The following is a 115,343-nucleotide window of genomic DNA, read 5'->3' as shown; positions in this document are numbered from 1 at the left end:
TCACAAAAAGCTTGACATCCTGGAAGTGTAATGCCACTTTCATTAAAGGTAAATTGCATTTCAGCATTATTGTACGAAGTACTTGCAAAAAAGCTATCACTTTGAGGATCCATGATTGCATACGCCTGATCATCTTCAAAAACAATATTAGGGTCTACAATGCCTTGGGCATTCACGATGGGAGTGTCGTATTGTTCTCCATTGATGATCATATATTCAATATACCATTGGGTCTCTTTTAAAATATCTTGTTGCGAAAACACAAGAGATATGTTGATGAATAATAGACAAAAAAGGAGTGTTTTTTTCATAACAATTTATATATGAATTCACTTAAAAATACAAAAAAACAAACAGCTAAACACCTAATTAATAAAAAATTATGAAGTGTGTGTGCTAACTTTGCTTTGCAACTTTTTCTGAAATTTTCTTTGAAATTAATAAGATGACGAGCATGATACTTACACATGCTGCTGCAAGGGTGCAGATTACTGCGACGGTACTTTCTCCTTGAAATGGAGCTGTAAAGTCTATATTGGTAGTGTTGTAACCTAATATACAAACAGAGATAGCCAATAAAATATAGATGAATACTTTCATAATATACGCTTGATAATAAGTTACAAAAATACCCTTAATTGAATAATTCTTGAATATTTGAAGTAAATAGTTTTACAGCAATGGCTAGTAATATCACTCCAAATACTTTTTCGATAATTCCAATTCCGTTTTTTCCAAGAAAGCGTTGCAGTCTGCCCGAAGTTCTAAGCACTATAAATACTACAACAACATTTACCAAAATAGCGACTATGATATTCTCTAAAGAATATTCGGCGCGCAGTGACAGTAAAGTCGTTAAACTTCCAGGACCTGCTACAATTGGAAAGGCAATAGGAAACACGGTAGCCATTTCTAAATTAGATTCATCTTGCTTGAATAGGGTGACACCTAATACCATTTCTACCGCAATAAAAAAGAGTACTAAAGATCCCGCTACAGCAAATTCATATACATTTATACCGATGAGCTTTAAAATCTCTTCACCAATAAATAAGAAAGTGATGAGCACAATTCCAGCGATAATAGAGGCGCGACCACTTCTTATGGTCCCAGATTTTTCTTTCAAGGAAATAATAATTGGGATGCTTCCAATAATGTCAATAACCGCAAATAAAACCATTGTTGCAGTCGCTATTTCTTTAAAATTCAAGTTCATGGCGATGGTGTTAAGACTGTAAAATTAGACTTTTAAAACGTGTAGTTATACTACTTTGATATATTTTCTTTAGTCTATTATAAAATCAAGCCTTATGTAAGATAAAGAGATTTTTAAAATCATTTTCAATTTTTCGATTTCGATTTCGATTTCAACTTCAAAAAACGTAGTTTTGTTTGATGTTTCAACTTGGAAAAACCATCGTATCTGAAGATCTTATAGAGAGAGATTTTGTCTGTAATTTAGGAGCTTGTAAAGGTGAATGCTGTATTGCTGGTGCTGCGGGCGCCCCTGTAACTCAAGATGAGGTGGCCATATTAAAAGACATCTATCCAGAGGTAAAACCTTTTTTACGTCCCGAAGGTATTGCTGCTATTGAAGCACAGGGAACCCATGTGGTAAGTGATTTAGATGAACTTGAAACTCCTTTGGTAGCAGGAAAAGAGTGTGCCTATGTTACCTTTTCTGAAAATGGAACGGCAGGTTGTGGTATTGAAGATGCATACAATGCCGGTGCCATAGACTGGAAGAAGCCTATTTCTTGTCATTTATATCCCGTACGTGTGCAAGATTACAGTGAGTTTGCTGCCGTTAATTATCACAAATGGCCTATTTGCAATGATGCGTGTACATTAGGGAACGAGCTGAAAGTACCTGTCTATAAATTTGTAAAAGAGGCACTCATTAGAAAATTTGGGAAGCATTGGTACGCAGAATTAGAAAAAGTGGCTGCGGCTCATATTTCTTAAAATTGTACCTTTAAAGGAAACAAACCACCCATATGTTATTTCGTATTGTGTTTTTTTTATGTTGTGCATCTAGCCTTGCACAACAGATTTCTTTTCCAGAAATACAAGAAAAGTATCCAAATACTCTTCAGGATACTATTGTTATCAAGGAGCTCATTACTAATGTTTATGAATTAAAGAAAGAAGGGAACTATAAAGAAGCACATGCGGTAAATGAATGGTTGCTCACTAAAATAGACAGTACAAACCTTCCTTATTTTTTTGCTGAAGCCTTGTACATGCGAAGTCGTGTAGAGATAGATTTGGGGAACTATTCTCAAAGTATTCGTACCACAAAAAAAGCAAAAGTAATTTATGAAACCCTTGAGCTAAAAGAAAGCATTGCAGCTGCAAATAATTTAATTGGTGTTGGGTATTACTTTCAAACAAAATTAGATAGTACATTGCTCTATTATCAAGCTTCTTATACCTTAAAAAAAGAATTGGAAGTAGGTCCAGAGCAATTGGCAATTTCGACCTATAACCTAGGAATTGTATACGAAGATTTAGCACGATACCAAGAAGCAATTGGCATGTACAATATTGCTGTTGGATATCTTAAAGCGTTAACCGATCCAGATGCTAGTTTTTTACCTTCTGTGTATTTGGCCATTGCTAACACCTATAACAGAAGCAATAATTTGGTGAAAGCAGAAGCGTATACAACACTTGCTCTTATGGAAGGTATTGAATTGTATGGAGAAGATAATCCCGAAATGAGTTTTGTCTATGAGAGTAATAGTGCTATTTATACCGAATTAGGAGATTTTGAAAAAGCTAAGAAGTTTGAATATAAAGCTTTAAAAATAAGAGAGAAAAATTACGGAAAAACACATCGTTGGACCACCCAATCGTATACCGATTTAGCTGAACTCTTTATTGAAACAAAGCAATTGGATAGTGCCTCTATTTGCATAAAAAAAGCAATAGACATTGGAGAGCGTGTTGGGAATACATTAGATTTAGCAGAAGCTTATATGGTCCAAGCCAATGTGTTAAGTACTCAAGAACAATGGTCTTTAGCAATTCCATACATGGAGAAGGGAAGGGAATTTTCAAAAGAAGTGTACGGAGATACCCATGAATTGGTGGCCGAAACCTATATAAGTGAGGCAAAAGGATACATGGCATTAGGACAAAAAGAGTCTGCCATGAAAGCTATTGAAGCGGCTTTAAATGCAGCTCATTACCAACCACAAGATCTAAATACATTAATTGCTCCTTTTGTAGCGCTAGAAGCATTGAGTCTTAAGTTTAAAGAAGTTCCTGAGGATCAAAAAATGGATATAATTCAGCAAGAAATAGCCTTGATTAAGAAAATTAGAAGGCTGTATCACAACCAAAGAGCCAAAGTGTTTTTTACCAATACCACTTCCAAAACAATTAGTGATGCCATTGCCTATTGTTATTACGCATATCAAAAAAGCAACGAGCTAGCTTTTGTAGAAAAGGCACTTGAACTTACCCAGTTAAACACCAATAGCGTGTTGGTTGAAGAGCGTTATGTAGTACAACAAAACAAGGCCAACAAAAAAGCATCTAAAGAGTTTGAGCGTATTCTTAATTTAAGACAACAGTGGGCCATTGCAAATCAAGAATTGTTTTATGAAGAAACGGCCACCACTCCAAGCAAAAAAGCAATCGATAGTTTGCTGCAGCAACGTGTTGCTATTTCGAGAGATTTAGATGCCGCAATTGTTGCCTACGACGCTGTTTCTTCATCGAAAACGCAAGAGGTGACTACCGTAGCTATTTCAGAAATAAAAGAAAAAATTAAAAAAGATCAACAAGTACTTCAATATTATGTTGGATCTGATCATGTGTATGTATTTGTAGTTAGCAAAGAACATGTTGTAATGAAAGAGTTAGCCTCTACAAAAGAAGTAGAAACCCTCATTGCTAGTTTGCGAGAAAAGCTATTGGCTAGAAAACCTATCGAAAAAGAAGTAAATGCATTGTCTAAGGCACTTGCTATTTCAGCTATTTCACCATCTCATTATGAGATTACCATTCTTGCCAATGGAATACTGGCCTATGTTCCTTTTGAAATTTTAGAAAACGACACAAACGAAATGTTGCTCGAAAAGCACGCTATACGGTATCAACCAGCGCTTGGTTTATGGAATCAAAGTGATCAAACTGCCCATGATTTTGATTTGTCTTGGTCAGGTTTTGCTGTAGCATATAAAGGCGCGAATCAACTTCCCAGAGGTATTGAAGAAATACTGACGATAGCTTCGGTTACCAAAGGAGCTGTTTTTTTAAATGAAGCTGTTACAAAAGATGTCCTTTTTGAGCAAGGACAAAAAAGTGAAATTTTACATCTCGCATTGCACGGTAGTGTGGAGCCTGCCAACTCTTTGTATAGTAAATTTTTATTTCAAGACACTGCGCTAACGGCTTCAGAGATTTATAATAGTCAGATAGAAAGTGAGTTGGTGGTGCTAAGTGCCTGTGAAACTGGCTATGGTACCATCGAACATGGAGAAGGTGTGATGAGTTTATCGCGTGCCTTCACCTTTGCTGGTGCTCAAAGCACGGTGATGAGTTTGTGGGAAGTTCCTGATGCAGAAACAGCTAAAATTATGGTCTCATTTTACAACTTCCTAGAGGATGGACAGTCCAAAGATGCCGCGCTGCAAAATGCCAAATTAATGTATTTGGAAACCACAGACGATGTGCTGCTAAAACATCCTTTTTATTGGGCTGGTTTTGTGTTGTCTGGTGATACCAATCCTATGCAAAACAGCACTCCTTCATATTTGCACATAGTTCTGGGAGTGCTGTTGCTACTTGTAATAGGGTTTTACTTCTACTACAAAAGGGGTAAAAAAGGAACTACTCTTTCTTGAGCAGTAATGCTTCTAATGCTTGCAGTCTTTTTTCTTGGTCATCTATTTGTTGTTGTAAGGTGTTGTTTTCTGCTTGTAATGCTTTGATACCTTCTAACAATAATGGCGTAACCCCTGCATAGTGCACAAAATATTCTCCGTATTCATTTATTTGGACAGCTTCTGGGAGTACCGTTTGCAATTCTTGTGCAATAAGACCAGAAGTCATAGTTGTTTGATCTCCCTTTTTGCGTTCTTCTTCTGAAATTTTAAAGGAATAAGTATAGCCGTTAATTTGATTAATTTTTGAGAGGGCATCCTTTATTTTTGTGATATTTTGTTTTCTGTTTTTATCTGAAGCCTGCATGAATTGTCCTGTATTATCTATGTATGCAATTTCAGCAACATTATCGAAAGGGTTTCCGTTGTTGTCTGTCCATCTATCTTCGTCAAGCACTCGAAACGCCCGTTGATTGTCTGCCGGTGACCATATAGTTACAGAGTTTCCATCGGTATGAATGCCTCCTGTTTCATTACTGCCTTCATTGGAAGCCGCAATCATGTGACCGCCTCCGGTTCCAAAATCTAAATTTGCATCAGTGCCATGTGCATAGCTATCATCATTTTTAAAAATAGCACGTTGTGTTGGAGAATCTATTCCATTTATGAGTAAAGCAGCATCAGTGCTAATTCTAGCGGACTCTCGATTATTGGTTCTAATGACGAGGTCTTGCGCATTTGTAGTGCCAATAAAATTTGTGGCTGGATTGGTGCCAGCGTTCCCGGTTGTGGTCCAATCTACTGTTTGTGTTGGGAGGTCTACCCAGGTCACATTTCCAGTGGCATCGGTTTGTAAAATTTGATTGTTTGTGCCTCTTGAGTTGGGTAATCTGTAAACCCCTCCAGCGATTGTTCCAATGGCAACATTTCCTAAAAAATATCCTGCAAAACTGTTTGCTTTTTCTGCATTCACAAAAACACCATAATGAGTGCCACCAACACTGGTTGGGATATCTATGTATGTGCCATATTTAATTCCTGTGCCAGTAGCAGTGTTTTGAAACTGTGTTCTTGTACCGTAAAAAGTCCCATTTCCTCCATAATTAAATGTTGTTTGGTTCCCTGTAAGTGTTCCTGTATTTACAGTTGAACCTCCAAAATTTGTTTGGCTTCCATAATGAAAACCGTTACCATTAATGGCAATGTCATTTCTTGTTCCGCTTGTAGATCCTCCTGCGGGAAATGTGGGTGCTACCGAAATAAAATTATTAACCCCTCTTTTGGAGTCTCCAACGCCATATAAGTAGTTTGCCATTCCAATAAAAGATCCTCCTGCACTTACATCTGTAAAGCTATTTAAAATACCCCATTTCACTCCAGGACTGTCTTCGAATTCATTTACAACACCGTATTGTCTTGTTATAGTGCCTCCCATTTTGTTGTTAAGCCCGTATAAAAAAGATCCTGCTCCTGTAGCTGTGAGATTGTTTTCAATAGCGGTTGTAGTAGCACCACTAGCTAAGTTTTTGTCTATGGTAATTTGGAGGGTTTGTGCTCTCGTTGAGGTATCTTCAATATCAAGTGTTGCGGCTGTGGTTGTTTTTCCAATAGCCAGCATTCCTTGCGTAAATTGGTTGTCGTTAATATTGTCTGGTGGATTTGTACTACCCACCTCGTAAAAATCTGCATCATTATTCGAAGGAAGATCCTCCCAAGTTACATTCCCTAATCCATCGGTTTGCATGATTTGGTTGTTGAGTCCTCTTGAAGCTGGTAATTTGTATATGTTACCGCTATTTCTTCCTATGGCTACGTTTCCTAAAAAATATCCAGCCCAAGTATTTCCTGAGTTTCTTAGTGCACGTGCATATACTCCGTATTGATCACCACCTGCAGTGATTTCTATGCTGCTAAACACTCCATATTTGGTTCCAGAACCGGTGTTGCTAATAAAATTTGAGCTACCAAATTTAGTTCCATTTCCTATTCCGCTTATTTGATTAAATGTTCCTGTTTGATTTCCGTTTCCACTATTACCTATAAAATTCAGAGTTCCATATTGCGTGCCATTACTAATGTTAGTAATGTCATTTCTCGTACCAATAATAGTAGCGGCATTAGTTCCATTTATAAGATTGTGCGTCCCTTCTACACTAGCTGTTCCTGTGCTTGATAAGAAATTATAACTGCCTTTTAATATACCGTTGCCATCATTGCTAATTTGATTTCTAATACCTGTCTTAGATCCATTACCAGTTCCAATAAGAATGTTGTCAATACCGTTAGCGCTTCCGTCTCCATTGTAATTTAATTCGTTGAATAAATTTACTTTAGAAGAATTGCCAGTGTAGTTTGAAGTAATTGTTGTATTTGTAAAATAAGGCATGGTAGCGGTGTCAACATTTAATTGAGCAGCTCCCGTATCCTCCCCAATAGATACGTTTCCTAACGTAAAGATATTGTCTGTATTTGCATCTGGTGGATTGGTGGTTCCCACTTCATAAAAATCAGCATCACCTCCTATGCCTGTAAATTCTGAAGTAATCATTTTCTCCCAAGTACTTCCATTAAAGGTATAATAGCCAACTCCACTTGCAAGTGCGACATTCGTGTTGTATATGAGGAGTCCGTTGGCAGCCGTATTTGTTCCATCAAGAGACGTTTGATTGAGTGCTGTTAAAGCAACTCTAGGAACCAAGAGGCCTTTGTCTGTTGAAGAAATGTCCAGCATAGAAGAGGGATCTGGACTTTCGGTATTAATTCCTACTTGTGCAATACTTTGCATAAGTGAAGTGAAAAAAAGGAGGCTAAAAAAAGTGTATTTCAAGTGTTTTGTATTAAAGTGGCGGGTTCTTTTTTTTAGAAATTTCATGACTATGTGCTTTTTAGTGGTGTCATGTTTATGAAAGCAAATAGGGGGTGGTTAACATTTCCGAAGTAAAATGCAATTTGTTTTTTCTTCAGAAATGTTAACCTTTTAAAAATGGGTGCATAAAGCAGCATAACTTTTAAATAAAAACATGAAAACTAGTACCACAATTTTTGCAGCCTTTATTTTTTCACTCCTTTTTATCTCTTGCGACGAGGTAGAAGACTTGGCTTCATTTACCGCAAATACAACCTTTAATAAGACGATTCCGGTTGCTGTAGCCGAAGATCCAGAAAATGCTGTGCAGACAGTTTCTGAGACGACTACAATTAATCTAGCAGAAGATCAAGAGCTTCAAGATAATTTGAGCCTTATTGAAACGGTTCGTATTACTTCACTTACCTATGAAATTAAAAATGCCGTTGGAAATGATATGGCGCACATACAAGTGGCAAGTATCGCTTTTGGAAATACAACCCTTAGTATTGATGATCTAAATATTGTGGCCACAGATCAAGCCAATACTGTTTTTTCTGTAACAGAAGCAGCACAACTTACAGCTATTGGGAATGCACTTAAAAACAATCCTAGTGTAACGGTTACGCTAAACGCTACCATAGAAAATAACCCAATTAATTTTGACGTTGCTGTTACACTAAAAACCGCTATTGAGATACAGCCTATATAAAAGCGATATATTCTGTTAACCTTCTCAACAATTGTTTCATTAAAAAACATAAATTGATATATAGGCAAACTTTTTTTTTGAAGAATTCAAGCAAGATTAAAATCGATTCTTGATATTCAATTTTTTTCAATGTTTGTTTTGTGACCCTTCTCAACTTTTTTGAGAGGGGTTTTTTGTAAATCTGCTTTTTTGTTTTTAAAAAGTGTTAAATTTTGATTTCAAAAATGTTGAAAAATGAGGTTATCAAAAGGTTGTTAAAACACCCCTTCATCTAGCATCATATCCAAGCTCATGAGGCTTTTCAACGACAAAATTGCAAATTGTTAATAACCATATTTTTGTATTTTAAAGCCTTGAAAAACAAGTGCTTGACAGCGTTTTTTAACAAAATGAAATTAACAACTTAAATTTCAAGCTGTTGAAAACTTTGTTGAAAACCCTGCGTGTTTTTTTCTTTTTAGAGCTCATATATTTCTCATATTTGTTAGTCCCAAGGAATCACACTTTTTTACTAATTAAATTCACGACGGACCATGAGCGCAGTAGAACCAATTTTACAAGAAAACGAAGGAAGATTTGTTATTTTCCCAATTCAACATCACGATCTCTGGGAGTGGTACAAAAAATCGGAAGCAAGTTTTTGGACGGCAGAAGAAATTGATCTACACCAAGATTTAACAGATTGGACTACAAAGCTAAATGATGATGAGCGTTATTTCATCAAACATATTTTGGCATTTTTTGCGGCAAGTGACGGTATTGTGAATGAGAACTTGGCAGAAAACTTCGTAAATGAAGTACAATATAGCGAAGCTAAGTTTTTCTATGGATTCCAAATTATGATGGAAAACATTCATAGCGAAACCTATTCTTTATTAATTGATACCTATGTAAAAGATGATGCAGAAAAAGATCAGTTGTTTAATGCAATCGATAATTTCCCTGCCATTAAGAAAAAAGCAGACTGGGCGTTAAAGTGGATTGAATCTCCAAGTTTTGCAGAGCGTTTGATAGCTTTTGCAGCAGTAGAAGGAATTTTCTTTAGTGGTGCCTTTTGTTCTATTTTCTGGTTAAAGAAACGTGGTATCATGCCTGGATTGACCTTTTCTAATGAGTTGATTTCTAGAGATGAGGGTGTGCACTGTGATTTTGCAGTACATTTACACAACCACCACTTAGTAAACAAAGTTCCAAAAGAAAGAATTCGTGAAATTATTATTGATGCTCTAAATATTGAGCGCGAATTTATCACTGAGTCATTACCTGCTAGTTTAATTGGAATGAACTCTAACTTGATGACGCAATACCTAGAATTTGTAACCGATAGATTATTGGTAGAACTAGGATGTGGTAAAGAGTACAACACCAAAAATCCATTCGATTTTATGGATATGATTTCGCTACAAGGAAAGACAAATTTCTTTGAGAAGAGAGTAGCAGAATACCAAAAAGCAGGTGTTGCGAACACAACAGACAAAGACGCAAACAAAATTAGTTTCGACGCAGACTTTTAATCGACAACCATCAATTGCTGCTTTTGGGCTAACATTTCCGAAGCAATTGAATAAAATATAATATTTCAGCAAGTGCTTGAATATGTGTATTCTAACAAATACACACTGGGGATAGTATCCTCTAAAATGAAGAAACCTTTAGATTAACCATAATAAACCTCGTAAAACCCAACTAGATATGAATGTAGTAAAAAGAGACGGCCGCAAAGAACCCATCATGTTTGATAAGATCACAGCACGTGTGAGAAAATTGTGCTATGGACTTAATGAACTAGTAGATCCAGTACGTATTTCGATGCGTGTTATTGAAGGATTGTACGATGGTGTGACCACAAGTGAACTAGATAATCTAGCTGCCGAAGTTGCTGCAACCATGACCACATCGCATCCTGACTATGCGAGATTGGCGGCACGTATTTCTGTCTCTAACTTACACAAAAACACAAAGAAAACCTTTAGTGAGGTAATGGAAGATTTGTACACCTACGTAAACCCTAGAACTGGGAAAGATGCTCCTTTATTGAGCGACGAAGTGTATAAAGTAATTATGGATAACAAAGAAGAACTAGATTCTACGATTATCTATAACCGTGATTTTGGGTACGATTATTTTGGGTTTAAAACATTAGAACGTTCGTACTTATTAAAGTTAAACGGAAAAATTGCTGAGCGTCCACAGCACATGTTAATGCGTGTTTCTATTGGGATTCACTTAAACGATCTTGAGGCTGCAAAAGAGACCTATGAGCTCATGAGTAAAAAGTTCTTTACCCATGCAACACCAACCTTATTTAATAGTGGTACGCCAAAACCGCAAATGTCTTCATGCTTCCTACTAGCAATGCAAGATGATAGTATAGACGGGATTTACGATACCTTAAAACAAACTGCAAAAATCTCACAATCGGCTGGTGGTATCGGTCTGTCTATACATAATGTACGTGCAACGGGTTCGTATATTTCTGGAACTAACGGTACTTCAAACGGTATTGTACCTATGTTACGTGTGTACAATGATACTGCACGTTACGTAGATCAAGGTGGTGGAAAACGAAAAGGTAGTTTTGCTATCTATGTAGAACCATGGCACGCAGATATTTTTGATTTCTTAGATCTTAAAAAAAACACAGGAAAAGAAGAACAACGTGCGCGTGATTTATTTTACGCGATGTGGATTCCAGATTTGTTCATGAAGCGTGTAGAAGAAGATGGGGAGTGGACGTTGATGTGTCCAAACGAATGCCCGAACTTATTCAACGTTCACGGAGAAGAGTTTGACGAAATGTACCTTGGTTACGAGGCGGCAGGAAAAGGAAGAAAGACTATCAAGGCAAGACAGCTTTGGGAGAAAATCATGGAATCTCAAATTGAAACTGGAACGCCTTACATGTTGTATAAAGATGCAGCCAACCGTAAGAGTAACCAGAAAAATTTAGGAACCATTCGTTCTTCAAACTTATGTACAGAGATCATGGAGTATACATCTCCAGATGAGGTAGCGGTTTGTAATTTGGCTTCTATTGCTTTACCGATGTTTATTAAAAATGGGGAGTTTAATCACAAAGAATTATTTAGAGTAACCAAGCGTGTAACTAAAAACTTAAATAAAGTAATTGATCGTAACTACTATCCTGTAAAAGAAGCAGAGAACAGTAACTTTAGGCACAGGCCTATCGGGCTTGGAATCCAAGGATTGGCAGATGCCTTTATTATGTTGCGTTTACCCTTTACAAGTGACGAAGCAAAGAAGTTAAATCAAGAAATTTTTGAAACCTTATACTTTGCCGCAGTAACGGCTTCTATGGAAGAAGCGCAAGTAGATGGTCCTTACCAAAGCTATCAAGGTTCTCCTATTAGTGAAGGGAAATTCCAACACAACTTATGGGGTATAGAAGATTCAGAATTAAGTGGTCGTTGGGACTGGGCAAAATTACGTAAGCAAGTACTAGAGCATGGTGTTCGTAACTCGTTATTAGTTGCGCCAATGCCAACAGCATCTACGTCGCAAATTCTTGGAAATAACGAAGCGTTTGAGCCATACACCAGTAATATTTACACAAGACGTGTATTAAGTGGTGAGTTTATTGTTGTCAACAAGCACTTACTAGAAGACTTAGTACAATTAGGCTTATGGAACGATACCTTGAAAGAGCAAATTATGCGTAACAATGGTTCGGTACAAGACGTCAACATTCCACAAGACTTGAAAGACTTATACAAGACGGTATGGGAACTTTCCATGAAAGATATTATTGACATGTCTCGTCATAGAGGATACTTTATTGACCAGTCTCAGTCATTGAACTTATTCATGGAGAATGCAAACTATGCGAAGCTAACATCGATGCATTTCTACGCATGGAAGAGTGGTTTAAAAACAGGAATGTACTACCTGCGTACGAAGAGTGCGGTAGATGCGATTAAGTTTACCTTAAATAATGAGGCAAAACAAGAGCAACCTGCACCAGCAACAGTACCCGTAGCAGAACTGTCTACTACAGCGATCGATGCAGATGGAGTGTTAGGAACGGCACCAGCACCTGTACCAACGCCAACACCTGCGCCGCAAGCACCTATGGGCAATACAGCCACAGAGCAAGCGCCTATGTCTGCACAAGAATTTAGAGAGATGATGCAAAAATCTCAAAATGGAGGCCCAGATGATGATTGTTTGATGTGTGGGTCTTAATTATTTTTAATTTTTAAGTGTATAAAAAAAGGGAAGCTTGATTGGCTTCCCTTTTTTTGTTTTATTGTCTGTTCGAGCGGTCCCGAAGTTTCGGGACGAGAACTAAGATGACTTTAACGAAATAGCAGCTATTTTTCTACTTCAACACATCTGTCCCTAAATACCCATCGTCTTTGTTATAGTACCAGGCTCTGTCCTTCGGAAATTTGATGCCATTAATCGTCTTTAGATCTTTTAACAAGATGTACTCACCCGTGTTTTTGCCAGCACCAGCTGGGTCTCCTTTAAAGAATTGGTAGATTTCCATGGCATAGGTGGTTGGGTCAAAATAGAATTGCCAAACATCGCTTCCTACTGCTTCATCATAGGTTATTTGAAGCACCAAATAGTCTTTTCCTTTAAAGTTTTGCCTGCTTACTTTTTCTGAAATGTTAGTACCCGGATCTTTTAACTTCATAGGCAAACCATAGAGATAAGTGTAGTAGTTTTTATAAAGGGCTGCTGTTTCGCAAGGGGTTCTTTTGGCTTTTGGATTTACTTCCTTAATAGAGGTGGTGCATACGTCTTTTGCTAAGGTATAGGTAGTCACTACGGTATCTCTTTTTGCAGTTACACTGAAATATTCTTGGGGGAGGTTGATGTCAATTTTACTATCTCTGTTAGGGCCTTTGGGAAGTTCCATTGTTACATCGAGCGTTCCATTAAATGTAGCCCAAGCTCCTGAAGGGTCATGAAATTGAATGGCTTTGTCCAGCAATTCTTTTCCGCTCATCGTTTGAGCATTTGTGGTTAAAAAAGTGCAGCAAAGGCATATAAGGGTGTAGTAAAATTTCATAAAAATGGATTTTAAAAAGGCAAGGTACTAATATAATTAAGAATGTGATTATGATGAAGCAGTGTAAGATTATATTGCATTTTGTCAATAATTATTTTATACTAACTGAAATTGCCTTAAGCTAAGAAGTTGGGACCTATAGTTTGAAAATACGTTAAAAACAAAATACTGTTTGAGCCTCTAGAAAAGAATAATTAAAGTTAAGGGATGCGTAGTAAGAGGTGAGTTTATTTTGTTTAGTATTTTTAAACGTTATGGGTGACTGAGTAGGTTCTAGGCTAGACTTTTTTGGTTCTTTTTTGGGCGATGCAAAAAAGAATAAACTCATTGAGTATTCTTTAGAATTTTATTTAAAATAAATGTAAAATATAGCCAAGAACGGCCCCAATGATGATGACCCAAATAACAGATACTTTTTTAAATTTAAAGACGAGTAGCGCGCTTATTAGCGCAATAATAATTGCTTGCCAAGACACCAAAGTTTGTTGACTCATGGTAATTAATACTGCGAGCATTACCGCCACAGCTGCCACATTGATACTGTTTAAAAAATAGCTGAGTATTTCAGACTTCCGCATTTTAGGTATCAATGGATTTAAAATCCACACAAACAAGAAAGAAGGTAAAAAGATTCCTGTAGTTGCTGCAATAGCACCCCAGAAACCGCCCAATTGATAGCCAATAAATGTAGATGTTGAAAGTACAGGACCCGGTGTAAACTGGCCAATACCAATGGCATCTAGGAGTTCGGCTTGTGTTAGGAGTCCGTTAGTAACAAGTTCTGCATCGAGGTAAGCAAAGAGCACATAACCGCTACCGTATAAAATGCTTCCGACCTTTAGGAATTTCAAGAAAATAGAAACCGAACTTAGTTTTGCTAACATTTCCGAAGAAGTAAATAGCAACAAAAAAGGTGCAATGGTATTTGTAGTGTTTTGAAGCTTGTCTTTGAGTATAAAATAGAGCATTCCAAAAACACCACCTGCTAACATAGCGAGTACTTCATGAACACCTAATAAGCTCGCCATTACAATAAGGACTCCAAGGATGGCGAGTTCCCAAATCTTGATGGCTTTTTTGCCTAATTTTAAAATAGCAGAGGCAATAATAGCTAGTACGGCAGGTTGTATCCCTTTTACAAAGGGTTGCACTTCGGGAAGGGTGCCATACGAAACGTATAAATAAGCCAGAATACCTGTACTAAAAACCGCAGGAAAAATAAAGCTAATGCCTGCCACAAAAAGTCCTTTAGCGCCAGCACGTTCATGGCCACAATGCATGGTCATTTCTGTACTATTGGGTCCTGGAATGAGGTTGGTGCCTCCAATAAGGTCTAGGTAATGCTCGCGTGTCATCCATTTACGCTTAGTGACCACTTCATCTTCCATCATGGCAATATGGGCTGCAGGACCCCCAAACGCAAAGAGCCCGAGTTTAAAAAACACAATGGCTACTTCTTTGAGTTTATTAGATTGCGACATAGATACAAGTTTGGTTTAAAAATAATAAACCCCATGATGTAAACAAAATGGGGTTTGGTATAACGTTGAATGATAACTTACTCTTTCTTGTAACTAGTGTAGTACTCATCCATTAAGTTCATAATACTTGTCATCAAGTCTTTTGTCTCTAACAAGATGTTGAAGTAAAGCGACGTGTTTTTCGGACTCTCTTCTTCGGTTCTTGTACGTTCGATTTGCTTTGTAATCTTGTCGTTGAGAAGCGTCATGATTTCTTCTTTTCTAGACAATACATAGCTAATTCTTTCGAACTTGCGACTGTTAAACACTTCTTCAATCTCAGCCAATAATCCTTCTAAAGAATCATCAATTTCTTGAAGGTCTTTAATTTGGTTGAATTTTAATTTTCTGTGATTGTTGTTAATGTGCTTGTAACTTTTCTTAGAGATAAAGTCTAGCGACTGGGTCATGTCTGTTAAGTATGCCAATATGGTAATATAGAAGCTACTTCCACGTACACTTGTTTCGTCTAGGTTTTTGATAAGGTAGAAGATGTTGTCTCTTAGATCTTCAACTTCTTGATCTAATTTTTCGACACCTTTTCTACTTCTTTTGAGTTTCTTGACATCTTCTTTGGCAAGACCTTTTAATACATCTGTGTAGATTTTGTTCGTTCTAGAAACCACATTAGAAATGTTATCTGCACTCTCGGTAATGATACCTTGAACGGTACTACTTTCAGATTTCTTTAAGCTTTTAGGATCTACTTTGGTAGTGCTTTTCTTTTTGTGAGAGAGGTAGTTTCTTACTAGTAAAAGCACTGTAATTAAAAGTAAAATAGGAACCATTACGGCTTTATTCCAGCTAATTAAGAATACCACTGTACCTGCAGCGATTAAGGCTCCAAATGCTGTGAAAAACCAACCACCAATTACATTTAATACACCTGCTACACGATATACAGCACTTTCTCTACCCCAAGCTCTATCGGCAAGAGACGTACCCATGGCAACCATGAAGGTTACATAGGTTGTAGATAAAGGCAACTTCATTGATGTTGCAATAGAGATAAGTACTCCGGCAACCATAAGGTTTACAGAAGCTCTAATCATATCAAAGGCAGGAGCATCAATACTTTCGTCTTTGGTAAGTACTTTTGCATCTGGCTTTGTAAAACTTGCGTTGATTCTTTCTTGAGAAGCTTTAGGGATAATACCGCTAATAGCATTTGATAACCACGTTGTTCCTCTTACAATTCCTCTAGACAACATGTTAGGTTGAAACTTTTCATGTGTATCGTTTTGACGTGATAAGCTTAATTCTGTTTCTGCTACTGTTTTTGCTTTTTTAGAGAGCCAAAGGGTTGCTACCATGATACCACCAGCGATGAATAATAAGAAAGGCTCTGCTGGCATTTTCTTATCTAATACTTCCATAGTGAACTCTGTTGCTGCAACTCCAGAGGCAGACCATGCTTCATACGAATGGTATGCTGCCATTGGGACTCCAATAAAGTTTACCAAGTCATTTCCAGAGAACGCAAGTGCCAACCCAAAAGTACCCACAGCGATTACTACCAATAAGATACTTTTCTTAGTAATTTTTTGGAAGGCATATGAGAACAATGTAAAGAATACAAAACTCACAGCCATTACCACATACTCATTCCCTTCAAGATATCCTTTTAAGTCTTTGTAAAAAGGAGAACCCTTAAGACCTTTCATAAAAATGAAATATAGAATAGCTGCTAAGGCAACGCCACCAAAGATGGCTCCAAAGTTTTTCATTTTTTTGTCGAAATGAAAAGAGAATATTCTTCTAGAGATCCATTGTACAATAGCACCAACACTAAAGGCAATGACTACCGATAGTAAAATACCACTAATAATAGTAAGGGCTTTTTCTTTGTTTATGTACTCTCCTAAATCTGCTAATGTAGCTCCATCTGTACCACTTATTTTTATCAAAGAAATTACAATAGCAGCACCTAGTAAGTTAAATACAATAGATACGGTTGTTGATGTTGGTAGGCCTAGCGTGTTAAAGAAATCGAGTAACAGAATGTCTGTTATCATTACTGCCATGAAGATCATCATGATCTCATCGAAGGTAAACATCGCGGGAACAAAGATTCCTTTTCGGGCTACCTCCATCATACCGCTTGAGTAAACGGCACCTATAAAAATACCAAGACTGGCAACGATCATAATCGTTCTAAGCGATAAGGCTTTAGAACCAATGGCCGAGTTTAAGAAGTTAATGGCATCATTACTAACTCCTACAACAATATCTGCAACTGCAAGTATTGTTAATGCTACTAACATTAATAAATAAATGTTGTCCATAATGTACTGTGTTATCATGGTGCAAATGTCACTATTTTGCAGTGCACATTTGTTACCAAATTGTTATTAAAAATGTAAATCGAAACCTGTTCTTAATAGGATGTTGTCTTCATCACCGTCTTTGGTGCTGTAGCTTACATCTGCTTGTATTTTTAATTTGTGACCTACAACATACTTAGAAATTCCAAGTGTGTATTGATCCTGAGGATCTCTTCCTGTAATGTCATCAAAATCTAATGTAGTGTAACGACCTGTTACTTCTATGTTGTTTTTAAGTAAGTAACTTAATTGCATGTTCAATGCATTACCCACTCTTACGATGTCTCCAGTTTCTGTTCCATCTGCATTTACAGCAACCGCTTCATCTGCGTCACGTTTTGCATATTCTGCTACAAAGGCAATTCCATTGTATTTAAATGTTGCGTCAGCAAATATGGTTGTGATATCTGTTTCGTATAGAGAACCGTCTTCCAAAAACATGTAACTTCCTAAATTACTTCTTGTTTTTACAGCATCTTTATTATAGTCATAGGTAAGACCTACCATTAATTTTGGTGCTTTCTCACGTTTTAAGTCTCCTTGTGAGTAATCTCCTTTAGAACTAAACTTTCCGAAAGGCAACATTTCTAAACGTCCTGTGTATTGAAGACCACCTTCGTTTCCTTCTGTGATGTTTCTTCCTTCTCCTTGAGAAATAGCAATTTTTTCGCGAATCATAAAATTTCCGCCGAGATTTGCATGGTGACGTACTTGTATTCCAATATCACGGTCAATGTTAAAATTACTGTTTAGTAAAGAACGATTTATTAATTGCAAGTTTGCAGAAGAAACCACACGCTCTACGTTACCAGGTAATTTAGTCTGACCTGCCCAAAGCTCGAAGTTTTGGTAGAAATTCCATTTTACAACGGCATCTAAAATGATACGAGGTGTGTTACGGTTAAAATCACTTCCTCCAGAAACATCTCTGTTTGAAAGTCCTAATTCTATTTTATACTTAAGTTTTGGAGAGTATGCAAAACCATCAAATTTTAAACGAGCTCTACGAATAGAGAAATTTTGATCTGGTTTTCCGTACTGGTCACCATCATGGTCCCATTGGGTGTTAAATCTCGCTTGCATACGTGGGGCAAACTTTACACTAAAAGAGCTGTCTTTGGCCACAAAGTTTATAAGTCCTTTGCCAAATTTGCTGTCGCTAATGGTTTGTGCATTTGTAGTGTAGCAAAAAGAGAATACTGCTACTATAAGTAGGTAATGTAATTTCATTATGAAAATCTATTTTAGTTTTTGTCTGACGCAAAAGTCTACAATACATGTTAACCAAATGTTAAGCAAAGATTAACTTTCTATTGTTTTTAAATACTATTTTAGCCCAAATAAAAAAGGACTGCCTATAAAGACAGTCCCTACGCTAAAATACTAGTCGACAAAAACTAAAGTGATTTTCATGCGCAAATACAAAGTAAATGCATCAATGTAGCTTCTACGTAATGGGAATATTACCAAATTATTAAAATTATACTTTTGCAGACAAAAATTTAAAACACTTATTATCAATACATTATGGATTTAATGTAAATTTAATGTTACCAAAATATTGCGTAAATGTAAATTTTGTTATAATTTTATGTTATTAATAGCAATTACTCCAAATTATGAAAAAGACAATGATGATTTTTGCAATGGTACTAGCCGTACAATTTACATTTGCACAAGACGATACGAAGAATGAATATGTATTAAATGGTGATACCATTGAAGCAACATTATACCATGACAATGGAGCGGTTGCGCAAACTGGTTTTTATACCTCAGATAATAAACTTGATGGTGAATGGATAAGTTATGATGCTGAAGGTAATAAAACTGCAGTTGCTTCTTATGACAAAGGTGTTAAAGTAGGAACATGGATGTTTTACCAAGGGGATACTATTAAAGAAGTGTCTTATACAAACTCAGACATTGCTGAAGTAAAGACTTGGAAAGTTACAGACACTCGTGTTGTGACAAATAGACCATAATTATTTAAAGAATATAAAAACATAAAAAAGTCCCTCACATGGTGAGGGACTTTTTTATGGATACAAATGTACCTTGGCTATTTCAAATATTGTTAGTTGCGAGTCCAACCACTGTTCCAGGTGTTGTATTGTGCACCTGTTGCTGTTCCGTCATTAGAGATAAAGTCGGCTTCATCAAAAACGAATTCAGTGTCATTTTTTACTTTCGTAATTACATCTGTAAATACTACACCATCTACGGCAAGATTTCCATCTAATACTCCCTGACCCGTTGGGCTTTCTTCTGTGTTTCCATCCAAGTCGAAACCTTCTTCAAAGCCTATGATTTCTATATTGTTAAACAAACCTTGTGTTCCTTCTCTAAGTCGAATGGCTTCATTTTCTGTTGCAGAACCTCTACCTACTATTGTTACATTGTTAACCGTTGGTTTAGACCAGAATAAAGGGCTAGAGTTATTTCCTATGTCAACATTATAACCGTCACATTCAAATCCTTTATCGTGAGATACTCTGTGTTCTACATATACATTTTCTAAAGTACCAGAGAAACCTTCGGTCCAATCTACAGAATCATCCTGTGATCCAATGACAGAAATAAAACTAGCATTTACAGTTCCTCCAAAGAATTCGATTCCATCATCTTTTCCTTCAAAAGCTTGAATGTATTGTACTGTAGTTCCATTTCCAACGCCGTAAAAAGAGAAACCGTTGTTCTCACTGGATGCATCTGCAGCTCCACCAGAATACTCTACACGTACATACTTAATAACACCAGAACTATCTGAAGCATTACTTCCTCCATACGGTAAGCCACCAATTTCACTTGTAGATGTTGCATCGCCACCTACTACAGAGTTGATAGGTGCTTTTCCTAAGACAATAAGTCCGCCCCAGTCTCCAGCAGAAGGAGTTGCTACATTAGAAGTTAAAACAATTGGATTTGTAGAAGTTCCTTCAGCTAATATTGTTGCTCCTTGAGCAATAGCAATATAAACACCAGCTCCTGGATTTGCTTTAATTACAACGCCAGCTGGAATGGTTAAGGTAGTTCCTTCGGTCATGATAAGCGCTTCCGTAAGGGTGTATTCTTGACCGATTTCTAAAGCGAAATCAGCTGTTTTTACTCCTCCAATATTTAAGTCTATTGGGGTGTCATCTCCACCGCCACCGCCTTGGTTGTTTTCGATGATGATGTCTGATGTGTCGTCTGCTTCACAGCTTATAAATGCTACGGCTGCAGCTAATAAACCTGAAAATAAAATTGATTTTTTCATAGTAGTTAATTTTAGAGTTATGTTCGATTTTTGATTGATTAAAAGTTGTATTTTAGTTTTAATGCAACATTAATACCTCTCTTGTAAGAAGAAATGGTCACATCTTCAAAGTCTGTTTCACGTACAAAATTGATGGTTGGATCTAGTAAGTTTTTGGCACTCGCATCCAATTCAAAGTGTTCTCCTATTTTGTTTTTCCATACAAAGTCTAGTACGGGAATCCCTTTTTCTATAATGTTTCCTAACTGTCCAGATCCAATAGCATCGATACGATCACTAAAGTAAGAGAACACAATGTTTGCCGTAGGCTTGTAGTTTCCAAAGTCTGGGCTATAGCGTAGATCTGTATTCATAATAAAAGGAGAGGCACCTTGTATTTGTTCAGTTCTTCCCTCTTCAAATGTGGTTGTAAATAAACCTGTTGAGCTTTTTAAATCTTGCTTTGTATACATGTAGGTTGCGTTAAAACCAAGACTTAATAATGCTTTGTCTTTATCTCCATCTTCATCGATGTTATACAAAAGGTTTTTACGAAGCTCGATTTCTGCACCTACAACTTCGGCTTTATCTCCTGTTCTGAAATATCTTTGGGTTCCCGTTGCATCGTTTGCAATTACTTTGTTTACTGGGTCGTTGATCTGTTTTCCGAAAGCAGCCGCAGAAAAGATTTCACCCTTTCCGAAGAACCACTCATATTTAAGATCGATGTTGTAAATTTTTGAAAACGAAGGGTCGTTTAATAAATCTGGATTACCACCTACACGTTGTGTTACATCTTCATAGACAAATGGTGTTACCTCCTTAAATTCTGGGAAGGAAACAGTGTTTGAAAAAGAGAAACGTAAATTTTGATCTTCTTTTACTTTGTATGTTGCATTCAAACTTGGTAATATGTAAGTTTCGCTAGCTTCTCTAAAACCAGGGTCTGTAGGCAATAGGTTAATTACGTCGTACTCGATTTCTTGTTGTAACGATTCTACACGAACACCAGGTGTTACTGTAAATGAAGAGTCAATTTTTATTTCTGCAGCAAGATGTCCTGCATACACATCAAGTGAACCTTTATAGGTATTTTCTGGAGCACCAGGTAAGTTTGTGTTTCCTAATCCGTTGGCTGGATCTAATGCATTAAACACAAAAGTGTTGTAGGTAGTTCCTAAACCATCTAAGTTGAAAATGGTATCTAGGTTATTTACGTCTGTTACGGGAGTGTTTGGTTCAATAAAATCATATCCGTAACGAATGTTTTCAAAGGTACGTTCCTTATTTCGGCCATTGTAACCCGCTTTGAGTGTTACCATTTCCGAAGCTGTATAACTAAAATCAATTTTACCATTGATTTCGGTATCTTGAATGTCTTGGAAATAACGTTGGTTATCAAAAGGGATGTTATTAAAGAATGATGGATTAGTGTTTGGATCATTGTCTAGTGCCAAATCAAAACGCTCTACACTAATACGTTTTCTATCAGGTTGTCTTGAGTTTACTCTGTTGTAACCAACACCCCAATCTGCTGTTAACTTCTCATTTAATTTGTGAGAACCTAGCAATTGGTTTACGTAAATCATGTCTTGTGTAAACTGTATATTGCTTTGGTAGAAACCTCTATCGGTGTCCAAAATAGCATCTCTATTCGTTCCATTTCCGTCAACACCAAAGTACCCAACTTCATCACTAGAGTTGTTAATAAACAGAGAGTTGAATCTAAATTTATGATCGCTATTAGCTCTAAATATAATGTTTGCCATTGCTGTTGTGGTGGTAGACATTTCAAATTCTTCCACAGCATCAAAACGTTTTTTCTCGATGGTAGTAAAGTCTACAGCACTTCCTTTTCTGTATTCGAAATCATTATTAAAGGCAAGTGTTGCAAAAAAGCTAAGCTTGGCTTCTTCTCCAAAATTAAAAGAGCTTCCTCCTGCAATGCTTCCATTGTATTGAATTGGAGTTCCAGCGTCTACAGGATCTATGCCATGCGATAAAATAACTGCAAATGGATTGTTGTCATACCTATTATAGAAACCAAAATTTCCAGTTCCCTCACTTTTTACAAAGTCTTGACCAATAGCTCTGGAGTTAAAACCAGTTCCTAAATCGATATCTAGAAATCCTTTGCCAGAGTATTCTTTTGCATTGATGTTTACATTTCCTGCAGAGAAGTCGCCATAAAATTCTGGCGCATATGTTTTACTTACCGAGACACTTTGAATAATGTCGGTTCCAAATAAGTTGAGGTCCATGTTTTTCTTCTCAATATCATTAGAAGGTAAAGACAAACCATTGTAGGTGGTATTTAAGTAACGATCACCAAGACCTCTTACATATACATTTCCGCCACCTTGTTGCTTGGAGATTCCTGAAATTTTTGTAGTAGCACCTGCAGCATCACTAACACCCATTTTTGCTAATTGATCAGAGCCAATACTTTCTTTAATAGTGGTTGCTTTTTGTTGTTCTAGTAATAAAGCGGTTTCGGTATCTCTTCTAACACTCGTTTTAATGACAACTTCATCCAAAGCGGCTGCACTGGCACCAAGCGTTACATCAAGCGTAACCGTTTCTCCACCAACAATGGTAATTGGCTTTTCAATGGTTTCGTATCCTACAAAACTAAACTCAACAATGTAGTCTCCATCGTCAAGGTTTTCTATGATATATAACCCATCAAAATCTGAAGTAGTTCCTTTGGTTGTATTTTTAATAAGGACGTTGGCAAAAGGTAGCGGTTCATTATTCATTTGTTTGTCTGTCAATGTTCCTTTAACAGCTCCAGTTTGTGCAAATGATATGGTGGTGATTGCCAATACTACTATTGTAAAAATCTTTTTCATTAGGTGTTTTAATTTGGGGCAAAGATGCGGCGGCTTTGTAAAGTTCATGTTATCCAAATATTATGCTTTCGTGATGCATAGGTTATCTAATTGTTAAGAAGTCTACGACTATGTTATGGCACATAATTTTGTAAATTGAGTATATTGCGATAACCAAAATATAAAGTGCTATGATGCAATGGGAACAGCTATTATCCCTTAAAAAACAAGGAGTCAAAACTAAGAGATTACGCGTCGAAGAAGACCCAACACGTTTGGGTTTTGAAGTAGACTATGACCGTATTATTTTTTCGCAAGCCTTTAGAAGTCTGCAAGATAAAACACAGGTCATCCCGTTGTCAAAAACGTCTTTTGTGCATACAAGACTAACCCATAGTTTGGAGGTCTCAGTTGTTGGAAGGTCTTTAGGTAGAACAGCTGGAAAAGCAATCTTAGAAAAGCACCCACAATTGCAACGTGTACATGGCTATCATTTTAATGATTTTGGATCCATTGTCGCGGCTGCATCCTTAGCGCATGACATTGGGAATCCTCCTTTTGGTCATAGTGGTGAGAAAGCCATAGGCGATTACTTTGCTAATGGAAATGGAAAACGATTTAAAAAATCCCTAACAGAGAAAGAGTATCAAGATCTAGTAGATTTTGAAGGAAATGCCAATGGATTTAAAATAGTGACCGAATCTAAAAATGGGGTCGATGGTGGTTTGCGACTTACCTATGCTACGCTGGGTGCTTTTATGAAATATCCCAAAGAGTCTTTACCCAAAAAACCGACACCGCATATAGCCGATAAAAAATTTGGCGTGTTTCAATCTGAAATTTCCTTCTTCGAAACCGTGGCTTCTGAATTAGGGCTCAACAAACGCGGACAAAAAGGTGCTGTGAGTTACGATAGACATCCCTTAGCTTTTTTAGTAGAAGCTGCCGATGATATTTGCTACACCATCATCGATTTTGAAGACGGAATTAATTTAGGGCTTATAGAAGAAGAGTTTGCCTTAGAATATCTCATTGCTTTGGTAAAAGATACCATTGATACAGCGAAATATCATAAACTCATTAATGTGAAAGATAGATTAGCCTATTTACGTTCTATGGCTATTGGTGTGTTAATTCAAGAAGCTGCCGAAATTTTTGTGGCCAACGAAGAAGCAATTTTAAAAGGAACATTTACAGAGTCATTGCTTGATAAAAGTAAATACCAAGCTCAAATTAATGATATCATTAAAATTTCCGTAGCCAATGTCTACCAGAGTAGTGAGGTAGTTGAAAAGGAAATCGCAGGCTATAAAATATTATCTGAGTTGCTCGATACCTTTACTACTGCTGTTGAAAATTATCATGAAGGCAGCACGTTGCGTCACTATGATAAACTCATACTTTCTCAGTTCGATACATCCATTAAAGAGACCCAATCGGTATACGAATACGTTATGGCCTGTTGTAATTATGTTTCAAGATTAACAGATGGTAATGCATTGCAGATTTTTCAAAAAATCAATGGAAATCTTGCGATATCTTAAAAAATAAATGTTAAAATAGTTAATTGTTTGTGCTAAATATGGTTTTAGCTGTTATTTTAGCTTTTTAAAATTTATTCACTGCTATGAAAAGAAATTTAGTATTCGTGCTTTTGCTTGCCTTTTGTTTTGCAAATGCACAAAACCATCAAACAACCATCCAAAATCATTTTAATACCTCGAGCTCTCAAGACGGACTCACACAAGAGGATGTTGCAGATTTTGAAATTAAGTCAACTACCTACTCAAAGAGTATGCGTGTTGAGAATGTATATATTTCACAGCGAATCCAAGGGATTGAAGTTTTTAATTCTACCTCTGTTTTTGCCATTAGAAATGGAGTTGTACAATCTTCTAAAATCGGATTCTCTACTAATGCAACTCAAAAGATAAACACAACAAATCCAAGTATTACACCACAAATTGCTATTGCAAATGCCGCATCTGCAATGGGTATTGGAAGTCCGAGCGGACTTTCATTATTAGAAAATGAAAATCAGCATAGCTATGTGTTTTCTAACGGTGCTATATCCTTAAATAACATTCCAGTTCGATTAGTTTTTCAACCTTTAGAAGACGATACTTTACGCTTGGCTTGGGATTTAAGTATTTACCTATTAGATGCTAGTCATTATTATAGCGTACGAGTAGATGCTACCACAGGTAGTGTGTTAAGCACAAACGATTGGGTGACGAGCTGTAATTTTGGAACGCCAAGTCACAACCACTTAGGACACACAACTGCAAAAGAAAGTGTGCTATATTCTCAAGAAAATTCGATTTCTTTCGATGCATTAGGAGGCACATCTTACCGAGTATTTCCAGTGCCTTTTGAAAGCCCAAACCATGGAAATGAAGCATTGGTTATTGATCCAGCAAATGAAGATGCATCCCCATTTGGATGGCATGATACCGATGGAGTAGAAGGACCAGAGTTTACCATTACAAGAGGAAACAATGTAATTGCAAGAGATGATATTGATGCAAATAATAGTGGAGGAACTTCTCCAGACGGAGGTCCTTCTTTGACATTTGATTTCCCTTTTAATTTTGAAACGAATCCAGTAAATATGTTGCCAGCCGCAACTACCAATTTGTTTTACTGGAACAACATCATGCATGATGTGTATTACCAATATGGTTTTGATGAAGCTAGTGGTAATTTCCAAGATAATAATTATGGAAACGGAGGAAACGGTGGAGAAGGAGATTTTGTAGATGCGCAAGCACAAGATGGAGGCGGAACCAACAATGCTAATTTCGGAACACCACCAGATGGAAACAATCCTAGAATGCAAATGTTTTTATGGTCTCCAGCAGGACCTGCAGGTGAACCTTTAACTATTAACAATGGAACATTGCTGGGGGATTATACCGCAGTCCCTGCTCTTTTTGGTGATCCACTCCCAGAAGACATGCCTATTACTGCAGATTTGACCTTGGTGCTTGATGACAATGCAGGTGATTCGGATGATGAAAACGATGCTTGTGATACAATTACAAATCCTGGAGACTTAAATGGAAAAATAGTAGTAATAAGAAGAGGAGAATGTCAGTTTGGAGTTAAAATGTTGGCGGTAGAAAATGAAGGTGCTGTAGCGGTTATTATGGTAAATAATATTCCTGATGCTCCTATTGCTATGGGGCCAGGTGATTTTGGAGACCAAGTTTCAATACCCGGAGTAATGGTAAACCAAGCAGATGGAGAAGCAATTATTGCTGCACTTCAAAATGGAGAAAGTATCAACGCTTCTTTATTAAATGCTGGACCATATGCTATAGACGGAGATGTAGATAACGGAATTATCGCTCACGAATACGGACATGGGATCTCTAATAGACTAACCGGAGGAAGATTTAATACAGGTTGTTTAGGAAACCAAGAGCAAATGGGTGAAGGATGGAGCGACTGGTTTGGTTTAATGTTAACGATGCAAGAAGGAGATGAAGCAGAAGACATTCGTGGTATTGGAACCTATGCAATAGGACAGCCTACCGATGGAGGAGGGATTAGAGAAGCACCTTACAGCACGAGTTTTTCTATAAATAATTACACTTACGAAGACACAGATGGAAACGTTTCGGTGCCTCATGGTGTTGGATTTGTTTGGGCGTCTATGCTATGGGATCTTACTTGGGATTTAATTGAAGAATATGGATTTGATCCAGATCTTTACAATGGTACAGGTGGTAACAATATTGCTATGCAATTAGTGTTAGATGGTCTAAAATTACAACCTTGTAACCCAGGTTTTGTAACTGGTAGAGATGCAATTTTAGAGGCAGACATGCTAGCAAACGATGGAGCGAACCAATGCTTGATTTGGGCAGCTTTTGCAAAAAGAGGTTTGGGTGTTAGTGCTTCTCAAGGAAGTTCAAATAATTTAGGAGATAATGTGGAAGCCTTTGATATTCCAACGACTCCAGATTGTGTTTTAGGTTCTGAAGATAGAGGAAGTATTGAAAATGCAGTGATACTATATCCAAACCCTGCAAAAGGAATTGTAAACATTAGTGCTCCTCGTGCAACTGGAGATGCAAACGTATCTATATTTGATATTAATGGAAGAGTGATTATGACGCAAACAGTTTCATTAGATGCTGTGGCAACACTTACAATAGACCAAATTAATTCTGGTGTTTATATAGTTGAAGTTGCTGGAGAAGGATTTACAACCACTACCAAGCTTATTATTGAATAATAAATAACGTTATTGTATCCAAAAGTAAGATGTCTGTTCGAGCGGAGTCGAGAACTACTACTCACTGATAGTGAACATAGGTTTCGATTGCGCTCAACCAGACAACAGTTAACTCTTTACTTTTTAGACATCTTTTTTATGCAAATGTTTACGAAGTGTCTCTAGAATTTTTTCTTCGGAAATACCCTGTGCATGTTGTAATTGGCTTACCGTTCCGTGTTCAGGGAAGGTGTCTTTAATTCCTAGTAAAACAGTTTTATTGTGATACTCATGTTGTGATGCAAATTCTAATATCGCAGTTCCGAAACCTCCCGAGATAACGCCATCTTCAATAGTGATGACGGTTTTGTAGGTTTCAAAAATTTCAGAAAGTAATGCCGCATCCAATGGTTTTACAAACGCCATGTCATATAATCCAACTTGGTTTTGTTGTATTTCAGAAGGTAACTTACCTAGTGCTTTTTTAGCATTTTCGACCATGTTTCCAATCGCAAGAATGGCTATATCACTTCCTTTTTGAAGTACTTTCCCCTTTCCAATAAGACTCTTTTTAAATGGGACTTGCCAATCAATACTATTTCCACGACCTCTTGGGTAACGTATGGCAATAGGGATGTCCAAACCTAATTGAGCAGTATACAATATATTGCGCAGTTCTATAGCATTACTAGGGGTTGCTATTATAATATTTGGAATACATCGTAAAAAAGCAATGTCAAAAATACCATGGTGTGTGGCGCCATCTTCTCCTACCATACCTGCACGATCTAAGCAGAAAATTACAGGTAATTTTTGCAAGCAAACATCATGTATTACTTGATCGTATGCGCGCTGTAAAAATGTGGAGTAGATGTTACAAAAAACATGAAGCCCTTGAGTTGCTAGTCCAGCTGCTAATGTTACAGCATGCTGCTCTGCAATACCCACGTCGAAAGCACGGTCTGGAAAAGCGTCCATCATATATTTTAAGGAGCTTCCTGTTGGCATGGCAGGAGTAATCCCTATAATGTCTTTGTTTTCTTTGGCAAGTTCAACAAGTGTATGCCCAAAAACATCTTGATATTTTGGTGGAAGTCCTGTAGTGTCTTTTTTAATTCTATTGCCTGTATGGGCATCAAATTTTCCAGGAGCGTGGTAGGTTACTTGATCTTCTTCGGCCTGGCGTAATCCTTTTCCCTTTTTGGTGATGACGTGCAGTATTTTTGGCCCATTTGTATGTTTTAGTATTTCTAATGTTTTTAGTAATTCTGAAATATTATGCCCATCCACCGGACCCGAATAGGTGAAGTTGAGGGCTTCAAAAATATTATCTGTTTCTGGAGCACCATCTAAGGTAACCTTGGTGAAATATTGTTTTAGCGCTCCTACACTTGGGTCAATTCCAATCGCATTATCATTTAAAATAACAAGTAGGTTTGTATCTGTAACACCTGCATGATTGAGTGCTTCGAAGGCCATACCACTGGCTATAGATGCGTCACCCACAACTGCAATGTGCTGTCTATGAGTGTCTCCTTTGAGTGAAGCGGCAATAGCCATCCCTAGGGTAGCAGAAATGGCAGTACTACTGTGTCCAGTACCAAAAGTATCGTAGTTACTCTCATCTCTTTTCGGGAAACCACTAATACCTCCTAGTGTTCTATTGGTATCAAACACATCTTTTCTACCCGTGAGAATTTTATGCCCATAGGCTTGATGTCCCACATCCCAAACCAATTGGTCTTTGGGTGTGTTAAATACATAATGTAGCGCGATAGTAAGTTCTACGACACCCAAACTAGCACCTAAATGTCCTTCTTTGGTAGCAACTATCTCGATAATAAAATCGCGAAGTTCTTGCGCTAATTGCGTTAATTGATCTTTGCTTAATTTTCGAAGATCTTCTGGAAAAGTGATGGTATCTAATAGCTCATGTGACACAACACAAAGATACAATTAACCTTCTTAGTATTGATATCATAGCCTTTGTTAGAATAAAGAAATGTTGTTTGTTCGTAAAAAAGAATCTTCGTTACCATAGATTTTTTAATTTTACGCTCCACATACAATACCCAGAAATGATAAACCCATACGACGATACGTATTTTATGAAACGTGCTTTGCAAGAAGCCGAAGCTGCCTATGAAAAAGGAGAAGTGCCTATTGGTGCTGTGATTGTAATCAACAATCAAATTATTGCAAGAGCGCACAATCTTACAGAAATGCTAAACGATGTAACGGCGCACGCAGAGATGCAGGCAATAACTGCGGCTGCTAATTTTTTGGGTGGGAAATATCTTCAAAATTGCACTTTGTATGTTACAATAGAACCTTGCCAAATGTGTGCGGGAGCTTTATTCTGGAGTCAGATTTCGAATATCGTTTATGGGGCTCGAGATGAGCAACGCGGCTGTATTGCCATGGATACAAAATTGCATCCTAAAACCAAAATGAAAGGTGGTGTGCTAGCCGAAGAAGCATCTCAGTTGTTAAAGCGCTTTTTTATTGAGAAGCGAAATCTTAATTAGACCGCTGTCGCTCTAAGAAGCAAGATGTAAGACCGCTTCGCTGATAGACTTGAAGTTTATTTGTGTAACATTGAGGGATATTCTATCTAAATTTCTAACTCGGGGTTTTCTACTAACATTTCCGAAGGATACAGACATAAAAAAATCCCGCTTTATTTAAAGCGGGATTACAATCATTTGGTAAAGATATATCTTCTTAGATAACACGCACTTGCGCAGCTATCATTCCTTTTCTTCCTTCTTCTTCTTCATACTCTACTTTATCTCCCTCGTTAAGAGCTTGACCGTTAAGTCCTGTGATGTGTACAAAGATGTCTTTTCCAGTTTCATCATTTGTGATAAAACCAAAACCTTTAGATTCGTTAAAAAATTTTACTGTTCCTTCCATTAGTGGGTAATATAAATTAATAATTAGAACAAATGTAGGTAAAAATAAATGCGAAATGTTATCTAAATGTGAATTTTTAACATTTCAATAGTATTTATAACTTCTTGTCTTTAGTGTAATTACGCATTTTTAGGATGTTTTCCTCATTAAGCATGTAGGCTTTTACATCTTTTCCTTTCCATCTGTGGTACACAAAAGCAGGCATCCAAACAAAGAATAGGGTGGCTACTCCAAGACCAATACATAATTCTCCTGTAGCCAAGTCTTGAGGTCTGGTATAAAAACCAAATCCTACCAATGCTATGGCAGTAAAAAAGAAAATATATAATAAAATACGCATCTTTATGATGATTGTATCGCTACTTTTAAGTTGAGTTCTGTGAGTTGTTCTTGGTCTAATGGTGCTGGTGCATCTATCATGACATCGCGACCGCTATTGTTTTTTGGGAAGGCAATAAAATCTCTTATGGTTTCTTGTCCTCCTAAAATTGAAACTAATCTGTCTAATCCAAAAGCAATCCCTCCGTGTGGTGGTGCGCCGTATTCAAAGGCATCCATTAAAAAACCAAATTGCGCTTTTGCTTCTGCTTCACTAAAGCCTAAATGCTTTAACATAATGGCTTGGGTTTCTTTATCGTGAATACGAATAGATCCTCCACCAATTTCATTTCCGTTTAAGACTAAGTCATAAGCATTGGCTTTAACATCACCTGGATTCGTATCTAATAGCTCAAGCTGTCCTGGTTTTGGTGAAGTAAATGGGTGGTGCATGGCGTGGTAATGTCCAGTTTCTTCATCTAGCTCAAGCAACGGAAAGTCAACTACCCATAATGGAGCAAACTCATCTGCTTTTCGCAAGCCTAAACGTTCTGCCAATTCCATACGTAAGGCACTTAATTGCGCTCGTACTTTGCTGGTTTCTCCAGAAAGTATACAAATAAGATCTCCAGGTTTTGCACCTGTTGTTTCTGCCCATTGTGCTAAATCTTCTTGGTTGTAAAATTTATCTACAGATGACTTGAAGCTTCCATCGTCGTTACAACGACAGTATACCATACCGAGTGCTCCTACTTGAGGACGCTTTACCCAGTCTATTAATTTATCTATTTCTTTACGAGTGTAGCTGTTGGCTCCAGGCACTGCAATACCAACTACCAATTCTGCATTGTTAAAGACACCAAATTCTTTGTGTTGTGCTACAGCATTTAACTCACCAAACTCCATCCCAAAACGAATGTCTGGCTTATCATTACCATACAAACGCATAGCATCATCGTATTGCATTCTTGGAAAGGCACCAATTTTTACACCGTTTATTTCTTTTAATAGATGACGGGTTAAACCTTCAAACATGTTTAGGATGTCTTCTTGTTCTATAAATGCCATTTCACAGTCTATTTGTGTAAACTCTGGTTGCCTGTCGGCACGTAGGTCTTCATCTCTAAAACACTTTACAATTTGAAAGTATTTGTCTAAGCCACCTACCATAAGCAACTGCTTAAAAGTTTGTGGCGATTGCGGTAAGGCGTAAAACTGTCCTTCATTCATTCTACTTGGTACCACAAAATCACGGGCACCCTCTGGAGTAGATTTAATAAGGTAAGGCGTTTCTACATCTACAAATCCTTCTGCAGATAGATAGTTGCGAACTGCCATGGATACTTTATGGCGAAAAATTAGATTCTCACGAACAGGATTTCTTCGAATGTCTAAGTAACGGTATTTCATTCTTACATCTTCACCACCATCTGTTTCATCTTCAATCGTAAAAGGAGGGGTTAAGGAAGCGTTGAGAATGTTCACTTTTGAAACCAAAATCTCAATATCTCCCGTTGGCATGTTTGGGTTTTTAGATTCGCGTTCAATGACAGTTCCTGTAACTTGTACAACAAACTCACGGCCTAACTTTTGAGCTTGCTCCATCATTTCTGGTGTGGTGCGTTCTGCATCAAAAATAAGTTGTGTAATACCATAGCGATCACGAAGATCTACCCATACCATAAATCCTTTGTCACGGGTTTTTTGTACCCATCCTGCAAGGGTTACTTCTTGTCCTATATGTTCGCTTCGTAATTGACCGTTGGTATGCGTTCTGTACATGTGTTTGTGTGTTATTATTTCCGTCTTTTTAGAAAGATTGCAAATTTAAGAAGTTCTACTGTATTGACCTTCATTTTAAAGTATTTATAGTGAGATTTAAAATTTCAGAAATTAAAAACGCATTAAAGAAACCTTTTTGTTTTATAATTTGTAATCATTTAGCTAATTTTTTATGAAATCTTTAATACATTTAACTAAACTTTAAAAACATGACAACCATGAAACAAAACGACTTTACTTCTTACCTAATAGCAATCGTGTTATTAGTCCCCTGTTTTTTGTTTGCCCAAACTACGGTTACTGGGTCGGCAAAAACAGCAGATGGAGCCCCCATTGCCTTTGCAAATGTTCTAGAAAAAGGAACCTCAAATGGAACTGTTGCCGACATTAATGGAAACTTCGCATTAAATGTAGAGACCTTGCCAACTACATTGGTAGTGAGTTATGTAGGTTATGCTACAAAAGAAATGGAGATTTCTTCTGCTAGGGCAGATTTTGTATTAATTCAAGGAGATGAATTAGATGCAGTAGTTCTTGTTGGTAATAGATCGAAACCTAGATCAGTATTGACATCTGTAGTGCCAATTGATAATATTCAAACTGCAGATTTAAAATTAACGGGGCAGCCTACCCTAGACAAGATGTTAAACTACAAAGTACCTTCTTTTAACTCTACCAACCAAACAGTTTCAGATGCGACAGCGCATTTTGATCCAGCAGACCTAAGAAATTTAGGGCCTAGTAGAACTTTAGTATTAATTAATGGTAAACGAAAAAATCAAAGTGCCTTAGTTTACATAAATGATACTCCAGGAAAAGGTGAAGTAGGAGTCGACTTAAAAAGTATTCCTGCCGCTGCAATAGAGCGTGTAGAGGTGTTACGAGATGGAGCATCTGCTCAATATGGATCTGATGCAATTGCGGGTGTTATTAATATGGTCTTAAAAGAAGGTTATGAGTACAGTACTGTAAATCTAGATGGTGGTGTGACTACAGAAGGAGATGGTTTTAATATTGGAGCCAACATAAACACTGGGCTTAAAGTAGGAGAAAAGGGTGGATTCTTAAATATAACTGCTGGATATTATCACCAAGACACCACAAATAGAGCTGGTGAGCCTGGAGATGATGTCTTGTTTGGTATCGAAGCAGATGACCCAGATTGGGCAGATTGGTTAGCACAAAACCCCGATTTAGGGATGACTATTGGACAACCAGAAATAGACAAGTATGATTTGTTTTACAATTTAGGCTTGCCTTTTGAAAATGGAAAAGGAAAGTTCTACACCTTTGGTGGTTTGACTTACAGAGAAGGGAAAAGTTTTGCATTGTACAGAGCACCGTATTGGGTGCCAGACCCATTCAATCTATTGCATGAAGAGGGAACAGAGTACCAAGGATTTCAACCTACTTTTGAAACTGAAATTGTTGACAATAACCACACTGTGGGAGTAGAATTTGGAGCCTTAGGATTTGATGTTGATGTAAGTGGAACCTTTGGTAGAAATGCCGTAGACTATACAGTTAATAGTAGTTTAAATCCAGCTTTAGGAGCAGCTAGCCCAACGAGTTTTGATGTTGGAGCATACACATTTAGCAATAGAATTGCCAACCTTGATATTTCAAGAAATATTGGAATTGTGAGTCTTGCTTTTGGAGCAGAATATAAGGATGAGCGTTTTTCATCTGAGGCAGGTCAACCAGAATCATATATTGGAGGAGGAGTACAATCTTTCCCTGGATTACAGCCCAGTAATGCTGTTCGCGAGTCAAGAAATAACGTTGGTGCTTATGCAAACATAGATTTGGAGGCTACCGAGAAGTTCTTAGTAACTGCTGCTGTTCGTTATGAAGATTTTAGCGATTTTGGAGATAATGTTTCATGGAAAGCTGGAGCTCGATACATATTAGGTGATAATAGAGGAGCCATAAGAGCATCGTATGGTACTGGATTTAGAGCCCCTTCATTACATCAAATTTATTTGAGTAATGTGCAAACATTAGTATCTGGAGGTACGATCTCTAATCAAGGTACGTTTAATAACGTGGACCCTGTAATTAGAGAAGGACTAGGAGTACCAGCGCTTACTGCTGAAACTTCTACCAATATTACGGCAGGGATTACCTATAAATTAACACCAAAGTTTTCTGTAGCGGTAGATGCGTATCAAATTGAAGTAGAAGATCGTGTTTTATTCTCTGGAGAAATTGGTTTTATTGATGAAACAGGACAAACTGGTGCAGATGGTACAATCATTACAGAAGATATTACAAACCCGGTAGAACAAATCTTATTGGATAATGATATTACTAGCTTAAAGTTATTTGCCAATGCGGTAGATACTCAAACACAGGGTATTGATGTTGTAGCAAACTATAGAAATATGGAAATAGGAAGTGGTTCTTTAAATGCAACGCTTGCTGCCAATTTTAATAGAACAGAGATTACAAACGATGATGCAGATCCAAATACAGAAGGATTGCAATTAGAAGCGCCAGGTCTTATTGGAGAGAATGGATATGATTTCTTTAATCGTAAGGAACAATCAAGAATTGAATCTGCAAGACCACAAACTAAGGTGTTGCTTGGTTTAGACTATCAAATAAGTAATTTTAATATCGCTATAAACAACACCTATTTTGGTGAAGTTACTTGGAGGCATTCTAATAATGGTCTTAACGGTGCACCACTAGGACCAAACGGAGCAAATCTTCCTGAAGATGATGCAGCCTACGACCAAACATTTGGTGGTAAAGTAATCACAGACCTAATTATAAAGTATGATTTCTCTGACGCTATCAACGCAAGAATTTCTGTAAATAACCTATTAAATGTGTACCCAGATGAAATTGAAACACAGGGTGACTTTGTAACAGATCTTGGTGGCAGATTTAAGTACCCATGGGAAGTAAATCAATTTGGATTTAATGGAACCATTGTAAGTGCTGGATTGCAGTTTAGATTTTAACATGTTACATTCATAAAAAGAAAAGGGTGCTCGTATAGCGCCCTTTTTTTGTGTAACCTGTTAAAAAGTATGCTAACAAAAGCTTTAAAAACTAGGTTTTATAACATTCATAACTCTATATTTACATTATAATTTTTAGATTATAGCTTACCGTAAGAATTACAATTAACCAACAGGGATGTTGGGCACATATGCCAAAATGATGCTTTCGTATTTTTACCCGTAGTCTTATATTATATAAAGTCGCCTATACCACTATAGACGACTTTTTTTGTTTCTGAAATATCCTATTTTGAAGCGCTGTTAAACAAAATACCCTTTTAAAATGCTGGATGCACAAAAAGGGTTTTGAGTTTTAAAATTTCCGAAGAAAAAAATCTTCACCGATTTCTACCCTATCTCTAAAGAGAAAATCGATGAAGATTTTACAAAACTAACATAGTTTTTATATGTTCTGTCTGCATACTGAACACTGCAACTGTTAACTTGTTTTATTCTGCGGCTTCTTGATTAATGTCTTCTACAATTGCTACAGGTTCTTGTTTTCTAGACCTCATAAAAGAGATAATTCTCATTTTTAATCGTGTTGCAAAATAGAATAAAATAGGCACCACAATTAGGGTTAAGAAAGTAGCAATAATAAGACCATAGATAACCGTCCATGCTAAAGGTCCCCAGAAAATTACATTGTCTCCTCCCATGTACACGTTAGGATCAAACTCGCTAAAAAGAGTAAAGAAATTAATGTTTAAACCAATGGCTAAGGGTATTAAACCTAAAATGGTAGTAATGGCTGTTAACAATACTGGGCGTAAACGCGCCTTTCCTGCTTGGATAATACTTGCTAATAAATCATCTTTTTCTAGAAAGTCGCTAGCGTCTAGGTCTAATTCATTCTTTTTCCTATCGATGAGTAATTGGGCATAATCGAGCAAGACCACTCCATTATTTACCACAATACCCGCGAGGGAAATAATACCCATCATAGTCATGATAATTACAAAGGGAGCACCAGAAATTACAATGCCTCCAAAGACCCCAATAAAACTCAAGAAAATAGCAATCATAATAATGAATGGTTTTGAAATAGAGTTAAATTGGAAGATAAGAATTAAGAATATTAAGCCCAAGCCACTAAAGAAAGCACTCATTAAAAAAGCTTGTTCTTTTTCTTGTTTCTCTAGTTGTCCCGTATAATTAATTTTCACACTATCTGGAATTTCGTTGAAATTACGCATTTCATTTTTTACCTGTGCTACAGCAGCACCTGCATCTGTATATCCAGGTGATAATGCAGAATATAACGTAACAATTCTTTTGGATTGTTTGTGCTTAATGGCACTAAATCCAGAGTTGTTTTTTTGTGAAGCGACAGCAGATACGGGTATCTCACGCAATTGTCCTGTATTGGTTCTAAAGGTCATGGTTTGGTTAAACAAAGCACTGGCATTGTAACGACTTGCCTCATTAAATCGAATGTAGATATCATAATCTTCGCCGTCTTCTTTATACACACCTGCTTTGGTACCAAATAAGGAGTTACGTAGTTGTTGTCCAACTTGCCCTGCATTCACACCAAGTTCACCCGCTTTTTCTCTATCAATAAGAACCTGCATGCCTGGTTTGTCTTTATTTACATCGATTTTTAACTCGTCGATAGCAGCGATATTTTTGGTATTCAAATACGCACGCATGTTCTCTGCAGCTGTAATCAACTCGTTATAGTCGTTCCCCGATAGTTCGATGTTTACAGGAGCTCCTTGTGGTGGTCCGTTGGCATCTTTTTCTACAGAGATAATAACACCTGGGTATATACCTCTTAGGTCTTCTTGTACCTTTTTACGTAACACTTCACTGTCCTCTCCTCGGCGAAATTTATACTCACGCATAGAAGCAGTAATTTTCCCTTTATGTGGCATTTCTGCGGCAGAACCACCATCGGTTTGAGGGTTTCCTGCACCCTCTCCTACTTGTGATACGGCACTTTCAACTAAGAAATTGAACTCACCATCTACATACTCATTGCTATTTAATGTATTGTAAACACGTTCTTCAATTTCTTTGGTAATGGCATTTGTTTTTTCGATAGAAGTTCCTTGTGGGTATTCTATGTAGACAATAATTTGGTTAGGGGTGTTGTCGGGAAAAAATTCAATTTTTGTTCTTTGTGAAGCAACCGAACCTCCAAAAGCTCCAAAAGCTCCAATGAGTAAAAAGAAAGTAAATCCAATAACAAGGTAGGGTCTAGCCCCTTTAAAAGCCTTTGTTAAACTTCTCTTATACCAATTTTCTAATCTGGTAAGTACTTTGGTTTGAAAGGCATTTGCCAATTTACGGAGTACCAATCGGTATACCCAAAGCATGATAGCAGTAAAAATCATAAGTGTTCCTAGTCCGCTATACGTACCTCCTGTTAACATGATTAGAGCTCCAATGACAATTAGAATTAAAGAAATCATAATAATGTTCTTTAATGGCATGTCTCTATCCTCGGTGGTCATAAATTGTGATACCAGTACCGAGTTAAAAAAGATCGCTACAAATAAGGAGGATCCTAATACCACAGAAAGTGTAATGGGGAAATAAATCATGAATTGTCCCATCAATCCTGGCCATAGTCCTAAAGGTATAAAGGCAGCTACAGTGGTAGCTGTAGAAATAATAATTGGAAATGCAATTTCTCCAATCCCTTTCTTAGCAGCTTCAATTCGGCTTAATCCTTCTTCGTCCATTAAACGGTAAACATTTTCTACGACTACAATACCATTATCTACCAACATTCCTAATCCCATAATTAATCCGAATAGGATCATGGTATTTAGCGTGTAGCCCATCCATCCTAGAATCATTAAGGACATGAACATAGACATAGGAATTGCAAATCCAACAAACAATGCATTTTTAAAACCAAGGAAGAACATTAAAACGGTAACTACCAAGATAATCCCGAAAATGATATTGTTTACCAAATCATCTACCTGACCAATGGTTTTTGAAGATTGATCGTTGGTAATATTTACCACAAGGTTTGAGGGAAAAACATTGGCTCTAGTATCTGCAACAATGGTTTCAATTTTTTCTGCTGCTGCCACCATGTTTTTTCCAGAACGTTTCTTAACATCTAGCATTACCACACGACTTCCATACTCTCTCGCAAAAGTGGTTCTGTCTTTTTCTTTAAAACGAACTTCGGCAACGTCTTTTAAGTATACAATGTCTCCATTTTCAGACTTTACTACGAAATTTTCTAACTCATTTGGATCTTCTATTTCACCTAAAATTCGAATCGTACGACGCTGGCCGCTGGCTTTAAAATTTCCGGCAGACATGGTCATATTTCCATTAGAAATAGCACTTTGTACATCTCTAAAACTCACCGATGAGGCCATCATTTTATAGATATCTACGGCAACCTCTACTTCTTTTTCTTGCGCGCCACGAATATCAACCTGCTTGATTTCTTCAAGGTTTTCTATTTCATCTTGAAGGTATTCTGCATATTCTTTAAGCTTGGCTACAGGATAATCACCAGAGATGTTTATGTTAAGTATGGGCATTTCTTCACTCATACTTAACTCAAAAATGTTAGGCTCTACTTTAGCACCATTAAACGTGGGCCAATCTTCGTTAGAAGTTTCGGTGTCTATCTCATCTTTTACTTTTTGTTTTGCTTTGTCTACGCTAATGCCCTCATCAAATTCTACAATCACCATCGAGTAATCTTCTTGTGAAGTTGACGTAATTTCTACCACATTACTCACCGTTTTTAGCTTGTCTTCTAAAGGATCTGTAATGAGTTTTTCGATATCTTCGGCAGTGTTTCCAGGATATACAGAACTAATGTAAATTTTAGTTTCTCTAATTTCTGGGAAATTTTCACGCGGCATACTGTTGTATGCACTTCCTCCTAAAAACAACACCAATACCATTGCCATGTAAATGGTAGTTTTGTTATTAATGGCCCAAGAGGAGAGCTTAAACTCTTTCTCGGTATTTTTTTTCTGCTTTGCCATACGTATTACAAATTAGTAGGTGATGATTTTAACGGTTTGCCCATCTTTAACACTACGAGCTCCTTCTTGAATGATTTGATCTCCATTCTTTAAACCTTCTAAAACTTCGATAACATCTTCTTGCTTTTTTCCAGTTTTAATGATCACACGACTTGCTACAGCTTTTTCTCCAGTAATATCTTTGAGTAGGTAGATGTATTGTTCTCCCTGAGCGTTTTCTGAAATAATACTTTGCGGTATTAAAATTGCTTTTTCGTTGGTGTAGTCGTTAATTTTTAAGCGAGCCGTTAGGTTAGGTTTGATGTTCTTCTCTTTATTAGGAACATTGATTTCAGCTTTATAGGTCCTGTTGTTTGGATTGATAAAACTACCGGTCTGACTAATCCTAGTCACAATGCTAGTTCCTAATACTGGAAAAAATACATCTACTTCTTTTCCTTTTACTACATTGGTGATATAACTTTCAGGAACATCTGCTTTGATATACATATTGTTTAAACTTACAATGCGTAAAATAGGGGTTTGTCCTGGCGCTACAACACTTCCTTGTTCTGTAATAACATCATCTATGGTTCCAGAAAAAGGAGCTCTTATACTCGCTTTTGCTAGTTGCTGCTTCATAGAATTGATGGCTTTTAATTGTCCTTCATATGCAGTTTTTGCTTGAAGGTATTGAATTTCACTCCCTATGTTTTGCTTCCACAAACGTTCTTGTCTTTCAAAAGTAGTTTTGGCAAGATCTGCCTGTACTTGCATTTGCGCAACAGATTGGCTCATACCTCCATCATCTACACGTGCTAGTACTTGTCCTTTTCGAACCCTTTGTCCTTCGGTTACGAGAACACTGTTTAAAACACCTCCCATTTCTGGAGTTACGACGATATTTTGATCTGTTTCTACACTCCCTTGCAATTCTACATAATGTTTAAACAAAGTGTCTTTTGCGATAAAAGAAGTAATTAAAGGCATGTTTTTTTCTGGATTTAATGTTGCCAGTGCCTCATCAAGACTTTTAATTTGAGTGTTTATCTCTTGTTGCTTAGTTACCACCTCATCTCTCTTTTTTTGGATGACAGTAACGTCTTTAGAATCAATAATTTCTTCTAAAGTCATCTCTTTTCCTTCTCCGCATGCTGCTAGTAAAACAGCTATGGATAGTAATGTGATTAGTTTTTTCATGAGTAGTTAAAAGGTTTAGATGTTTATAAGTTTAAAAGTGTTTTGTTTGCGAGTTAAAACTTAGATTTTATCTCGTCGCTTGACATTCTTAATTGTGGTGTATTTAACACCGTTTCTACTTCTGCTTTTGCTTTAATAACATCTAGCATTGCATTGATGTATTGTTGCTGGATACTATACAATTGTGTTTGCGCTTGTCTTAGATCGAAACTAGTGGCAAGCCCTTCTTTGAATTTAATTTGATTTTTATGTTCAATACTTTCTGCTAGCGATAGATTCTTTTTAGTGTTTTCAAGACGCTCAATAGTGAATTTATAATTACTTCTGGCTGTTTCAAATTCTAATGATATACGTTGCGATGTTTCTTCAAATTGTAACTGGGCTTGATCTAATGAAATTCTGGCTTGTTGATTTCTAGCACTTCGTAATCCACTTGAAAAAATAGGTACATTTAAACTCACCCCAAATGCAGAAGATTGAAACCAACGCTCATCACTGTTAAAAAAAGTAAAGTCATCTCCAAATGCAGCAGTACCGTAGTTAATGAACCCATTTATAGAGGGCATCCCTTTACTACGCTCTAGTTTTAGTTCTATATCGCGTTGTTCTACTACATTTTCAGCAATTTTGTAGTCTATGTTATTTTCTATTGTTAAGGTAGTATCTAATAGCGTTAATGAAATGTTTTCTTCAGTGAGGTTTTTCAATGTATTAGTTAGTGTCACCTTTTTGTCAACGTTTATTCCGATTGTTAGATTAAATAATTGTTTAGAAATTCCAAGCGTTCTTTTTGCATTGCTTAATTGAGTTTCTACATCTAACAATGTGATTTCTAGTTGTTGCACACTCTCTTCTTCGGTAAGGCCATTTTCAAAAATTTTTCGAACCTCAAATAGGTTTTTTTCCAGATTAGCTTTGTTCCTTTCTGTGATTGCTATTAACTCATCTGCGAGTAGCACATTTCCGTAAGCATTGATAACTTGCTTGCGCACTTCTAGATTTGTTTTTTCATTAATATTTTCGTTAAATGTTAAAAAAGACTTTACCCCATCAATAGCAATAAAATAACTGCCATCAAAAATAAGTTGGTTAAGTGTTGCGGTACCATTTAAATTTTGTTTTGTTCCAAAAATTACTGGAATAAATCCTTCTGGAGCGCTAGGTTGACTGTTTGCTTCAAGGTCAAAAAACTCTTCCACAGTATTGACAACACTCGAAGTATTATCAAAAGCAGCTGCAGGTAATAAGGACACTTGTTGTTTTATATTATTTAAATACGAAACGTTAGCACTTATTTGTGGTAGCCCTCTGGCAGTTGTTTCTTTTTTTAGTTTCAATGCTTTGGCAATTTCTCTACGCGAGTTAATGGTAGCATAACTACTATCGATAGCAAAGGCGATAGCTTCTTCCATAGTAAAAGAATAGGCCTTTTCTTGTGAAAACCCTTGTACACTAATAAGCATACATAGTATGACGAGTAATTTTTTCATTAGTCTTGATTTGATTGTATGAGGTTATTTAGTATGTTTCTTCCTTCTGGGGTTACAATGCCACGCAGATGGTATTCTAAGTACATTTCATATAAGCTTTCGCCCGTGAACATGGTATGAGGAAAAAGGTTTTCTTCTTTAATTCCTGTAATACCATTAAAATAAATACGTGCTACAAATTGTACATCTATATTGTCTCTGTAGAGTTTTAAATCTAGTCCTCTTTGCAGGTTTTTCACGACACATTCTTGCATAAAGCCAAACTGTCGTTGTTTAATATTTCCGTAGATAGCAGGATAGTATTTTTGAAGCTGGTACCAGGGAGATGCCTTTTCTTTTTGCATGTACTCCATCACCCTTTTTTTTATCGCGTATAGCTCTTCAATAGGATTTTGACCCAAGTTGCAAATTTGATCTATGTCGTTGCAGACAATTTCAAATACATGGTCTGTTACCACGGCTACAATGGTTTCTTTGTTGTTAAAATGGGTGTAGATTGTTTTCTTAGAAATGCCCATTTCTTTGGCAATGTCGTCCATAGTCACACTCTTAAAACCGAGTGTCATGAATAGTTCTGTAGCCTTAAATATAATTGCGTCTTTCATAATTCGAGGTGTAAATATACCTTCGGAAACTTTAAAAACAAAAATAGTTTCCTAGGTTTAATAATTTCTTAACATTTATTTGTGTTTGTCGGTTTTGCTGAAATGTTTGTCGATGAACCCATGGATACTGGATTTAAAATTTCAGAAAAGACAATGATAAAAGAATCATAATAGCTGATTAGAATAGCGACCTAATCCTTATTTTTGCTCAAAATTTTTTTGCTATGGATATTTCAAAGTATAGTGAGGCACTTGTACAGCATTTAGAAGAAAATGTGGCTGTAAAAGAACCAAATTCACTGTATGAGCCAATAGAGTACATACTCAACTTAGGAGGAAAAAGGTTGCGACCAGTACTCACTTTAATGACTGCCGATTTTTTTGGTGCTAATTTTAAAGACGCTTTAAATGCATCTTTGGCGGTAGAAATGTTTCATAACTTTTCATTGGTACATGATGATATTATGGACAATGCGCCGCTGCGAAGAGGGCATGAAACAGTCCATGAAAAGTGGGATATCAATACCGGTATTTTATCTGGAGATGCCATGCTAATTTTAGCCTATCAATTGTTTGAATCTTATAAACCTCCTGTTTTTAGACAATTGGCAAAGCTTTTTAGTAAAACAGCGCTGGAGGTATGTGAAGGACAACAATACGACGTAGATTTTGAAACGCGTAGCGATGTGACCCTTCCAGAGTACATTAAAATGATAGAGTACAAAACAGCTGTGCTTATTGGTGCCTCCTTACAAATGGGAGCTATTATTGCAGAAGCTTCAGAAAGCTGTAAAGAGAAGATATACAATTTTGGGAAGTACCTTGGGATTGCCTTTCAATTACAAGATGATTATTTAGATGCTTTTGGAAACCCTGAAACCTTTGGAAAACAGGTTGGTGGTGATATCATGGCAAATAAAAAGACATTTTTATACCTTACTGCACTACAAAAAAGCACGCCTGATCAAGCTGAAATGTTAACTTCATTGTTTAGCACCCTGCCTAAAGACCCTAGTGAAAAAGTAGCTACAGTCAAAGAACTATTCATGGCTACGGGCGCCGCAAAAGCTACCGAAGAAGAAATCGCTGCCTATACGCATAAGGCAATTTCTCAATTAGAGGATATTCAAATTTCAGAAGAAAATAAAGCACAGTTACAAAGCTTTGCAGATGCTTTGATGCGCAGGAATGTGTAGTTACATCTTAAAATAAAATCTGAAAAGCGTACCCCTCCCTAAACTTCGGGACTATTGACAATTTTTTTTGAGTATCCCTTTCCCCAGCCCTAAAGGGTGGGATATTCATAAAACTATAAAAGAAATTCATAATTTTCAGGCACCCTTTAGGGATGGGGTACGCCCTACTATGAGCAATAAAGCTTCTCTTAAACGTGGACGGGCGGGGTAACTCCAGAATAATGTATTAAGTGTGTTTTTTTAACTCTAAATTTTAATCTATCTGCTTAAAAAAACACCCTCACAAAAGGAGCCCAAGCAGTTGCGTAAATATCTTCATCTTCTTGAAACAACACATTGTATCGTACACCTATAGTTGCAGGGCCTGCTCTGTATCCAGCACCTATAAATAAGGCCGTGTTCCAAAAACTTGAAGAGGCACTCCCATTAATAAATTCTTGATTTTGATTTACTCGCAATTGCTCTACCTCTGCAGAAAGTTGCATCACAGGAAAAGGATTTGCTAATACCGCAAGGCTACCACCAAACAGACTCGTGTCAAAATTTCTACCTTTTTGATAACTGTATTGCAGTCCAGGACCTGCGCTAATATATTCGTTAAAATTATAGATCGCACTTGGAGCTATGGATGCGCTAAAGATGCCGTTACCAACCCCTAAGCCAATACCACCACCAATACTTACACTGTCCCAAAAATTAGGAGCATTTTCTTCGTCTTCTTCTTGTGCATTTGCAATAGGAATTGTGCAGACGAGGATAAAAAATATGAAATAGAATTTTAAGCTACTATTTTGCTGTAGTACCATTATGAGAAAATTATGATTATAAGTGTTATAAATATACAAATTCCAAAGATGTAGTTTCGGGATTTGTTGTATTTTTGCCTAGTTTTAAAACTTCGCAGGATTCCAATTATGGATAAATATTCTTTTCTAAATGCAATTCACCCCGAGCAAATTTCGGAACTGTATACTACATACTTACAATACCCAGATAGTGTAGAACCTAGCTGGCGTGCCTTTTTTCAAGGTTTTGACTTTGGTATCGAAAGTGGTTCTGTAGCAGATGGATTGGGAATTACCAGTACAGATGCAGTGCCAGAAAATGTATTAAATGAGTTTAAAGTAATTAAACTTATTGATGGGTATAGAACACGCGGACATTTGTTTACCAAAACAAACCCCGTTCGTGCGCGAAGAAAATATGAGCCTACACTAGCCCTAGAAAATTTCGGTTTACAACAGGCAGACCTACAAACAGAGTTTGAAGCAGGTTCTATTTTAGGATTAGGTAAAACAACCTTGGCACAAATAGTAAATCACTTAGAAGCTATTTACTGCGATTCTATTGGAGTAGAGTACATGTACATTCGTAATCCTGAAGAAATTAAATGGATTCAGAACTGGCTCAATAAAAATGACAACCACGGTACTTTTTCTGCAGAGGATAAAAAACACATACTTAAAAAATTAAATCAAGCACTTTCATTTGAAACGTTCTTACATTCTAAGTATGTAGGTCAAAAGCGTTTTTCTATAGAAGGTGTCGATGCACTTATTCCTGGGCTAGATACCTTAATGGAAAAAGGAGCAGAGAAAGGGGTGGAGCAATTTGTGGTAGGAATGGCACATAGAGGTCGCCTTAATGTATTGACTAATATTTTTGGTAAATCTCCAGAGAAGATATTTAGCGAATTTGACAGTAAAGAATACGATGAAGCAGAGCTTTTTGATGGTGATGTAAAATACCACATGGGTTGGACGAGCTTTAGAGAAACCGATGGCGGCAAAAAAGTACGTATGGACTTGGCGCCAAACCCATCGCATCTAGAAACAGTGAATGCAGTTGTTGGTGGTATTTCTAGAGCAAAAATAGACACAAAATTAGACGGAGATTCTAGCAAGATATTACCTATTTTAATTCATGGTGATGCTGCCGTTGCAGGTCAAGGAGTGGTGTATGAGTTTATACAAATGGCACAACTTGATGGTTATAAAACAGGTGGAACGATTCATGTTGTTGCTAATAACCAAGTTGGTTTTACCACCAATTACCTAGATGCAAGATCTTCTACCTACTGTACAGATATTGGTAAAGTAACCTTATCTCCAGTATTGCACGTAAATGCAGATGATGTAGAAGCGGTATGTCATGCTTTTGCTTTTGCATTAGATTTTAGAATGCAATTTGGACGTGACGTTTTTATAGACGTATTAGGATATAGAAAATATGGGCATAACGAAGGTGATGAACCTCGTTTTACACAGCCAAAATTATACAAAGCCATTTCTAAGCATCAAAATCCTAGAGATATCTATGCCGCTAAACTACTAGAACAAGGCATCATTGAAGCCGGATATGTAAAACAACTAGAGGTAGAATACAAGAACGATCTTGAGAACGATCTTGAAGCTTCAAGGAAAAATGATAAGACTGTTATTACTGAAATATTAGCAGACGACTGGAAAGGATACACATTGGGTACTAAAGAAGATATTCTTGATGCAGTAGATACAACATTTCCGTTAAAGAAATTGGATGTGTTAGCAGATGGGATTTCTAAGTTGCCATCCGATAAAAAATTTATACGCAAGATAGAGCGTATCATAGCAGATAGAAACAAACGTTACAACGAAACCAATGAATTAGACTGGGCGCTGGGTGAGTTACTTGCCTACGCTTCACTCATGGAAGAAGGTTTTGATGTGCGTATCACAGGACAAGATGTAGAACGGGGTACGTTTTCTCACAGACATGCCGTGATAAAAACAGAGCAGGATGCAGAAGAAGTAAACCTTCATAATAACCTTGATGTTCCTGGACATTTACACATCTACAACTCTTTATTGAGTGAATATGCTGTGGTTGGTTTCGATTATGGATATGCCATGGCAGCACCCAAAACATTGACTATTTGGGAAGCACAGTTTGGAGATTTCTCTAACGGCGCACAGATTATGTTAGACCAATACATCTCTGCGGCAGAGAGTAAGTGGAAGACTCAAAATGGATTGGTGATGTTGTTACCACATGGATATGAAGCACAGGGGTCTGAGCATTCAAGTGCGCGTATGGAGCGTTATTTACAATTGTGCTCTCGTGATAATATGATCATGGCAGATGTTACAACACCAGCTAACTTCTTTCACTTGTTACGTAGACAGATGAAATGGAATTTCAGAAAACCTTTGGTGGTTTTCACTCCAAAGAGTTTGTTGCGTCACCCATTGGTGGTTTCTAGTAAAGAAGAATTAGCTAAAGGTAGCTTTCAAGAAGTGATAGATGATGCACAGGTTGCTAAGAAAAAAGTGACTTCTGTTGTATTTTGTACTGGAAAGTTCTACTACGATTTGTTAGCACGTAGAGAAGAAAATGGAAGAGATGATGTCGCTTTGGTGCGTATCGAACAATTGTTCCCATTACCAACGGCACAACTAGATAAGGTTATTGCACAATATCCAAATGCAACAGATTATGTTTGGGCACAAGAAGAGCCAAGAAATATGGGGGCTTGGGGATTCATGTTAATGAATTTTGAAGCAGTGAAATTACGTGTGGCATCTAGACGCGTGTATAGCTCGCCAGCCGCAGGAAGTAGCACGCGCTCAAAAGCAAGACACCAAGAAGTAATTGATAGTGTTTTTGAAACACCAAAAAAATAATGTTTTCTTCGGAAATGTTCGTATCACGATTGTTTCTGAAATTTGAATAAAAAGCAATAGAATTAAGTATTAAAATTTCGGCACACACCGAAACCTTAAGAATCATACTATGTTAGAAATGAAAGTCCCTTCTCCGGGAGAATCTATTACCGAAGTAGAAATAGCAGAATGGCTAGTTCAAGATGGTGATTATGTTGAAAAAGATCAAGCAATTGCCGAAGTTGATAGCGACAAAGCTACGCTAGAACTTCCAGCAGAAGCAAGTGGAATTATCACCTTGAAAGCAGAAGAAGGTGATGCTGTTGCAGTAGGTGCTGTAGTGTGTTTGATAGATACAGATGCTGCAAAACCAGAAGGAACAGAAACTGCTGCCGAAGCACCTGTGGCAAAGAAAGAAGCACCAAAAGCAGCACCTGCTGCTGCACCAGCACCAACAAAATCGTATGCAACAGGAACTCCGTCTCCAGCTGCTAAAAAGATTTTGGATGAAAAAGGAGTTGCTGCAAGCGCTGTAACTGGTTCTGGAAGAGATGGACGTATCACAAAACATGATGCAGAGAATGCAGTACCTTCTATGGGATCTGCTGGAAGTGGAGCTCGTGGTGAAAGTAGAACAAAACTATCAATGCTTCGTAGAAAAGTTGCAGAGCGTTTGGTAGAAGCTAAAAATACAACAGCCATGCTAACTACCTTTAACGAGGTAGATATGGGACCTATCTTTGCGCTCCGTAAAGAATACAAAGAAACCTTTAAAGCAAAGCACGGCGTAAGTTTAGGATTTATGTCTTTCTTTACCTTAGCTGTAGTTAGAGCCCTAGAAATGTACCCAGCTGTTAATAGTATGATTGATGGTAAGGAAATGTTGACGTATGATTATAAAGATATTTCTATTGCAGTATCAGGACCCAAAGGATTAATGGTACCTGTTATTAGAAATGCAGAGAACTTAAGCTTTAGAGGCGTAGAATCTGAAGTAAAAAGATTGGCAATTCGTGCACGTGATGGACAAATAACTGTAGATGAAATGACAGGAGGAACCTTCACAATTTCTAATGGAGGTGTCTTTGGAAGTATGTTATCTACTCCTATCATTAACCCACCTCAATCGGGTATTTTAGGAATGCATAACATTGTAGAGCGCCCTGTTGTGAAAGATGGTGCCATTGTAATTGCTCCAATTATGTTTGTAGCCTTGAGTTACGACCACCGTATTATTGACGGAAAAGAGTCTGTAGGATTCTTAGTGGCTGTAAAAGAAGCCCTAGAAAATCCAACAGAGCTGTTAATGCACGGAGATATCAAAAAAGCATTAGAGCTATAATATTAGTATTAATACATTTTAAAAGGCGCATACCAAGTATGCGCCTTTTTTATTCATTCTGTTTTTTGAAAATGTTCTTTGGCCCATATCAACAAACTATTGGTTTTGGGTTCTAAATTTAGTTTGTGTATAATATTGCTTCGATGCTTTTCTACGGTTCTATAAGAGATAAAAAGAAGTGATGCAATCTCTTTGTTGGTATTATCGTTGGCAATGAGTTTGAGTATTTTTTGCTCAGAAGGTGTAAGCAAGCTCAAAGAGCTTTCTTTTAATTTTTCAACTCCAAGTAAGGACTTCATGTTTTTACTAAAATAGGTGCCTCCATTACTTACTTTTTCAATACAGTTTTCAATCTCTTCAAGCGCAAACTCTTTTAGTATGTATCCATAAATATTTAAATCTTTTGCCTTTTGATAGAGTTCTTTTTCTTTGTGAAGTGTAATGAGTACAATTTTAGTTTTGCTTTTTTTCTCTTTAAATTTTGCGGCAATTTCTAGGCCTGACATATGAGGCATTTGAATATCTAAGATAGCTATATCGGGTTCCTGATCTAAAATTAAATCGTATGCAATTTTTCCATCACTAGTACTGCCTGTAATGTTGTATCCTTTTTCTACCAAAAAATCATGAAGCCCTTTTAGCAAAAGTGGATGGTCGTCTGCAATTATGATGGGTTTTTTTTTCATGAAATAGGAAATTGAAATTCTAATAAGGTCCCGTTATCTTTTTTAGATTGTACTTTCATCTGTCCTTTTAAAAATCTGGTACGTTCTAATAACGTTTTTAGTCCGAGGGTACTTGCGCTACTGTATTTTTCAGAAAAATCAAAACCAATACCATTGTCTCGAATTGCAATAATTACTGTATTTACTTTTTTTGAAACCGTTACTTTCGTGGCTTTAGCATTCGCATGTTTCACAATATTGCTAAGTCCTTCCTGTACAATTCTATAAATATTTACTTCTTTTTCTTTACTAAAAATGTTGTCGATATTTTCAATTTCCGAAGAAATAAAAACACAAGAGTTTTCATCAATTTCGTTAATGGTATGCTCTATGGCTTTTGTGATTCCAAGTTCTTGTAATTGGAAAGGGTGTAAGTCTCTTGTGATATTTCTAACCTCTTCAATGGTATTGTCAATCATCTTTTTAGCTTCATTGTCTCCCGAAGCAATTAATTTGTTTTTTATAACGAGTAATTTTTGTCCAAGACCGTCATGTAAGTCTTTAGAAATACGTTTTCTTTCACCTTCTTGGTAGACCAACAGGTCTTGACTAAAACGCTCTTGTAATGTTTTTTTATTAGATTGGTTTTTTTGGTTTCTTAGCAGTAACACAAGACCAAAGAATAAGATTCCTGAAAAACTGATTATGATGGCCTGCTTTTTAAAAGACTTGTTTTCATTTTCAAGTAGCTCAATGTTTTTGTTTTGCTCTGTTATTTCTCTTTCTTTTTTTTCTGTTTCATACAGAGTTTCATAGTATGCGAGTGTAAAAGCATTACTTTCACTTGTAGTTTCATCCTTACTTTTCGTATATTTTTTATGATAATAAAGGGAGTTTTTATAGTCTCCAAGTTTCTCATAAATTTCAGTAAGAAGTCCGAATGAAATGGTTTCACCTTCTTTATTTTTTAGCTTATTTGATTTTGTTTTGGCATTTAGGGCGTGAAATAAAGCTTGGTTAGTGTTGTTTTTCTCAAGATAATATATTGCCATTGTCTCTTCGTATAATAATTCGTTGATGAGATTATGATCTATATGTTGGTTTTTTATGCTTTGTAGTTTCTCAAAATATTCTTTTGCAGCATCACCTTCATTGTTTTTTGAATAGTATACAAGAAGTTCTGTAAGAATACCCAAGTGAAGGGTTGAGAATTCTGGGGCGTCTTTTATTTCTTCTTCAGCTTTTTTTAATGAATTATATTGTTTTTGGTATTCCCCGATTTTTTCATAATCTAATGATTGGTTGTAATAAAGTGTTGTGAGGTTTAAGTAGTGGTTAGATTCTTTTATTTCCCCAAGATATTTCTTTCTCTCTTCTATAGCTTTCTTGTAGAAGCCGCTGTTGCTATATATGTTTATGTTTCCTTGCTTTGAATACAGCATATATTCTTTATTGTCTATAGATTCAAACAACTGGTACGCATTTTCAAAATTTTTAATTGCAGCGATGTAATCAGCCAAGTCTGTATTGGCAAAACCTTTAAAAAGGTAACTTACACCTCTTTTTTCTATCTCTTTTTTTGGATAGAATTCTAAAGATTTTGAAAAATCTGAGATGGCTTTGTTATAATCTATGGTGTAGTTTGATCGTCCTCGGGCGTAGTATAAGTCTCCTATGAGTACACTATCTTTTATTTTTTGTTTAAATAATAAAACGGTGTCTAAAATTGCATTCGCTGCTAATGGTTTCTTTTTGTCGGAACTCATTGCGGGTTGCAATGTAATGGCTTTTTTAGCGGCAAGATAAATACTGTCCATTGCAATAGTGGTTGCAACATATTCTTTTGAATACTTTATAAAAGAAGTGACATCACTTTCGGTTGGTTTCGAAAGAATAGCATCTAATAATACAAGTCTTTTTGTAGTATCGTTTGTCTTTTCTAACTGCGCTTTATAGTTGTCAATATTTTGACTTATTGCTATAGAGGAACAGAGCAAAAACAATATAAAAGTATATTGTTGTTTCAAATTATAAAGTATGAATTACTAAAAAGGTGGGGATACTGTAAATATATTAAAATTTAGTTTTTGTTTATTTTTTTAGAATACTTATTTAACAAACATGCAGTTGCGTCCATAGTCTATTACTGCTCGATTTTTTTTTAAGTAATCTGCTCCTAGGATTCCATGCACTGTAGTTGCATCTACTTGTGCTAATGCAGTATTTACATGCGATAAGTCGAATAGTACAAAAGACATGTTTTTGGTGCTGTGTTTTTGGATCGCTAATGTATTGCTTAGTGAAAGTGCTGTTTTCATGTTTGAAGAACCAGCCCCTGCAGCCATGACATCACTTTCTTCTTGCTCTAAATGAAATAAAGCAACATATTCAAGTCCTATACAACTGGAAGAAGCGCCAGTGTCAACTATAAATATTCCTTTTTGACCATTTAATGTTACATGGCATGCATAGTGTCCTGTTGCCATTTTTTGCAAAGGGATTCTATGAAATCCTTTTGCCTCGAGTAAATTTCTTAATTGCACGCTTCTTTTTTTACAAATATAGAAAACAAAATAGCTAGCTTTGCAATCATGTTAATAGACACACACACGCACTTGTATAGTGAGGCATTTGATGAAGATAGAGATGCCATGATAGCTCGTGCTATGGAAGTAGGAGTTTCTCAGTTTTTTATCCCAGCAATTGATGCTAGTTATGCCGAGGCGATGTATCGTTTAGAGGCGGCTTATCCAGAAAATATGCATCTAATGATGGGGCTGCATCCTACCTCTGTAAAAGAAAATTATAAAGAGGAATTAGCATTTGTTACGAAGCAGCTGGAAGCACGTTCTTTTGTTGCTATTGGTGAAATTGGTGTGGATCTATATTGGGATACCAGTACACTAGCGATACAGCAAGAAGCATTTGCCTATCAAATTCAACTAGCAAAAAAGTACAAACTACCTATAGTAATACATTGTAGAGAAGCCTTTGATGAAGTTTTTGAAGTGCTTGAGCAAGAGAAAGGAGATGATTTGTATGGAATTTTTCATTGTTTTACAGGAACTTTAGAACAAGCTCATAAGGCACTAAGCTATAATATGAAGCTAGGTATTGGAGGTGTAGTGACTTTTAAAAACGGGAAGATTGATCAATTTCTACATCAAATTGACTTAAAACATATTGTGCTAGAAACCGATGCGCCTTATCTTTCGCCAGTTCCGTATCGAGGAAAAAGAAATGAAAGCAGTTACCTATCTTTGATTGCAAAGAAAGTAAGTGAGGTGTATAACATTTCCGAAGAAGAAATAGCAAGCATTACAACCGCCAACGCAAAAGCAATTTTTAAGAGATAAAACCGATTCTATATTATGACCATGAATGCTAGCACTATTTTATTAATCTATACTGGTGGAACCATTGGTATGATTAAAGACTTTGAAACAGGGTCGCTTAAAAACTTCAACTTTGACGATTTGTTGCAGCATATTCCAGAACTTAAGTTGTTAGATTGTGAAATAGATACCTACAGTTTTGAGGCTCCCATTGATAGTTCTAATATGTGCCCTACCTACTGGGAACAGCTAGTCACTATTATAGAGAAAAACTACGATTTGTTTGATGGCTTTGTAGTCTTGCACGGTAGTGATACCATGTCTTATACAGCTTCGGCAGTAAGTTTTATGCTAGAAAATTTAAGCAAGCCCATAATTTTCACTGGATCTCAATTGCCCATTGGAGATTTGCGTACAGATGCCAAAGAAAACTTAATTACATCCATACAATTAGCCGCTTTAAAACAAGATGATGTTTCAGTTATTAAAGAAGTAGGCTTGTATTTTGAATACAAATTGTACCGTGCAAATCGCACCACAAAAATCAATGCCGAGCATTTTGAAGCCTTTGCGTCTTTAAATTATCCTGCATTAGCAGAAAGTGGGGTACACCTTTCTATTAATTATAGTGCATTATTAAAACCATCTTCGGAAATATTAAAAGTCCACAAGAAGTTAGAGTCTAATATACTATTGGTAAAGATGTTTCCAGGGATTACCAAAGAAACGATCGAACATTTGTTTGCGTTGGATACCATTAAAGGATTGATTTTAGAAACCTATGGAAGTGGAAATTTAACCACAGAGGCTTGGTTTATTAATGCATTAGAAGAAGTGATATCGAAAGGTATTCCAGTTGTAAACGTCACGCAATGTTCTGGAGGTAGTGTCGCCATGGGACATTATGAAACGAGTGTTGCACTAAAGAACATGGGTGTTATTAGTGGAAAAGACATCACCACAGAAGCCGCTTTGGCTAAATTAATGTATTTATTAATACGTCAAGATACACGCCAAGACTTTAAAAGTATTTTTGAAACTCCATTACGAGGTGAAATGAGTTAATATTTCAGCAAGAATAACTATTGCTAAATTATTAAAAATCGTTTATTTGCACCTAGATTATTTAGAGAGGTGGCCGAGTGGCTTAAGGCGCACGCTTGGAAAGCGTGTATCCCGATTGCATCGGGATCGAGGGTTCGAATCCCTTCCTCTCTGCAAAAGGAGATCCTGCAACGGAGTTGCAGGTTTTTTCTTTACTAAAAATACCAAACCGCAGGTTTGAAGTGTTTTTAGTAAAGAAAAAACCTCAAACGGCGCCAGCCGATTGAAGGATCTCTATGCTTGCTCCAGATTCTATCTTTGGGATCAACGAAGTTAATCCTGATTCAAAATAATACCAAACCGCAGGTTTGAAGTATTTTTAGTAAAGAAAGAATCTCAAACGGCGCCAGCCGATTGAAGGATGTCTATGCTTGCTCCAGATTCTATCTTTGGGATCAACGAAGTTAATCCAGAAGTAGTCTAACTAAATCGGTTATATTTTAAAAAAAAGAATCCCAAAAGGCGCTAGCCTTTTTTTCCAGCGCGGCAGTCTCGCAGCTTACTTAATTAGATTGTCTGTTCGATCGATCCCAAAGCTTCGGGAGAGAACTACAACAAACGTATACTTAAAATAGGTTTCGTCCCGAAGCTTCGGGAGTGCTCAACCAGACAAAAGGCGTTTTTTTAGTTTTAGCTATCCTCTAAAGTCCATTCGCTCGTATGCTTGCTCCAGATTTCATCTTTAGATCAATAAAGATATTCCAGAGAAATCATATAAAATAACTTCGCGAAGTAAATCCCCATAAACCTTTCCTTAAAATAAGGTGATTCATGCAAATTTGGCATTAGTGCGGTATAAATATTGTTGTACTTTGCAAAGACAAGCCTCCTTATTATTTTAGTAAATGGTTCGTTATGAGTAGGTCTAGCCTACCTAACCGTAACAAATACTAATAAAATAAGACAGCAACCCGAATATTCTTGTTGTTTACACAATTATTTTTATATCTTTAAAACCTAAAATTTAAACTAAAAACTAAAATCAAACTTTAAGTCTATAGCAATGAAAAAATTATTTTCTATTATGGCAATTGCCGCATTAGTATTCGCGGGAACATTAACTGCAAATGCAGCAGCGCCAACAAATTCAACCTCATTAGTAGAAGCAGCTACGGTAACCTTTGTACAAGATGATGCAGCAGGAGACGAAGTAGACAACAGAACATGGCACCAAAAGCTAAAAGAGCGTTTCATACAAGGGGGTCCTGGATTTATGGGAATTGTACTAGTATGTCTTATATTAGGTCTTGCTATGGCAATTGAGAGAATTATCTTTTTAAATCTTTCTACTACTAACACGCAAAAATTAGCAAATAGTGTAGAAGATGCACTAAATAGTGGTGGTATTGAAGCTGCAAAAGAAGTTTGTAGAAATACTAAAGGTCCTGTAGCATCTATCTACTATCAAGGATTAGATAGAGCAGACGAGAGCATCGAAGCTGCTGAGAAAGCCGTTGTTGCTTACGGTGGTGTTCAAATGGGACAATTAGAGAAAAATGTTTCTTGGGTATCCTTATTTATCGCTTTGGCTCCAATGCTTGGTTTCATGGGTACGGTAATTGGTATGATTACAGCCTTCGATAAAATTGAAGCAGCAGGAGATATGAATCCATCATTAGTTGCTGGGGGTATTAAAGTAGCCTTATTAACAACAGTATTTGGATTAGTAGTAGCAATTATCCTTCAAATCTTTTACAATTACATCATTGCAAAAATTGACAGTATTGTAAACAGTATGGAAGACGCATCAATTACTTTAATTGATATGTTGATTGACTACAAAAACAAAAAATAACCTTTAAAAGAACCAAACAATGGGTTTACATAAAATTTTTAAAATAGTAGCTTTAGTTCTTGGTTTAGCTGGTGTCGTTCTTTGGGGAATGTTAGTAGCAAAAGGAGATGAAGCTGTGGTGGCTAGTGGAGGAGAAGGGTTAGATCCTTTTCTATATGTAGCATATATCACATTTGGAATATTACTAGTACTAGTTGTATTGTTCGTTCTTAAAGGACTTGCAAGCGGTGACATCAAGAAAACATTGATGTCTGTAGGAGCTTTTATCCTCATTTTTGTTATTTCATACGTAATGGCAGAAGGAGTAGAATCTCTTACAAAAGATGGAGAAGTTGTAACGGCTCAGACATCAAAATTGATAGGAACTGGATTATATGCTTTTTACATTATGGCAATCCTTGCAATTATTGCAATGGTATTTAGTGGTGTAAAAAAATTAACGACACGATAATATGGGAAGAAGAGCAACACCAGAGGTGAATGCTGGGTCTATGGCCGATATTGCATTTCTGTTACTTATCTTTTTCTTGGTAACAACTACCATTGAAAAGGATAAAGGAATTGCACGTCAGTTGCCACCTAAGCAGGATGAGCAACCTCCAGTAGATATTAAAGAAAAGAACATTTTTGTTGTCACTGTAAACAAAGAAGATCAAATCCTTGCCGACAATGATTTAATGAAAATTGAAGATATACGTGAAGCTGCTATTGCTTTTTTAGACAATGGTGGTGATGGATCTTGTACCTACTGTAAAGGAAAAAAAGATCTTGCATCTTCTGATAATCCAGACAAAGCTATTATCACTGTAAAAAGTGATCGTGAGACGTCTTATAAAACCTATATTCAAATCCAAAATGAATTGGTTGGAGCTTACAATTTCTTAAGAGATCGAGAGTCGCAACGTTTGTTTGGCTTTAAATTCACGGAAGTTAAGAATGCAATTGATACGGGAGATTATAAAGGAAATGAAGAAAAGGCTCAGGAAAAGCTAAAGCAAATCCAAGCCTTGTTTCCAATGAAACTCTCTGAAGCTGAAGCAAAAAAATCTCAATAACATAAAATAATACTATGTCTAAGTTTAAAAAGAAAAAAGGCGGTGAATTGCCAGCAGTGAATACAGCATCTTTACCAGATATTGTATTTATGTTATTATTCTTCTTTATGGTAGTAACTGTATTGAGAAAAGATAACTTGTTGGTACAACAAAAACTTCCTAAGGCAGATCAAGTTGAGAAACTAAAGAAGGATCGTTCTGTGTTTATTTATGCTGGAAAGCCAAGTGCACGTTACCAAGATAAGTTTGGTACTGAAGGTAAAATACAGATTGGAGATAAGTATACCGATATCAACTCACTAGAGTTTGCGTTGTCAGAAGAAAGAGCAAAACTAATTCCAGAACTTCAAGGTAAAGTGGTTGTGGGTCTAAAAGTTGATGAAGATACTAATGTGGGTTTACTTCAAGATGTCAAAGAAAAATTAAGAGATCTTAATATGGTAAAAATCATTTACATTACAGCACCAGGTAACGACGTGCCACAGTAATTTTTTTTATTACAATATAGTAAGCGCCTTTTCTGTTTTAGAATAGGCGCTTTTTTATTTTACAACCTTCTAAAATAGAATTATATTTAACCTATGCTTCAAAAGTATTTCTTTATCGTTTGTTTTTTGTTTGTGAGTAGTCTGTTTGCTCAACAAGAACGTAGTCTAGATTCTATAGATACCAAATACAGAGAAGATCAATTTTATGTAGGTATTACCTATAATTTGCTGTTAAATAAACCAGAGACGGTGCAGTCTCGAGGGCTTACTGGGTCGGTGCATTTTGGATACCTTAGAGATATACCAATCAATAAACGTAGAAATATCGCTATCGCTATTGGAGCTGGCGTTTCTTTTGATGAATACGGAAATACCTTATTTATTGGTGAAACTCCCCAAGAAGAGACCATTTTCACTTCATTAGATGAACGTGAAGTGACCTACGATAGAAATCGTTTTAGTACGGCTAGTGTAGAAGTGCCATTAGAGTTTCGTTGGAGATCTTCTACGGCAGAAACCTATAAGTTTTGGCGTGTCTATGGAGGTGTCCGTTTTGGATATGCGTATTGGCATAAATCTTCCTTTAAACAAGATAACAATGATGTGGTTCAAACAGACATACCAGAGTTTAATAAAATACGATTGGGAGCCACACTTTCTTTTGGATACAACACCGTGAATTTTTATGCCTATTATGGCATTAATCCTTTCTTTGATAATGCACGTACTACCAATGGCACAGAAATAGACATGACTACCTTAAAGTTGGGCCTTCTTTTTTACATGCTGTAAGAACTCCAGTACTAGGTCTAAATCCAAAAGCCAAATAATAAGAATTGCGGGACTGCTCCAATAAAAAAGCCAAAGGCTAATTCTGGATAGGTGTGCGATTTTGTGTGCAATCTAGAAGTAGCTACCAATCCATTTATGATAAAGAACAGTGAAATACCAATAAGTGTATTCACTTTAAAATGAATGCTAAGTCCAATTAAAAAAATGGTTACCCCTGCCACAGCCATCTGATGAAGACTCACTTTAAATTTAAACAACACCAAGAAAAGCGCGGTTAAGGTTGTGAATAAAACTCCTACAAAAAAGTAATATAACTCAATATCATCATAGGGTTTAAAGACCATTTTAAGAATCAACAACACCAATAGACATTGAATCATCAAGGGGTATTTCCTTTCTGAAACGTTCTCTAAATGAATACTGCTTACCGCACCAATATTTTTTAAAAGGAAGAAAGAAATAATAGGTATAAAGGTCGTTAGAATAAGAATAGCATAAACTTTAGCACGCATAAATTCTGGCTCCACAAATCGAGGAGATACGATGTAATAGCATAAAACGCCTAAAAGTGGCATCAATAAAGGATGGAAAATATAAGCCGCAATACGTAAGAATGCATTCATTATATTTCTTTTCTAAGACGTGCTACGGGAAGGTCTAGTTGCTCTCTATATTTTGCAACGGTACGTCTAGCAATAGGATATCCTTTTTCTTTTAAGATTTTTGCTAGTTTGTCATCGGTTAAAGGTTTTCTCTTGTCTTCTTCGCCAATCGTGATTTCAAGGATCTTTTTAATCTCCTTTGTAGAGACATCTTCTCCTTGGTCGTTTTTCATCGATTCACTAAAGAAATCTTTGATGAGCTTTGTGCCATAAGGTGTGTCGACATATTTACTGTTAGCAACTCGAGAAACAGTAGAAATATCCATATTAATGGTGTCGGCGATGTCTTTTAAGATCATTGGTTTTAGCTTACGCTCATCTCCAGTTAAAAAGAACTCCTCTTGTTTGTGCATGATAGCATTCATGGTCACAAACAACGTTTGTTGGCGTTGCTTTATAGCATCAATAAACCATTTGGCCGCGTCTAGCTTTTGTTTGATAAACATTACAGCATCTTTTTGCGACTTAGATTTATCTTTCGACTCTTTATAGCCTTTTAGCATATTGGTGTACTCACGAGATACATGCAGCTCTGGAGCATTTCTACCATTAAGGGTCAATTCTAATTTTCCATCTACAATTTTTATGGCAAAATCTGGTACTACATGCTCAACCATTCTTGTATTACTAGAAATGGTTCCTCCTGGTTTGGGATTTAAACTTTCAATTTCATGAATAGCCTCTCGTAGTTGATCTTCGGAAATACTAAATTTCTGAAGCAATTTTTTATAATGTTTCTTTGAGAAATGGTCAAAAGATTCTTCGAGAATTGATGAAGCTAATGTGACGGAAGCGGTAGGTTCTTTACGTCCCAATTGAAGCAATAAGCATTCTTGTAAATCTCTAGCACCTACACCCGCGGGATCTAGTTCTTGTACTTTTTCTAGTACATGTTCAACTTCTTCTTCGGTAGTGTATACATTTTGTGTAAAGGCTAAATCATCTACAATATCTGCTATTTCTCTTCGTATGTATCCGCTTTCATCAACGCTTCCTACTAAGAATTTTGCAATTTCTTTTTCATTCTCTTTGAGCCTGTAGGTATTTAATTGCTGCATTAAATGCTGCGTAAATGATTGTCCGGCGGCATAAGGCATGTTCGTCTCTTCATCATCTGCACTATAATTATTAGCAGATAATTTATAACTAGGCGTCTCGTCGTCGCTTAGGTAGTCATCTACGTTTATTTCTGTCTCAATAACATCGGTACCTTCGTCATAAGTATCCTCATAATCATCATTAATATCTTCGTCAAATTTTTCGGGCTCTTCTTTTCCGCCTTCAAGTGCAGGATTCTCGTTCATTTCTTGAGAAATGCGCTGCTCAAAAGCCTGCGTGGGCAGCTGTATTAGCTTCATCAACTGTATTTGTTGAGGAGATAATTTTTGAGATAATTTGAAATTAAGATATTGTTTTAACATTGAAAATGATATATACTATAAAGTTAAAAAAAACCAGCTATATACAACGGTACAGAGCTGGTTTTAATATACTAGTTTTAAAAAATAAAGCAAGTTGATTACATTTCTAACAGTTACATTAGGTTTCGTCCCGTAGCTTCGGGAGTGCTCAACTAGACAAAAGACTATTTTTTAGCTATTAAAATTTCAGAATTTAAAAAGCAGCGTTACCTGGAGTTCTTGGATAAGGGATTACATCTCTAATATTCCCCATACCAGTAACAAACAATACAAGACGCTCAAAACCTAGTCCGAAACCACTGTGGGTACAAGTACCAAACTTACGTAAATCTAGATACCAATACAGTTCCTCTTCACTAATATCCATGGCTTGCATTTTTTGCCTTAAGACATCATAACGTTCTTCACGTTGTGATCCACCAACAATCTCTCCAATGCCTGGAAACAATACATCCATGGCTCGTACTGTTTTTTCATCTTCATTTAAACGCATGTAAAATGCCTTGATGGTTGCTGGATAATCAAACAAGATCACGGGACATTTAAAGTGCTTTTCTACCAAGAAACGTTCGTGCTCACTTTGTAAATCTGCACCCCATTCTTCGATAATGTATTTAAATTTCTTCTTTTTGTTAGGCTTACAGCTTTTTAAAATATCAATAGCTTCGGTGTAGCTAACGCGTTTGAAGTTATTGTCAATTACAAAATGCAATTTCTCACGCAGGGTCATTTCTTGACGTTCTGCAGCTGGCTTACTTTTGTCTTCCTGAATAAGTCTGTTTTCAAGGAACTCTAAGTCATCCTGACAATGATCAAGTGCGTATGTAATAACGTACTTTATAAAGTCTTCGGCAAGGTCCATGTTGTCTGCCAAATCGTTAAAGGCTACCTCAGGTTCTATCATCCAGAACTCTGCTAGGTGACGTGTGGTGTTACTGTTTTCAGCTCTAAACGTAGGGCCAAAGGTGTATACCTTACCTAATCCCATAGCATAGGTTTCGGCTTCTAATTGACCACTCACGGTTAGATTGGTTTCTTTTTCGAAAAAATCTTCTTTGTAGTTTACATTTCCGTGGTCATCCAAAGGCGGATTTTTAAGATCTAAAGTACTTACTTTAAACATTTCTCCAGCACCTTCGGCGTCAGATCCAGTAATGATAGGCGTGTGCATGTAGTTAAATCCATTTTTCTGAAAATATTCATGCACCGCAAAAGATAATTTTGAACGCAAACGCATCACAGCACCAAAAGTATTGGTACGCACACGTAAATGTGCCTGCTCGCGTAATTTTTCTAAACTGTGACGCTTTGGAGAAAGTATGGTGAGTTTTACTTCTTCAGGATCTGCGGTTCCTAATACAGCTACTTTGCTCACTTGTACTTCTACCGTTTGTCCTTTTCCTTGACTTTCTACCAATTGTCCAGTAACTTCAATAGCAGCACCTACTGTGATATTTTTTAATGTTTCTTCTTCAAAATTCTCAAAATCGACAACACATTGTATGTTCTTTATCGTAGACCCATCGTTTAATGCAATAAATCGATTGCTTCTAAAAGAGCGTACCCAACCTTTTAAGGTAAGTTCATGTAATGAGGGTTCTTGTTGTAAAACGTGTGCTATTTCTGTGTGTTTCATAGTCAAAAATTCAGGCGATAAAGATAGGTTTTAATTCAGAAATCTAAAATGGAAAATGTCGTATTTTAAAGCGTATTGTTCTCTGTATTTTCTTCAGAAATTTCCTCTTCATCCTCCATGTTTTCAGGTAAGATGGGTAGTGAAGGTTTTCTAAGGGTTTCTTTATTGGCAATGCTCTTCTCGAGCGATAGCAATAAAGAAGGAAGCAGTAATAGATTTGCAAGCATGGCAAAAACAAGTGTTACCGAAACTAGAGCACCGAGTGCTACGGTTCCTCCAAAACTAGAAATAGTGAAAACAGAGAAACCAAAAAACAGGACAATGGAGGTATAAAACATACTCACTCCAGTTTCACGAAGGGCTGCATACACCGATTTTTTAATTTTCCAATTATTGGCAATAAGTTCCTGACGGTATTTTGCCAAGAAATGAATAGTGTCGTCTACCGAAATACCAAAGGCAATGCTAAATACCAAAATGGTAGAAGGTTTAATAGGTACACCTAAAAAGCCCATCAAACCAGCAGTAATAATAAGCGGGAGTAAGTTTGGAAGTAGTGAAACTAAGATCATTCTAAAACTTCGAAACATCCAAGCCATAAACAAGGCAATGAGTAAAATGGCTAGCGATAAACTAATAATAAGATTGTTTACTAAGTATTTGGTTCCTTTTTGAAATACGAGTGCTTTTCCGGTAAAGCTTACATTGTAACGTTCTTTAGGAAATATTTTGGCGGCCTTGGCTTTTAGGTCTTCTTCAATCCTATCAAAGCGTTCGGTGCCCGTATCTTTCATAAAAGTTGTGATACGCGCAAATTGCCCAGTAGTATCCACATAGCTTTTTAGCAAATTGGTGCTGCCTGCACTACTTTTTGCATAGCTTAAAATAAAACTTCGTTCTTGGCTGTTGGGTAATTGATAGTATTCTGGGTTGCCATTATAATAGGCTTGCTTGCTATATTTAACCAGTTCTACAACCGACAAAGAATTCGAAAACTCTGGAAATTCTTCGATGTATTCTTGGAGCTCGTTCATGCGTTTGAGCGTAGCCAATTTCATGACTCCTTTCTTACGCTTCGTGTCTACTAGAATTTCCAAGGGCATAATACCTTCAAACTCTTTTTCGAAAAAACGGATGTCTTTAAAAAAGGCAGTTTTCTTAGGCATGTCTTCTATCATGCTTCCCGATATTTTGATATTATAAATACCAATAATGCTTAAGCATAATACCGAAATAGAAACAATATAAATAGCAATCCTGCGCTTACGCACCATGTTCTCCATCCAATCTACAAAGCGGTTGACCCATTCTCTATTGAGATGTTTTAAATGCTTGTCTTTTGGAACAGCCATATAGCTGTAGATAATAGGAATGATAAACAAACTCAACAAAAAGATGGCAATAATGTTTATGGAAGCCACAATACCAAACTCTTTGAGTAATTGGCTGTTGGTTAAAATAAAAGTTGCAAAACCAGAAGCAGTAGTTACGTTGGTCATCAAGGTGGCATTTCCTACCTTGGCAATAACACGCTGTAAGGATTTAGCCTGATTTCCATGTTGCTTAATTTCTTGTTGGTATTTATTGATTAAGAAAATACAATTGGGAATACCAATTACAATAATAAGTGGTGGTATTAATGCCGTTAACACCGTAATTTCATAGTGAAGCAAACCTAAGACTCCAAAAGACCACATCACCCCAATAATAACCGTTACCATGGAGATAAACGTGGCTCTAAACGATCTAAAAAATAAGAAAAAGATGAGCGAAGTAATTCCTAAGGCAGCAGCGATGAAGATTTCAATTTCATCGACAATGTTTTGAGAGTTCAGTGTCCTAATATAAGGCATTCCTGAGGTATGTACCTTGATGCCTGTTTGATCTTCAAAGGCTTTAATTTTTGGAATGACTTGGTCTTCGATAAACGCTTTACGAACAGGTGTGTTTACAATGTCTTTTTTAAGATATATTGCAGTGCGCACCGATTTTTTGTCTAGACTATACACCAGACCATTATAAAAAGGAAGTTTGGTAAAGAGTTCGTATTGTAATCTTGATAAAGACTCTTTTGTGAAAACAGAATCTTGTATCAGTGGCACCATTTCAAAACGCTCACTGTTTTTTTGTTTTACCAATTTTTGAATGTCTCCAATAGCAAGCGATACTTCTACTTCTGAGGCTTTTTGAAATTCTCTAGATAGATCATTCCAGGCTTTAAAATTTTCTGGAGTAAATAAAGTGCTGTCTTTTACGCCATACACAATGAGGTTTCCTTCCTCACCAAACTGGTCTAAAAAGGCTTTATACTCTTGGTTAATTTCATGGTCATCTGGAAGTAGGTTCGCTTCGGTATAGGTAAAGCGCATGTGTTTCCATTGCATGGCCATAAACACAGTGATTAGTACAATAGCGGCTAGAATGAATGCTCGGTTACGTAAGATAAAACGTGCCGTTGCGCCCCAAAAACCGATGCTAAAAAGTTTATTCAATACCTAGAATTACCTGTGTTTACACAAAAATACCTATTTCTTAGCGGTTATAAAGGATGTGATACCTTTTAACTTAAAATTATATCTAAAGAAATATAATAGTAGCACTTTAGGGAATAAAAAAAGCGACGGTACCGTCGCTTTTTTACTATATATATCCTGTATTAAACAGTCATGATTTCTTTTTCTTTAATACCTAATAATTCATCAATTTTAGCAATGTGAGTATCAGTCATTTTTTGGATGTCGTCTTCTAATCCTTTTTTCATATCGTCACTTACATCTAATTCTTTAATGCTATTCATGGCATTTTTACGATCGTTACGCACTCCAACTTTACTGTCTTCTGCCTCTGCTTTGGCTTGTTTTGCCAATTCTCTACGACGTTCTTCTGTTAGTGGTGGTACGTTTATAATTACAGTTTCCCCATTGTTCATTGGGTTGAAACCAAGATTTGCAAGGTGAATTCCTTTTTCAATTTCTGGAATTAATCCTTTTTCCCAAGGAGCGATAGTAATTGTCATTCCATCTGGAGTTGCCACATTGGCTACTTGGCTTAAAGGCGTCTGACTTCCATAATAATCTACCATTACACTTCCCACCATAGCAGGAGATGCTTTTCCAGCACGAATGTTTACAAACTTTTTGTTTAGATGGCTTACAGCATTGTCCATGGCTTCTTGGGTGCTGTCTATGATAAATTCTATTTCTTCTTCCATACGTAAATCGTGATATTTTCATACCCGCGAAAGCGAGTATCTCGTTAATTGTATCGATTCGGTTTCAAAAACCAGACCAATTCAAAAATAAGCATTTTTATTTTTTCTAAAATATTACAGGTTCACCTTTGTTCCAATCTTCTCTCCAGAGACCACTTTCATTAAGTTTCCGCGGGTATTCATGTCAAAAACAATGATAGGAAGTTCGTTTTCTTGACTGAGTGTAAAGGCAGTTGTATCCATTACTTTGAGTCCTTTTTGAAGTACATCCTCAAAAGTGATAAAATCAAACTTTACAGCATCGTCATTTTTCTCAGGGTCGCTAGAGTAGATACCATCTACACGGGTTCCTTTTAAAATAACATCTGCATTTATTTCTATAGCTCTTAGTACCGCTGCACTGTCTGTAGTAAAGTAGGGGTTACCCGTTCCTCCACCAAAAATAACAACACGTCCTTTTTCTAGGTGACGCACGGCTCTACGTTTGATAAACGGCTCAGCTACTTCATTAATTTTAATAGCACTTTGCAGTCTGGTCTGGATGCCTTCATCTTCTAGTGCTCCTTGCAATGCCAAACCGTTAATTACGGTAGCTAGCATTCCCATGTGGTCTCCTTGTACACGATCCATTCCTTTGCTTGCGCCAGCAACACCTCTAAAAATGTTTCCGCCACCAATCACAATGGCAACTTGAATGCCTTTTTCTGTAATAGCTTTAATGTCTTCGGCGTATTCTTTAAGTCTTTCAGGGTCAATTCCGTATTGGCGATTTCCCATAAGGGCTTCCCCAGAAAGTTTAAGGAGGATTCTTTTGTACTGCATAGTAACGTTTTTGTTGGATGCAAAAATAGGGAAAAAAATAGTATTCAGTAAGCAGGAGCAGTGGTTAGCATTTAAAATTTCAGTAAAAAAAATCCGTCTTTAGTATCACTAAAGACGGATTTGAAATATAATAAGGTTTCAGCTTACGCTAAAGAAACTCTTTTGAATCCTACTACAGTAGCATCACCTTTACTTGCAACGTACTCAGCAACATTTTTCTTTTCATCCATGATGAAGTTTTGGTCTAATAAGCACTGCTCTTGATCTAAGGTAGTGTTATCTGCAACAAAACGCTCTAATTTTCCAGGTACGATTTTGTCCCAGATTTGCTCAGGCTTACCTTCAGAAGCTAATTGAGCTTCGATATCAGATTTTGCTTTAGCCATCACTTCGTCAGTTAGTTGAGACATAGAGATGTATTGAGGAACGTTTTTAAGTGTTTTACCTAAACGACCTAATTCGATATTGTCTTTCTCAATAGCAGCAATTCTAGCTTCTGTTTCACTTGCAACATAAGCAGCGTCAAAATCTTTGTAAGATAATGTAGTAGCTCCCATAGAAGCAACTTGCATCGCAACACTTTTAGAAACTTCAGCACTGTTATCTGCAGCTGCTGACATTCCTACTAAAGCACCAATCTTTTTACCGTGAATATAAGTACCAACAAATGGGGCCTCAAGAATTTCGAAACCACCAATTTCTAGTTTTTCACCAATTACACCAGTTTGTTCGATTAATTTTTCGGCAACAGTCATTCCACCACCAAAATCTGCAGCTAAGAACGCTTCTTTTGTGTCGTAGTTAATTGCAATAGCTGCCATTTCGTTTGCCATTGCAGTGTACGAATCGTTTTTAGCAACGAAATCTGTTTCACAGTTTAAAGACAATACAACACCTCTTGTGTTTGCATCGTTAATTTTAGAAACAACAGCTCCTTCACTTGAGTCACGGTCTGCTCTTTTTTCAGCAATTTTTTGTCCTTTTTTTCTTAGAACAGCAATTGCGTCTTCCATGTTTCCTTCTGCTTCAACAAGGGCCTTTTTACAGTCCATCATTCCAGCTCCGGTTTTTTTTCTTAATTCGTTTACTTGTGCGGCAGTTATTTTTACCATAATATCTTTGATATTTTTCCCGCGCCGGCGGGAATCTTGTTAATAATTGTTTAATTCAAAAAAAGTCGTTTAATAACATTTCAGAAGAAAGACATCAAACGACTCTGTATCTATAGCATCGAGATTTACTCTTCTTCTTTGGTAGCTTCTTTTTTAGCTTCTACCTTTACAGCTTCTTTTTCTTTAGCCGGTGCCGGTGCAGCTTTTGCTTGTTCAGCATTGTCTTTTCCAGCTTTACGCTCAGATAAACCTTCTTTTACTGCATCTGTAACAGCAGTCATAATCTTGTCGATAGACTTTGATGCATCATCGTTAGAAGGGATAATGTAATCGATCACTCTTGGGTCACAGTTGGTATCAACCATGGCAAAGATTGGAATGTTTAATTTAATCGCTTCAGCAACTGCAATGTGCTCACGTGTTGTATCTACTACAAATAATGCAGCAGGCAAACGGCTCATATCGCTAATAGAACCTAAGTTCTTTTCTAGCTTAGCACGTAAACGGTCTACTTGTAAACGCTCTTTCTTAGAAAGTGTCATAAAGGTACCATCTTGCTTCATTCTATCGATCGTTGCCATTTTCTTAACAGCTTTTCTAATTGTAACAAAGTTTGTTAGCATTCCACCAGGCCATCTTTCTGTGATGTACGGCATGTTTACAGTTTTTGCTTTTTCAGCAACGATGTCTTTTGCTTGTTTTTTGGTAGCTACGAAAAGTATTTTTCTACCAGAAGCAGCAATTTTCTTTAAAGCTTCACCAGCTTCTTCGATTTTTGCAGCAGTTTTGTATAAGTTGATAATGTGAATTCCATTACGCTCCATGTAGATGTAAGGAGCCATATTTGGATTCCACTTTCTTGTAAGGTGTCCAAAGTGTACACCTGCATTTAGAAGTTCTTTAACTTCTGTGTTGTTGTCTTTTGCCATTTTGTTTTTAGTTTACGTTCTGTGTGTTTAGATGTCAATCACTTGTACGAGACTCCGTCGCTAAAGCTCTGGAGTACGAAGGGATTTAGATGCTAAACTAATTGTCCCGCCCGGCAGAGCGGGACTAACAGCTTATTTAATAATTGTATTTGTATGAACTTCCCCGCAACATGTGCGGGATGACAATACTAGGTAACTAGCATTATCTTTATTTTAATCTTCAATAGTATGTCGTTGTGCTTGTTGCGGTACCGTAATAAATACGGAGCGACATATAGATAAAAAAAATCTTAACGTTTCGAGAATTGGAATTTCTTACGGGCTTTCTTCTGACCGAATTTCTTTCTTTCCACCATTCTTGGATCTCTTGTTAATAGACCTTCTGGTTTTAAGATTCCTCTGTTCTCTTCATTTAATGTGCACATTGCACGAGATATTGCCAAACGAATTGCTTCTGCTTGACCAGTGATACCACCACCGTATACATTAACTTTGATGTCAAACGTTTTCTCGTTATCTGTCATTGCTAATGGCTGCATTACTTTATAACGTAATGTAGGGGTTGTAAAATAGTTATCAAACTCACGCTTATTGATCGTAATGTTTCCTTTTCCTTCAGATAAGTACACACGCGCAACTGCGGTTTTTCTTCTTCCAATTTTGTGAATAGTTTCCATTACTTCGTTGCGGTGTTAATGTTAATAGTTCTTGGCTTTTGTGCTTCTTGACCGTGGTTTGCATCTGCATACACTTTCAAGTTTCTAAAAATTGCAGCTCCCAATTTGTTTTTTGGTAACATACCTTTAACAGCTTTCTCTACAACGCGTGCAGGATTCTTGTCTTTTAATTCGGTAGCAGTAAGACTTCTTTGTCCACCTGGGTACCCCGTATGGCGAATGTAAGATTTGTCTCTCCACTTGTTTCCTGTTAGTTGGACGTTGCTTGCGTTAATGATAATCACGTTGTCTCCACAATCTACATGAGGTGTAAAGCTTGGCTTGTGTTTACCGCGAAGTAATTTTGCAACTTCACTCGCAAGACGACCCAATGTTTGCCCGTCCGCATCTACTACTAACCACTCTTTTGTAACTGTGGCTTTGTTAGCAGATACTGTTTTGTAACTTAATGTATCCATTATAGTTCTTTGTCTAATTATTAATAAATTATTTCTGTCCCATTCTAAGGGACGGCAAAAGTAGTGTTATTTATTTGAATAACAAACAGTCGTGTAGAAATATTTGACTGTTTTTCTGAAATTTTACAGGGTGTACCATGCATTCCATAAAATAGGTCCATAGACTCCAAAAAAAACCTCCCAGTAAACTGGGAGGGAATAACTATCTAATTCTCCTCAAAATTAGAAAAGTACATATGTTTTTACATTATGTAACCGCTAAGATACTGTATTACTTTGGTATATGAAATACGTACCATATGTAATATTTTACGTAGGGGTACGTAGTGATTTACGGTGTTAAAAAAATCACAATTCACATTTCAATCTGTTACATTTATGTATTAATTGAGTCCTTTAAACATAACAACAACCAAGCATTTAATCTTCATGACTTTTTCACGTCAACTCTTTTTGAGTTTTGCGCTTTGCTTTTTTTGCATAACAGCAGCGCAAACCACAGATATTTCAGAAACCACAATTGCAAAAAGAACCTACACTACAGCGTCTATTGGTGATAAAAAAATCACCATTGACGGCATACCAAATGATGCTGCATGGGATGCTGTTGCTTGGACCACAGATTTTACAGAATGGGAACCCGATAATGCTACCGATCCTACAGAACAAACAAAAATGAAAATTGCTTACGATGAAAAAAACATCTATGTAGCCTTTTTTTGTTATGATAAAGACCCAGATGGTATTGTAAAAAGACTTTCACGTAGAGATGGTTTTGATGGCGATTGGGTGGAGATTAATCTAGGGAGTTTAAACGACGATAGAACTGCTTTTTCATTTACAATTACGGCTGCAGGTGTAAAAGGAGATGAATATATAAGTAATAATGGCGATTTTGATGGAAGTTGGAGTCCTATTTGGTATGTGGCTACAGAGACCAATGAAGAGGGTTGGACAGCTGAAATGCGAATTCCCCTAAGTCAGTTGCGCTTTAGTGCCGAAGAAGAACAAACCTGGGGATTACAATCTACCCGACGCTATTTTAGGAATGAAGAGCGTTCTACTTGGCAATCTTTGCCAGCAAATCCGCCAGGATGGGTTAGTGAATTTGGAATTTTAAAAGGAATTAAAGGCATTAAACCACAACGACAATTAGAAATTCAACCCTATCTAGTTGCGCAACAAGATTTGTACGAAGAAGAAGCTGGCAACCCATTTAGAGATGGTAGTGATACAAAACTAACGGGAGGATTGGATGCTAAAATTGGAATTACAAACGATCTTACCGTTGATCTCACTATCAATCCAGACTTTGGACAAGTAGATGCCGATCCGGGAGCCATAGCACTCGACGGATTTGAAATTTTCTTTCAAGAACGCCGCCCATTTTTTGTTGAAAATAAAAACATTTTCGATTATCGTATCAGTGGTAATGCAGACAATTTGTTCTTCTCTAGAAGAATTGGAAGGAGTCCGCAAGGATTTTCTTCTTCCAACAGCGCTATGGGAGAGTTTGCAGATGTTCCAAACAACACCACAATTTTAGGAGCTTCAAAATTTAGCGGAAAAACCAAAGATGGATGGGCTATTGGTATCCTAGAAAGTGTCACGGCAAAAGAGTTTGCAGAAGTTGGATTAGATACAAGAGAAGATGTAGTTAGCTCTTTAGAAGCCGCAGGAGAATTAGGAGAAGAACGAGAAGAACTGGTAGAACCTTTAACCAATTATTTGGTGGCTAGAGTGCAAAAAGACTTTAATAACAACAATAGTTTTATTGGAGGCATACTTACAAGTGTACATCGTAATATGGATGAAAATGTTTCCTTTTTACATACACAAGCCTACAGCAGCGGCCTCGATTTTAGACATAACTGGAAAAACAGAAACTACTACCTCGAGGGTAATTTTGTTTCAAGTACCGTTCGTGGAAATCCAAGTGCCATTGCCAGAACACAACAATCTATTGTGCATTTGTTTCAGCGTGTAGATGCAGATCATGTGGAAGTAGATCCCACAAGGACCTCATTAACAGGAACAGGTGGTAAGCTAGGTTTTGGAAAAAGTGGTGGCGGAAATTGGCGCTATAATGTGGGGGCTACCTATCGATCTCCTGAGCTAGAATTGAACGATATCGGTTTTTTAAGAGAAGCAGATAATATAAGGCAATGGGCTAATGTTCGGTATTTATGGCAAAAACCTACAAGCTGGTACCGCAGGGCAAATGCTAGAGTAGCACAGTTTACGACCTACGATTTTCAAGGTAATTATAATAGGATACAGTATGATTTCAACGGAAATATTAACTTTATGAACAACTGGTTTGTTGATGGAGGGTATTTTCATAAACCCAGAATATTTATCAATAGTTTTTTGCGTGGCGGACCCAGATGGCGCTTTAGTGATGAAAATGGAGGCTTTTTCTTTTTCGGAACCGATGAGCGAAAGAAGTTAAGAACCAGTGCTGGGGTTATTGTATCTCAAGCAGCGCAGGATAACTTTTCATTTTTTCAAGTGGAAGGAAGCATTGACTACCAGCCGACCAATGCCTTGAGTATTTCATTGCGCCCAGAATATTCTGTAAATCCTAATAAGACCCAGTACGTTTCTCAAGCCGATAATAATGGAACAACCCGATACATCACTGGAGAAATTGATCAAAGAACATTGAGTGCAACTCTGCGTGTTAATTATACGATCAATCCTAATTTGACCATTCAATATTACGGACAGCCGTTTATAGCGAAAGGGAAGTACAGTAATTTCAATTATGTTACCGATGCAGATGCAGAAAATCTAAATGATCGTGTGCAATTATACACCTCCGATCAAATTTCATTTAGTGAACAAGAAGGGGCTTATTTTGTTGACGAAGATGGAGATGCTACCACAGATTATGGTTTTGGAAATCCAGACTTTGCCTTTGTGCAATTCCGAAGTAATTTGGTAGCCCGTTGGGAATACATTCCAGGATCAGAGTTATTCTTAGTTTGGTCTCAAGGCATCACAGGTTTTGGGGAAGCCGCAAATGATTTTGACACCTTAATTGACAACCAACTACTCAAAGCAAAACCAGAAAATACCTTTTTGATAAAGTGGACCTATCGTTTTGTGTTATAAGAAAGATTTTTTTGCAACAAAATAAACCTTGGCTCGTTTATTGTTTGGTGGAATGTTCACTAAATAAAAAAAATAGTATGAAAAAGTTTATGAGTATGCTTGCAATCGCTTTAGTAGTTGCTTCTTGTGGAAATGATGATGATACATCGGCTCAAACCGATGCAACAATTGTTGGTACATTTGTACTAACAAGTTCTAATTCTCCTTTTAATGATGATTATAACGGTGATGGGACTACTTCTACAAATTTATTAGATGAGGTGCCTTGCCTAACTAACACCATCACTTTTAATGCAGATGATACGTACACTGTTACTGCAACAAATTTAGTAGTAGAAATTGATGGAAATGGAGCTACTTCTGCGGGCTGTGAAGGTCCTTTTGTAGAAACTGGAACCTATACGTATGTAGCCAACGAACTTGAGCTTACTTCAATCACTACAACAGATCCTGATGGTGACTCTGATGTTGAATTTAACAATAACACAACTATTGTCACCTCAACCGGAATGACCATTACAGTAGATACTGGATTTGGAGATGCCGTGTTTGTTTTTGACAGACAGTAAGTTTTTAAATTTTATTCAATAAAAATCCCAAACGTATTCATTTCGTTTGGGATTTTTTATTTCAAGCTGCCACTGCCACTGAACACTACATCAATGTGCTTCCAACCAATTTTGGCCAATACCTACTTCTACATCCAAAGGAACTGCAAGAGAATATGCATTTTCCATTTCAGTTTTAATGAGGGTTTTCATTTCTTCTAATTCAGGTTTGTAGACATCAAACACCAATTCATCATGCACTTGTAGTAGCATTTTGGTTTTGTAATTTCCTTCTGTTAACTTTTTATGAATATTGATCATGGCTATTTTAATGATGTCTGCTGCGCTTCCTTGAATAGGAGCATTCACAGCATTTCGCTCGGCTGCACCACGCACCACGGCATTGGCTGCGTTGATATCTTTTAAATACCTACGACGGCCTAACACGGTCTGTACATAGCCATTGTCTCTCGCAAAATCTACCAACTCACTCATGTAGTTGCGAAGTTTTGGGTAGGTTTTGTAATAGGTGTCAATGAGTTCTTTTGCCTCACCTCTAGAGAGGTTAGTTTGATTGCTCAATCCAAAAGCAGACACCCCATAGATAATCCCGAAGTTTACCGTTTTGGCATTACTACGTTGTTCTCTAGTCACCTCTTCTATTGGTACATTAAATACCTTTGCAGCAGTAGAGGCGTGAATATCTTCGCCATTTTTAAAGGCCTGCATCATGGTTTCTTCTTCACTTAAAGCCGCTATGATTCGCAATTCTATCTGACTGTAATCTGCTGCTACCAACACATGATTTTCATCTCTTGGCACAAAGGCTTTACGTACCTGTCTACCTCGTTCTGTTCGAATTGGAATGTTTTGTAAATTAGGGTTATTACTACTCAAGCGTCCTGTAGCTGCAACCGTTTGCATATAATCTGTATGCACTCTATGTGTTGCTTCTTCTACTTGTAAAGGCAAAGCATCTACATAGGTAGATTTTAATTTGGCTAAGCCTCTATAGTTTAATACATCAGCAATAATTTGATGGTCTTTTGCTAAATAAGAAAGTACATCTTCTGCAGTAGAAAATTGCCCTGTTTTTGTTTTCTTAGGCTTATCCACCAATTTCAATTTTCCGAAGAGAATCTCACCCAACTGTTTGGGAGATGCAATGTTAAATTCTTCACCAGCTTCTTTGTAAATATTTGCTTCTAATGTTTTAATATCATGGTCTAAATCACCAGAGAGTGATGCCAAGAAATCTTTATCGAGGTTTATCCCTTCTACTTCCATGTCGGCAAGTACTCTTAGTAAGGGCACTTCTATGTCATCAAACAATTCTTGGGTGTTGGCATCGCCTAATTCTTTAGCAAAATGCTCTTTTAATTGCAAAGTGATGTCGGCATCTTCTACGGCATATTCTGTCTGTTCTTCTAAAGGAACCTCACGCATCGACTTTTGGTTCTTTCCCTTTTTGCCAATGAGTTCGGTAATAGAAACAGGAGTATAGTTTAGATAGGTTTCGGCTAGTACATCCATGTTATGACGCATGTCTGGATTGATGAGGTAATGTGCTAACATGGTATCAAATAATTTACCTGCTACGGAAATATTATATTTCCGAAGTACTTTAATATCATACTTTAAATTTTGCCCAATTTTTTCTATTTCTTCAGCTTCAAAAAACGGACGTAATTGCTCCATAATTTCCTGAGCTGCATCTTGATCTTCAGGAAATGGAAGGTAAAACCCTTTACCAGTTTCCCAAGAAAATGCAATCCCAACAAGGGTTGCTGTTAATGGATTTAGACCCGTAGTCTCTGTGTCAAAACAAACAGAGGTTTGTTTCATGAGGTTTTGAATGAACAATTTAGTAGCCATGCCAGGCTGAATGGTTTGGTAAAAATGTTCGGTATCTTTAATGGTCTTTCTACTGCTATACACCTGCGTTTCTGTAGAAGGTTGGCTCTCGCCGCCAAAGAGTGAAAACTGTCCTTCACCAGCACCTGTTTTTGGTTTAGTACTTTTCCCTCTCTGTCCTGCGGGCATCTCTCCCTGAGGGAGAGAACTAGTTTCTTTTTGTTGGTGACTTGTTCCCTTGCTAGCCATGGCTTCCACAGAAAAAGCATTCATGAAATTGGTGGTGAGACGACGAAATTCTAGTTCTTCAAAAATTTCAGTAACGGCAGCCACATCTGGCGAGCTCATTTCAAAATCTTTTGCATTAAAATCTACGGGCACATCTAGCATTATAGTAGCAAGCTCTTTACTTAATTTACCAAGCTCGCCATTGGCTTCAACTTTTTCTTTCATTTTGCCTTTAAGCTGATCTGTGTTGGCAAGTAATCCTTCCATAGAGCCAAACTGAGCAATAAATTTTTTGGCAGTTTTATCACCAACACCAGGTAAACCGGGAATGTTATCGGCACTATCTCCCATCATTCCTAAGTAATCTATTACTTGTAAAGGGTCATTAACTTCAAATTTCTTTTGTACTTCTGGAATTCCCCAAGTTTCGTAGCCACCACCAAAGACAGGGCGGTACATAAAAATATTTTCTGAAACCAATTGCGCAAAATCTTTATCTGGGGTTACCATAAAGGTTTGGTAGCCTTCTTTTTCGGCTTTTTTGGCCAGTGTACCAATGACATCATCGGCTTCATATCCAGCTTTTACCATGATAGGTACGTCCATGGCAGTAAGTATTCTTTCTATGTAAGGGATTGCAATTTTAATACCCTCAGGCGTTTCATCTCTATTCGCCTTGTATTCTGGGAACATTTCATTTCTAGCTTCACTTCCTCCTTTATCAAAACATACTGCTAAATGATCTGGACGTTCTCTTTTTATGACATCAATAAACGAGTTCATAAAACCCATAATGGCAGAAGTGTCCATCCCTTTGCTATTGATTCTTGGGTTTTTTATGAAGGCGTAATAGCCTCTAAAAATGAGGGCATATGCATCTACGAGAAATAAGCGTTTTTTATCTGACATTTTCAATAGTTGTCTCCTCGAACACAGCCGAGCGGTTTACAGATGGCCTAAACAAAAAGTTCTCGACTGCGCTCGAACGGACATCATTATATATTTCAAAAATAGAAAAAAGATAAAAGAGCAGCGCAAAAATAGAAGGGGAGTTAATAACAAAATCCCTTGCATAAATCATACAAAGGATTTTATATATTTTGATTTAGAATTTACTTTTTTCTTCGGAAACGTTAGTAGAATACTAAAATTTCCGAAGCACGTCTATACAAACTACAACTAGTGAATACGTTCGATTTCAAAATAGTTTAATAGATCGATGAGTGATATTGATATAGTATCTCCGTGTACTGCATTTATATGTATAGCTTGACCTGCTGTAAGTTCTAAAATGCTAGTAGTATGTCTCGTTATTGGACCAGCACCACTATGATGATACCCATGAGCTCTCTCAACAGTGCCGTCTACTAAAATATTAATACCAAATGATCCTGTTGAAGAAGATGAAGATACCAAGTATTGAATATTTACTCTATAAATACCATCTGCTGGAACAACAAATGTGTCTGTTGTGGTATCAAAATTTCCACCAATATCAAATTCAGTAGTATCAAAATTTATTTTTGTAACTCCAGTACCTGTAAAGGTTTGGCTTGAGCTCAGTGTTACTCGAGTGATAGCGGGAGTCATTACAGTACTAGCATTTTGCCAACTTACACTTCCTGAACCGTCTGTTGTCATAACTTGGTTTGCGGTACCATCTGTTACAGGTAAGGCATATCCAATTCCAGAGGGGTCACCTAGTTGTAACTCTCCTCTTATTCTTACAATATTGTTGTCAAATTCACCATAAATAAGTGGGTTTGTTCCTGATGCATTTGAGATGTATAACTTGTTGCTGCCAGTTTCAAAGGCGCCCGCGCCATACCCTAAAAAGGTATTTCCAGAGCCCAATGCATTATTTCCAGCATTGTGACCTATAGCGGTATTAAAACTTCCGTCTGTAACGCTAGCCAAAGAACCAAAACCTACTGCGGTATTAAAATTAGACCCCCCAGTAACAGCTGTAAGTGCTGTATTCCCTATTGCAGTATTATAATTTCCAAAAGTATTTGCGCGCAATGATTGATACCCAATGGCAACATTAAAACTACCAGATGTATTATTTTCAAAAGCTTGAAACCCTATAGCAACATTCTCATTATTAGAACTATCATCTGATGATCCAGCGAATAGTCCTAAAAAGATGGAAGAGCCATCTTCAGAACCGTCATTGTCAGATTTTGCATCTATTAAATCATCAATCTTTTCAATATTACTTGGTGTTGTGAAACTTACATTTCCAGAACCATCTGTTGTTAGTACTTGACCACTAGCGCCATCTGTAAGAGGAAAACTGTATTCTTCATTAATTTCTACGCGGCCATTTTTCCAAACTTCAAAGGCATTGTGACTCTGTAAGCCCAAACCAGTACCATTACCAATAACGAAAGCTCTATCAGATACATCAATACTCGTAATTCCAGTGGCACTGTATACTCTTGGAAATGAACCAATGGCCATTTCTGCATAGGATGGAGCACTAGTATTACGTCCAAAAGCAGCTGCATTTATGCCACTAGCAGTAGTTGATTGTCCACTAGCAAAAGAATAGGTGTTAGAGGAAACCGTTGATAATCCAAAAGCTACCGCGCCAAAACCAGATGCAATACTGTTTGAACCTTGTGAAAAGGATCTATTTCCAGAAGCAGCAGTATTAAGCCCCATAGCAAACGCAGTAGTTCCAGATGCTGTTGAGCCCTCTCCAAAAGCTGTAGCTGATGTGCCAGATGCCGTAGTTAAGGATCCAGCAGCAATTGCATAATCGCCTGAAGCTGTGGTTCCATTTCCAAATGTTACTGCCCCAGTGGCAGTTGAAAAAGTGGAGGTTCCAAAAGCTGTAGAGGAATCACCAGAAGCTGTGGTGTTAGAACCCAAAGCCGCAGAGAAGTTGCCAGAAGCTGTTGTGTTAAAACCAAAAGCATTTGAATAGTTGCCAATATTTACATTGTCCCATTGAGTACCACTTACTTGTCCGGATCTAAAAGCTGCCTTTCTTGGATTAAAAAACATTCTAGTACCAGCACCAGTAATTTCTGTGTCTATTAAATTTCCAATACCAAAAGATCCTGTAACTAGAAAGCCATCGTCTCCATTAATACGTATAGCTCCATCACTGGCATCTATGTTTTTTCCAGCGCCAGCGCCACCTTCATCATAGGCTTGATCTAGTGTATTCTGGGTATCTGTATTTGTAGCTATTGTTGTAAAGCTCAAATTTCCTGATCCATCTGTAGTCATTACCTGTCCTGCTGTTCCATCTACAGCGGGCATAAGATACCTCCCAGTTGAACTACTGGTTCCTAAAGAGGTTCTCCCAATAAAATATCCAGCATATCCAGAAGCAGATTGGACATCACTATATACACCATAGTGCATGCCGCCTGCAGTGTTTGTAATATGATTGTAAGTTCCATATTTTGTTCCAGTTCCTGTACCATTTATAAGATTGTAAACTCCATATCGTAATCCGTTTCCAGCTGCACTTATATCATTTGAGACGCCACGAAAATATCCATCTATGGTAAATGCTCCTGGAGCGGTGTTTGAAAATCCAAAATTGGCATTATTGGACCCATTAGTCCAAAAGTTAGATACACCATGTGTTGCGTTGTTTGTTGCTGCTATATTCATAGAGTTATATAACCCATAGACTGTTCCAGTTCCGGTAGTTGATAACTCGTTTCTAAGCGCATAGGTGAGTGAGCTGTTTTCTACTGTAAGTGAATTAATAATACCTCTTACATTTGAGCTTGCTCCGGTTAGCGTAAGTCTATTATTGATACCATCGGCATGCGTATTTCCAAATGCTTGCATATTCAATGTGGTGCTGTTTTCTGTAGCATCACTAACAACACCTATTTTATTTGATGTCGATGACACGGTTCCAATGGCTACATTTCCTTGCGTATAAATATTATCGTTAATAGAAGTTGGAGCAGCATTTGTAGCCGAATCAAACCAATCACTGTCTAAGGTGCTAGTTCCAGCAACAGACAACCATCCCGTTCCATCACTATAATAGTAAAACCCTTTGCTTGGGGTTCCTGCGCCTGTGATAAAAATCATCATTCCATCTTGGTCTATGGTCATGCCTGTTGGGTATTCATCCATCCTAGGAATAAGTACTCCATCTGTATTTGTTGGCATCGAAGCATCACTTACAGTAATGTCGAGCATGGCTTTTGGATCTTCATTATTAATTCCCACTTGTGCTATTGCTATCTGACTCATACATAAAGCAATACATACTAGTTGTAACGTTTTCATTTTTTCTGAAATTTTAGTTGATCACACCAAAGCTTGTGCTCCTTCGCTAAAGCTACGGAGCACTTGGGTAGGTTAAGATTTGGTGATTCATTTTTGGCTTTGGGAGCAAAAAAAGTGTCGATGTGTGCTTATAAAAGGGGGAGTTTTTTAATTCACATTTTGATATCTACATTAAAAACATTGCGTACATCTTTTAGAATAGTATGTGCAAAATAGCCGCCAACAAGTAGGAGTTCACTTGCGCCTAAAATGAATGGTGAAATACCACCAATAACGGTAGAAATCTGACTGGCTAAAACACCAGAATTTAAGGCTACTAAAACAATGAGTAAGGTTGAGGTTTTCATAATCTGAACTTTTATAAGGTTAACAAAAGCAAAACTATGAGGAAGCCCTCAAGAGGCTGGGTAGTATTTTTTCAAAAGCGGGTAGTATTTCTGCAAAAGCTATAAAAACAACAGGTAGTATTCTGTCAAAATCGATGCAAAACGCTGTAAATAGGGCTACTTCCTAATTTGAGTAGGAGAGGTGTTAAAGGTCTCTTTAAAAACTTTTCCAAACCAATTTGGATCGTTAAAACCTGTTTCGTAAGCAATTTCTGAAACTGTTTTAGCACTCGTTTCTAATAATTCTTTGGCTTTTTCTAGGCGTACGTTTCTTATAAAAATAGCAGTTGAGGTATTGGAGATGGCTTTTAGTTTTCTGTACAATTGAGAGTCACTTAATGCCAATTCGCTGGCTAACATTTCAGAATTAAAACTAGGGTCAGATAGGTGTTCTTGTACAATAGCAATCGCCTTGTTTAAAAAGAGTAGTTTTTTATCTTCAATGGGTCTTTGTTGTTGCTTTTTTTCTAACAATACGGTACTCAATTGATAACGAAGTTGTAAAGCCTTTCTTTTTTCAATGAGTTTTTGCATGCGCAGCACCAACTCAGCTTTTTGAAAGGGTTTGGTCACATAGGCATCTGCACCACTTTCTAGTCCTTCAAGCTTGTCTTCTTGTAGCGCTTTTGAGGTAAGTAAAATAATAGGAATATGGTTGGTAGCTTCTTGGGCTTGCAGTTTTTGCGTCATTTCAAAACCATCCATCACGGGCATCATGACATCACTTATAATGATGTCTGGGGTTTCTGCAATGGCTTTTTCGAGTCCTTTTTCACCATTAAAAGCTATAGTGACATGATATTGATCTTGTAAACAGGAGCTAATATATCGTGACATGTCTTTGTTGTCTTCTACTACCAGTACAGTGGGCGCATCTTCATTTAACTCTAGTGTCGATACCTCTGGAACATGAATACCTTGTGATGCTTGGGTTATAATAGATGAAGTAACTTCTTGTTCAACTGCAGTTCTTGAAATAGGTAGTGATACCGTAAATGTGGTGCCTTCGTTAATGTTTGAGACTGCGGTAATGGTTCCCTCAAGAAGTTGCACCAATTCTTTGGTGAGTGCCAAACCAATGCCTGTACCTTGTGATACTTTAAAGCTATTATTTTGAACCTGATAAAAACGATCGAAAATTTGAGGTAAGTCTTTTTCTGGTATTCCTGCCCCTGTATCTTTCACCGAAATAACATACTGTTTTTTATTAGGTGCTTCGGAAATATTCACATCCACACTGCCTCCTTCTTCTGTAAACTTAATCGCATTGCTAATGAGGTTGGTGGCTATTTGACGCAATTTTTCGGCATCAAAATCAAGTTCGGGGGCTCCTATTTCCGAAGCAAACTTAAGGGTCACATTTTTGTCTTCTGCAAGGCTACTAAAACTTTGCGTAACATGCTGTAAAAAATCAACTACATCTGCTTTTTGGTAGGCGATAATCATTCTTCCTTGTTCTAACTTGGCCAAGTCAAGCATCTGATTTACTAGCCCTAATAAATTGCTGCTGTTTTGTTCGATGGTTTGTAGGTCGTTTGTCTCGTCTGCTTTTGCGTTGAGCTTCGATTTTAAAGTGTCTACATAGCCCAGAATAATGGTAAGGGGGGTTCTAAATTCGTGGGTGATATTGGTGATAAATCTAGATTTTAAATCGTCTAAATCTTGCAATCGTTTGGCTTCTTGACCTGCTAGTTTTCGTTGCAAGGCAATTTTGTAATAGATAAAAACGCCACTTAAAAATAAGAGTAAATAGCCCAAATATGCCCAGATGCTTTTATACCATGGAGGTGAAATGTTGAGTGCTAAGGTAAGGGGTTTTTGCGTCCAAGGTGTTGCTCTAGAAACTCCTTGTATTTCTAGGGTGTATTCTCCAGGTGCGAGGGCTAAAAATTGAACTTCGTTTTTGGCGCCTAAGTAGTTCCAGTCTTTATTGTCGGGTAATAAACGGTATTGGTAATTAATGTTTTTTGAAGGGCGATAATCCTGAGCTGCAAACGAAATGTCCAGCGGAAAAATATCGTAAGGAACATCCAAAGTATGGGTCTGAGAGTTAGTGCCAATTATTTCTTCTTGATTGCTGGTAAATTGCGTAAATTTTATAGCACTCTCTTTGTCCAAAGAGGCCACGGCTTCTGGATTAAATTTGTTAAGCCCAGCGATACCTCCAAAATATAATTCACCAGTATCATTTTTAAAAGCAGCTCCTAGGTTAAACTCTGTGCTTTGTACACCGTCTTTTGGAGTGTAATTGGCAAAGGTTTTTTGTTGGGTGTCAAATCGAAATAAACCTCCATTTGTAGAAAGCCATAAATGGTGTTGTTGGTCTTCTAGAATGTTGTAGACAAAGGCATTGGTAAGCCCATCTCTTTTTTTATAGGAAGTAAAACCATCGTTTTCATTATTGTAGCGACTAATACCTTTTCTAGTGGCCACCCAAACGGTGCCATCATGAGTTACATAGGTGCTTAGTACTCCGCTTGTTGCAAGCCCATCTTGCTCGTAGTAATTTTTGAATGTTGCTTTTCTATTGGTATCTAAGGTCATTTTACTCAGACCTTTTTGTGTGGTAATCCAGTAATTATTCTCGAGATCTTGATTGATATTAATGGTGAAGGGAGACGGTATTTTAGAAGCATTTTCACCTTCCGCAAATGAGAGAAATGAATACTCTTTAGCGGCTAAGTTTCCAGTAAAGAGAAAAATACCTGCATTAAATGTCACCACCCACATCTGTTCTTGGCGATCTTTAAAAATACTCCTGATATTTGGATTGGGATTTTTTGTGGTGGCTGTTTCTATAGCTGGCAGTGTGTATTGTTTCGGATTGTTATAATCGAAATTTTGAGTAGGAAATAAGAAAATTCCATTCCCCGTACCTACCCAAATGGTTCCTTTAGCATCACTAGTGATAGCTCTAGATCGAATGTTTGGGAGTAGTACTTTTTGAGAGCTGTTTTTATGAGTGATTAGGAGTCCGCTAGTGGTTCCCATCCATACCTGATCTTCGGTTTCCAATACCGCGAACGTAGAGGGGTCTCCTAGGTTATGGGGTACAGTCACTGTTTTAAAAACCTGTTGTGGTGTTACTTTTGTGAGGTCTAGGGAGGTATGTCCAATACTAAGCACTTCATTATGTAAATGTAGGTCGTTGATGCCATTACTATTTAAAGAAAACGGATCGTATTTTACGTTTGCTGTATACTGTGTATGGTATCGAAAAGCGTTCTTGTTTTTCCAAGAGCCTTCTAAAAGTCCTTGGGTGGTGGCCATAAAACCATGGGTATTCGTTGTTACAAAATCTGTGATTGAAAAGCGCTGAGGTTCATTTTTTGAATTACTAATAGTAATAGGCTTCATAGTATTTTTTGAATGTCTAAAAAGCCCTTGCTTGGTTGCAATGTGTAAGACATTGTCTTTTAAAAGTAGGGTGTTGATGCCTCCAGGGAAAGTGTAGATTGTTTCTAAGCTAATTGGTTTTTCTTCGGAAATTTCCTGAACCGAAAATCGGTAGAGGATGCCCGTATCTGTTCCAATGTAAATGTAATTTTCGTGCGCTAGTATCGCCGTGCTGTTTTTTGGAATTTCAAAATCAAATACTAGACTTTTAAAATTTCCGAAGGCATCCAAAAGCCCAAGTCCTTGATTATAGTAGCCAATTAAAATACCTTTTGACGTCTTTGCCAAGGCACTACAATTGCTATTGGGGAGTCCGATAGCTGTGGTGGTATGTTGTAGGATATCATAGGCCAAGACTCCTTTTTGTCCAGTGCCACTATACACCATGTTTTTGTCTACTAACAAAGCGCCCACACGCCATCCCGAAAGGTCTAAACCCGAGGTTTCATCTGGTGGCGGAATGTAAAAATTTGTGCCATCGTAACGTACCGTTCCGTCGCTGGTACCAAACCATAAAAAATCTTCTGCATCATGATCGATGCATAAAATAGTCTCTTGGGGAAGTCCCTCGGGTAAGCCATAATGTCCAAAGCGTCGTTGTTGTGCGTAGACAAAAACAACCGATGTTAGTATGAGGATCTGAAAAAGAGTTTTTATGTATCTCAAATGGCTAGTATTGTCTTTACAATGTAAGAATTTTTAAAAATATGAAGAAATTAGACGGTTGATTTCAAATGAATTAGTTTGTCATAGACTTTGTTTTTTTAATACAGTATCAGAAAGAAGCTGTATTTTTACTGCTGAAATATCATACACATGAACAACTTTTCTATTGCCATACATGGTGGTGCCGGCACCTTAGTTAAAGGGCAAATGACACCCGAAAAAGAAACAGCCTACAAAGCGGCTTTACAAACAGCGTTGGATGCTGGATATGCAGTTCTAGAAAATAAAGGGGATGCTACTACAGCCATAGCAACTGCAGTTACAGTGTTAGAAGATTCACCCTTATTCAATGCAGGAAAAGGATCTGTTTTTACCGCAGAGGGCACCCACGAAATGGATGCAGCTATTATGGAAGGAAATACGCTACAAGCAGGCGCAGTATCTCTTATAACAGGAGTTAAAAACCCTATACTACTAGCGAGGGATGTCATGGAGAAAAGTGAGCATGTATTTCTTGCAGGTGAAGGCGCTATGAAATTTGCTCAAGAAAACAACTTCGACATCGTTACATCGCAATATTTCTATGATGAATTAAGATATCAGCAATGGCAGCATATTAAAGGAAGTGATTCTTTTCAATTAGACCATTCTGAAACCGTGAAGAAAGACGGCAAGTTTGGTACTGTAGGTGCCGTAGCCTGTGATGCTTTTGGAAACCTTGCCGCAGCTACTTCTACAGGAGGTATGACCAATAAAAAATGGGGTCGTGTGGGTGATAGTCCTATGATTGGCGCTGGAAATTATGCTAATAACAACACTTGTGCTGTAAGTTGCACAGGTAGTGGCGAGTTTTTTATTAGAGGTGTGGTAGCTTATGATGTTTCTTGTTTGATGGAATACAAAGGACTCTCCTTACAAGAAGCCGCTACCGAAGTGATTCAAAATAGAGTGCTAAAAATAGGAGGAGACGGTGGACTTATTGCTGTAGACACTCAAGGAACTATTAGTATGCCTTTTAACACCGAAGGGATGTATAGAGGATTTAAACAATCTCGTGGAGAACAGGGTATTTTTATTTATAAGAAATAAGAATATCAGGCTAGCTAAAAATTACTTTATATTCTTAAACAGAAATGCTACGATATTTTAATCGTAGCATTTCATTTTGTTCTTCTGTAAGAATCTTTCTGTACGTTTTATATTTGAATGCATTAAGGGTGATGAAACAAGTCCTCAGAAATAATATTTCAGATTCATTATTTTTCATACAGTTATTGTTTAACTACTCTTTTTATTTGCACACCTTCTTGCGTTGTGATCTTCACAAAGTAAACGGCACTTTGTAATAAAGAAATATCTAGTGTTGCACTATTGGTATTTATATTAGAAATTGTTTTAATATTTCTTCCTTGAATGTCTACCAATTGAATTTTTTCTAGAACGTTTTTTTGAGATACTAACGTGATATTATTTTTTGCTGGATTTGGATATACGACAATGTTATTTAAAGTATTGGATTCGTTACCAAGTGTGCCGTCTCTAAATAATATCGTAAACCTGTTATCAAAAGTTCCGTTTGAACTAGTGAATTTATATTTGTCGGTGTTTAATAATGTTTTTGTTCCAAAGAGATTATCTTTTATATAAATCATTTGATTTTCCATCAAGTTCCCGTCTTTTGCGGCTAGAGATATGGTGTATTGAGTATCGTCTTCTACTACCTGAGAAGAGAATCCAACGCCTACTTCGATAGCATCGTTGAAAGCCTCTCTACCTTGTATTGCAAGAGCTGCACTGCCATCTGAATGGTGTGAATAGATGCTTATTGGAGTGCCTACACGGTTGCTATCATATTGTGGATCAAAGCTATCAGTTCCATCTTCAGCAAATCCTAATAACAGGGTGCTCTGTAATTGATAGTCATCGTTTTCTACAGTTAACCATATTCTATTTTTAGAATCTTCGGGACTGCGTAATGTATTATTATTATCTACACGGCGCATACTATTATTAAAAGTAATAATTTGTCCAGTTCCAGTAGTGGCACCATTGTTTTTAATTCCAAAACCTTGTGCAGTTGCTATATTGATATCATTCATAGTTGCCATTATAGGGCTTCCAGTAGAAGCTGGATTAAACCCCATATTATTGAATATTGAAATATCTGCCATGTTAAAGTTGGCACTATTCCATCCCGGAAAAGTGTTATTTGGTGTTGTATTATGTTCCCAAAAATAAAGTTCATCTATCGCATCGTTTACTGTTATTAAATCCATAGCAGAAATTGATGATGGGTATGGATTTGCTATAAGATTAGGACTTGCATTTTTATTTTGTGAAGCAGTTCCTTCTATATTATAATCAACAGCATACGTGATAACTCCATTGTTAAGTGTTCCCGTAGCACTGCTTTGTGGAAACTGAACAAGATATGTTTTATCTCCATCTTGTAATGATTCTTGTGGCATGGTATAATATCCTTCTGCAGGAGTATATGTACCTTCATAATTAGTAAAGTCATCTCCTTCTTGATCTACAAAATTTGTTCCTCCAGGGAAAGCTATCTGAACAGCATCGTTTGGAGAAAAATTAGTAGTAGTATGATTTAAAATTCTAAAAATATCATGTGGCGCTGGTGCCATTGGGTCTTCATTTGGAGTAATTTCAGGAGTCGCATTTGTCATAGGACTACCCATTAACATAAAGTCCCTAGGTTTTAATACTGCTGTTTCTACAGTTACATTTATGAAAGTATTATTGCTAACAATGGCAGCATCACTTACCTGCACTAAACTTCCTGTTGGAAGTATTTGAAAAGCGCCATCATTTACAATATCATGTTGTATCCTTACGTATGTTGAAGGATTAATTGTTACTGTTCCATTTTCGGTTATAGTTAGCTCGCAAGCTTCTATATTTCCAAATGTTTCTGTGTCATAATTACCGTCAATAATAGCACTCATAGAAGCATCTGGTGCACTAGGAATCCATACATTTTCATTTGTAAACGTAGTAGTTCCTCCAATACATACTTCAACTGGTATATCAGCACCAGTACAATCGTATGTGTCATTAGTTCTTGGAACAGCAGGGAAATTTACACAATCTGCAGTCTCAAAAGGGTTTGCACTTGAAAATGGTCCGCAGGCTTCGGCATTCTGACCAGAAGTTAAATCTGTTTCAAAACAAACCATAGGATCTTCATTGCTATCGATAAATCTCATACGAATGTGACATAAAAATCTTGGCGTTGCTGTTACCGTATTTTGAGAAATAGTGCTAGCCGCAAAAGTGTGTTGCCAGTTTACTGAAATAATTCCTGGAGCATTATCATTCTCGTTAAAACCGCTAAAAAATTTTGCTCCTGCTGCAGCGTCAATTCCTATATCTAGTAGACTGCCAATAGGTTGTTCAAAGAAAAAATCACCATCGAAAACAGGTGTCATACCAAAGGCATCAGTGTTGTAGGTAACATAAAATTGTCCAAGACCATATTTAAATGGAGAATCTGCTTTTACAAAGACATCTACTTCATAAAACTCATCCATGCCAACCGTTGTTATCTGTGCATTTTGATACGAAAGTTCTATGTCTTGTGCATAGTGATTACTATACATAAGAAGTAGTAGTATTGAGAGTATTATTTTTTTCATGATTATTTTTCTGAAATGTTAGTTGACTAAGCTTAATTTTGAAATTGTTGTGCTTTTCCTATGTTTGGCTGGGTACTAAATACATCACTATTTTGTACTTGTCCATTTAAGGTAATATCTATTGATAGGTATCCATTGGTTCCTATCTCGGGCAATATGTTGAGAAGATCTGTATTTTGTATTTGCCCGGTCGAATCGGTATCACCGCTTAATGCCGCAAAAGTTCCATCGTTTAATGTAACTACAGCAGCAAGACCACCTTCAATTTGAGAAGTTGTTGTTTTAAAATCTAAGATTGAAGCACTACCATTTAATGGTATAGGAGTATTTGTGATGAGTCCTAAATGATTTCGATGGTTTATACTTACAAAATAGTTTTTTGGATCAATAGACACTGAAATATTAGATGTACCATCAACAGCTACAATGTCTCCATCTCTTTGAAGTAACCCCGAAATTTCTGCGACTACAATATTGCTGTCATTTTCATCACGAAGCTGAATAAATACCCAGTCTACAATGGCGTTATTTCCAGTAACAGTAAAGACTGAAGCATCGCACATAGCAGCATCTGCATAGGGACTTGTTGTTGGTATTAAATTGTCATTTCTGAGATCATCATTCATTAATCCAGGAGAAATAGGATTTGTAATGGGACCTTGCAATACCATAATAGGTGCAATTTTAATATCAAGTAATACCTCTGGATTTACAAAACCTTCGCTAACAAGAAAGTTACTAGCACTTCTTTCCTGCACCATTACTTCTCCAATAGTGTATAGTACTTCTAAATTTCCCGCAGAAAAAGAACCACCACCGCTATCGATACTTGATTTTACAATGGATTGCCCATTTACAGTTGTTGTAACTAGAATTATTAATAAGAATAGATTTTTCATTCGTCCTATTTTAGTAAGATTATATATTGGTTTTACATTGCAATTATCCATCTGAAAATAAATATAACTACTATTCAAGTAGTCAAGTTTTTTTTTTAGTGAGCAAGTTTTTTTTTTAGTGAAATGAGATTTTTTAGGCTTTGTTAAAAATTATTTTTCAGAAATTGAATGTGTAGAAATCTCTTGTGAAGGCTTTAAAGTGTCAAATTTCTTAGCGAGCTCTGTTACTTTTTCTTCAAGCAAACTGTGGTGTTCGTTTTGTATATTAATTTGTTTTTGTTGTTTGGTGATAATCTCTTGTTGTTCTTGGATTGCCTTAACTAGTATTGGAATTAATTCTGTATAACTGACACTTAGGGTTTTGTTTTCGTCTGCCCCAGTTTGTACCACATTTGGTATTATTTTTTGAATTTCTTGAGCGAGAACTCCAAGTGATTTATGGGGTTTGTCTTCTTTGCTTTTCCAGTTATACTGCACAGGATTGAGTTTTAAAATTTCGGCTATGCCATAATCAATAGATTCAATATCTTTTTTTAGCCTACGATCTGAAGCATGAACAAGACTTCCGTTTACAAAAACATCTCCATCACCTTCAAGCGACATAATATTTCCACCATCACTATTAAAAAAATTAAGTCTGTCATCTTGTACAGTATTGCCAATAAAACCAGCGATGTCCCAGTAATCGTTACCGTTTCTGTTAGTGTTTTTAAATTTTAATCTAGAAAAACCTGAATTATTTTCTATTAGTGCAAGTTGCGGTTCACTTGCGGTGCTATTACCCTCTATCTCTAATAGTCCATTTAATCCTGTATGTTTTCCGATCCCTATTTTACCATTTTGTAGGACAGTTAGTACATTGCTTGGTGTTGTTAAATTTCCATTTCCTATTTCAAAAATAGGATTTGTGAGATTTTGTGAGGTTGGGTTTCCTCCTCCTATATTATACGAGCCTATTGCTAAAGTTCCGTATGCTTGGGCTTTTGTGCGAAATCCTAATGCTGTTGAAGCATATCCAGTTGCTTCGTTTTCAAATCCTAATGCAGCACTTGAAAATCCAGAAGCTATAGTGCTTTGTCCTGTAGCAAATGAAAAGTTTCCTGTGGCGCCATGGTCTGAAGACACACCAAGCGAAGTACTTAAGTCTACAGCAAAATTACCTATATCTCCAAATTGTATTGGGTTTTTGTCTTCTAACCTCCAGCCCGAATTTCCACCTTCAGTTATTTTTTCTAGTCCTTTTGTAGCAACAGATTCGTAATATTCTTTGGTAATTAATGCTTTGTTATTTGTAATTTCAGGGATGTCTAGACTAGGGGCTGTAATGGTACCGTTTTGTAAAATTGTAAGCGCATTGCTTGGTGTTCCAGAAAATCCATTACCTATTTCAAATATAGGGTTGGTGTCTATTTGAGTAGTGGGATTTCCTCCTCCTATATTATATGTCCCTATAGCAGTGCTTGAATAGGCCTGTGCTTTTGTGCCAAAACCTAGGGCTGTTGATCCATATCCTGTTGCTCTATTGTTATATCCTAATGATGCACTAGCAAAGCCTGACGCAATTGTAAATTGGCCCACTGCAAAAGAGGCATATCCAGTTGCACCATAGTCTAACGTGGTGCTTGTTGAGGTACTTAAGTCCACAGCAAAATTACCAATATCTCCATAATTGATGGGATTTTTTCCAATGAGCCTCCAACCTGCACCATTGCCTTCATCAATAACTTCCATTCCAGATACATTATTCGCTTTTTCAGCAACTTTTGCATAAGGAACACTTTTAAATGGAGTAGTGCCTACATCAACATAGCCATCTCCAATATCTACCTGTACATTGAGGAAATAGGCGGCTTCGGACCAGTCTATCGTGTTAAAAGTCCCCGAAAGTGGTGTTCCTTCGCCAATAGTAACAGAAACAATTCCGTTTACATTTGTTGTAGTGTTGTGTTCCTCTTGGTATACATAAGCTGTAGATACTACTTCAAATTTAAGCGATACCATTTCGTTAGAAATAATATTGCCATCGGTGTTTTTTATTTGCGCTTTATAGTTAATCCCTATTTGGGCAAAGGTGTTTACAGTGAGTAATAATAAGAGATGAAGTAGCAGTCTTTTTTTCACGTTGTTGTTATTTATTTTTTTGTTGAAAAGGGATTTTAAAACCTGTTTGTTAGTTCACTTCTTCAGCTTCTATAACCCAGGTATTATTTTGCCAACCCGTGTAGCAATCACAGTTAATATATCCTGGTGAAGGGCTTACCCATATTTGAATTTGATGTGTACCAGCTGGAAGCCCTTTGTAATAACCCACTAGTGTTCTGCTTCGATGCGCATTGTCTCCTTGTATAGAAGAGAAAAAATCATAAACCAAAGGTTGTAATGGACTAGTGTTACCATTAACTCTGATTTCCCAACGACATGCTTTGTTAGGACCTACTACCCTTAAGTTATCTGTATAACTTATTCTTACAGCTGTAGTATTTTCTTTTTTGTCAATTGTTAATACTCTGTTTTGGAGTTGTCCAAAATCAATTCCATTCCCTGGTCCATTTCCTGTTGCATATTGCATTGTTTTTATACCTGTTATGGTCTCTGCTGATTTTGCGTGCATAGCGTAGGGTACACTTTTAAATTGTGTTGTTCCCATGTCTACAAAACCAGATCCCGTATTTACTTGTAGGTTAAGGAAGTAGTCGTTTGAACTCCAATCGAGGATAAGAAAATTGCCGCTATCCACAGATCCTTCCCCAATATTTACTGAGATAATTCCGTTCGCATCCGTAGATACGTTGTGTTTTTCTTGATATACATTTACCGTACCTTCATCTAGTATTTGAAATTGCAAATTCACAGTCTCATTAGATAGTATTTCACCGTTGTTATCTTTTATCTGTGCTTTGTAATTGATTCCTCCTTGCGCGAGGGTGGCTGTCGTTACTAATAGTAGAAAGTGGAATAGAACTATTTTTTTCATAATCATGTTAGTTATTTAGCTTAAAACTAACACCTTATATGAGAGAATTCAAAATTTTTTAGCCAACGCAGGATTTTTTTAGTGAATGATTGTTTTGGGGAACTAATATTTCAGGAGAAAAAAAAGTTACATCTCTTATTGTCAAACAGAACCTTTTAATAGCCTAGAAAACTTGTTTCACTAAAAAAAAGACCAATTCACTAAATTTTTGTGTAATAAAACTTTAACCATCATACTTTTATTTCAACATGAAGTTTAAGAACATGTTTTTATTTTTTTTTCAACAAATCAAAAAGTATGATACTCTCAATCAATTTTCAAGTTCAAATACTCAAACAACTGTGTGTTTTTATATTTATAATGTTAAGTTCTAGTTTGTATGCTCAAAATGGGATTAACTATAAAGCACAGATAAAAGATACTAATGGAAATATAGTTGCTAATCAATCTATTATTATTGAGTTGATTGTTTTAGATAATGCTGTGAATATTTATGAAGAAACGCATACGTTAACTACAAATGCAAATGGTATTGCTACTGTTACTATTGGAACTGGATCTAGTTCAGATGATTTTAATACAATTAACTGGGAAACCTACAATCATAGTTTAAATGTGAAGGTTGATATAGGGAATGGTCTTGAAGATCTGGGAGAAAGCTCTTTTCAATATGTGCCTTACGCATTAGCAGCGGGTAATGTCACTGGTTTAGAAACTCTTGATGAAGGAAATGGTGATGGATTACGAAAAAAGAATAGCATCCCTTCGAGGTATGGAGATATTGGTCAAAACGCAGTTGACCTTAGCTATAGTAGTTCAAATTCAATAGATCATGGGGCAACTGGGAGTGCTTCTTTTGCTGCCGGTCAAAATTCTGTTGCTTCTGGAGTTGTTAGTACTGCTATTGGTTTTGAGAATGAAGCAACAGGAATAAGTGCAGCAGCATTAGGGTATCGATCAAAAGCAAATGGTGTTGGAACTGTAGCTGTGGGAACATATAACATTGGAGGAGGAAATCCATTAAATTTTGATTCAACCAATCCTATATTTGAAGTAGGAAATGGAACCTCGCTAACCAATAGAAGTAATGCGCTAACAGTATTACAAAACGGTAAAGTTGGTATTGGAAAAAATACTGGTATTAATGGATTGTTAGATATTCGAGGCAATAGTACAACCGTAACTCCCCAATTAGCACTAATAGAAGATAATGGCGGTTATGCTCGGTTAAAGTTTAAAAATACAAACCGTAGTGGACAAGACTTTTGGGATGTTGCAGCATTTATTAGTGCTACCGAGGCAAACGATAGATTTAATATTTTTAATAGCGATGGAGGCAATATTATTACTGCTACTGGAGATGGAAAGGTGGGAATTAATAATCTAAACCCTGACCAAACATTAGACGTTAATGGTAGTATAAAAGCAGAAAGTATTCAATTAACAACAGGTGCGGCTAGCGGCTTTGTGTTAACTTCTAATGGATCTGGGGATGCAAGTTGGCAGGCTCCAACTGGAGGAGGTGGAGGCGGTGGACCTGATGGAGATTGGATTGTAACAGGTTCAGGTATGTACGCAGACCCACCAGTAAATGTTGGAATTGGAACGAATAACCCATCAGAAAAATTTGAGGTTGTAGGTAAAATCAAAACAACCGAATTCCAACTAACAAATAATCCAGTTGAAGATTGGGTTCTAGTTTCTGATGCTATTGGAAATGCAAGCTGGGCTCCTGTTCCTAATGGGGTTTGGCAAACAACAACTGAAGGTGAAATATATAGTTCACCTAATGGTAATATAAATGCAAATGTTGGAATTGGGACCAATAACCCAGCGCGTAGGTTAGATGTAAATGGGGATGTTAGAATTTCAGAAGGATTAGAGGTGACCTCTGCTGCAGGATCAAATGCTGTTGCAGTAATTGGGACATCTGCAAATGGTCAAGGTGTTAGGGGGGTCTCTTCAAATGATATAGGAGTAGTAGGAACTGGAGGTTTCTCTGGAGGAAGTTTTACATCTCAAAATGGGACTGGGTTAACAGCCTCTACACAAGCTCCTGCTTCTGCTGCGGTAAGAGCTGTTGGCACTAGGCTTGGTGTTTTTGGTACTGCGTCTGCAACCTCTGGATCTAGTTTTGGAGTCTATGGAATTTCTGAAAGTGAAAGTGGTACTGCTGTTAGAGGAGAATCGAAAGGAACTGGGGTATTTGGAAGCTCAGATGTATCAACTATAGATGGCGTTGGTGTTAGAGGCGCATCATTTGCAAGTTCTGGTACTGGAATTGGTGTAAAAGGAAGCTCTAATAGCCCATCAGGTTTTGATTTTTATGCCGATGGTGCTGGAACAGATTATGGAGCGGCTTCTTCGAGAAGATGGAAAAATGATATTGTACCAATAGATAAGCCACTTGAGAAATTATCGAAGGTTAGAGGGGTTTATTATACCTGGGACAAAGCGCATGGCGGTAGCAGAGATGTAGGAATGATTGCTGAAGAAGTAGGAGTTATTCTCCCTGAAATAGTTAGTTATGAAGCGAATGGTGTTGATGCTATTGGTATGGATTATAGTAAAATGTCTCCGCTATTGGTCGAAGTAGCTAAAGCACAACAACAACAGATAGAACAACTAGAAAAAGAGGTGCAATTACTTATCAAAGAAAATAAACAAATGAAATTATTAATGGCTAGAATAAGTGCATTAGAAAAAAGCAGCCAAACACAAACTACAGAGGGTGAAGAATAATCATGCTAGATTAAAAACAAATAAAATTTCATAGTGATACTAGTGTTGTTTGTGTAAGAGAGCACTAGCATCACTATTTTTTAAAATTGCAAATTACCCTTCAACAACAGGTATTGCTAAAGGAGAAACCTTTACTTTTTTCTTCTTAATGTTAAATCGATCACCACTTGCTAGTATGTGCGTTTTTAAGTTCACTAAAGACATAGGAGTGCCTTCCTCTAAAATGGCATGATTGTTATGCCTCGCTTTTCTAGCATTAAAGAGAATGACCATTCCAGATCCTAAGACTTCAAACTTTCCATTTTTAATAATAAGTCCGGTGTCTTCTGCTAAACCAACGCCAATAAGCATTGGAAACTTAGCCACAGCTTCTGCCATGCGTCCAAAACGTCCTCGGCGAATAAAGTGACTGTCTATGATTAATTCTGGAATAAAACTCATACCACTATTCATGCCCACAGCTCCTTTAATAAACGACTCTTGGCTGCTTCCTCCAGTAATCATTTCATGACTCATGCACATGGCTCCAGCACTAGTTCCTGCAATTACAAAAGCTTCCTCTTGGTAGCGTTTTAGCATGATGTTGTGTAATTCGGTGCCGCCAATTTTACGAGTGATTTTAGATTGATTTCCTCCAGAAAACATGACACAAGCTGCAGTTTTCATTCGGGAAATATAGTCTGGGTTATCAGAATCTTCACGTTCTCTAATATCCATTACAAATAAATTGGTACAGCCCAATTTTCCGAACGCTTGTAGGTAGTTTTCACCTACTTCTTCTGGGATACTAGATGCAGTAGGGATAATTAATATTTCAGCATCATTACCGCCTGCTTCTTTTACGACACGCGATAAAATACCTTCTTCTATATATTCAAGGGTGTATTGTTCATTTTCTTCAACGCCTTTGTCTTCATTTCCCCCTATGGGGATCAATATTCCTTTTGGTTTCATTCTGAAATTTTTTTGGGTGCGTAAAAATAGCTGTTTTGTTGCATAAAAAATCATATATTTAAAGATTGTTGATTCATGAACATTTCAGAAACACTTAAAAACCAACACACTATGAAAATACGTTCTATAAATGCCATGCGAGGTCCTAATTACTGGTCAGTACGCCGCCATAAATTAATTGTAATGGTACTAGATCTTGAAGAAATGGAACAACGCCCAAGCGATAGCATTGATGGGTTTAGAGAACGATTAGAAGCGATGTTTCCTACCATGTATTCACACCGTTGTAGTGTAGGAACTCCAGGAGGCTTTTTTCAACGCGTCGAAGAAGGCACTTGGATGGGACATATCATTGAGCATATTGCCTTAGAAATTCAAACTTTAGCCGGTATGGATACTGGTTTTGGACGCACGCGTGGCTATGGAGAAGAAGGAGTCTACAATGTAGTGTTTTCATACATTGAAGAAGATGCGGGACGCTATGCTGCCAAAGCTTCAGTTCGAATTTGTGAAGCTTTGATTGAAGGAAAAGACTACGATCTTACAGAAGATATTCAAGAAATGCGGGAGCTTAGAGAGGCGCAACGTCTAGGACCAAGTACGGGAAGTATTGTCGAAGAAGCTCAAAGTAGAGGGATTCCGTGGATACGTTTAAATAAATACTCGTTGGTACAATTAGGCTATGGTGCCAACCAGAAAAGAATTCAGGCGACGGTTACTTCAGAAACGTCGAGTATTGGAGTAGAGTTGGCTTGCGATAAAGAAGACACCAAGTTTTTATTAGAACAGGCAGAGGTAGAAGTGCCTCGTGGTGATATCATTCGTCGTGAGCGTAGTTTGGAGGAAGCCTGCGATTATGTAGGATTTCCGTTAGTAATTAAACCCATCGATGGCAATCACGGCCGAGGGATTACGGTAAATATTCAAAATTACGACGATGCCTTGGTGGCCTTTAGACATGCAAAAGACAGTTCTAGAAGCGGCGCCATTATTGTCGAGAAATTTATAACGGGTGACGATTACAGGTTGCTGGTAATTAATAATAAATTAGTCGCTGCTGCGATAAGAACTCCAGCGCATGTCATTGGTGATGGAAAATCAACTATTCAAGAATTGATAGATGAGGTAAACAAAGATCCGCGTCGTGGCTACGGCCATGAAAAAGTGCTGACTCAAATTACCACGAATGAGTTGACCCAAAACATTATTAAAGATGCAGGTTATACATTAGATTCGGTGCTTAAAAAAGACGAAAGACTTATCCTAAAAGACACCGCCAATTTAAGTACGGGTGGTACAGCAGAAGATGTCACCGATATTGTGCATCCAGCCAATGTGTCTATGGCAGAGCGTATTTCTAAGATTATTGACTTAGATATTTGTGGAATTGATATTATGACGACAGACATCTCTAAACCATTATCAGAAACGGGAGGCGCGGTACTTGAGGTAAATGCAGGTCCAGGATTTAGAATGCACTTGGCGCCTACTACGGGATTGCCAAGGAACGTAGCGTCTCCGGTGATTGATAAATTATTCCCAATTCAAGGGAATACAGGGCGTATTCCAATTACCGCTATTACGGGAACCAATGGAAAAACAACCACAAGTAGATTGTTTGCCCATATGGCAAAAATGAAAGGATATCGTGTGGGGTATACGACCAGTGATGGGGTGTATATACAAAACAGATTGCTTATGACAGGTGATTGCACTGGACCTTCTAGTGCCGAGTTTGTACTAAAAGATCCTACCGTAAACTTTGCTGTATTAGAATGCGCACGTGGTGGATTATTGCGTGCCGGACTCGGATTTAAAAAATGTGATGTGGCCATTGTTACCAATGTTGCCGCAGACCATTTAGGATTAAAAGGAATTCATACCATTGAACAACTAGCCAAAGTAAAAGGAGTAGTGCCTGAAACGGTGTTGCCAGATGGTTATGCCATTTTAAATGCCGATGATGATTTGGTATATGAAATGCGAAGAAACGTAGAGTGTAATGTAGCATTATTCTCTATGGATGAGCATAACAGTAGAATACAAGCCATGCAACGTCGTGGAGGGATTACTGCAGTCTATGAAAACGGATTTGTAACCATTTGCAAAGGCGAATGGAAAATGCGTGTCATGAAAGCCGCTCACATACCCCTTACTTATGGAGGAAAGGCGAAGTTTATGATTCAAAATGTGTTGGCTGCTGTATTGGCTGCTCATGTGCAAGGCATTAGCATTGAGGATATGAAAACAGCCTTAGAGACCTTTATACCGAGTGCTGCACAAACGCCGGGAAGACTCAATTTATTTAAGTTTGAAAATTTCAGCATCCTGTTAGATTATGCACACAACCCAGCGGGAATGCGTGCCTTAAAAGATTTTGCAGACAATTTAGAAGCTACCCATAAAGTATGTATCATTGCAGGGATTGGAGATCGACGCGAAGAAGACAATAACATGATAGGTGACATCGCCGCACAAATGGCCGATGAGATCATCATACGCCAAGACAAACGCTTGCGTGGTAAAACCGAAGAAGAGCTAATTAAAATGTTGAATGATGGTATTAAAATGAATCATCCCGACATGAAGACTACTGTCATTCCTAGCGAAAGTGAAGCCATCACGCATGCAGTAAACACAGCCAAAAAAGGATCGCTTATTATTTTATGCAGTGATGTAGTACCAGATGCTTTAGCCTTAGTACAACAATTTAAAGCCCAAGAAGCCAGTGGTGAAAAAGTGTTTGCACAGTAGTGTTTTCTAAAATATTAAAAAATAAAAGACCGTTCCCCCAATAGAACGGTCTTTAACAAATCATAGACTCCTTAGCTATGAAATGTTGCTTCTTTATTTTTTGTTTTGAGCCATGGTTTCTGAAATGTTCGTATCGCTATTGTTTTCTAAAGCCGATAACCTCGCTTCTAAGTTTTCAAGTTTTGAAAGTTTTGCTTTTAGTTGCTCGTTTTCAGATTTTAGGGTTTCTACTTCTTTTTTTAATTCTTGCACTCCTTTAATGGCAACAATACCTGTGGCGCTGTAATCCATGTGGTAGATATCGTTATCTTCATGATAGGTTACGAGCTCTGGGTACACTTTTTCAACATCTTGGGCAACCATACCAATATAGGTTGTGGGTTTGTTATCTTCTTTGTACTTGTAGGTAAGTGGTTGCATCTTCATGAAATTGTCCCATGAAAAATAGAGTTCTTTGAAGTCTTTTTTCAATCTTCTGTCTGAGGTAGCTGTGTATGCTCCCGTAGCATCATTGAAGGCACCCATAATAGTGGTTCCATTGTTAGAGTTAAAAAGCCTTAGATCGTCTGAACCTGAAGAGACATACATACGCCACCACGTGCTATCGGTTGTGTTTTGTAATTTCATTCCAGAAGCACTTCCATTGTTTCCGTGGAATACATGAAAATCGGTATCTGGATTTCCTGTAATTCCCACATTACCATCTCCTTCGACACGGAGAATGTTTCCTGTGGTGGTATGAAAAATATTAAACTGGCTATCTTCTAGGGTGTTATCTGCTCTTCCATACAAAGTCCATTCGTTGTCAGTTTCTGTATTGTTTGCAAACTGAATTCTTGGTCCGTCGTTTGCACCAAATTCTGTAAGTTGAATGTGAGCAGGATTTGTACTACCACTATTATTTAAGATACTTAATTTACCATCGGCATTATCTGTTTCGCCAATGCTCAGACGATCAGAGATGTAATTTTTTCCTAAAAAGTATCCTGCCCATCCATTAGTGTCATCAACACTGTTGTACGTTCCGTAGTGGGTCCCTCCAGCACTTGCGCTAAGAGAGTTGTAGGTTCCGTATTTATTTCCTGTTCCTGTTGCTGCTGCTTGGTACTCGTTTCTTACTCCGTAATAGTTTCCATTTCCTGAAGTTGTGAAATCTGTCCAAACACCATTCATACCATCTCCTCCAGGAGTACCCCCAGTAAAACGATTGCGAACACCTACAATATCGTCTGGACTGGTGTAGGCGCGTTCAAATTCATTATAAACACCATAGATGTTTGCCGCGCTTGCGCCACGCATGCCGTTATAAACCCCATACTGGTTTCCTGTTGCGGTGTTGTCTAGATTATTAAAAGTTCCAAATTGCCAAGCTGTTGTTGTGGCACTCATAAAGTTACGTACACCATATTGAGTTCCAGCTGAGGTAGCACTTATGGTATTAAAAAGCCCATATTTTTGCCCAGTACCTGTACCATCATTTCGGGTTCTTATAGCGTGACTTCTCCCTGTTCCACTTCCAGATTTCACGACATAAATTCCATTTGATTCTGCACTAGTATTATCATTTTTATCGACATAAATTCCTTCTACTTCTGTGTTGGTAGATTTTACAATATGTAATGGGTGTTCTGGGTTTGAAATACCAAACCCTATATCGCCTGAGTCTTCTACTAAGAACACATCTGTGCCATCATCTTGAATGGCAAAGTCTCCAGTATTATCTAAGTTAATGTCCAAATTAAAAGCTCCCTGAGATATGTTCGTATTTTGTATTAGGGTTCCTCCTAGTTGGATGTTATTAGTAGTTGCACTTAGCCCATTACTAGCAGTAGCAAGGGTTAATGTGTTTGCGTCTACCCATGTGGCAACTCCTAGAGCATCACTTGTTAAAATTCTCCCTAAGCTTTCAGAACCAATTCTAAAACGTAAAGATCCAGCTACATCTAACTGGTCTGTAATTCTTACATTACCAGAACCAGGTACCGCGCTATTTCCAAAAAGCCCTGCGAGGTTGTTACTACCTCCAAACGCTCTTGCTATAATTCCATAATTAGAGCTAGCTCCTGTTGCTGTTGCACTAACACCAAAATTAATAGTTCCTGTGCCTGTAGCTTCTGCCTGTACGCCATATTTAAAAAGACCATTAAAATTTCTAGCGTAAATGCCTCGGGTTGTATTTGTCGTATTTGGGCTAGCAATCTCAACTCTTAAACCTTCGTATATGTTATTATTTGGAGTTGTGTGTGTTCCTGAAATGCTAGAGACTATTCTTTCTGGACCATTGTGAACGATATCTAGAGGGCTACTTGGGCTGCTCTCCCCAATACCTACGAGACCATTAGTGTATATGTTTTGATTGATCCCTGTTGCGTTATTGGTTGTTCCTCCTACGTACCAGTCATCGTCTTCAGTACTAGTAACTAAGGTAGTTGGATCTGTCCAAGTAGCGTTACCTGCTGCATCTGAAGCAAGAACATATCCATTTGCTTCGTTTCCATCTTCATATTGCAATGTACCAATAACATCAAGATTTGCAGAAGGTGCCATATTGTTAATTCCTAATCTTTTATTGTGCGTTAAACGCATTCCCTCTTGAATATCACTTTGGTTAATAGCGTTTCCGTGTACAAAGAAGGCGAGTCCAGTATGGTCAATATCACCACTTGTTTGTACCGACGCTATCACAGATTTTCGTTGCGCGCTTCGTGTTGGAGAGGGTGGTCCAAAACTAATTGAGCCTCCATAAGCATCCAAACCGCCACTATTGCCTCCTAAAATAAAAATACCATCTTGTCCAGAGTTAAAATAACTGAGATCAAAATCATTTGAACCTCCTATTTCAAGTGTGTTTTGAGGATCACTAATTCCAAAACCAACATTTCCATTTTTAAGGATGGTAAACGCATCACTTCGCGCATTGTTTGCGGTACCATTACCAATATTAAAGAGTCGGTCTTCTCCATCAAAGGCTACTAAAGAATTTGGGGCATATCCTGTATTGTATAATCCAATGGAAGTTTCCCCATAGGAGAGTGCTCGTGTCCCATCACCGATACTAATAGATTGGGTCGCTTCTGCAGTACCTCCCGCAATAGCAGTTGAAAGATTTTGTTGTGCCTCAGAAGTTTTTCCCAACGCTAATGCATCTTGGGCACTGGCTCTTGTTCCATTTCCTAGTGCAATGGCATTGGTTGCTGTTGCTTGTGCATCTTCTCCTCCTGCTAGCGAATGATCACCACTTGCGGTACTCTGAGATCCAAAAGCAACACTTCTTAGACCGCTGGCGGTATTTTGATTTCCTAGTGTGAAAGCTTCTTGTCCAGAGGACGTGTTACTTGATCCAAATGCAACGGCAGATTCTGCACTTGCTATATTGCTAGCTCCTGCAACAAAAGATAGGTTTCCACTAGCCGTATTGTCTTGTCCAACAGCAGCAGAATACTCCCCAATAGACGCATCATTCCATTGTGTTCCAGAAATAGTACCAGCTCTAAACGCTCCTTTGTTTGGATTAAAAAAGAGGCGTGTTCCTCCTCCAGTAATTTCTGAGTCAATGGTATTTCCGCTACCAAAGGTTCCTGTAATTAACAATCCATCTTCTCCTACAATGGTCACAGCGCCATCTGTGGCTGTTATGGTATTACCTGCGCCAACACCTCCAAAATCATAGGCTTGGTCTAGCGTGCCGCCACCAGACCCTGCGAGTGCTACCCATGCAGTACCACCTTGATCCCAATAGTAAAAACCTTTGGTTGGAGTTCCTGCACCTGTGATAAAGATCATCATACCGTCTTGGTCTATTCCAAGGCCTGTAGGGTATTCATCCATTCTGGGTATTAAAATACCATCTGTTGTTTCTGGAGCTGTTGGATCATTTACAGTAATGTCTAACATCGCCTTCGGATCTTCATTATTAATACCAACTTGTGCCGTTAGCGTTGTGGCAAAAAATGTGAAAATGAGTAAAAAAATAATACGTTTCATGACTATGAGATTTTAGTTCTATACATCTTGTGTATGATATCATAGCAGTGCTCCTTCGCTGAAGCTTCAGAGCATATAGGTAGGTTAAGTATTTGGCACTCCTTTGCTGAAGCTTTGGAGTATTTGGGTACTCCTTCGCTGAAGCTTCGGAGCACTAAGGGCAAAAAAGGATTTGGTTTCTTTCTTTGTTGTAAAGCTATTTGGAAGCTAAGAAGCACTCAATTATTTTTAGTGAACAGGCTTTTTTTTTAGTGAATCGTAAAAAAGGTGGTACGTAGTGCTTCGGAAATATAAGTAGCGGAGTGTTTTGAATTTGGAATATCCCTTTTGCTTGAATGAAAAGCTTTAGCGAATTTGTTCCACTTCTAAGATCGTTTTAGTAGTGGTAGCGTCGATGGTAATTCCTGTTTGGATATTGTAGACGAATATTTCAATATATTCTCCCACATCTAATTGATAAAACCCTGAGAGTTGTCTTACCACACGTCCTGCATTGTGATGGGCTAAGAGCACTTCTTTTTCTAGGCTGCCATTTACATAAATTGCCAATCCATATTCTTGGGTGTTGGTTTGATTGTTTAGTGTATGGAGTTGCACGGTAACACGATAATAGCCATCTGAGGAAGCTTCAAACCTATTGGTAGTGAGATTAAAATCACCTGAGGTGTCTAAAATTTCCGAAGTAAATAAAAGCTTTTGCCATCCTGTTGTTGCTAGGGTTTGGTTTGTTGAAAGACCTGCTTTTACTAGGGAGCGATTCCCATTTCCAAAACTAGCCCAACTCACAGCTCCCGATCCATTTGTAGTGAGTACTTGTCCTAGTAATCCATCTGTATTAGGCAATTCATATTCCTGATTAATTTCTACTCGACCATCTTTATACACAATTAAAGCATCGCTTGCATTTGCGGTGTCTGGACCATTTCCTAACACAAAAAGTCTATCGGCAGCATTCCAAGCAGTTGTTGACTGAGGCGTATAGTTGGTGTTGTTTAATCCCATAGCAATTTCACCATACGATTGTGCAGCGATATCATCTCCAAAAGCAAAAGAATATTGTCCTTCTGCATCGGTATTATTTCCAAAAGAAAAGGTGTATTCATTTCTAGCTTCGGCACTAAAACCAAGGGTGAACGAGTAGGTTGCATTGGTGGTGCTAAAACTACTTTCTCCAAACACTACAGATAAAGGTGCTAGAGCAGTTACACTGCGACCCATAGCAAAACTGTAATTCCCTCGACTTGATGTGTCATATCCTAAGGCTACCGAAGCTTCTCCAAGCGCACGTGTGTCGTATCCAGTTGCAAAAGAGTAGTCGCCAATTTCGCTATCATCCCAATCGTCTCCATCAATAAAACCAGCCCTAAATGCAGCTTTGTAGGGGTTAAAAAATAGGCGTGTACCTGTTCCTGTAATTTCTGTGTCAATTGGATCTCCACTACCAAAGGTACCTGTTATCAACAACCCTTCATCTCCATCAATTCGTACAGGCCCTGTATCTGCAGTAATGTTTTTCCCGTTACCAGCGCCGCCTTGATCATAGGCTTGATCTAATGTGTTTTGGGTATTTGTATTGGTGTTTATGGAAATCCAACCTGTGCCGTGATTGTAAAAATAAAACCCTTTTGTTGGTGTTCCGCTTCCAGTTAAAAAAGCAAGCATACCGTCTTGTGCTGCTGTCATCCCTGTTGGAAATTCATCTACACGCGGGATTAGTATACCATCTGTATTCGTAGGACTTGTGTTGGCTTCTATATCAAGTAGGGCGCTAGGGTTTGTGGTGTTGATACCTACTTGTGCTTGTAAATTTGAACAAGAAAGCACATAAAAAAAGAAAAAGAAAACTCCTAAACGCATGTGAATTTTATTGATAATGAGGAGACTACATTACTGTAAATATACGAAGGGTTTGGGGATTCATCTTAAAAAAAACGAAGGCACGTAGAAATCGATTCATTATCAAGCATAAGCAACCACTTCTTTTTGTTTATTTTGGAAGTGCTCAAAAGGGTTACATCCTTCTACAGAAGAGAGTGAGAGGTTGTTTCCAAATCTATACAGCAAATCAATGGTCGTTTTAGTTTGTTCTAGATGAAACAAATGATCTGCTTTTTTTATGGTAGTAAAATATGCATTGTTACAGGCTTTAGCTACTTCTCTACAAGCTGTAGGTGTGGTAAAAACATCGTGTTCTCCAGTAAATACTAACGATTTTACAGTAAGCGCTTGGCTAGTATCTAGCGAGCTCTCTCTAAGTAATCGGTTAGAGTTGTCGATGTATTTTTGAAGTGATGTTTTGTTAAAGAAACTCAATTGTCTGTGTAATACTCTTTTTACAAAATCATATCTATTAATTTTTTGAGCCCCATCTTCTTTGGTATACACCAAGCCATTATTCATTACAAAATCTGCAAAGGCTTTTCCGTTTCCTTGTTGCGCAATGGAGATAGAAGTTTGGGTTAGCTTCTTTAAACGATTTGTTAGAAATGTCATGGTTCCAGCCAGGGCTAGTTTTGTAACTCTATGAGAATACTGCTGTGCAAATGAATACGCTATGGGTGTCCCATAAGAGGCAGAAATGATGTACACCTTATCTATGTTCACTTCATTTAGTAGATGATGAATCGCTTTAGTCAGAAATCTGAAACCATAGTTGCTTGGCAAAGTATCTGCACTACCAGTACCTGGAAGGTCAACTAAAATTGTAGTCGTTTTTTGGCTAAAGTAATTTGAAATTAGTTGCCACGAATCCATGTCCTGAAACGCGCCGCTAATAAAAAGAATTGGATCCTGAAGACTTGTTTGATGTCTGTGTATTCTATAAAAAAAGTCAAACCCTTGATAGATTGCTTTTGTGTTTTGATGTTGTGAAGTTCCCATACGATACATGTTTTTTTGAAAATGATATTTTCAAACTAGTTTTTTACTTTGATAAGATGGGGTGAACTAAAATTAGGTGTATAGGGGAGAACCAACACAAATATTTAGTGAATGACACTTTTTTTTAGTGAATGAAAATTTCTATTTAAATTCTCTTGAATTTAAATGACTTTTAGTCTGTTTTTTAATTCTTTCTTACGAGAATATCCTAGCGGAATTTCGATGGCGTCCACTTGAATTTTTTCTGAAGCTACCGACACGATTTTTCTAAGGTTTACCCAATACGATCTGTGACATTGAAAGAAAAATTCTGGGTTTACTAATTCGGCTACTTTTTTTAAGGTATGCGGGACGAGGTATTCTTTTTTTGATGTAACCACATAACAATAATTGTCAAAGGCTTTTAAATACTGAATACTTGCTTGATTGATATGGTATGTTTTTCCTTCCGATTTTAGTGCGATCGTTTCTTCTTCTTTAGAAATACTATGCCAAGCGAGTGTGATATTACTCATAAGTCCTGCTTCAGTAAAAGGCTTTACAATATACCCCATTGGGTTGGTTTCTTTTACACGAGATAAAGTGACAGGATCTGTTTGTGAGGTAAGAAAAAGATAGGGAATTTGCTTTTCATCTAATACCATTGCAATATCAACTCCGTCTTTGTCGCTAAGCAGTTGGATGTCTAATAAAACTAATGTAGGCTCGAGGTTTAAAATTTCAGCAACTGCCTCCTCATATTCATCACTGTTTCCTATCACCTGAATATGATTCTTTTTTAGAGCCATTTGAAGGTTCATTAAAATGAGAGGTTCATCCTCAACAATATAAATGCTTAATTTTTTCAAGGGTATTATTAAATTATTATCTGTTTCGAAGCTACTAAAAACAAAAGGATTCTAGCAAATTCTTTAGTGAACAGGTCATTTCTTTAGTGAATACTTAGCTTAGTATTTCAAAACGTTTCATAATCACCGTTGCTTTGGTGCCTTTAGGTTTGTTTTGATCTAAGGCCACCGAGGCTTTTAGTTTTTTACAAAGTCCAGCGATAAGTTGTAATCCAAAAGAACTTTCTTTGATTTCATCGGGCATTCCTTTTCCGTTATCGGCTACAATGAGCACTAAGGTGTCTTTTTCTTTTGCAAACGTTACCTCAAGTAGACTGTCTTTGGTTACAGGATGAAATGCATGTTTCAAGACATTTGTAATGAGTTCGTTTAAAATAAGCCCCATAGGTGTTATTGTTTCAATATCTAATAAGAGCGGTTCGGCTTTGGTGGTATAGTTAAGTTTGGTGGTTTCAAATTGATGGCTTTCTATCACATCTTTTGTGAAATCCTCGATATATTCTCTGGCATCAATACCCACCAATTTTTCTTTGCTATATAGCTTTTGATGTATAAGTACCATAGAACGCACTCTGTTTTGCGCCTCTTTAATGGCTATTTTAGCTTCTTTGTCTTGGGCGGTTTCAGATTGAATAAACAATAGAGAAGACACCATTTGGAAACTGTTTTTTACACGATGGTGTGTTTCTCTTAACAACATATTCTTCTCGTCAACAGTGGCTTCTAGTAATTTTTTCTGTTTTGCAAGGAGCTGATTTTTTTTGCGGTTTTTAATAAAGGCAAATGCAAGTCCAGCAAAAAGTAATGCAATAGCACCTAAAATAAAATAAAGGAGTTTTTTTGCAGCTTCTTGCTTGTCTATTTCACGTTGTTTTTTTTCACTTTGATATTGAGCTTCCATCTCAATAACGGTATCGTCACGTTGTTTGCTTTTTACTTCTTCGTAAACACCAATATATTGATCTCTATAGGCTAATGCATTTTTATAATCTTCTTTTAAGGAATAAGCATCAGAGATGGCACGTAGCATCAAACTTTTGTCTCTTATACTATTTATGCTTGGTAATTCTATAAGCATTCTTTGTAATGCGTCATTGATACCGGAGGAGTCATTGAGTTGCTTTTTTACATCTACCAAGAAAATTAGATTTCTTTCAGAGTCATAATTATCTGGATGTTTTTTGATTGCTTTTTCTATTATTGGAAGTGCTTTGGCGTATTCTTCTTTTCGTTTGTATAGGTTTGCTAAGTTGGCATAGGTGCTATAATCTATATCTTTTCTAACGGGTATCGACAGACTTTCGATAAGCATTTTTTCGGCAAGGACATAGTTGCCTTGAGATGAGTTTATAGTGCCCAGGTTTGTGACACACTTTTTTTGAAGCACTAAATCGTTTTCTTTTTTTGCGCGTTCATAAGCAATGGTGTAATATTCTTTTGCTTTATCATAATTGTCACTAGTATGGAACATCACTCCAAGCGAATGGTAAATAGAACTAGCATAATCAATATTAGTCGCCTCACAGAGGGAGATTCCTTCAAAGTAAAAATTACTCGCTTTCTGGTAATCTCCAGTTACAATTTCTTCGTATAATCCTTTAGATTCTAATGCGATCGCTTTCCCGAGATTGTATTTGTTTTCTTCGGAAATGTTATAAGAAAGGGTATTGTAAATAGCTGCACTATCACTTTCTTCCATCATATATTCCCAAGCGATGTCAATATAGATTTGAGCTTTTACTTGGTAATTTGATGCAGTGTCTAAACTTTTAAAAAGGCGCTTTTTTTCTGAAATATCCTGAGAGCTCATTGCTATAGGAAATAAAAGCAAAAATAAATATTTCAACATGTTCAGAAATGATGGTTGGTGAAATACTAAGGTACTAATAATTATTGTAATGTATTTTTCAATAAAAAAGTCCTATACTTTTTGGTATAGGACTTTTTAAAATAAAGTGTTCTAGCATTACTGTTTTTCGTAATGCGAAACAATGGCAATGAGGTCTTCTTCTACATTGGCATCTAATTTATTTTCTTTGGCATAGGATTTCATTAGTGCTTCTTTTTTACCAAAGATTTTGAATTTCTTTTTTCTAGCTTTTGGGAATTGATAAAATTGTAGTTTTCTTGTTACTAAAAAATACAAAGGTTTGTCTGTAAACTTTGCAGGCAAGTCACGTGTTATAGAAGAAGATGCCTTAATAGGGTATCGTACATCTTTTACATGTTTTTTATAGATGTCTACTTGCGCTCCATCGTAAATAACTTCTAAGAAATCTCCTTTACTCACTTCTCCATCATAGGGCATAAAAACAAATTTTGTTTTTCCTATTTTGGCAACCAAAGCCGCAGATTTTTTTAGATTTCGTATTTCTTCCTTTGGAGTTGAAAGCGATTCTTTAATTTCTATTTGATCACTAATGGCATTATATCGAATGCCCACCATATTAAATATAAGAGAATCATTTCTGTAAATAGAACCCAGAACAAATTTCGGATTGTTATAAGGAGTACCTATGTACGTTTTTGGATTGTCAAAGTCTATTACTCCATCATCTTTTGCAGCTTCATCGTTAATTCTTTGTAAAGAAATGTCTGAGATACCTTGAGAGACACTTACCTGAATAGATAGCACCATAAGGAATGCTGCAAAAAATAATTTTTTCATATTGAAAATGTAAAAGAAATAGAATTGATATTAGAGCGTATCGAAATATTGGACAGCTCTAAGTAAATCTTTTTCAATATTTAGATCAAGTTTGTTTTCTTTTACGTAACTTTTCATTTGTTTTTGCTTGTCTTTAAAAACCTTTAATTTCTTGTTTCTAGATTTAGGCATTTGATAAAACTTACCTTCTTTTGTTACCAAGTAATATATTGGTTTGTCTTTAAATTTAGCTGGGACAGCTTTTGTAAGAGATGAAGTTGCTTCTTTTGATGGGGTAAAATCTTTGATATGTTTTTTGTAAACAGCTACTGTTTTCCCTTCTTGAAGTACTTGAAAATACCCTCCTTCTTCAATTCCTCCTTGATACGGTACAAACACATATATATCTTGTAGTATTTTAACGTATATGTCTGGTGACTTTGTGAGTACTCTAGCATCATCTTCGGGAGTTGCTATTGTTTCTTTTACTTCCATTTCATCTGCTATAGCGTTGTAGCGTACAGCAATGTTTTCGGCTAATAATTTTCCCTCTTTGTAAATGTTTCCTGATAGGAAATTAGGGTGATTATAAGGAGTACCTCTATACGACTTGGTGTCTTTAAAGTTTACGTCTTTGTTTTGTCTTTTTATGTACTCGTCAAGAATAAATAAATCACTTGCAAATGCTCTTGCGTTAGCTGCACTATTAAAATTTTGAGCTAAAACCGGAGATACAGCTACTAACAGTATGGCGATAATTAATTTTTTCATTGTATACTATTTTGATTATAGATTTAAATTTACAAAAACTCTGCCATGAAAGTAATTATAGTGAATTAAAATATGCGACTGCCTCTCTAAAGTCTTTGTCTTTTCTTACGTTAATCTTGTTTGTGTCCATGAAAGATTTCATTTCAGATTCTTTTTCTGAAAACAACTTCTTTCTTTTCCCTTTTCCTTTAGGCAGTTTGGTCAAGCTTCCTGTTTTGCTTACAATATATAATTGCTCTTTTTCTTTGAAGGTATTTGGAACATCTCGTGAGTAAGAGTTAACCGATTTTTTCCCCTCTACAAATTCTTTGATGATTTTCTTGTAAATGGTAAGCTTTTCACCTTCTTCTACTACCATGAAATATCCTGCTTTTTGGTCTTCGTCTGGTGAAACCAAATACACAAAAACATCATTTAAAATACGAACATGTATAGAGCTATCTGTCTTTACAACATTAGCAACAGTTGATGAAGAGTTAAGACTCGTTTGTAATTCTATTTCTTGCGCTTGAACATTGTAACGAAGTCCAACATTGTTTGCAACTACTTTTCCGTCTTTAAAAACAGATCCATTTTGAAATTCTTTGTTAGCATATATTGAACCTTTGGTGTTCTTGTAACCTTTGAATACAGGTGTCGTTTTGGTTGATAAATATATATTGTCAGTAGTTTCATCAGTAACCATGTTTTGTGCAGATAATTGCAATGTTAAACATAGGCCTAAAGTAACCAATACATTTTTTCTCTTTAATAGCATAGCGGGTTTTTTAAAAGGTGCTCAAAACTAGTCTTTCGAGCGATTAATTGTGTTAAAATATTGTTATTCTTTACGTGATGTACAACCCTTTTTGCAAGGATAGCTTTTGTCACACTTTTTTATATGTACGATACAAATAAATGAGAATAATAAAAGGTATTCTTGCTTCATCAGTTTTTTGTGAGATAAAAGTACTACTTAAATCAGGTTTCATGCCATAATTGATGGGAGTACTACTCGTGATTTATAAATAAAGTGCTTTTTACTGGTGTACTTTGGCTATAATTTAATAGGATTGATTGCTTTTGAAACTTCTGTCTCTGGAAGTTTACAGCTATTATTTACACATACATATACAAATGTTTCGTTTTCTATGTAGCGTTCTTCTAATAGTGGACTTGTTCCTTTTTTGGTACTACCAGCAACGAGTTTGTTGGGGAGGTAATAGGTATTGATGTGTCGAATTTTTTCTTTTGCCTCTTCACCTACTACTACTATTTCGTAATATTTGTTTTGAAAATGCGCCAAGAGGTCTAGCCAATTGCCAAAACCAGAAGGATATTGTTCTATTTCTGGCAATACATTTTTTAACATTTGTACTGCGGTAGCAGCATAGGTTTGGTTGTCGTAATGATGTGACAAAACAAAAAGATTCTTTGCCATCATTGAATTCGAGGCAGGAATCACATTGTCTCTATATTCGAAATTTCTTGTAACAAGCGATGGGTCTTCATCACTTGTGAAGTAGAACAATTGTTTTTCAGTGTCAAAGAAATGGGCAAAACTGTAGCTTGTTAATTCATTGGCAGCATCCAGCCATTGCGCATCTAGGGTGATCTCATACAAGCCAATAAATGCATCAATTACACTCGCATAGTCTTCTAAATATCCATTGATTGTGCTTTTTCCATCCTTATAGTTATGAAACAGCGCACCACTTTCTTGCCATTGTTTTGTTTTTAAAAAGTGACCATTTTTTAGTGCAGCTTCTAAATACCCAGGATTTTGAAATGCTTTATAAGCATCTACATACCCTTTTAACATTAATCCATTCCAAGAGGTTAATATTTTGTCATCTAAGCGAGGTTTGTTTCTTTGGTTTCTATAGGCTAAAAGTAGGTTCTTCCAGGAAGCTTTTTTGTTATTTAAAATTTCCGAAGTAATACCAAATTCAGCACAAATTTCTGTGTCGCTTTTTGAACGAATAAGAACGTAATGATTCTTTTCCCACTTCCCAAAATCATTGATATTATAATAGGCCTTAAAAAGGCTAAAGTCGTCTTTAAGTTGTTCTTTTAGTTCTTCTTTGGTAAAGACATAATAGGCGCCTTCTTCGAGTTCGCCTTCTTCTGTGAGACTGTCTGCATCGTATGACGAATAAAAAGCACCTTCATCATTGGTGCATTCTCTTGCAATAAAAGTGAGCGTTTCTTCTACTATTTCTTTGTACAAAGGATTTTTGGTAGCGAGATATGCATTGCTGTATAAGCTTACCAATTGGCCATTGTCGTAGAGCATTTTTTCGAAATGAGGTATGTGCCATTTGGTGTCTACACTATACCTAGAAAAACCCCCTCCAATGTGGTCGTAAATACCGCCATAGGCCATTTTGTCTAGGGTTAATGCGACATAGTCTAATAATCCTTTGTCATTTGTTTGTTTGGCCTGTCGTAGTAAAAAAGAAATCGTGTTGGGCATCATAAACTTGGGAGCTCGGTTAGGGCCTCCGTATTTGTTGTCAAAAGATGCTTCCCAGGTGTCTAATATTTCAGCAGTATCATAATTTTTTAAATCGACATTGGCAGTATTTAGGGGAACAAGGTCCATACTTTTTATCCCCTCTTCTAGATTGTTAGCAACATCGAGTAAGCGTTGTGGATTTTCGTTATACAACTCCTGCATTTGTTCCAAAGCATTGATCCAATCTTTTTTTCTGAAATAGGTGCCTCCCCAAACGGGTCTTCCATCGGGAAGTGTGATGACATTGAGGGGCCAACCAGCACTGCCGGTCAATAATTGTACTGCATTAATATAAATTTGGTCTACATCTGGACGTTCTTCTCTATCTACCTTTACATTGATGTAGTTTTTATTCATGACGGCTGCTACAGTAGAATCTTCAAAACTTTCGCGTTCCATAACGTGACACCAATGACAGGCTGCATATCCTATGCTTACAATCATCAACTTTTTTTGTGTCTTAGCAGCAGCCAAAGTTTCATTATTCCAAGCTCTCCAGTCTACGGGGTTGTGCGCGTGTTGTAATAAATACGGACTAGTTTCGTCAACGAGTAAATTGGTGTATTGATGTGTATCCAAGATGTCTTTTTTTGAAGTATTGCAAGAAAGCAATACTATTGAAATGATAAATACTTGATAGATTAATTTCATGAGTAAATAAAAAATGCAGTAAAACAAAAATACGCTTTTGAAATTTCAAAAGCGTATTTTTTAACGTTGTTCGGCTGTTTATTTCACTTCAAACGTGAGTTTTACATTGACACGATATTCTGTTACTTTTCCGTCTTCTACAACAGCTGTTTGTTCATTAAGATATACCGAACGAATGTTTTTTACACTTTTTGAAGCATGTTTAACTGCGTTTTCTGTTGCTTCTTCCCAGCTTTTATTTGAATTTGCTAATACTTCGATTACTTTTAAAACTGCCATAATTCTTGTTGTTTAATTAATTACTTATTTATAGCATACAAAGTACAATTTTTTAATTTTTTTCTGAAATTTTATAAGGAAAAACACAAGGAATCACCCATTTACAGCTTCTACCGTAGTAACACGTCCTTGCATCATTTCTTTAAGCATGGTTTCAATTCCATTTTTTAGCGTTACGGTTGCAGAAGGACAACCACTGCAGGCGCCTTGTAATATCACTCGAACCGTTTTGGTGTCTTCTTGATAAGAATCAAATGCAATGTTTCCTCCATCACTTGCAACAGCAGGTTTGATATATTCATCTAAGATGTCTACAATTTCTTGTTCAATAGAAGAATAGCTAGTGCTCTTTTTTTCTTCGGAAATAGTAGTTTCCGAATTTTTGTCTAAAACAACTTCTTTTTTGTTTTGCAGAAAAGCATCGTTAAATATAGCTTTCCCGTCTTCAATAAAGGTTCTAATAAAAGAGCGAATCTCATTAGAAACTTCCATCCATTCAACGACATTGTATTTTGAGACAGAGACGTAATTTGCACTTATAAATACTTCTTTCACAAAAGGAAAAGAAAAAAGAGCTTTCGCTAGCGGTGCATCTACTGCATCTTCTATGTTTTTGAATTCAAAAACGCCATCGGCTAAGGTTTTGTTTGCTACATATTTCATGACACCCGGATTTGGGGTGCTTTCTGCATACACAGTAACAGGAACCTTTTTTGTGTTTTCAGTTTCAGAAATTACATCTTTTCCACTGTTTAAGTATTCAAGAATAGCGTCTCCAAGGTCGTCTTGTACATCTTTCCATCCAACAATGTTATACTTTTCAATAGCTACAAAATTTTGCGAAACATATACTGTTTTTACAAAAGGTAGGTGGAATAATTGCTGGGCTAATGGACTAGGTTTTGCCTCGTCAATATTAGCAAACTCATAACTTTTCGCCTGTGTTAAAAACGAATTTGTAACAAATTTTACAATATTTTCGTTATTTGTTGGTTGTACAGTTATGTTAAATTGACTCATTATGTGATTTTTGTGTGATTTTTTTTTGCAAAAATACCGAAAGAAAATCATTGTATTGAATATATTTGGCCTCATATTGCTACAACCTATGAAAAAATTATTACTCCTCTGTTTTATATTGTCTTCCTTTATAAGCTATGGGCAAATCACTATCGATGAAACACTTACCGCCCAAGAGCTTGTTGAAGATATTTTAATTAATAGTCCTTGTGCCGAGGTTACTAATGTTGGCCAACGTACAGGTACAGATTTTGGAAATGTAAACGGAATTGCTGCTTTTGATGCAAATGGTTCGACCTTTCCCTTTGCAAATGGTATCGTATTAACAACAGGGAATGTTGCAAATGCTCCAGGACCAAATAACCTAGGGGTAACCTTGAGTGATGGAGATGCATCCTGGCCAGGAGATCCAGATCTAGAAGCAAATACTACAGCAACTCAAACTAATAATGCTTCTATTATTCAGTTCAACTTCGTGCCTCAAATAGATCAAATTAATTTCAATTTTATCTTTGCTTCTGAAGAATATAACAGAAATTTTGAGTGCTCCTTTTCTGATGCCTTTGCATTTATTTTAACAGATCAGGTGACTGGATTGGTTCAAAATTTAGCGGTACTTCCAGGAACTACGACTCCTATAGAAGTTACTAACGTTCGTTATGGTGTGCCAGCTCAAGCAGGTTGTAATGATATTAATACAGAATTTTTTGAACAATATAATTTTGAACCTACAGATGTAGCGGGACTTCCATTTGTTGCCCAAGCAGATGCTCCCATCTACTTTAATGGGCAAACGGTGCCACTTACTGCAGTTGGAAACGTTGTTTCTGGGAACACATACAACATAAAATTAGTAATTGCAGATGAAACAGATTCTGCTTTTGATGCTGCTGTATTTCTCGAAGGAGGTTCGTTTAATATTGGTGTAAATCTAGGGCCTGATATCACAATTGCTTCAGGTAATGCACTTTGCGAAGGAGAAACTCTTGAAATAGGCTTGTCTGGAATTGGTGGAGGAGGAACTGGAGACAGTACATTCCAGTGGTTTGTTTTAAATACCGTTACCATGATGTTTGATATCCTTCCAGGAGAAACAAACTCAACATTAGATGTTACCCAATCTGGAACCTATCAAATTGAAGTTACAAGTAGCGGTTCTGGATGTGCCGGTACCGATGAAATTGTAGTAGAATTTGCACCTGTGCCCATTGCAAATGTTCCAGATGATTTGTTTCAATGTGATGACGGAACTCAAATGGGCGTTTTTGATTTAACCGTAAACGACGCCGTAGTTCTTGGTACTCAAGATGGAACCATGTTTAATGTTAAGTATTATGAAACGTTCTTTGACAGTCAAAACGGAATGAATGATATCATGATGCCAGATGCGTACACCATCATGACACCACCACAGCAAACTATTTTTGTTCGAATAGAAGATCTAGGAGGCCAGTGTTTTGCGCTTGAAGATTTTACTATCAATTATGCGCAGCCTATCGTAGGTATGCTTACTGATGAAAACTTTTGTGATCAAGACTCAGATGGTATGATACCTGTAGACTTAGCAGATTTAAAAGATGTACAAGTCCTTAATGGTCTAGATCCATTGCTTTACGAAATCACTTACCATAACCTATTAGGAGATGCCATTGGTGATGCAAACCCACTACCTGCAATTTATAATATTACAGCACCTTCTGAAATAATTTTTGTTCGAATCGAGAGTGTTTTTGACGATACTTGCTTTGATACAGGTTCGTTTACTGCAAATATTTTTATAGCCCCAGCGGCTACAATACCAACAACCTATAATATTTGTGATGAATTGCCTAATGACGGTTTTGCGGAATTTGATTTAACAACAAAAGACTTAGAAATAACAGGAGGTAATCCAGATGCTGTAGTTACATACTACACTACTTTCGCACAAGCTCAATCGGGTGCTTTTCCTATTACACCTGCTACTGCTTTTGTAAATACAGCTATTGGTTTTCAAACCATATTCGCAAGAGTAGATAATATAAACGCTACAGATTGTTTTAACATTGTTCCTTTAGAATTACAAGTAAATGACTCCCCCGCCATCACCGATCCCATCAGCGATTATTTTTTATGTGATTTAGATGGAAATGGCTTGGAGACTTTTGA

At 37.0% G+C, this 115,343-nt stretch carries 78 protein-coding genes and 1 tRNA gene (1 of these 79 running past the window's edge); 27 read left to right on the top strand and 52 right to left on the bottom strand.

The features are described from left to right. From ACY2RS_RS07070 to ACY2RS_RS07060, 3 genes are all read right to left on the bottom strand, one after another. Nucleotides 1-311, bottom strand: partial view of a T9SS type A sorting domain-containing protein gene (locus ACY2RS_RS07070; RefSeq protein WP_490097928.1) — the 5' end (the start) only. It extends 400 nt beyond the left edge of the window; 311 of the gene's 711 nt are visible here — the first part of the coding sequence; it begins with the start codon at nucleotides 309-311; the stop codon falls past the left edge of the window. Nucleotides 312-396: 85 nt separating this feature from the next. Continuing rightward, nucleotides 397-600 carry a hypothetical protein gene (locus ACY2RS_RS07065; protein WP_490097927.1) on the bottom strand — a complete coding sequence of 68 codons (204 nt, stop codon included), beginning with the start codon at nucleotides 598-600 and terminating at the stop codon, nucleotides 397-399. A gap of 34 nt (nucleotides 601-634) precedes the next feature. Then, on the bottom strand, nucleotides 635-1,216 hold the full coding sequence (locus tag ACY2RS_RS07060) for a MarC family protein (protein WP_490097926.1): 582 nt from the start codon (nucleotides 1,214-1,216) through the stop codon (nucleotides 635-637). 179 nt (nucleotides 1,217-1,395) lie between these two features. On the opposite strand from ACY2RS_RS07060, the gene ACY2RS_RS07055 reads away from it, so the two are divergent. Next, nucleotides 1,396-1,965, top strand: a complete 570-nt coding sequence (locus tag ACY2RS_RS07055) for a DUF3109 family protein (protein WP_490097925.1) — start codon at nucleotides 1,396-1,398, stop codon at nucleotides 1,963-1,965. 32 nt (nucleotides 1,966-1,997) lie between these two features. Further along, nucleotides 1,998-4,856, top strand: coding sequence for a CHAT domain-containing protein (locus ACY2RS_RS07050; protein ID WP_490097924.1), 2,859 nt, complete (start codon nucleotides 1,998-2,000; stop codon nucleotides 4,854-4,856). Here ACY2RS_RS07050 and ACY2RS_RS07045 read toward each other — a convergent pair. Continuing rightward, nucleotides 4,843-7,620 carry a phage tail-like protein gene (locus ACY2RS_RS07045; RefSeq protein WP_490097923.1) on the bottom strand — a complete coding sequence of 926 codons (2,778 nt, stop codon included), beginning with the start codon at nucleotides 7,618-7,620 and terminating at the stop codon, nucleotides 4,843-4,845. The two genes, ACY2RS_RS07050 and ACY2RS_RS07045, sit on opposite strands and share 14 nt — an antisense overlap. 235 nt (nucleotides 7,621-7,855) lie before the next feature. Between ACY2RS_RS07045 and ACY2RS_RS07040 the strand changes: the two genes are divergently transcribed. The 3 genes from ACY2RS_RS07040 (at nucleotide 7,856) to ACY2RS_RS07030 (ending at nucleotide 12,595) form a co-directional block, all read left to right on the top strand. Then, on the top strand, nucleotides 7,856-8,392 hold the full coding sequence (locus ACY2RS_RS07040; protein ID WP_490097922.1) for a hypothetical protein: 537 nt from the start codon (nucleotides 7,856-7,858) through the stop codon (nucleotides 8,390-8,392). A 533-nt stretch (nucleotides 8,393-8,925) separates the two neighbouring features. Next, entirely contained in the window at nucleotides 8,926-9,906 is a 981-nt protein-coding gene (locus tag ACY2RS_RS07035; RefSeq protein WP_490097921.1) for a ribonucleotide-diphosphate reductase subunit beta, read from the top strand. 178 nt (nucleotides 9,907-10,084) lie between these two features. Further along, nucleotides 10,085-12,595 carry a ribonucleoside-diphosphate reductase subunit alpha gene (locus ACY2RS_RS07030; RefSeq protein WP_490097920.1) on the top strand — a complete coding sequence of 837 codons (2,511 nt, stop codon included), beginning with the start codon at nucleotides 10,085-10,087 and terminating at the stop codon, nucleotides 12,593-12,595. 136 nt (nucleotides 12,596-12,731) lie between these two features. Here ACY2RS_RS07030 and ACY2RS_RS07025 read toward each other — a convergent pair whose 3' ends face one another. From ACY2RS_RS07025 to ACY2RS_RS07010, 4 genes are all read right to left on the bottom strand, one after another. Then, nucleotides 12,732-13,430 (bottom strand): DUF6503 family protein, encoded by a 699-nt coding sequence (locus tag ACY2RS_RS07025; RefSeq protein WP_490097919.1) that lies wholly within the window; start codon nucleotides 13,428-13,430, stop codon nucleotides 12,732-12,734. 350 nt (nucleotides 13,431-13,780) lie between these two features. Beyond that, nucleotides 13,781-14,911: a chromate efflux transporter gene (gene chrA / locus ACY2RS_RS07020; protein ID WP_490097918.1), complete on the bottom strand. Its 1,131-nt coding sequence runs from the start codon at nucleotides 14,909-14,911 to the stop codon at nucleotides 13,781-13,783. Nucleotides 14,912-14,988: 77 nt separating this feature from the next. After that, nucleotides 14,989-17,235 (bottom strand): inorganic phosphate transporter, encoded by a 2,247-nt coding sequence (locus ACY2RS_RS07015; RefSeq protein WP_490097917.1) that lies wholly within the window; start codon nucleotides 17,233-17,235, stop codon nucleotides 14,989-14,991. Nucleotides 17,236-17,301: 66 nt separating this feature from the next. Further along, nucleotides 17,302-18,504 carry a porin gene (locus tag ACY2RS_RS07010; protein ID WP_490097916.1) on the bottom strand — a complete coding sequence of 401 codons (1,203 nt, stop codon included), beginning with the start codon at nucleotides 18,502-18,504 and terminating at the stop codon, nucleotides 17,302-17,304. Nucleotides 18,505-18,893: 389 nt separating this feature from the next. Between ACY2RS_RS07010 and ACY2RS_RS07005 the strand changes: the two genes are divergently transcribed. Then, nucleotides 18,894-19,259, top strand: a complete 366-nt coding sequence (locus tag ACY2RS_RS07005; protein WP_490097915.1) for a toxin-antitoxin system YwqK family antitoxin — start codon at nucleotides 18,894-18,896, stop codon at nucleotides 19,257-19,259. 92 nt (nucleotides 19,260-19,351) lie between these two features. Here the strand turns inward: ACY2RS_RS07005 and ACY2RS_RS07000 are convergent, their stop codons facing one another. Together ACY2RS_RS07000 and ACY2RS_RS06995 are read right to left on the bottom strand one after the other, a co-directional pair. Next, nucleotides 19,352-20,533: a multidrug transporter gene (locus tag ACY2RS_RS07000; RefSeq protein ID WP_490097914.1), complete on the bottom strand. Its 1,182-nt coding sequence runs from the start codon at nucleotides 20,531-20,533 to the stop codon at nucleotides 19,352-19,354. Nucleotides 20,534-20,571: 38 nt separating this feature from the next. After that, nucleotides 20,572-23,364 (bottom strand): TonB-dependent receptor, encoded by a 2,793-nt coding sequence (locus tag ACY2RS_RS06995; protein WP_490097913.1) that lies wholly within the window; start codon nucleotides 23,362-23,364, stop codon nucleotides 20,572-20,574. Nucleotides 23,365-23,537: 173 nt separating this feature from the next. Between ACY2RS_RS06995 and ACY2RS_RS06990 the strand changes: the two genes are divergently transcribed. Both ACY2RS_RS06990 and ACY2RS_RS06985 read left to right on the top strand, forming a co-directional pair. Next, a complete protein-coding gene (locus ACY2RS_RS06990) occupies nucleotides 23,538-24,887 on the top strand; it encodes a deoxyguanosinetriphosphate triphosphohydrolase (protein WP_490098072.1) in 1,350 nt (449 codons plus the stop codon). 83 nt (nucleotides 24,888-24,970) lie between these two features. After that, nucleotides 24,971-27,586 carry a T9SS-dependent M36 family metallopeptidase gene (locus ACY2RS_RS06985; RefSeq protein WP_490097912.1) on the top strand — a complete coding sequence of 872 codons (2,616 nt, stop codon included), beginning with the start codon at nucleotides 24,971-24,973 and terminating at the stop codon, nucleotides 27,584-27,586. A gap of 123 nt (nucleotides 27,587-27,709) precedes the next feature. Here ACY2RS_RS06985 and ACY2RS_RS06980 read toward each other — a convergent pair whose 3' ends face one another. After that, nucleotides 27,710-29,506: a 1-deoxy-D-xylulose-5-phosphate synthase gene (locus tag ACY2RS_RS06980; RefSeq protein ID WP_490097911.1), complete on the bottom strand. Its 1,797-nt coding sequence runs from the start codon at nucleotides 29,504-29,506 to the stop codon at nucleotides 27,710-27,712. Between the two features lie 137 nt (nucleotides 29,507-29,643). On the opposite strand from ACY2RS_RS06980, the gene ACY2RS_RS06975 reads away from it, so the two are divergent. Beyond that, nucleotides 29,644-30,093: a nucleoside deaminase gene (locus tag ACY2RS_RS06975; RefSeq protein WP_490097910.1), complete on the top strand. Its 450-nt coding sequence runs from the start codon at nucleotides 29,644-29,646 to the stop codon at nucleotides 30,091-30,093. 196 nt (nucleotides 30,094-30,289) lie between these two features. Here the strand turns inward: ACY2RS_RS06975 and ACY2RS_RS06970 are convergent, their stop codons facing one another. The 3 genes from ACY2RS_RS06970 to aspS form a co-directional block, all read right to left on the bottom strand. After that, complete coding sequence (locus ACY2RS_RS06970; protein WP_490097909.1) at nucleotides 30,290-30,481, bottom strand: cold-shock protein; 192 nt, start codon at nucleotides 30,479-30,481, stop codon at nucleotides 30,290-30,292. A 94-nt stretch (nucleotides 30,482-30,575) separates the two neighbouring features. Continuing rightward, entirely contained in the window at nucleotides 30,576-30,821 is a 246-nt protein-coding gene (locus tag ACY2RS_RS06965) for a hypothetical protein (protein WP_490097908.1), read from the bottom strand. A 2-nt stretch (nucleotides 30,822-30,823) separates the two neighbouring features. After that, nucleotides 30,824-32,581: an aspartate--tRNA ligase gene (gene aspS / locus ACY2RS_RS06960; protein ID WP_490097907.1), complete on the bottom strand. Its 1,758-nt coding sequence runs from the start codon at nucleotides 32,579-32,581 to the stop codon at nucleotides 30,824-30,826. A gap of 218 nt (nucleotides 32,582-32,799) precedes the next feature. Here aspS and ACY2RS_RS06955 point away from each other — a divergent pair, with 218 nt between their 5' ends. Then, nucleotides 32,800-35,550 (top strand): TonB-dependent receptor, encoded by a 2,751-nt coding sequence (locus ACY2RS_RS06955; protein WP_490097906.1) that lies wholly within the window; start codon nucleotides 32,800-32,802, stop codon nucleotides 35,548-35,550. A gap of 491 nt (nucleotides 35,551-36,041) precedes the next feature. Here the strand turns inward: ACY2RS_RS06955 and ACY2RS_RS06950 are convergent, their stop codons facing one another. From ACY2RS_RS06950 to ACY2RS_RS06935, 4 genes are read right to left on the bottom strand one after another with little or no spacing between them, the layout of a single operon-like run. Further along, complete coding sequence (locus ACY2RS_RS06950; RefSeq protein ID WP_490097905.1) at nucleotides 36,042-39,563, bottom strand: efflux RND transporter permease subunit; 3,522 nt, start codon at nucleotides 39,561-39,563, stop codon at nucleotides 36,042-36,044. Between the two features lie 12 nt (nucleotides 39,564-39,575). Beyond that, nucleotides 39,576-40,742, bottom strand: coding sequence for an efflux RND transporter periplasmic adaptor subunit (locus ACY2RS_RS06945; RefSeq protein ID WP_490097904.1), 1,167 nt, complete (start codon nucleotides 40,740-40,742; stop codon nucleotides 39,576-39,578). A 53-nt stretch (nucleotides 40,743-40,795) separates the two neighbouring features. Next, nucleotides 40,796-42,232 (bottom strand): TolC family protein, encoded by a 1,437-nt coding sequence (locus tag ACY2RS_RS06940; protein ID WP_490097903.1) that lies wholly within the window; start codon nucleotides 42,230-42,232, stop codon nucleotides 40,796-40,798. Further along, nucleotides 42,232-42,837, bottom strand: a complete 606-nt coding sequence (locus ACY2RS_RS06935) for a TetR/AcrR family transcriptional regulator (RefSeq protein ID WP_490097902.1) — start codon at nucleotides 42,835-42,837, stop codon at nucleotides 42,232-42,234. The genes ACY2RS_RS06940 and ACY2RS_RS06935 overlap by 1 nt, the downstream gene beginning before the upstream one ends. Nucleotides 42,838-43,061: 224 nt before the next feature. Here ACY2RS_RS06935 and ACY2RS_RS06930 point away from each other — a divergent pair, with 224 nt between their 5' ends. Then, nucleotides 43,062-44,033, top strand: a complete 972-nt coding sequence (locus ACY2RS_RS06930; protein ID WP_490097901.1) for a polyprenyl synthetase family protein — start codon at nucleotides 43,062-43,064, stop codon at nucleotides 44,031-44,033. 266 nt (nucleotides 44,034-44,299) lie between these two features. On the opposite strand, the gene ACY2RS_RS06925 is transcribed toward ACY2RS_RS06930, so the two are convergent. Beyond that, complete coding sequence (locus tag ACY2RS_RS06925; protein ID WP_490097900.1) at nucleotides 44,300-44,839, bottom strand: hypothetical protein; 540 nt, start codon at nucleotides 44,837-44,839, stop codon at nucleotides 44,300-44,302. Nucleotides 44,840-44,947: 108 nt separating this feature from the next. On the opposite strand from ACY2RS_RS06925, the gene ACY2RS_RS06920 reads away from it, so the two are divergent. Beyond that, a complete protein-coding gene (locus ACY2RS_RS06920; protein ID WP_490097899.1) occupies nucleotides 44,948-47,695 on the top strand; it encodes a 2-oxoglutarate dehydrogenase E1 component in 2,748 nt (915 codons plus the stop codon). A 109-nt stretch (nucleotides 47,696-47,804) separates the two neighbouring features. Next, the gene (odhB, locus tag ACY2RS_RS06915; protein WP_490097898.1) at nucleotides 47,805-49,016 is read left to right on the top strand and encodes a 2-oxoglutarate dehydrogenase complex dihydrolipoyllysine-residue succinyltransferase; all 1,212 of its coding nucleotides are present in this window, start codon (nucleotides 47,805-47,807) and stop codon (nucleotides 49,014-49,016) included. 53 nt (nucleotides 49,017-49,069) lie between these two features. Here odhB and ACY2RS_RS06910 read toward each other — a convergent pair whose 3' ends face one another. The 3 genes from ACY2RS_RS06910 to ACY2RS_RS06900 all read right to left on the bottom strand — a co-directional run bounded on the left by ACY2RS_RS06910 (nucleotide 49,070) and on the right by ACY2RS_RS06900 (nucleotide 52,224). Further along, nucleotides 49,070-49,702, bottom strand: a complete 633-nt coding sequence (locus tag ACY2RS_RS06910; RefSeq protein WP_490097897.1) for a response regulator — start codon at nucleotides 49,700-49,702, stop codon at nucleotides 49,070-49,072. Beyond that, nucleotides 49,699-51,708 (bottom strand): tetratricopeptide repeat-containing sensor histidine kinase, encoded by a 2,010-nt coding sequence (locus ACY2RS_RS06905; RefSeq protein WP_490097896.1) that lies wholly within the window; start codon nucleotides 51,706-51,708, stop codon nucleotides 49,699-49,701. Before ACY2RS_RS06905 ends, ACY2RS_RS06910 begins: the two co-directional genes overlap by 4 nt. Nucleotides 51,709-51,789: 81 nt before the next feature. Continuing rightward, entirely contained in the window at nucleotides 51,790-52,224 is a 435-nt protein-coding gene (locus ACY2RS_RS06900; RefSeq protein WP_490097895.1) for a retropepsin-like aspartic protease, read from the bottom strand. A gap of 45 nt (nucleotides 52,225-52,269) precedes the next feature. On the opposite strand from ACY2RS_RS06900, the gene ACY2RS_RS06895 reads away from it, so the two are divergent. The 8 genes from ACY2RS_RS06895 to ACY2RS_RS06860 all read left to right on the top strand — a co-directional run bounded on the left by ACY2RS_RS06895 (nucleotide 52,270) and on the right by ACY2RS_RS06860 (nucleotide 58,250). Continuing rightward, on the top strand, nucleotides 52,270-53,037 hold the full coding sequence (locus ACY2RS_RS06895) for a TatD family hydrolase (RefSeq protein ID WP_490098071.1): 768 nt from the start codon (nucleotides 52,270-52,272) through the stop codon (nucleotides 53,035-53,037). A gap of 15 nt (nucleotides 53,038-53,052) precedes the next feature. Next, nucleotides 53,053-54,081, top strand: a complete 1,029-nt coding sequence (locus ACY2RS_RS06890; RefSeq protein WP_490097894.1) for an asparaginase — start codon at nucleotides 53,053-53,055, stop codon at nucleotides 54,079-54,081. 63 nt (nucleotides 54,082-54,144) lie between these two features. Further along, nucleotides 54,145-54,234: transfer RNA gene (locus ACY2RS_RS06885), tRNA-Ser, on the top strand. An 889-nt stretch (nucleotides 54,235-55,123) separates the two neighbouring features. Beyond that, on the top strand, nucleotides 55,124-55,915 hold the full coding sequence (locus ACY2RS_RS06880) for a MotA/TolQ/ExbB proton channel family protein (RefSeq protein WP_490097893.1): 792 nt from the start codon (nucleotides 55,124-55,126) through the stop codon (nucleotides 55,913-55,915). A gap of 19 nt (nucleotides 55,916-55,934) precedes the next feature. After that, nucleotides 55,935-56,366: a hypothetical protein gene (locus ACY2RS_RS06875; RefSeq protein ID WP_490097892.1), complete on the top strand. Its 432-nt coding sequence runs from the start codon at nucleotides 55,935-55,937 to the stop codon at nucleotides 56,364-56,366. 1 nt (nucleotide 56,367) lies between these two features. Beyond that, a complete protein-coding gene (locus ACY2RS_RS06870) occupies nucleotides 56,368-56,970 on the top strand; it encodes an ExbD/TolR family protein (RefSeq protein ID WP_490097891.1) in 603 nt (200 codons plus the stop codon). Between the two features lie 14 nt (nucleotides 56,971-56,984). Next, nucleotides 56,985-57,458, top strand: coding sequence for an ExbD/TolR family protein (locus tag ACY2RS_RS06865; RefSeq protein WP_490097890.1), 474 nt, complete (start codon nucleotides 56,985-56,987; stop codon nucleotides 57,456-57,458). 93 nt (nucleotides 57,459-57,551) lie between these two features. Further along, nucleotides 57,552-58,250 carry a porin family protein gene (locus ACY2RS_RS06860; RefSeq protein WP_490097889.1) on the top strand — a complete coding sequence of 233 codons (699 nt, stop codon included), beginning with the start codon at nucleotides 57,552-57,554 and terminating at the stop codon, nucleotides 58,248-58,250. Nucleotides 58,251-58,267: 17 nt separating this feature from the next. Here the strand turns inward: ACY2RS_RS06860 and ACY2RS_RS06855 are convergent, their stop codons facing one another. The 10 genes from ACY2RS_RS06855 to rplM all read right to left on the bottom strand — a co-directional run bounded on the left by ACY2RS_RS06855 (nucleotide 58,268) and on the right by rplM (nucleotide 69,178). Then, nucleotides 58,268-58,873: a hypothetical protein gene (locus ACY2RS_RS06855; protein ID WP_490097888.1), complete on the bottom strand. Its 606-nt coding sequence runs from the start codon at nucleotides 58,871-58,873 to the stop codon at nucleotides 58,268-58,270. Then, a complete protein-coding gene (gene rpoN / locus ACY2RS_RS06850; RefSeq protein WP_490097887.1) occupies nucleotides 58,873-60,333 on the bottom strand; it encodes an RNA polymerase factor sigma-54 in 1,461 nt (486 codons plus the stop codon). The genes ACY2RS_RS06855 and rpoN overlap by 1 nt, the downstream gene beginning before the upstream one ends. A 193-nt stretch (nucleotides 60,334-60,526) precedes the next feature. Further along, complete coding sequence (asnS, locus tag ACY2RS_RS06845) at nucleotides 60,527-61,969, bottom strand: asparagine--tRNA ligase (protein WP_490097886.1); 1,443 nt, start codon at nucleotides 61,967-61,969, stop codon at nucleotides 60,527-60,529. A gap of 65 nt (nucleotides 61,970-62,034) precedes the next feature. Beyond that, nucleotides 62,035-64,461, bottom strand: coding sequence for an efflux RND transporter permease subunit (locus ACY2RS_RS06840; RefSeq protein ID WP_490097885.1), 2,427 nt, complete (start codon nucleotides 64,459-64,461; stop codon nucleotides 62,035-62,037). Nucleotides 64,462-64,625: 164 nt separating this feature from the next. Beyond that, the gene (frr, locus tag ACY2RS_RS06835) at nucleotides 64,626-65,180 is read right to left on the bottom strand and encodes a ribosome recycling factor (protein ID WP_490097884.1); all 555 of its coding nucleotides are present in this window, start codon (nucleotides 65,178-65,180) and stop codon (nucleotides 64,626-64,628) included. Nucleotides 65,181-65,294: 114 nt separating this feature from the next. After that, entirely contained in the window at nucleotides 65,295-66,002 is a 708-nt protein-coding gene (gene pyrH, locus ACY2RS_RS06830; RefSeq protein ID WP_490097883.1) for a UMP kinase, read from the bottom strand. A gap of 143 nt (nucleotides 66,003-66,145) precedes the next feature. Beyond that, the gene (gene tsf / locus ACY2RS_RS06825) at nucleotides 66,146-67,114 is read right to left on the bottom strand and encodes a translation elongation factor Ts (RefSeq protein WP_490097882.1); all 969 of its coding nucleotides are present in this window, start codon (nucleotides 67,112-67,114) and stop codon (nucleotides 66,146-66,148) included. A gap of 125 nt (nucleotides 67,115-67,239) precedes the next feature. Beyond that, a complete protein-coding gene (gene rpsB / locus ACY2RS_RS06820; RefSeq protein ID WP_490097881.1) occupies nucleotides 67,240-68,043 on the bottom strand; it encodes a 30S ribosomal protein S2 in 804 nt (267 codons plus the stop codon). Nucleotides 68,044-68,333: 290 nt separating this feature from the next. Further along, on the bottom strand, nucleotides 68,334-68,720 hold the full coding sequence (rpsI, locus tag ACY2RS_RS06815; RefSeq protein WP_490097880.1) for a 30S ribosomal protein S9: 387 nt from the start codon (nucleotides 68,718-68,720) through the stop codon (nucleotides 68,334-68,336). Then, the gene (gene rplM, locus ACY2RS_RS06810; protein ID WP_490097879.1) at nucleotides 68,720-69,178 is read right to left on the bottom strand and encodes a 50S ribosomal protein L13; all 459 of its coding nucleotides are present in this window, start codon (nucleotides 69,176-69,178) and stop codon (nucleotides 68,720-68,722) included. The genes rpsI and rplM overlap by 1 nt, the downstream gene beginning before the upstream one ends. A gap of 429 nt (nucleotides 69,179-69,607) precedes the next feature. Between rplM and ACY2RS_RS06805 the strand changes: the two genes are divergently transcribed. Together ACY2RS_RS06805 and ACY2RS_RS06800 are read left to right on the top strand one after the other, a co-directional pair. Beyond that, entirely contained in the window at nucleotides 69,608-72,295 is a 2,688-nt protein-coding gene (locus ACY2RS_RS06805; RefSeq protein WP_490097878.1) for a DUF5916 domain-containing protein, read from the top strand. A gap of 77 nt (nucleotides 72,296-72,372) precedes the next feature. Beyond that, entirely contained in the window at nucleotides 72,373-72,864 is a 492-nt protein-coding gene (locus tag ACY2RS_RS06800) for a hypothetical protein (protein ID WP_490097877.1), read from the top strand. 90 nt (nucleotides 72,865-72,954) lie between these two features. On the opposite strand, the gene polA is transcribed toward ACY2RS_RS06800, so the two are convergent. The 4 genes from polA to ACY2RS_RS06780 all read right to left on the bottom strand — a co-directional run bounded on the left by polA (nucleotide 72,955) and on the right by ACY2RS_RS06780 (nucleotide 83,642). Then, nucleotides 72,955-75,834 (bottom strand): DNA polymerase I, encoded by a 2,880-nt coding sequence (gene polA, locus ACY2RS_RS06795; RefSeq protein ID WP_490097876.1) that lies wholly within the window; start codon nucleotides 75,832-75,834, stop codon nucleotides 72,955-72,957. 270 nt (nucleotides 75,835-76,104) lie between these two features. After that, entirely contained in the window at nucleotides 76,105-79,194 is a 3,090-nt protein-coding gene (locus ACY2RS_RS06790; protein ID WP_490097875.1) for a phage tail-like protein, read from the bottom strand. Nucleotides 79,195-79,346: 152 nt separating this feature from the next. Beyond that, on the bottom strand, nucleotides 79,347-79,541 hold the full coding sequence (locus ACY2RS_RS06785; protein ID WP_490097874.1) for a hypothetical protein: 195 nt from the start codon (nucleotides 79,539-79,541) through the stop codon (nucleotides 79,347-79,349). A gap of 156 nt (nucleotides 79,542-79,697) precedes the next feature. Continuing rightward, entirely contained in the window at nucleotides 79,698-83,642 is a 3,945-nt protein-coding gene (locus tag ACY2RS_RS06780; RefSeq protein ID WP_490097873.1) for a hybrid sensor histidine kinase/response regulator, read from the bottom strand. 150 nt (nucleotides 83,643-83,792) lie between these two features. Between ACY2RS_RS06780 and ACY2RS_RS06775 the strand changes: the two genes are divergently transcribed. Continuing rightward, complete coding sequence (locus ACY2RS_RS06775) at nucleotides 83,793-84,731, top strand: isoaspartyl peptidase/L-asparaginase family protein (protein ID WP_490097872.1); 939 nt, start codon at nucleotides 83,793-83,795, stop codon at nucleotides 84,729-84,731. Nucleotides 84,732-84,913: 182 nt separating this feature from the next. On the opposite strand, the gene ACY2RS_RS06770 is transcribed toward ACY2RS_RS06775, so the two are convergent. From ACY2RS_RS06770 to ACY2RS_RS06755, 4 genes are all read right to left on the bottom strand, one after another. Further along, a complete protein-coding gene (locus ACY2RS_RS06770; protein WP_490097871.1) occupies nucleotides 84,914-87,295 on the bottom strand; it encodes a T9SS type A sorting domain-containing protein in 2,382 nt (793 codons plus the stop codon). A gap of 32 nt (nucleotides 87,296-87,327) precedes the next feature. Next, nucleotides 87,328-88,194 carry a hemagglutinin protein gene (locus tag ACY2RS_RS06765; protein WP_490097870.1) on the bottom strand — a complete coding sequence of 289 codons (867 nt, stop codon included), beginning with the start codon at nucleotides 88,192-88,194 and terminating at the stop codon, nucleotides 87,328-87,330. A 150-nt stretch (nucleotides 88,195-88,344) separates the two neighbouring features. Further along, nucleotides 88,345-90,315 carry a tail fiber domain-containing protein gene (locus ACY2RS_RS06760; RefSeq protein WP_490097869.1) on the bottom strand — a complete coding sequence of 657 codons (1,971 nt, stop codon included), beginning with the start codon at nucleotides 90,313-90,315 and terminating at the stop codon, nucleotides 88,345-88,347. A gap of 49 nt (nucleotides 90,316-90,364) precedes the next feature. Beyond that, complete coding sequence (locus tag ACY2RS_RS06755) at nucleotides 90,365-91,168, bottom strand: DUF8740 domain-containing protein (RefSeq protein WP_490097868.1); 804 nt, start codon at nucleotides 91,166-91,168, stop codon at nucleotides 90,365-90,367. Between the two features lie 297 nt (nucleotides 91,169-91,465). On the opposite strand from ACY2RS_RS06755, the gene ACY2RS_RS06750 reads away from it, so the two are divergent. Further along, nucleotides 91,466-93,910 carry a tail fiber domain-containing protein gene (locus ACY2RS_RS06750; protein WP_490097867.1) on the top strand — a complete coding sequence of 815 codons (2,445 nt, stop codon included), beginning with the start codon at nucleotides 91,466-91,468 and terminating at the stop codon, nucleotides 93,908-93,910. Nucleotides 93,911-94,003: 93 nt separating this feature from the next. Here the strand turns inward: ACY2RS_RS06750 and ACY2RS_RS06745 are convergent, their stop codons facing one another. Beyond that, nucleotides 94,004-94,864 (bottom strand): cyanophycinase, encoded by an 861-nt coding sequence (locus ACY2RS_RS06745; RefSeq protein ID WP_490097866.1) that lies wholly within the window; start codon nucleotides 94,862-94,864, stop codon nucleotides 94,004-94,006. 111 nt (nucleotides 94,865-94,975) lie between these two features. On the opposite strand from ACY2RS_RS06745, the gene cphA reads away from it, so the two are divergent. After that, nucleotides 94,976-97,618 (top strand): cyanophycin synthetase, encoded by a 2,643-nt coding sequence (gene cphA / locus ACY2RS_RS06740; RefSeq protein WP_490097865.1) that lies wholly within the window; start codon nucleotides 94,976-94,978, stop codon nucleotides 97,616-97,618. Between the two features lie 93 nt (nucleotides 97,619-97,711). On the opposite strand, the gene ACY2RS_RS06735 is transcribed toward cphA, so the two are convergent. The 11 genes from ACY2RS_RS06735 to ACY2RS_RS06685 form a co-directional block, all read right to left on the bottom strand. Beyond that, entirely contained in the window at nucleotides 97,712-101,602 is a 3,891-nt protein-coding gene (locus tag ACY2RS_RS06735) for a tail fiber domain-containing protein (RefSeq protein WP_490097864.1), read from the bottom strand. 345 nt (nucleotides 101,603-101,947) lie between these two features. Next, nucleotides 101,948-103,459, bottom strand: a complete 1,512-nt coding sequence (locus ACY2RS_RS06730) for a phage tail-like protein (RefSeq protein ID WP_490097863.1) — start codon at nucleotides 103,457-103,459, stop codon at nucleotides 101,948-101,950. A 102-nt stretch (nucleotides 103,460-103,561) separates the two neighbouring features. After that, nucleotides 103,562-104,482, bottom strand: coding sequence for an alpha/beta fold hydrolase (locus ACY2RS_RS06725; RefSeq protein ID WP_490097862.1), 921 nt, complete (start codon nucleotides 104,480-104,482; stop codon nucleotides 103,562-103,564). Nucleotides 104,483-104,643: 161 nt separating this feature from the next. Continuing rightward, complete coding sequence (locus tag ACY2RS_RS06720; protein WP_490097861.1) at nucleotides 104,644-105,330, bottom strand: LytR/AlgR family response regulator transcription factor; 687 nt, start codon at nucleotides 105,328-105,330, stop codon at nucleotides 104,644-104,646. Between the two features lie 94 nt (nucleotides 105,331-105,424). Further along, nucleotides 105,425-107,161 (bottom strand): histidine kinase dimerization/phosphoacceptor domain -containing protein, encoded by a 1,737-nt coding sequence (locus ACY2RS_RS06715; protein ID WP_490097860.1) that lies wholly within the window; start codon nucleotides 107,159-107,161, stop codon nucleotides 105,425-105,427. 135 nt (nucleotides 107,162-107,296) lie between these two features. Further along, entirely contained in the window at nucleotides 107,297-107,998 is a 702-nt protein-coding gene (locus ACY2RS_RS06710) for a hypothetical protein (protein WP_490097859.1), read from the bottom strand. 30 nt (nucleotides 107,999-108,028) lie between these two features. Beyond that, complete coding sequence (locus ACY2RS_RS06705) at nucleotides 108,029-108,748, bottom strand: hypothetical protein (RefSeq protein ID WP_490097858.1); 720 nt, start codon at nucleotides 108,746-108,748, stop codon at nucleotides 108,029-108,031. Nucleotides 108,749-108,803: 55 nt separating this feature from the next. After that, nucleotides 108,804-109,505, bottom strand: coding sequence for a hypothetical protein (locus ACY2RS_RS06700; RefSeq protein ID WP_490097857.1), 702 nt, complete (start codon nucleotides 109,503-109,505; stop codon nucleotides 108,804-108,806). A 279-nt stretch (nucleotides 109,506-109,784) separates the two neighbouring features. Continuing rightward, nucleotides 109,785-111,896 (bottom strand): thioredoxin domain-containing protein, encoded by a 2,112-nt coding sequence (locus tag ACY2RS_RS06695; RefSeq protein WP_490097856.1) that lies wholly within the window; start codon nucleotides 111,894-111,896, stop codon nucleotides 109,785-109,787. A 78-nt stretch (nucleotides 111,897-111,974) separates the two neighbouring features. Then, nucleotides 111,975-112,175: a dodecin family protein gene (locus ACY2RS_RS06690; RefSeq protein WP_490097855.1), complete on the bottom strand. Its 201-nt coding sequence runs from the start codon at nucleotides 112,173-112,175 to the stop codon at nucleotides 111,975-111,977. A gap of 93 nt (nucleotides 112,176-112,268) precedes the next feature. Beyond that, on the bottom strand, nucleotides 112,269-113,195 hold the full coding sequence (locus ACY2RS_RS06685) for a NifU family protein (protein ID WP_490097854.1): 927 nt from the start codon (nucleotides 113,193-113,195) through the stop codon (nucleotides 112,269-112,271). A gap of 88 nt (nucleotides 113,196-113,283) precedes the next feature. Here ACY2RS_RS06685 and ACY2RS_RS06680 point away from each other — a divergent pair. After that, a partial coding sequence (locus tag ACY2RS_RS06680; protein ID WP_490097853.1) for a choice-of-anchor L domain-containing protein occupies nucleotides 113,284-115,343 on the top strand: 2,060 nt, incomplete at its 3' end.

The sequence above is a fragment of the Patiriisocius sp. 208BN25-11 genome, from assembly GCF_058147145.1.
The sequence above is the reverse complement of the archived record's forward strand: the minus strand, read 5'-3'. Positions and strand labels throughout refer to the sequence as shown.

Coding starts and splice junctions, on each gene's coding strand:
- rplM (WP_490097879.1), bottom strand. CDS start 69,178: ATGGATACATTAAGTTACAAAACAGTATCTGCTAACAAAGCCACAGTT.
- ACY2RS_RS06710 (WP_490097859.1), bottom strand. CDS start 107,998: ATGAAAAAATTATTTTTTGCAGCATTCCTTATGGTGCTATCTATTCAG.
- ACY2RS_RS06920 (WP_490097899.1), top strand. CDS start 44,948: ATGGATAAATATTCTTTTCTAAATGCAATTCACCCCGAGCAAATTTCG.
- ACY2RS_RS06775 (WP_490097872.1), top strand. CDS start 83,793: ATGAACAACTTTTCTATTGCCATACATGGTGGTGCCGGCACCTTAGTT.
- ACY2RS_RS06855 (WP_490097888.1), bottom strand. CDS start 58,873: ATGAATGCATTCTTACGTATTGCGGCTTATATTTTCCATCCTTTATTG.
- ACY2RS_RS06930 (WP_490097901.1), top strand. CDS start 43,062: ATGGATATTTCAAAGTATAGTGAGGCACTTGTACAGCATTTAGAAGAA.
- ACY2RS_RS06685 (WP_490097854.1), bottom strand. CDS start 113,195: ATGAGTCAATTTAACATAACTGTACAACCAACAAATAACGAAAATATT.
- ACY2RS_RS07035 (WP_490097921.1), top strand. CDS start 8,926: ATGAGCGCAGTAGAACCAATTTTACAAGAAAACGAAGGAAGATTTGTT.
- ACY2RS_RS07025 (WP_490097919.1), bottom strand. CDS start 13,430: ATGAAATTTTACTACACCCTTATATGCCTTTGCTGCACTTTTTTAACC.
- ACY2RS_RS06745 (WP_490097866.1), bottom strand. CDS start 94,864: ATGAAACCAAAAGGAATATTGATCCCCATAGGGGGAAATGAAGACAAA.
- tsf (WP_490097882.1), bottom strand. CDS start 67,114: ATGGTAAAAATAACTGCCGCACAAGTAAACGAATTAAGAAAAAAAACC.
- ACY2RS_RS06880 (WP_490097893.1), top strand. CDS start 55,124: ATGAAAAAATTATTTTCTATTATGGCAATTGCCGCATTAGTATTCGCG.
- ACY2RS_RS07040 (WP_490097922.1), top strand. CDS start 7,856: ATGAAAACTAGTACCACAATTTTTGCAGCCTTTATTTTTTCACTCCTT.
- ACY2RS_RS06950 (WP_490097905.1), bottom strand. CDS start 39,563: ATGGCAAAGCAGAAAAAAAATACCGAGAAAGAGTTTAAGCTCTCCTCT.
- ACY2RS_RS07015 (WP_490097917.1), bottom strand. CDS start 17,235: ATGGACAACATTTATTTATTAATGTTAGTAGCATTAACAATACTTGCA.
- chrA (WP_490097918.1), bottom strand. CDS start 14,911: ATGTCGCAATCTAATAAACTCAAAGAAGTAGCCATTGTGTTTTTTAAA.
- rpsB (WP_490097881.1), bottom strand. CDS start 68,043: ATGGCAAAAGACAACAACACAGAAGTTAAAGAACTTCTAAATGCAGGT.
- cphA (WP_490097865.1), top strand. CDS start 94,976: ATGAAAATACGTTCTATAAATGCCATGCGAGGTCCTAATTACTGGTCA.
- ACY2RS_RS07045 (WP_490097923.1), bottom strand. CDS start 7,620: ATGCAAAGTATTGCACAAGTAGGAATTAATACCGAAAGTCCAGATCCC.
- ACY2RS_RS06870 (WP_490097891.1), top strand. CDS start 56,368: ATGGGAAGAAGAGCAACACCAGAGGTGAATGCTGGGTCTATGGCCGAT.
- ACY2RS_RS06940 (WP_490097903.1), bottom strand. CDS start 42,232: ATGAAAAAATTACTCGTCATACTATGTATGCTTATTAGTGTACAAGGG.
- ACY2RS_RS06910 (WP_490097897.1), bottom strand. CDS start 49,702: ATGAAAAAAAAACCCATCATAATTGCAGACGACCATCCACTTTTGCTA.
- ACY2RS_RS06890 (WP_490097894.1), top strand. CDS start 53,053: ATGACCATGAATGCTAGCACTATTTTATTAATCTATACTGGTGGAACC.
- ACY2RS_RS06735 (WP_490097864.1), bottom strand. CDS start 101,602: ATGAAACGTATTATTTTTTTACTCATTTTCACATTTTTTGCCACAACG.
- rpoN (WP_490097887.1), bottom strand. CDS start 60,333: ATGTTAAAACAATATCTTAATTTCAAATTATCTCAAAAATTATCTCCT.
- ACY2RS_RS06985 (WP_490097912.1), top strand. CDS start 24,971: ATGAAAAGAAATTTAGTATTCGTGCTTTTGCTTGCCTTTTGTTTTGCA.
- ACY2RS_RS07005 (WP_490097915.1), top strand. CDS start 18,894: ATGAAAAAGACAATGATGATTTTTGCAATGGTACTAGCCGTACAATTT.
- rpsI (WP_490097880.1), bottom strand. CDS start 68,720: ATGGAAACTATTCACAAAATTGGAAGAAGAAAAACCGCAGTTGCGCGT.
- ACY2RS_RS06975 (WP_490097910.1), top strand. CDS start 29,644: ATGATAAACCCATACGACGATACGTATTTTATGAAACGTGCTTTGCAA.
- ACY2RS_RS06725 (WP_490097862.1), bottom strand. CDS start 104,482: ATGGGAACTTCACAACATCAAAACACAAAAGCAATCTATCAAGGGTTT.
- polA (WP_490097876.1), bottom strand. CDS start 75,834: ATGTCAGATAAAAAACGCTTATTTCTCGTAGATGCATATGCCCTCATT.
- ACY2RS_RS06790 (WP_490097875.1), bottom strand. CDS start 79,194: ATGAAAACGTTACAACTAGTATGTATTGCTTTATGTATGAGTCAGATA.
- ACY2RS_RS07050 (WP_490097924.1), top strand. CDS start 1,998: ATGTTATTTCGTATTGTGTTTTTTTTATGTTGTGCATCTAGCCTTGCA.
- ACY2RS_RS06705 (WP_490097858.1), bottom strand. CDS start 108,748: ATGAAAAAATTAATTATCGCCATACTGTTAGTAGCTGTATCTCCGGTT.
- ACY2RS_RS06995 (WP_490097913.1), bottom strand. CDS start 23,364: ATGAAAAAGATTTTTACAATAGTAGTATTGGCAATCACCACCATATCA.
- ACY2RS_RS06965 (WP_490097908.1), bottom strand. CDS start 30,821: ATGCGTATTTTATTATATATTTTCTTTTTTACTGCCATAGCATTGGTA.
- ACY2RS_RS06935 (WP_490097902.1), bottom strand. CDS start 42,837: ATGAAAGACGCAATTATATTTAAGGCTACAGAACTATTCATGACACTC.
- ACY2RS_RS06970 (WP_490097909.1), bottom strand. CDS start 30,481: ATGGAAGGAACAGTAAAATTTTTTAACGAATCTAAAGGTTTTGGTTTT.
- ACY2RS_RS06755 (WP_490097868.1), bottom strand. CDS start 91,168: ATGAAAAAAATAGTTCTATTCCACTTTCTACTATTAGTAACGACAGCC.
- ACY2RS_RS06695 (WP_490097856.1), bottom strand. CDS start 111,896: ATGAAATTAATCTATCAAGTATTTATCATTTCAATAGTATTGCTTTCT.
- ACY2RS_RS07000 (WP_490097914.1), bottom strand. CDS start 20,533: ATGAAAAAATCAATTTTATTTTCAGGTTTATTAGCTGCAGCCGTAGCA.
- ACY2RS_RS07010 (WP_490097916.1), bottom strand. CDS start 18,504: ATGAAATTACATTACCTACTTATAGTAGCAGTATTCTCTTTTTGCTAC.
- ACY2RS_RS06785 (WP_490097874.1), bottom strand. CDS start 79,541: ATGAAAACCTCAACCTTACTCATTGTTTTAGTAGCCTTAAATTCTGGT.
- ACY2RS_RS07065 (WP_490097927.1), bottom strand. CDS start 600: ATGAAAGTATTCATCTATATTTTATTGGCTATCTCTGTTTGTATATTA.
- ACY2RS_RS07055 (WP_490097925.1), top strand. CDS start 1,396: ATGTTTCAACTTGGAAAAACCATCGTATCTGAAGATCTTATAGAGAGA.
- ACY2RS_RS06690 (WP_490097855.1), bottom strand. CDS start 112,175: ATGGCAGTTTTAAAAGTAATCGAAGTATTAGCAAATTCAAATAAAAGC.
- ACY2RS_RS06955 (WP_490097906.1), top strand. CDS start 32,800: ATGAAACAAAACGACTTTACTTCTTACCTAATAGCAATCGTGTTATTA.
- ACY2RS_RS06805 (WP_490097878.1), top strand. CDS start 69,608: ATGACTTTTTCACGTCAACTCTTTTTGAGTTTTGCGCTTTGCTTTTTT.
- ACY2RS_RS06990 (WP_490098072.1), top strand. CDS start 23,538: ATGCAATGGGAACAGCTATTATCCCTTAAAAAACAAGGAGTCAAAACT.
- ACY2RS_RS06770 (WP_490097871.1), bottom strand. CDS start 87,295: ATGAAAAAAATAATACTCTCAATACTACTACTTCTTATGTATAGTAAT.
- ACY2RS_RS07030 (WP_490097920.1), top strand. CDS start 10,085: ATGAATGTAGTAAAAAGAGACGGCCGCAAAGAACCCATCATGTTTGAT.
- ACY2RS_RS06800 (WP_490097877.1), top strand. CDS start 72,373: ATGAAAAAGTTTATGAGTATGCTTGCAATCGCTTTAGTAGTTGCTTCT.
- ACY2RS_RS06875 (WP_490097892.1), top strand. CDS start 55,935: ATGGGTTTACATAAAATTTTTAAAATAGTAGCTTTAGTTCTTGGTTTA.
- ACY2RS_RS06945 (WP_490097904.1), bottom strand. CDS start 40,742: ATGAAAAAACTAATCACATTACTATCCATAGCTGTTTTACTAGCAGCA.
- ACY2RS_RS07060 (WP_490097926.1), bottom strand. CDS start 1,216: ATGAACTTGAATTTTAAAGAAATAGCGACTGCAACAATGGTTTTATTT.
- aspS (WP_490097907.1), bottom strand. CDS start 32,581: ATGTACAGAACGCATACCAACGGTCAATTACGAAGCGAACATATAGGA.
- ACY2RS_RS06865 (WP_490097890.1), top strand. CDS start 56,985: ATGTCTAAGTTTAAAAAGAAAAAAGGCGGTGAATTGCCAGCAGTGAAT.
- ACY2RS_RS06750 (WP_490097867.1), top strand. CDS start 91,466: ATGATACTCTCAATCAATTTTCAAGTTCAAATACTCAAACAACTGTGT.
- ACY2RS_RS06925 (WP_490097900.1), bottom strand. CDS start 44,839: ATGGTACTACAGCAAAATAGTAGCTTAAAATTCTATTTCATATTTTTT.
- ACY2RS_RS06765 (WP_490097870.1), bottom strand. CDS start 88,194: ATGAAAAATCTATTCTTATTAATAATTCTAGTTACAACAACTGTAAAT.
- odhB (WP_490097898.1), top strand. CDS start 47,805: ATGTTAGAAATGAAAGTCCCTTCTCCGGGAGAATCTATTACCGAAGTA.
- pyrH (WP_490097883.1), bottom strand. CDS start 66,002: ATGCAGTACAAAAGAATCCTCCTTAAACTTTCTGGGGAAGCCCTTATG.
- frr (WP_490097884.1), bottom strand. CDS start 65,180: ATGGAAGAAGAAATAGAATTTATCATAGACAGCACCCAAGAAGCCATG.
- ACY2RS_RS06730 (WP_490097863.1), bottom strand. CDS start 103,459: ATGCGTTTAGGAGTTTTCTTTTTCTTTTTTTATGTGCTTTCTTGTTCA.
- ACY2RS_RS06860 (WP_490097889.1), top strand. CDS start 57,552: ATGCTTCAAAAGTATTTCTTTATCGTTTGTTTTTTGTTTGTGAGTAGT.
- ACY2RS_RS06700 (WP_490097857.1), bottom strand. CDS start 109,505: ATGCTATTAAAGAGAAAAAATGTATTGGTTACTTTAGGCCTATGTTTA.
- asnS (WP_490097886.1), bottom strand. CDS start 61,969: ATGAAACACACAGAAATAGCACACGTTTTACAACAAGAACCCTCATTA.